This window comes from Chitinophaga pinensis (genome assembly GCF_007896845.1).
GTDB classification, from domain to species: Bacteria; Bacteroidota; Bacteroidia; order Chitinophagales; family Chitinophagaceae; genus Chitinophaga; species Chitinophaga pinensis_C.
In genome coordinates this window covers 1-115,343 of sequence record NZ_VOHS01000002.1, presented here as the reverse complement: position 1 = coordinate 115,343, position 115,343 = coordinate 1, and the positions used below count along the sequence as shown (strand labels likewise).

Below are 115,343 nucleotides of genomic sequence, written 5' to 3'. Positions count from 1 at the left end.
AAGTTACGACAATGCAGGATTGCTGTTTGGCAGTGCCGATTGGGAACTGACAGGCGTATTACTGACGCTGGATGCTACGGAAGCCGTTATAGACGAAGCCATCGAAAAGAAGTGTAACCTAGTGGTGGCACACCATCCGATTGTATTCGGCGGATTGAAAAAGATCAATGGAAGCAATTATGTAGAGCGGGTGGCTATCAAGGCCATCAAGCACGATATTGCCATTTATGCAGCCCATACCAACCTGGATAATGTACGGAACGGTGTTTGCAATATGATGGCAGAACGATTGGAATTACAGCAGCGCAGTGTGCTGTCTCCTAAGCGGGAACTGTTGCGTAAGCTGTATACTTTTGTGCCTCAGGCAGATGCGGAAAAGGTGAGAGCTGCCCTTTTTGCTGCCGGCGCCGGACATATTGGCGCTTATAGTGAGTGCAGTTATAATGTGGAAGGGACAGGCACCTTTAAGGCAGGAGCGGGAACTAACCCTCATGTAGGCGGGCAGGGACTCCGTCATCTGGAGCCGGAAACAAAGGTAGAGGTGATTTTTCCCGTATATTTGGAGAATGCGGTGGTGAAAGCCCTGCTGGGAAGCCATCCATATGAAGAGGTGGCTTATGATATTGTGAAGCTGGAGAATGCGTATGCAGAAGTAGGTTCGGGACTGATCGGAGAACTGAAAGCGCCAATGGAGGAAGAAGCATTCCTTCGCTGGGTAAAGCAGCAGTTCAACACCGGTTGTGTGAGATATACGCCTCTTAGAGGTCGTCCGGTAAAGAAAGTGGCATTGTGCGGAGGAGCGGGCAGTTTCCTGTTAAAGCGGGCAATTGCAGCAGGGGCGGATGCCTATATTTCAGCCGATTTCAAATATCATGAGTTTTTTGATGCTGAAAATCAAATTGTTATAGCGGATGTAGGACATTTCGAGAGTGAGCAGTTTACGGTTGAATTATTTTATCATATATTGACTGAAAAATTCCCTAATTTTGCGCCTCTTAAATCTACAATTCGTACAAATCCGGTAAATTACTTATAAAAACATACATGGCTACTGTAAAAGAATACTCCGTAGAAGAAAAATTGGCGTCTGTGCTTAGGCTACAGAAGATGGACTCCAGACTGGATGAAATCCAGGTGTTGAAGGGAGAGTTGCCGATGGAAGTAAAGGATCTTGAAGATGAGATAGAGGGTCTGAACACCCGTCTGGCTCACGTAGAGGATGAAATCCGTGGTATCCAGGACTTTATTGCCAATAAGAAAACGGCAATCAAGGACTCAGAGGCCCTGATGAAGAAATACGAGAAGCAGCAGGATAACGTTAAGAATAACCGTGAGTTCGAAGCCATCACTAAGGAGATTGAAATGCAGTCTCTGGAGATCAAACTGGCTGAGAAACATATTAAAGACGCGAACGAAGAGGTAAAGGATAAGAGCCGTGTTCTGGAAGGTGCAAAGAAACAGATTGCTGACAAAGAATCTAACCTGAAGCACAAGAAAGGCGAACTGGAAAAGATCATCGGTGAAACTGAGAAAGAAGAGAAAGCTTTCCGTAAGCAGAGCGATGAAGCGCGTACTAAAGTAGAAGCACGTCTGCTGGCAGCTTATGAGAAGATCCGTACCAACTACCGTAACGGTCTGGCTGTAGTAACGATCTCCCGTGATTCCTGTGGTGGTTGCTTCAACGCGATCCCTCCTCAACGTCAGGCGGAAATCCGTCAGCGTAAAAAGATCATCGTGTGTGAACATTGCGGTCGTATCCTGGTTGATAATGATCTGGATGCTACAGTGACTATCTGATAGCGCTTTGTAACTAACTTATTTTAATAGTGCAAAAGTCCCGGCTCCTATGCCGGGACTTTTACATTCCGGCAGGCAGAAATTGAAAATTTGGTTTGGAATTTGGTAGATAGGCCCGGAGTTATTAATCAGATATATTTTTGTCCATGCGCATATTTTTCCTGCTGGGGTTATTGTTGAATATTACTATTTCTGTATCAGGGCGTCAGAAAGTCTATGACTTTAACACCCGTTGTCAGCAGGCTTATGATGCGATCATGCAATTGCGTCTCGATGCCGGAGCCGCCCTCCTGGCAGAAGAAAAGAAAGCCCATCCGGATAACCTCATTCCTTATTTCCTCGAAAATTATGCGGATTTTTTCACCCTCTTCTTTAATGAAGATCCGACAGAGTATGCGCAGAAGAAATCTCTGAAAGCTGAACGTGTGGCATGGATGGAAGAGGGACCGGCCAATTCACCTTATTATCTGTATACGCAGGCAGCGATCCGTTTCCAATGGGGAATGGTGAGACTAAAATTCAACGAACGCTGGGATGCGGTATGGGAAATCAGGAAAGCCTATCAGCTGTTAAAAGAGAACCAGAAGAAGTTTCCGCAATTTTTGCCTAATAATATGTTGCTGGGATCTATGCAGACCGTATTCGGTACCATTCCCGAAGGGTATCGCTGGCTTTCTAATACCCTTGGTATGAAAGGCACGATCAAAGAAGGGATGCAGATGGTACAGCAGGTGATTGACAGTAATACAGAAGTGGCCCGCCTGTTTAAGGAAGAGGCCTGCTATTATTACTGTTATCTGAAGCTTTTTGTGGAAAACAAGCCGGAAGATGTATGGGCATTTCTCCAGAAACATCAGCTGGATACAAAAAATAACTACCTTTTCGCCCTGATGGTGGCTAATATTGCCATGAACAATCAGAAAGCCTCGCTGGGAATTAAGGTGCTGACAGAACGGAATGATAATGCGCAGTATGAAGAGATCCCATATGTTTATTATGTATTAGGGCAACTGAAACTGTGCCGGCAGGATGAAGATGCGAATGTTTATCTGCAAAAATTCATTGACCGGTTCAAAGGGAAGTTCTACCTTAAGGAAGGATTACAGCGTCTGAGCTGGTATTATTACTTAAGGGGGAATATGGATGCAGCTAATAAATACCGCAGCCAGATCCTGACGAGAGGGAATACGGAGACAGATGCTGATAAACAGGCGCTGAAAGACGCAAAGAGTGGGAGATGGCCTAATCAGCTTTTATTGAAGGCCCGTTTGCTGAGCGATGGCGGTTTCTTCCCGGAGGCACTGAAATTGTTGCAGACGAAGAAACCGGCTGATTTTCCGATAATGGAAGAAAAACTGGAATATGCATACCGTCTTGGCCGTATCTACGATGAAATGGGGCAGGATGATAATGCGATTACCATGTATGAAGCTACAGTGAAAGCGGGTGCCAACAGAACCGAACATTTTGCCGCAAGAGCTTCCCTGCAAATGGGATATATTTATGAAAAGCGCAATGACAAAACCAGAGCGCGGCAATGTTATCAGGCCTGTCTGGACATGAAAGGGCACGACTATAAAAACTCACTCGATCAAAGAGCCAAGGCCGGAATACAACGATTGAACGGCGCTTGAGGCCGTCACTACGCAGATACACTTCGTAGTACAAGTATTAATTTGCGGAATAATCCAATGTGATATATTCGTATTTCCAATACTCCTTATGCTACAGAAATTAACTATCAAGAACTACGCGATCATTGATCACCTGGAAGTGGATTTCTCCGGCAACCTGAATGTTATTACAGGGGAAACAGGCGCCGGTAAATCTATTGTACTGGGGGCATTGTCATTAATACTGGGAGAGAGGGCTGATCCGGGAATGCTACTGGATAAGGGATCTAAGTGTGTGATTGAGGGGATTTTCAAAGTCAGGAAATCTCAGGTGGCTGCCTTTTTTCAGGAACACGAGCTTGATATGGAAGACCAGCTGATCATCCGCAGGGAGATCAGCGCCGCCGGCAAGTCCCGTGCTTTTGTCAATGATACGCCTGTCAATCTGGGCCAACTGACCGAATTAAGCCAGTATCTGGTGGACCTGCATCAGCAGTTCGACACCCTCGAACTGGAAAAGTCTGATTTTCAGCGGGAAGTCCTTGATGCTCTGGTCAATCAGCCGGCAGTTATGCAGCAATATCAGCAGCAGTATCAGCGCTACTCACAGATACAGCGCCAGCTGAAACAGTTGCAGGACCAGCGCGACAATGCCAACAAAGAACTCGATTACAACAAATTCCTGCTGGATGAACTGAGCGACGCTTCATTTGCACCTAATGAGATCGAAGATCTGGATGCAGAACTGAAGGTGCTGAGCCATGCAGAGGAGATCCGTAATACACTCAGCCGTGTTTATTTCCAGCTGAACGAAGACGAACAACCTATCTTACAACAGCTGAAGCAGATCCAGTCTTCCGTACAGGGCCTTGCGTCTTATCACAAAGATGCGCCTGCGGTAGCACAGCGATTACAGTCTGTATATGTAGACCTGCAGGATATCTCCTCAGAGATCGGTCATATGAATGATCAGGTACAGTTTGATGGCGCCCGTATAGAACAGGTGAATGAACGTGTGTCTTTAGGGTATAAGCTGTTGAAAAAACACGGTGTGCAAAACACAGCGGAATTGCTGGTCATTCAGGAAAAGCTCACCCAAAGTGTCGAGGGAGTGCTAAACCTCGATGAAAAACTGGCCGGACTGGAAGCGGAAATTGCGACCCTTCAGGCAGCCCTGCAAAAACTGGCGGAAACCATTACGGCTGCACGTGTCAAAGCGGCTGAACCGTTTGAGAAAAAGGTGAATGCACTGCTGGCACAGGTAGGTATGCCAAATGCCCGTCTGAAAGCTGCAATCACACCGGGAGCACTGAATCCTTATGGCCAGGACACGATCGAATTCCTGTTTGACGCCAATAAAAGCGGACAGTTCGCTCCTATCAGAAAGGTGGCTTCAGGTGGTGAGCTGAGTAGGCTGATGCTGTGTATCAAATCTCTGGTAGCCCGCTCTGTGGCATTACCAACGCTGATATTTGATGAAATCGATACAGGTATCTCCGGAGAGGCTGCCAGACAGGTCAGCTTTATTATGGAAGATATGGCCCGTGGTCACCAGATCATCTGTATTACACATCAACCGCAGATCGCAGGTAAAGCAGATGCACACTATTTCGTATTTAAAGATGCACGTGACGGTAAGATCACCACGAACGTACGCCTGCTCACAAGAGAAGAACGTATTAATAAGATCGCACAGATGCTGAGCGGTGAAAAACCGACAGCCGCGGCACTTGAGAATGCAAGAGAGTTGGTAAAATAGCTAAACCGCTGACTGCTTTTCAATTAATCTTTTTTTTTCAACTATAACAGCTATTTTTGCCGAAATTAATTATTGAACCCAATGGCTCATAACTTATTAAAAGGAAAGAAAGGTATCATATTTGGTGCATTGGACGAGAAGTCTATGGCCTGGAGCACAGCATTACGTTGTGTGGAAGAAGGCGCCGAAGTAGTGCTTACCAATGCTCCTATAGCGTTACGCATGGGAGAGATCAACAAACTGGCTGAACAGTGTAATGCTCCTGTTATACCCGCTGATGTTACCAATATGGATGATCTGAAAAACCTTTTCACTAAATCCATGGAGCATTTTGGCGGCAAAATTGATTTCGTACTGCACTCTGTGGGTATGAGTATCAACATGCGTAAGGGCAGATCTTACACCGACCTGGATTATGACTTCTCTCATAAAACATTCGATATCTCCGCTATGTCCCTGCATCGTGTGCTGCAGACTGCATATCAGCTGGATGCATTGAATGACTGGGCTTCCGTAGTAGCGCTGAGCTACATCGCTGCACAGAGAGTATTCCCTGATTACAGCGAAATGGCAGATGCTAAATCTATGCTGGAATCAGTAGCGCGTAGCTTCGGTTACCACTATGGTATCAAGAAGAAAGTACGTGTAAACACCATTTCACAGTCTCCAACCAAAACTACTGCAGGTGGTGGCGTGAAAGGTTTTGATGGTTTCATGGAATATGCTGAGAAAATCAGCCCGCTGGGTAATGCTACCGCACAACAGTGCGCTGATTACTGTGTGGTAATGTTCTCTGATATGACCAGAATGGTAACTATGCAGAATCTGTTCCATGATGGCGGTTTCTCATTTACCGGTGTTTCTGCTGCGATCATTGAGCAGATGGAAAAATAATCGTCGTATTAACATATTGAACGCCGTAAAAAAGGATGAAATAAACCTTTTTTGCGGCGTTTTTTTATTGTCCGGATGTGTCTGTACCTCATCGGGAACATCAACTGACAGGTAAGGTCATTGTTAGCCGCAACATGGATTCCGGATGGAAAATATGGTCGCTGATGTATGGCTTGAATATAGTTATACTATACTCATCTTACGCTAATGCTACGTTTTTTACGTAGCATTAGCGTAAGATGAGTATAGATAAGACAATACGTAAACAATACCGGAACTTATCCGGTAACAGGGAATGCATTATAAATGTGATAGAAACAGACAGGGACAAAGCATCCCCTTATCAGACCAGGCTATTCTTTTTAAGTATAGGCATCTGAAATTACGCCGGTTTACCCGGCTCAGTATCCGCCGGTCAGGGTTGGTTTGCTGACCGGGGTACAAAAAAGCCGCTCCCCTTGACTAGAAGGAACGGCTAAGTTTTTTAAGCATAGGCGAATTGCTGAGGCAACAATAATGGAAAATATTCCGTCTAATACTCATCTTCGTTGAAGAAAAAGTCGTCTTGCGACGGATAATCAGACCATATATCCTCTATGCCTTCATAAATTTCCCCTTCGTCTTCCAGTTCCTGCAAGTTCTCAATCACTTCAATCGGTGCACCGGAGCGGATGGCGTAATCTATCAATTCGTCTTTCGTAGCTGGCCATGGAGCATCCTCCAGGTATGAAGCTAATTCTAAGGTCCAGTACATGTTATCGAAATTTTTACTTTCTGAATTTTCGCAAAAGTATTATTTAATTTGAAATAAACAACTATTACTATTTTAAAGGTTATTTTACTTTTCTTTGAGTATGCTAACCGCACGCAATCTTACCAAAAATTATTCCAACTTACACGTGCTGAAAGGTGTAAGTGTTTCCGTATCGAAAGGAGAGATCGTTACTATCGTAGGCTCTTCAGGCGCCGGGAAAAGTACCCTGTTACACATACTCGGTACACTGGATACACCCACTTCAGGAGAAGTATGGTTGAATGATACCAATCTTGGCCTTTTAAAGGGGAATGCACTGGCTGATTTCAGGAATAGGCACATGGGCTTCATTTTCCAGTTTCATCACCTTTTACCGGAGTTTACTGCCCTGGAAAACGTATGTATACCCGCTTATATTGCAGGTACCCGTAAAGCAGCTGTGAAGGAAAGAGCCGTATACCTGCTGGAGACACTGGGATTATCTGGCAGACTGGAGCATAAACCCAATCAATTATCAGGAGGGGAACAGCAGCGTGTGGCCGTAGCCCGTGCACTGATCAATCAGCCGGACATAGTCATGGCAGACGAACCGACTGGTAATCTGGACTCTAAAAATGCAAGAGAACTGCACCAGCTATTTATAGAATTGAGAGATAAATTCCAGCAGACCTTTATTATTGTGACACATAACGAAGAACTGGCGCCAATGAGCGACAGACAGCTGGTCATGAAAGACGGAGGAATCGTAGGGGAGATCCTTGCGTCTACGATACAGAAATAAATACAAGGCTCAGATCCGGGGTTTCCAGGGTATTTCTGCCACTTGGAAGGTATGACCAACCCAACGGGCCAATACAAAGAGATAGTCGCTCAGGCGGTTTATATATTGCAGCACCAGCGGTTCTATGAACTGCTGCTGTTCCTGCAATCCCACACAGAGGCGTTCTGCCCTTCTGCACACGCAACGGGCCACATGGCAGGTAGATACCGCTACGTGGCCACCGGGAATAATGAATGACTTCATTTCCGGTAATACCTCGTTCATTTTGTCAATGCTGTGTTCCAACAAAGTGATATCTCCGGCATGGAGATCAGGAATCCGCATTTTTGTATCCTTTTCAGGATCGCAGGCAAGGGAGGATCCGATCGTAAACAGACGGTCCTGTATTTCCCTTAACAGGCTGATTGTATCAGGATAAGCTGTCAGATAGTCACTGACCAGCCCGATATAGGAATTAAGCTCGTCTACGGTGCCGTAGGCGTCAATACGAAGATCGCTTTTAGGTACTTTGGTGCCGCCGATCAGAGCTGTTTTGCCCTTGTCACCTGTTTTGGTGTAGATCTTGAAAGACATGAGGAAGAATTAATAATCAGGAATAACAATTACGAATCAGGAATTGGTCAGCCATCAGCAGACATTAAAACACAATGCCTGTAATCAGCCCATGAAGTTCCTGAATTTCAATTCCTGATTCCTGATTTTTTTATTATTTCACCGCTTCCGCGAGGATTTCCGCATTCAGTCTGTCAGATTCTATCAATCCGTCACGCAGACGTACTACTCGGCGGGCATGGGCGGCAATATCTTCTTCGTGGGTGACCAGCACAACCGTATTACCGGAGGCATGGATACTACCGAAGATATCCATGATTTCGATGGAAGTTTTGGTATCGAGGTTACCCGTAGGTTCATCGGCGAGTATGAGGGAAGGATCATTCACGAGGGCGCGGGCAATGGCCACACGCTGACACTGACCACCGGATAACTCATTTGGTCTATGCTTGTAACGTTGTCCGAGACCTACTTTTTCCAACATAAAACGGGCTTTGTCTTCCCGGTCTTTCTTGTTGATACCGGCGTAGATCAATGGTACGGCTACATTTTCCAGTGCACTGAGACGTGGCATCAGGTTAAACTGCTGAAATACAAAGCCTATTTCTTTATTACGCACCCTTGCCAATGCATCGTCCTCCATCTGGCTCACATCGTGACCGCTTAATACGTATTTACCACTTGTCGGACTGTCAAGACAGCCGAGCATATTCATCAGCGTGGATTTGCCGGAACCGGAAGGCCCCATCAGCGCTACGTACTCATTTTTTAAAATGTCCAGATTGATTCCTTTCAGTACAGGCAGTTCATTTTTTCCAATGAAATAGCTCTTACGGATGTTTTCTAAATGGATGACGGAACTTGGGTGCATAGATTTATAGCGTTGAAAGTTGATTCTACTTCTTGATAACTTTCGGTACTTTGAAGTACTGATCGTTAGCAGCAGGCGCATTCTGTAAGCCTTCTTCCCGGGTTATGGAAGGAACTACCACGTCATCTCTCAGCACGTTCCTGTCTGCAGTCATGTGTAATAATGGTTTTACGTTAGTGGTATCCAGCTCGTTCAGTTTTTCTACAAAGGTGATCATGCGTTGCAGATCTCCTTTAATTTCAGTCTTTTCCTGTTCGCTGAACTCAAGCCTTGCAAGGTCTGCCAGTTGCTGTACCAGCATCTCATTCACTTCCATAAATCAAATTAAATGAAAAAATAATAATTATCGGACAGGGTCCGCGTTAAAGTTACCTTAAATAGTCGATAGTCCATAATTGGCAAATTCCTTATTTTGCACCCCATTATGGCTACATCAAAAGAAATAGTGGTAAGCGGAATCCGCTCTACCGGTTATTTACATCTAGGCAATTATTTCGGAGCTATCCGTAACTACATCAGGATGCAGGAAACTTTTAACTGTTATTTTTTTGTAGCTGACTGGCATTCTCTCACTACGCATCCTGATCCTAAAGACCTGCGCTCCAACGTATTCCGGGTGCTGGCAGAAAATATCGCTTCTGGTCTTGATCCTGAAAAAGTGGCCCTGTACGTACAGAGTGACGTACCGGAGATTGCTGAATTGTACCTGTTGCTGAATATGATGGCATACAAGGGCGAACTGGAAAAAGTACCCACTTTTAAAGATAAAGTACGTCTGCAACCTGAGAACGTAAACGCGGGACTGCTGACTTATCCTGTGCTGATGAGTGCAGATATTCTGATCCATCGCGCGGTAAAAGTACCGGTAGGTAAAGATCAGGAACAGCATCTGGAAATGGCGCGTAACTATGCACAGCGTTTCAATAAACGTTACGGTGATTTGTTCCCTGAGCCGGTAGCATTCAATTTCGGAGATAATCTGGTAAAAGTGCCAAGCCTTGACGGTGCGGGTAAAATGAGTAAAAGTGAAAATCAGATGGCTACTTTGTATTTGTCTGACAGTGATGAACTGATCCGTAAAAAACTCAACAAAGCAAAGACTGACAGCGGACCTGCTGAATCAGGCGCACCTATGCCGGATAGCATTGCAAATCTGTTCCTGCTGATGGAGCAGGTATCTACTCCTGAAGTGATCAAACACTTTAAGGATTTGTATGATAACCAGTCTATCCGTTATGGTGATATGAAAAAACAGCTGGGTGATGATATGGTCAGTTTCATTGCACCTATCAGGGAAAAAGCACTCGCATTGCAGAATGACCAGACTTACCTGAACCGGATTATGAAAGAAGGTGCAGAAAAAGCAAGGGAAAGTGCGGCACAGACTTTGCAACAAGCGAGAAAACTCATAGGTATTCACTACTATTAATAATTCTTTGTTTCCTTTAGCGGCAGCAAGTTTTTTCAATTGATAATCAAATAATTTGTAAATTTTAGATCGTCAACTGATCGCTTGTTGCCACTAACAGGCTGCAAACGAAATGATTAGTGACCCCTGATTCATCATGACAAAACAAAACAAGATCAAACATATAGCTATCGCCGGTAATATTGGCGCAGGAAAAACCACACTTACTGAACTGCTCGCACGACACTATAAATGGGCTCCCCAGTTCGAAGATGTTGAACACAATCCATATCTGAACGACTTTTACGAGGATATGCCCCGCTGGTCATTCAATCTGCAGATTTACTTCCTGCATGGCCGTCTGAGGCAATTGCTGGAAATAGAAAAAGGCAATCAGATCGTGATTCAGGACCGTACCATATACGAAGATGCGCATATTTTTGCGCCGAATCTGTATGAAATGGGCCTGATGACAAAACGGGATTTTGACAACTACTTCAGTTTCTTCGAAACAGTAAAGTCAATGGTGAAACCTCCGGACCTGCTGATCTACCTGCGTGCATCTGTACCAACACTGGTAGCGCAGATACAGAAAAGAGGAAGGGAGTATGAAGAAAATATTCGTCTCGATTATCTGAAAAGACTGAATGAATTTTACAATAACTGGATTGAAAAATACGCTGAAGGTCCTTTGCTGATCATCGATATCGACAAGAATAAATTCCCTGAAAGCGAAGAAGATCTTGGTGAGATCATTTCTAAAATAGATTCTCAGTTGCATGGATTGTTCTGATCAATCTGATCTCATTTTTTTAGTAAAGATTTATTTTCCTAATATTGTCTCCTCACGCAAGTGAGGAGATTTTTGTTTGTTAACATGTTGACCTGAATTACCACGACTTTTTTTGAAAAACCAACTAATCCACTACCATTAAATGCAAATGAAAAAGATCATTGCTACCATTGTTTGCACATTGTGCTCTGCTGTCATCTGTGCACAATTAATCTGGCTGTCTGTCGATAAACAGCCTTTTGCCGGCACTTACAGCCGTAATTATCACCAGCTTTTAACAGCATTGCAGAATCAGGCTGCATTGGCGTATATACCAGCTGTAACAGCAGGTGTACACACAGAAAGACGCTTTATGTTGTCAGCTATTCAGCAGCATCATGTCATGTTCGCATTGCCAGTTAATCAGGGCGGATTCGGATTACATCTTGCACAAAGCGGGTTCTCCGGTTTCCGGCAGCAATCAATCGGATTTGCCTATGGCAGACAGTTGGGAGAACGCTGTAGCATAGGTATGCAGATGGATTATCTGTCGAAAACAATACCCGGTTATTTCAGTGTGCATACAATTGTGGGAGAACTGGGATGTCTGATCCATCTTACTCCCGGATTGCATGTGGGGATGCATGTATTTAATCCGACAGGTAATACACTCCGGCGGCTGGATAATGAAACGATACCTGCGATATATAGTGCAGGTATGGGATATGAAATTTCAGCAGCATTTTTATTAAGTGTGGCAGTCGTGAAGGAAACAGCAGCAGCCCTGCTGACTAAAGTCATGTGTGAATATCGTATGTTAAAAGTCCTGTCGCTGCAATTAGGTATATGTACGGATCCGCAGTTGAATACAGCCGCTATCGGATTTACCTTACAGCAGTTATTTGTATTGCTCTCTGCAAATTATCATCCGCAATTGGGGATAACACCTTCAGCGGCGCTGGTGTGGGAGCTGAAGAAGCATTAAGGAGTGTTTTGTTTTGTTGATAAGTTGATCATTTAATTTGTTGCAGGCAAGGGCTTGTGTTTGTGTAAATCTTTTTTGGAGAATTGCAGTTTTCTTGAAGAGACTGTTGATATAGCTGTGTCATGTTTTATTAGTCAATGTGATGCTGGCAATGTGTAAGCGTTGTTGGTATCATGTTGACTGGTAAAAGGAATTTGGTGTCTGCGTTAATCACCATTGTTAAATATACCGTGATATGATGTTGAAGGCTGTAATACCTATATTGGTATTATTAAAGTACATCTTGTACTTATTCACACCATTGTTAAACACACTGCCATGTGAATATTGAAGGCTATAATACCTATGTCGGTATTATTAAAATACATCTATACTTATTCACACCATTGTTAAATACACTGCCATGTGATAATGAAGGCTACCATTGTTAAATATATCGTGATATGATGTTGAAGGCTGTAATACCTATGTCGGTATTATTAAAATACATCTATACTTATTCACACCGTTGTTAAATACACCGCCATGCGATATTGAAGGCTATAATACCTATGTCGGTATTATTAAAATGCATCTATACTTATTCCAGCATTGTTAAATATATCGTGATATGATGTTGAACGCTGTAATACTTATGTCGATATTATTAAAATACATCTATACTTATTCACACAGTTGTTAAATACACCACCATATGATATTGAAAACCGTAACATTCATGGCAGCGCTGTTAATACATATTTATACTTATGCACAGACAATACCTGAATTAACAGCTGCTGAAGAAAGTCAGTTAGAGGATTATACGTCACATACTGATCAGGTGCCTGAAGATGATATGCATTGGCAGCAATTACAGGCTTATACAAGGCATAAAATCAATTTGAACACAAATAGTGTGTCTGTGTTGAAATCGTTGCATATACTGTCTCCAATACAAATACAGCAATTGTTGCGATACCGGCAGCAATTGGGAGATTTTATCAGCATCTATGAATTGCAGGCAGTGCCCGGTTTTGATGCACAATTGATCAATAGATTATTGCCTTATGTGCAGGTGGGAAAAGATCTGGAAGCACATTATGACTGGAAAGATTATGTGAAAAAAGGAGAACATACACTGTTGTACAGGTATGGCCGGCAACTCGAAAAAAGCAAGGGTTATATAAGTACAGATACAACAACCGCTCATTATCTGGGTAGTCCGGATAAATTACTGTTGCGATACCGGTATAACCTTACGCATTACATCAGCTGGGGAGCGGTCATGGAAAAGGATGCAGGCGAAGCGTTTTTTAAAGGTGCGCAGCAGCAGGGTTTTGATTTTTATAGTCTGCATTTATTTGTGAGACAATATAAGTGGATAAAATCTCTGGCATTGGGAGATTTTACAGTGAATATGGGGCAGGGATTACTGAACTGGCAATCACTGGCATTTGGTAAAGGAGCCACTGTTATGCAGGTGAAAAGAGAAGGGGAATTGCTGAAGCCGTACGCTTCTGCAGGAGAATATAACTTTTTCAGAGGAGCAGGTATAACCATAGCACAGGGGAAATGGGCGACAACAACATTTATATCCTATCGTTTAATGGATGGTAATGTTACTGCAAATAGTGGTTACCATCGTACATTGACGGAAGTGGCCGGAAGAAACTCGCTGGCGCAATTAAGTGTAGGAGGTAATGTGACAATAGAAGGGAGTAACCGCAAGCTGGGATTTAATTTTATACAGCATCATTTATCTGCACCGGTACAAAAAGGAAAGGCACCCTATCAGTTATTTGGATTTGAGGGTAAGCGCCTTACAGGCTTTAGCACAGATTATGAAGTGACCTGGAAGAATATGCATTTTTTCGGCGAAGCCGCGATGAGTAATAACGGTAAAACTGCCCTCATCAACGGACTGTTACTAACAGCTACTAATGATGTTGATCTCGTATTGATGTATCGCAATTATGACAAGGCATATCATGCTTTTTATGCAGATGCATGGGGTGAGTTTTATAAGCCTGTTAATGAAAAAGGATTATATACAGGCATTAGCATGAAGGTAAGTTCGCATGTGAAACTGAACGCTTATGCAGATCATTTTATTTTTCCGTGGTTACAATACAGGGCAGCAGCACCCGGCAGGGGCAGGGATTTGCTGATTGCCCTGACATATGCACCGGATAAACAAACGGAACTGTTTGTGCGATATAGTTGTCTGATCAAACAGGAAAACGGAGAAGGAACAGATCGCTTTTTACCACCGCTGGTAAGTGTGAAAAAGAATGTCTGGCGTATACAATCACGTGTACAGTCAACAACACATCTTACAATGAAGACGAGAGTGGAGTTAAGTCAATATGTAAAAGAAGAAAATACCCAACAGGGGTTTCTGTTGTTTCATGAAATGTTGTATCAGCTGAAGCAACGGCCCTTACAGTTATATATACGTTATACGCGCTTTATAGCAGATGGAAGTAATACAAGTTTATACACGATTACATCAGGTATGTTATATGAATATGCGTTGTCACGCTTAACAGGAGAGGGGCATCAATTGCAGACGCGTATCAGGTGGAAATCGGCTTCCGGACTTACTTTCTGGCTCAGATATGAATTAACTATATATGGAAAAGTAAGTAGTACCGGAAGTGGGTGGGATGAAGTAAAAGGGAACAGTGAAAGCGTGTTACAATGCCAATTTCAACACTTATTCTAGCGATAAAATAGACAAATATCAATGTTAAATTTTCCTTCATATGTCGCTGAAAAATATCTGTGTATATATGTGAATTTTCCTCTCTCTTAAAAAAAGGTTAAATTTTTCTTGGTGCGGAGAGAAAAAAACTCTAAATTGTGGTCCTCAACCAAAATCTAAATCGTAATATGAAAGAGGCCGGAATCTCTTTATCCTGTGCTGCTATAGCTAGTAATGCAATTATGTCAACCTGTTCCCGACGGTATAGTAATATTTCCGTTAACGGCATGGGTAGGATGAATTCCGCTTCACGCAAACAAACAACCATCCAGGGTCTTGCCGCCTTCATCCCGGATGGTTCTTTAAGATTCAACAACACTTTAAATTTCAACAACAAACTTATTGGTAAACAAACTGTGGTTTAAATCCTAATAAAAGGTTTTTGCAACATTGCCGTGCCTGATACCGGCAAACAAAGGGAACCCGTTAAAATTTTTATTGTCAACTAAATCTAAATCGTATATGAAGAAAAGAGCGTTACTCTTTTTCACCATGCTCATGGTGAGTGTAACCCTGACGTATGCACAACAGCGTCAGATTACGGGTAAGGTCACCGGTGCAGACGGGTCGCCTATACCTTTTGCAACCGTACAAATTAAAGGGACAACAAGCGGAACCACATCAGATCAACAAGGAAATTTCAAATTAGCTGTTACAGGAGCAAACCCTGTGCTGGTGATCAGAAGTGTTGGTTATGCAACAACTGATTATACAGTAGGTGCATCTTCTGCATTTACAGTACAATTGAAAGAGGAGGATAAAAACCTACAGGAGGTTGTAGTTACAGCCCTTGGTATTACCAGAAAAAAGAATGAGCTGGCTTACTCCGCTCAGACTGTTCAGGCAGAAGAACTGAACAGAACACGTGATCCGAACGTTGTAAACTCTCTGTCCGGTAAAGTATCCGGTCTGGAAGTAAGAAGGAACAGCACCATGGGTGGTTCTACCAACATCGTATTGCGTGGTAACAAATCATTCCAGAATTCTAATCAGGCTTTATTCGTAATAGATGGAGTACCTGTTGATAACTCTGTAGCCAATACGCCTGACCAGACTACTGGTCGTGGTGGTTTCGACTACGGTAACGCTGCTTCCGATATTAACGCTGATGACGTAGCTTCTGTAAGTGTGCTGAAGGGCGCTGCTGCTGCTGCGTTATACGGTTCACGTGCTGCTAACGGTGTGATCATGATCACCACCAAAAAAGGCAGATCAGGTATGAACGTAACTGTAAATACTGGTCTGACTGTAGGTACAATGGATAAGAGCACGTTCCCTAAATATCAGAAACAATACGGTGCTGGTTATTATGATGTTGAGGATAATACTTACCAGTCTCCTGATGGCCATTTCTGGTATGCAGATATCGATGGCGATGGTACACGTGACCTCACAGTACCAATGAAAGAAGATGCTTCTTTCGGTGCTAAATTTGATCCGAACCTGATGGTGTTTAACTATCAGTCACTCGATCCAAGATCTCCTTATTACAAAAAAGCAAGACCTTGGGTAGCTGGTGAGCACGATCCATCTTACTTCTACAAAAACACACTGACTACCAACAATAGCGTAGCTGTTGACGGTGGTAACGATAAAGGAAATTTCAAACTGGGATACACCAAAACAGTTGAAAACGGTATGATCCCGAACGCGCGTCTTGTAAAAGACATGTTGAACTTCGGAGCATCCTATAAACTCACAGACAGATTAACTGCGAGTGCAAATGTGAATATGTCTAAAATTGATGGTAAAGGCCGTTATGGTACTGGTTATGACGAATATAACGTGAACCAGGCTTTCCGTCAGTGGTGGCAGATGAACATAGACATGAAGGATCAGAAGGATGACTACTTCAGAGATAAACTGAACAAGTCATGGAACCTGACAAGCCCTACCAATCCGATTCCGACCTACACTGATAACTTCTACTTCATGAGATACGAGAACTTCGAACAGGATGGTCGTATCCGCTACTTTGGTAACGTTACATTGAATTATCAGATCAACAGCTGGCTGTCTGTTTTAGGCAGAACAAGCATGGATACTTACAATCAGTGGCAGGAAGAGCGTAATGCTGTGGGTAGTAAAAATCCTTCTTCTTATTCAAGATATGATGGTTCTTTCATAGAGAACAACTATGATCTGATGCTGAACATTGACAAACAGTTGAGCACAGATTTCAAATTAACCGGTTTAGTAGGTGGCAACATCAGACGTACACATGCTAAGTACCTCCGCGCTTCCACTAATGGTGGTCTGGTTGTACCTCACCTGTACTCTCTGTCAAACTCTGTAAACCCGATGCTTGCTCCTGAAGAAGCAGATAGTCTGATGCAGGTGAACGGTTTGTTTGCAAGTGCAACGATCGGTTATAAAAACATGTTATTCCTGGATCTGGCAGGTCGTCGCGATGAATCATCCACACTGCCGGCCAACAACAATTCCTACTACTATCCGGCTGCTTCATTAGGCTTTACCTTCTCTGAAGTAGTAAAAGCTAAATGGCTGAACTATGGTAAAGCTCGTATCAACTACGCTGAGGTAGGTAATAGTGCTCCTGCACAGGCGTTGTATGACCCATATGATAAACCAAGTGGTTTTGGTAGCACACCTATTTTCTCTGTACCTGCTATAAAGAGAAACCCGGACCTGAAACCAGAGCGTACGAAATCATTCGAAACAGGTGTTGAACTCGCATTATTCGACAACATCCTGACCTTGGATCTGACTTACTATGCTTCTAAATCTGTTGACCAGATCCTGAGATTGCCTATTTCAAGAGCTACTGGTTACGATCAGATGTTTATCAATGCTGGTACTATCCGTAACAGAGGTGTGGAAGTAAGTCTGGGTGTAACACCGGTTAGAATCAAAAACTTCTCATGGACTGTAAACGCAAACTGGTCTATGAACAGAAGTAAAGTACTGGATCTGCCGGAAGGACTTGACTTTATCCAGTTAGGTGCCCTGCAGAGCAATGTGACGATCGGTCACGCTGCTGGTCAGGCATATGGTGTGATCCGTGGTAAAGACTTTATCTACGACAAAGCTACTGGTCAACGTGTAGTTGAAGACCAGGAAGGCCAGGCTGTTTTGCCAGGTTACTATAAAACGACAACAACAGCGAATGAAGTGATCGGTAACTATACACCAAAATGGATTGGTGGTGTTACCAACACCGTTCGTTATAAAGGTGTGGCACTCTCCTTCCTGATCGATATCAAGAAAGGCGGTGACACTTACTCCCTTGATCAGGCTTACGGACAGTCAACCGGTATCTACGAAGAAAGCGTAAGACTGAACGATCAGGGTAAAAATATCAGAGACGATGTTGCACAGGGTGGCGGTATCATCTTCGAAGGTGTAACCAGTGATGGTAAACCTAATACGCAGCGTGTGCGCGTGAGCGGTACCCGCGGTCTGGGTGTGAATGGTTATCCAAACAAAGAGTTCATCTATGATGCAGGTTATGTGAAACTGCGTGAGGTGAATCTGACCTATTCCCTGCCAGGAAGCCTCGTGAATAACCTGAAAGTATTTAAGGGTATCGATCTGAGCTTACTGGGACGTAACCTGTGGATCATCCACAAAAATGTTCCTTATGCTGATCCTGAAGAAAACCTGGCAGCAGGTAACATTCAGGGTTACCAGAGTGGTGTTTATCCTACTTATCGCAACTTTGGTTTTAACGTGAGATTCCGCTTCTAAAAAAAACGAAAAAAGCAACATGAAAAAGATATTTGTATATATGTCAGCGCTGTTAATGGCTTCGTCCTGTGCTAAACTGGACAGCCTTAATAGCGACCCGAAGAAGGCGCTGGATGTGCCTGGTGAGATGGTATTTACTTCCGCAGAGAAAAACCTGTTTGATCTGATGACATCAAACAACGTAAACCTGAACGTATTCAGATTATTGGCGCAGCAGCAGTCTCAGGTAACTTATCTGGATGAAAGCCGCTACGATCTGGCTGCACGTAACGTTCCGCAGTTTTTCTGGCATTCTATGTACCGCGATGTACTGAAAGATCTGGAGCAGGCAAAGATCCTGATTGAAGGTGTGGCTCCTTTGTCCGACGATCAGGCAGTTGTTAAGCAAAATAAACTGTTGATCATTGATATTGCGCAGGTATACTCTTACTCCGTGCTGGTAACAGCTTTTGGTGATATACCATATACAAGCGCATTAACTACAGAAAATCTGTCTCCTTCCTATGATTTGCAGAAAACTGTATATGCAGATCTGCTGGCCCGCCTGAAAAAAGATGTTGATGGTCTGAAAACGACACATGGCAGCTTTGGCAGTCAGGATCTGGTATATGCAGGTAGTGTTGCACAATGGATAAAATTTGCAAACTCCCTGCGTCTTAAATTGGGTCTGGTTGCGCTGGACGATGCAACAACTGCTGCTGCTGCAACTACGGCTATTAACGAAGCTGCTGGTAACGTAATTGCTTCCAATGAAGATAACTTCCGTCTGAAATATCTGCCTGCTCAACCAAACACTAACCCGATCTGGGTGGATCTGGTACAGAGCAATCGTGCTGACTATGTACCTGCGAATACATTAGTAAACCTGATGAATTCAGTGAGTGACCCAAGACGTCCGTTCTATTTCACGGCTGTTGGCGGTCAGTATGTAGGTGGTACCTATGGTTCCGGTGCAGACTATGAAACAACATCTCACATCAGCGCAAAAGTTACAGCTGCTGATTTCGAGGCGTTGCTGATTGATTATTCAGAAGTAGAATTTGCACTGGCCGAGGCTGCTGCGCGTGGCGGTCTGACAGTAACAGGTACTGCGGCAGATCACTACAATAAAGGTGTAACAGCTTCCATCGTTTATTGGGGTGGTACTACCGAACAGGCAAATACCTATCTGGCACAGGCATCAGTAGCTTATGCAACTGCTACCGGTACATGGCAGCAGAAAATAGGTACACAGAAATATATCGCGCTCTATAACAGAGGATATGATGCATGGACAGAATGGAGAAGACTGGATTTCCCGGTTTTCAATGTTCCGACAGGTATGACCTATGCCAACATTCCGGTAAGACTGACTTACCCTGCCAGTGAGCAGAACCTGAACAAGATCAATTATGAGGCTGCCGCTAAGTCAATCGGCGCCGACACTTACGCTAACAAATTGTTCTGGGATAAGAAATAACCCGTTTAGACTGCTCTGTACAAGATTTAGAATTGATAATGGCGCCTTCCTCAATCCTTAGGGGAGGGCGCTTTTTTTGTTAATACCCGAACCCTAATCAATTATGTTTGTTATAGCAGTAGAACCCGTTGTAAATCAATCAACAGAATATCGATTGGATTTGCTTATAGGCATTAGTCGTAAGAGCTCATAATGGATCTCCTTCTTCGCTTGTGATTCATTAACCGCACCGCCCCGGTGTACAAATAAATCAGAACCGTTATGCAAAAACATTTACTGTGTTTGTATTTTCTCCTTTGTATTATGACAGGGCTTTATGCGCAACAGCGTGAAGTCTCAGGCCGCGTAACAGGAAGCGACGGCGTACCCATTCCATATGCTACAGTGCAGATAAAAGGTACCAGCAAAGGTACCACCGCTGACCAGAATGGGAATTTTAAGCTGCTGGTAGATGGTAATAATACCATTCTGCAGATAAGAAGTGTAGGATTTACACTGAAAGAAATAGCCGTCGGCTCAGGCTCAACACTGGACGTTGCTCTTGCACAGGACAACAGAAACCTGCAGGAAGTAGTCGTAACAGGTCTGGGTATTAAACGTGAGAAAAAAGCGCTCGGATACGCAGTCCAGGATGTAAAAGGTGATGACCTCATAAAAGCCAGTCAGGGTGACGCGCTGAGAGCTATGTCAGGTAAAGTAGCCGGTATGCAGGTAATTGGCTCCGGTGGTACTCCGGGAGCCGCCACTTTTGTAAAACTAAGAGGTACCAACTCACTGACTGGTAATAACCAGCCATTGTTTGTTATTGACGGTATTCCTGTGGATAATTCACAGAACTATTCCGGCGACCCCGCCGATGCGGCTAACAACCTGCTGCAGGGTGCTACCAACACCAACCGTGGAGCAGATATCAACCCGGATGATATAGAAAGTATCTCCGTCCTGAAAGGCCCTGCTGCTGCAGCTATCTATGGTATAGATGCGGCAAATGGTGCTATTATTATTACTACTAAAAGGGGAAAAGCTGGTAAAATATCAGTCGATTTCAGTACCGGTATCTCCTTCGATAAGGTAAACAGATTACCAAAGATCCAGAAACAGTTTGTTAAAGGTTCCGGTGGTGTACTTGCGCCTTTCAGTTCTACTAACAGATATTCCTGGGGTTCTAATGTAGACACTTTGTTCTGGACCGGCGTCCCTAATGAATACGACATTCACGGGGATGTGGTAGGCGCTTCCAATCCGAATGCCAAGGTGAAATTTGTGCCTTATGATAATACAGGTGACTTCTGGCGTACAGCAGCGACCTATAATAATACCTTGTCATTTACCGGAGGTACAGACGTCGCTACTTACCGTATGTCCGTATCTCATAACTATCAGAACTCCATAGTACCCCTGCAATACAACCAACGTACAGCAGTAGCGCTGGCAGGTAATCTGAAGGTTTCTGAAAAGATCCGGACATCTGCCAATATCAATTTTAATGTCTCTAATGGTAGCATGCCGCAGAACGGTAGTAACCTCTCAGGTATTATGCTGGGCCTCACCAGAACGCCTATTTCATTTGATAACTCCAATGGCGGACTGGATGCAGATGATCCGCGTACTTATTTGTTCTCTAACGGTCTGCAGCGTTCTTATCGTAATGGGATATATGATAACCCATTCTGGACTATCAACAAAAACCCCTATACGACAGCTGTAAACCGTCTGATAGGTAGTTTGCAGTTTGACTGGGACTTTATCAAAGACTTCACACTAACTTACCGTATAGGTACGGACGTGTATAGTGATAACCGCCACCAGTACTATGAAATACAGTCAGGTGCTTATAATGGTGGTCGTTTATTTGATGACAGATACACCTATAAGAGTGTTAACTCAGATGCGATCATTACCTGGGCCAGACAGATATCCAAAGATTTCAGAATGGATGTAAAGGTGGGTAATAACCTTTATTCCCGGAGAATGGACGAACTGTATGTACAAGGCGATGGTCTGACCTCTCCCGGTTATGACAACATCAGTAATGCCACCGTACAGAAATCCTATAATTATGTTACTCCCTACAGAAGGATTTCCGGTTACTTCGATATCAACCTTGATCTGAAATCCATGTTATTTCTGGAAATCACCGGACGTAATGACTGGACTTCTACCTTACCACCTAAAAGCAACAGTTTCTTCTATCCATCTGCCAGCCTTGGCTTTGTCTTTACTGAACTGGAAGGTCTGAAGGATGGAAAAGTGCTGAGTTTTGGTAAGATCAGGTTGTCAGCCGCACAAGTGGGTAAAGACCCCGGTGCTTTCCTGACAAAATCCTTCTCCGTACCAACTACCTATCCTGACGGATATACTACCGGTGTATCCTTCCCATATGATGGAAAAGGTAGTTTCTCGCTGAATAATGTGCTGGGTAATCCTAATCTGAAACCAGAGAAGACTGTTTCTTATGAAGTGGGCTTACAATTACAGTTCCTTGATAACAGGATCGGATTGGATGCGACAGCCTACCATTCAAAAGGTACTGATCTGCTGGTAAGATCTCCGATGGCCGGTTCTGCCGGTTACCAGTATGTGAACCTGAACGCAGCGTCTATCCGGAATAATGGTCTGGAATTGACCCTGAGTGCAAAACCATTGGCCGGACATGCCTTTACATGGGACATGTTTGTGAACTACAGTATGAACCGTAGTAAAGTACTGGCTTTGGCTCCCGGTATCAATCAGATTACAGTGAATGGATTTACGGGTACGGTAATCGCACATCTGCCAGGTCAGCCGGCAGGTATTATTTACGCTTATGGATGGCAGCGTGATGCGCAGGGCCGGATCGTGATCAGCGACAACAGCGGCGACTTCGGTTATCCGGTGGTATCCAATGTACAGACGAGGGTAGGTAATCCTAACCCGGTATTCCTGATGGGTATTGGTAACACATTCGCTTACAAAGGTTTCTCCCTGTATTTTCTGGTTGACTGGAAACATAAAGGAGACCTTTGGAATGGTACCCGTGGATCCCTGCAGGCAATCGGTACATCTGCCTATACACTGGACAGAGGAAAAATGCAGGTATTTCCGGGCGTGATGGGACACCTGAACGAGTCAGGAGAAGTGGTGCATAATGAAGGTGGTGCAGAGAAACCCGGTGGAGGTGCGGTGAATTCGACTTCTGTACCACTGGATGAAGCATGGTATCTGGGTAATGGTGGTGGGTTTGGTGCGCAGACCGAGACTTTCATCGACGATGGTTCCTTTGTAAAACTGCGTGAGATCACCCTGTCTTATGACATTCCGGGCGGTATATTCAAAGATTCCAGATTTGTCAAAGGAATTAATGTGAACGCATTTGCACGTAACATCATCATATGGACTCCATACAAAGGGATAGATCCTGAAACCAGTCTGACAGGAGCTACCAACGCTCAGGGTATTGACTATTTCAATATGCCGGGCACCGCCAGCTTCGGTCTGAACTTCAAGTTTAAATTCTAACCCTTAAAAACGAATCACCATGTTACGGATAACCAAATATATACTGCCTTTATTGTTCCTGCTGGTCCTCTCGCAGAGCTGCCGGAAGGACTATTTCTATAATGGAATTAACGATGACCCGTCACAGCTGAAGAATCCGACCGCATCTTCCCTGTTGCCGGGTGTTATTTTGCAGAGCGCTTATACATGGGGTGGGGATGCCTCCCGTTTCCCGTCTATTTTTATGCAACAGGTGACGGGCGCTGCTAACCAGTCAGCCAGCGCGAATATCTACAATATCACTCCTGATGATGTGGATAACATGTGGTATGCAGGCTTTTACGGGTCTATTATGACGAATATTGACACCCTGATCGCGGTTGCTACGGCAGCTGGTCAACTACACTATGCAGCGGTAGGTAAGATCCTGATGGCGAATGATCTGGGTCAGGTGACTGACTTCTGGGGCGATGTACCTTATACAGAAGCTTTTCAGGGTCTGAACAATACCCAGCCGAAATATGACAATCAGGCGGCTATTTATAGCCGTCTGCATACATTGCTGGACGAGGCGATCACAGATCTGGGCAAGGATGATGGCAGCGAGTTTCAACCGGGATCTAACGACGATATCCTGTTTGAAGGCGATCTGGATATGTGGATTAAGTTTGCCCATGCCCTGAAAGCCAAGTTCTACCTGCACACTGTTAAAGTGGACGCTACGGCACAGGCAAAAGCTTTGGCGCAGCTGGCGAATGGATTTGAAGCAGGAGAAGCTGCGTTTGTAAAATTTGTCGGTAGTAGCGCAACCACTACACAGGCGCCATGGTATCAGTTTAATACCCAGCGTGCGGATATCATTTTCACCGGCTATCTGAATACCCTGATGAAGACCGCCAAAGACCCGAGGTATGCGGTGTATTATGATCCTTCTGATGAAACTGCTTTAGGGGCATTGTATGGTTCTGCCAATTCTCCTGTATACTTTCTGTCATACGATGAACAGAAGTTTATGGAAGCGGAATTACAGTTCCGTGCAAGCAATCCTACAGCTGCTGCAGCTGCCTATAATGAAGCGGTGCGGGCCAATCTGCAAAGAACGATCAATAATACGGCCTATCTGGCTACAGTATCCAAAACGGCGGCCACGATCACATTGAAGGATATCATCACCCAGAAATATATCGCACTGTTCCTGAGTCCTGAGACATGGACAGACTGGCGCAGAACAGGGTTCCCTCAGTTGACAGCCCCTGACGGTAACGTATTGGGGGGTGCATTGCCCCGCTCATTGTATTATCCAAGCAGTGAGATACGCTATAATACCAATACACCGGCCAATACAAGACTAACCCGCCGCATATGGTGGGATGCACAGTAACAGCTATATAGAACGCTTCAGTGAACGATGTTTTAAAAAGAGACCTTGATTTTAAGGTCTCTTTTTTACATTTGTACCGCAAAAGCGAAAAAAATATGGAAAATCAGCAGGAAGAACAGGCGCAGCTCAATATTGAGTTGAGCGAGGAAATAGCAGAAGGTATTTATGCCAACCTGGCCATTATCACCCATTCCAACGCAGAGTTTGTGGTGGATTTTGTGAATGTAATGCCCGGTCTGCCTAAAGCCAAAGTAAAGTCCCGTATTATACTGACTCCTCAGCATGCCAAACGTTTCATGAGAGCGATGGTTGATAATATCAAGAAGTATGAGGCAGCACATGGTACCATTCAGGACCAGGAGCCTGTTTCTATGCCACTGAATTTCGGCGGACCTACAGCGCAGGCGTAATCCACATTATTGAACAGGCTGTACGGTAAGCATACAGGAAACAGGATAATCGAATCATGAGCCAGATAGTCTCTTATCCCCATTTACGGGAATTTACCAGAGCGGTTTTTATAAAAATGGGCTGTTCTCCACAGGACGCCGACACGGCCAGCGAGGTATTGTTATCCGCTGACCTGAGAGGTATTGATTCTCACGGAGTAGCCCGCCTGAGCGGATATGTACGTTTGTGGGAAGCCGGCAGGATCAACGCAACGCCCAACATACGGGTAGTACACGAAACGCCCAGCACAGCAGTAGTTGACGGCGATGCTGGTCTCGGACTGGTGGTAGCGCCTTTCGCTATGAAAGTCGCCATTGAAAAGGCGGCTGCAGTAGGTAGTGGCTGGGTAAGTGTGAAGAACTCCAATCACTTCGGTATTGCAGGTCAGCACGCAATGATGGCTTTGGAAAAGGATATGATCGGAATGGCGATGACGAATGCCAGTCCGCTGGTAGCACCGACATTCTCCACCGAGCGTATGCTGGGTACCAATCCGATAGCGGTAGCAATCCCGGCGAAAGAGCAACCGGCATTTGTGGCCGATTTTGCTACGACGACCGCTGCCAATGGTAAACTGGAGATACTCCAGCGTAAAAGTCAGGAAGCACCTACCGGGTGGATTCAGGACAAAGAGGGGCATTCCAGTACCAATCCACATGAACTTAAATCAGGTGGTGCATTGTTGCCATTGGGTGGCGATCGTGATCATGGTAGCCACAAAGGCTACTGTCTGGGAGCGATCGTAGATATTTTCTCGGCGGTATTGTCCGGCGCCAATTATGGCCCCTGGGCGCCTCCGTTTGTAAGCTTCCTGCCACTGGCACCAGATCCGGTAGGAGAAGGGCTGGGACATTTTCTGGGAGCAATGAGAGTAGACGCTTTCCGTCCGGCAGATGAATTTAAGGAGCACATGGACAAATGGATCACCCGCTTCCGTCAGGCCACGCCTGTAGCCGGTGAGCAGGTGCTGATACCGGGAGATCCGGAGCGGGAAATGGAGAAGGAGAGGAGAGTGTCCGGCATTCCGTTACTGGATCCGGTGGTGAAAGATCTGCAGGAAGTAGCGGGGAAATTTAAATTGGATTTTTAAAGTCGATATAAAGGCACGAACTTGCGGCTTTTTACGCTCAATCTTGTACCAGTCAAACATATAACAATTCAACAGTAATGAAGATCTTAAAATTTGGTGGCACTTCCGTAGGTAAACCGGAACGTATGCATGCCGTGGCCAGTCTGGTAACTGCCGATACCGCGCCCAAGATCGTGGTATTATCCGCGTTATCCGGTACTACCAACGCTTTGGTAGAAATCGGACAATCCCTTTCTGAGGGTAAGAAGGAACAGGCAAAGGGCCAGATAGATAAGCTGGAAGCACATTACAGGACTTTTTGCGAAGCCCTGGTCAAGCAGGACGCTCCTCGTGCAAAGGCGACCGCTGTTGTTGACGAGCATTTCGAATTCCTGAACATCATTCTTAAGATATCTTTCAACGAAGCGCTGAATAAGGATATACTGGCGCAAGGTGAATTACTGTCAACCCGCTTGTTCAGCGTATACCTCGAAGAAGCTGGTGTGCAATCCGTACTGTTGTCAGCACTGGATTTCATGAGCATCGATGAATATGAGGAGCCTGAAATTCCGAAAATCAAGATCAAGCTGGGTAACCTGCTGGACAAACATAAAGGTGAGACCGTTTTCATTACGCAGGGTTATATCTGCCGCAACTCAAGAGGCGAGATCGACAACCTGAAACGTGGTGGTAGCGACTATTCAGCATCCCTGATCGGCGCAGCTATTCAGGCAAGTGAAGTACAGATCTGGACAGATATCGATGGTATGCACAATAACGATCCAAGAGTGGTGAAAAAGACCTTCCCGATCGAGCAACTGTCTTTTGATGAAGCTGCAGAACTGGCTTACTTCGGCGCCAAGATCCTGCATCCTGCTTCTATATGGCCTGCACAGCACTTCAACATTCCGGTGAAATTGCTGAACACTATGCAGCCGGAAGCAAAAGGTACCATCATTACCGAATTGCCAAGCGGCGACGGTGTGAAGGCTATCGCTGCCAAAGACGGTATCATCGCTATCAAGATCAAATCCAGCCGTATGTTGCTGGCTTACGGTTTCCTCCGTAAGATCTTCGAAGTGTTCGAAAAATATCGTGTACCTATTGACATGATCACTACTTCTGAAGTAGCTGTTTCCCTGACAATAGAAAACACACCTCAGCTGGATCAGCTGCTGAAAGAACTGCAGCCATTCGGTTCTGTTGAACTGGATCACCACCAGACCATTGTATCTATCGTAGGTAATGAAGTAGCGGCTACTCCTTCTATCCTGAAGAAGATCTTCGATTCACTGAACGAAGTTCCTTTACGGATGATCTCTTATGGTGGCAGCCGTCACAACATCTCCATCCTGATCGGTGGACAACACAAAGAGAAAACATTGCAGCTGCTGAACAAAGGTTTGTTCAACCTGGGTTAAGTAAGCCTTGCTACGTTTATAATAAGAAATGCCGTCTCAGATTACTGAGACGGCATTTCTTATTATAGTCTGTCTGATTAAAACGACCAGCAAAAACTAATGCCGCCGTTATTGAATTTATATTTTTCGTTTGTGGTTGAATACAAATAATAGTGCTCAGCTGGTGCTTTCTCGTCTATAATGGCTGAAGCACCATCATCTTCTCCTGTAATGCTGTTCAGGTTGTATTGAACGCCTATTCCGATCCTTGTACGGGGAATGCGGAAAGTAGTGCCAAAGGTAAATTTCGTGAGCAGGTATGGATAAGTTGGTGTTTCATCAACATGATAGCCTGCAGTTAATATCTTCTGACCGGTGGTCATCATACATTCGAAACCATACATACCATATATAACGACATTCCGGATAGGGATATTTAATCCGAGAGAAAGTCCGAGGGCTGCACTATTCTGCTGTATGCGTACGGTATTTGCCGCAGGTCGTTTCTCCACGTCTATGACATTATACTCATACACCGGAGAAACTACATACCCCAGTCTGGCTTCAAAGCTGAAAAACGTACGATGACCGGTTACTCCTAAAAAAACACCCTTAGCGGCATGGTCATTTGGATTTGCAATCTTACTATAGGAAGACAGCAGCCCTGTATAATTAACAAAGAAATAGGCATGCCGGGTTTTTTTATGAGGATCGAGTTTTTCGACGCCTTCGTCAACCTGTTTCATCCCATTATTCAAAGCCTTGGCAAAATTAGCGAGCGCATTGATGTTATCAATTTTGGCCTGTACTCTGGCCGAAGGAAAAGCTCGTTGCGCAGCATTGTATTGTTCGAGTGCCTGCATGTAAAACAAGGTGCCCATATTGTATAGGGTGTCTCCTTTTGCTTCTAACATGGCGGCTTCCCACATTCTTGCATCGGCTTCCCTTTTCCATTTGTCAGGGTCTGTTGAAGATGAGCTGCCAGAAGAAGTACTCTTGCTGGACTTAGAGGTGTTTTGCTGCGACTTACCGGTACTTTCAATTACCAATACGCCCGGACTACTGCTAACACTACCACCAATGCGCGCAAGCTGCTCTTTGATATCGCCTTTTTTGAATGGAGGTATCCAAAGGGGGGATAATGGTTCCAGGTTGTCGAATTCAGTTTTCCGGTAGGTACCTGCTTTTTCATCATAGATGCTATAGCTTGTTTGATTAGCGCCATTTGTTTGCGGACTAAAATTGACCTGATACACACGGTACCCATGTTTCTGATAATCGTTTATAAGAGCAACACGTATTTTTTCCAGCGCGCTGAGAGAGTTGTCATGCTGTGTTACTTCATCATGGTACTGGTGCGTCGCGTTCCACTGCTGATAATTACCATATAAGTCGTTTACCTTGACAGCGCTGAATGTGATATTGTCATAATCCGCAGGAAAGAGCTTCTCATCCCTTTCTATCTGGAGTATGGTGCTGCTGAAATCCAGCGACATGCCAATACTGATCTTGTCGGATGGAAAGGAGAAGTTTTTAGCGCGGTAAATATAGGTGCTTATCAGAAGTACCTTCAGCTTTTTATCAGTGCGCTCGCCGGCGGTATAGATAAAATAAGCGGGACGTTCAGAAACGGGACCTGACTGTTGTGCAGACAGACGGAGACTCAGTAACAGTAGTACAGTTACGGTAAAAATTTTGTGCATAGGTTGATAGGTCGTTTGCTCATGCTGCGGTATAGGGAATAAATACTCTTATGCAGCATGATAAGAATATTAAACTAAGGGCCTGCCTTTTGAACTAAAAATTGTCCTCTTCGTGAATACTGATCTGAGGAATAAAAATAGTAAAAAAACAATTATCAGTATATTGTATTAAATATAATAATTACTATAGTAAGTTGATTACCCTTTATTTGTCTTCGAAATAGCCGATCTTCCGCATATAACTGATCTCTATCGAGAATACGCCATATTCTTCCGTGACCTTTCCCTGTAGCATGTAAAAACCGCCTTTCTGGAAAGGATATTTACGCAGGATATCCGGGAAGTGTACAGTGTCAATAAAGTCTCCGTTTGCGTCCATAAACGTCCCAAAACTCATCGGAATGCCTTTGCTGGTATGGATACCTTTGGTACAGACCATATAACCGAGGGCAGTGATGGTTTGTCCCGTGTAATGTCTGAAATTATTCGCAGTAATATACCTGCTCTGGTCGTGCTGCAGAATGGTAAAGGGAGAACATAAAGGAAAGCCCAGCAAAGCGATTTCTTCAAATGCATTTTCATGTGCTGTATAAGCCAGCATGGGCAACTGACAGTCTGGTAATTCCTCCCGGAACAAGGGTTGTATATGATCTGCATATGGCGCTTTTGCTTTTAACAGCAGACTGCTTTTCCACAGGAGTTCTTTCTTCGTATAAGTATCGAAGTTAAAAGCGCCAATTCTGATGAGGATATCCAGTTGTTCCGGTGGTGGTCCTATGCGGGTAGTGAAATCTTCCAGACTGGCATAAGGACCATATTGTTGCCGTTCTTCCAGTACCTGTTCCATCCATTTTACTTCCAGCCCTTCTACATGAATAAAACCTGTGTATACAACGTCATTGTTGATACGCGTGTAATAATCACTGTTATTGATACAGGGTGGTTTAATCGTAACGCCGGTTTTTTGTAGTTCGCGGAAATACAGTTCCCTGTTATAAAAGCCACCGAAGTTGTTAATAACTGCGACCATAAACTCGGCCGGATAGTACGTCTTCAGATACAAACTCTGATAACTTTCTACCGCAAAACTTGCAGAGTGTGCTTTTGAAAAAGAGAACCCGGAGAAACTGGCGATCTGTCGCCAAAGCTCAGCAGTCACTGCATCTGGCCGGCCAAGTTTTTTACAGTTGTGAAAGAACTGTTGTTCTATCTTTTGAAAATCTCCCTGACCACGGTATTTACCCGCCATTGCTCTGCGCAGGATGTCTGCATCTGCGAGATCCATATTGGCGTATTTGCTGACGATCCTGATCACATCTTCCTGATAGACCATGATGCCGAAGGTTTCGCTCAGTACTTCTTTGACGATCTCGTGGAGATAAACCACCTGTTCCTGATGACGATAGTTATGCACATATTGCCGCATCATACCTGATTGTGCTACACCGGGGCGTATCACGGAGCTGGCAGCTACCAGTGTCAGGTAATCGTGGCATTCGAGTTTCAGCAGTAGCTGCCGCATGGCGGGAGATTCAATGTAGAAGCAACCGATGGTATTGACCGTTTGCAAAGCCTGTTTTACACGTTCATCACGCATGAATGCTTTTACATTGTGGATATCTATATCATCGCCTTTGTTTTCTTTGATGATGCTGATTGCATCACGTATATGTCCAAGACCCCGCTGACTGAGAATATCGAATTTAAACAGTCCGATGGCTTCTGCCTGATGCATATCCAGTTGTGCGGTACTGAATCCTTTAGGAGGAAGATAGGTACTGCAATGTTGATGAATAGGCGCTTCACTGATCAGTATGCCCCCGGCATGAATGCTGAGGTGATTAGGGAATGCTTTGTTATCATTGGACATCAGCTGACTATAACGCAGGATTTTCTGCTGTACACTATCACCGGAAAGATCAGGATTAAATGGCGTATCAAGGATCTTATCGATTTCATGTTTTGGCAAACCATATACCTTACCCAGTTCACGTATGGTGGCGTTTTGCTGAAAGGTTGTAACTGTGCCTAAGAGAGCGGTATGTGTAGTGCCATATTTTTTAAATACATACGCAATGATTTCATCTCTGTCTTTCCACGAGAAGTCAATATCGAAATCAGGCGGTGAACTGCGATAGGGATTGAGGAATCTTTCAAAATAGAGATTCAGTTCTATAGGATCGACGTCCGTTATTTTCAGGCAATACGCGATAATGGAATTGGCGCCGCTACCCCGGCCTACATAGAAAAATCCACGGTCCTGTGCATAGCGGATGATATCCCATGTGATAAGGAAATAACCATTGAAATGCTGACCTTGTACTACGTCCAGTTCTTTTTCAATACGCTCTTTTGCTTCTGCGTTATCCGGTCCGTAACGTTCGAGCATGCCCTCATACGCGAGTTTACGCAGGAGTGCATGATCTGCTGCTTCACTGGTGGTAAAATACTTTTTATTACGGGGGGATTTGAAGTCGAAGCTGATCTGACAGGCGTCCATAATACGCACGGTATTGCTGATGATATGCGGATATTGTTCAAAGCTGTCAAACAGCGATGCCGGAGATACAAACATTTCATCCGCGTGTGCGGCGGTATGGTCCTGCAACTGACTGATCAGGATATTCTGATCGACAGCACGCAATATGCGATGGAGCTGGTAGTGATCTGCATCCTGAAAAGTGACAGGATGGAGGATGACGAGTTTATCCTGAAAGGAGAGCGTATCTATCCGGAATAGTTTGTTGATATCCCGCTTGCGGATACCGACAAGTTCATGTTCATAAAGGTCTTGTAATGGAACAGTATTCCACGTATAAATAGCAAACACACCGGGAAAAGCGGGTGCGCGATCAGGAAAAGGGAGATTTTTATGCAGATGATCAGACAGAAATCTGCTGATATAAAACCATCCTTCCATATTGCGGGCCAACAGGATGTATTTAAGGTCATGATCATTCCTGCATTCCAGTCCGATAATAGGTTTTATTCCATTCTCCTGACATTCTTTTACGAAGTTCCAGGTATCTGAAGTGATATTGATATTAGTGAGTGCCAGCGAGGTGATTCCCATCTGCCGGGCTGTTTTCACCAGATCTTTTGTATCGATGGTGCCATAGCGGAGGCTGAAGAAAGTTTTGCAGTTCAGATACATAAGCGTTGGTTTATCTCACTTTTGGATAAGGCATGATATCCCGCTGTTTTACGTCTGCTTTTTTCGATGGGGGAACTGCATTGGTGCCCCGCATCAGGTATTGCCATCCGAAGCGGTTTTTGATATTGTCTATGGCCTGATACAGGGAGATCATTTCCTGTGTATCATCGAACAGACTGATCTGGTGGTTGCCATGTACGAGGTGACTGAAACGTACCCCTATCAGACGGATCAGCAATCTTCTGTCATATAGTTTGGTAAACAGTTCCTTTACCTTTTCCAATAGCACATGATCGCTGCTGGAATAGGGGATGGTCATCTGTTTGGTAACGGTCTCGAAATCGGAGTAACGGATCTTGACGGTCACGCAACCGGTGAGTTTGTCCTGTTGCCTGAGTTCGAAGGCTATTTTCTCCGTCATACGTACAAGTTCTGCATGTATGAACTGCATATCGATGGTGTCGGTATGGAAGGTATTTTCGGTAGAAATAGATTTTTGTTCGTGGTAGGGGACAACGGGAGATTCATCGATACCATTGGCTTTGTTCCATAGGGAGATACCATTCTTCCCCAGCCATGCTTCCAGCAGGGAGAGCGGTATTTCACTCAGGGTTTTTACGGTTTCTACTCCGCGGCGGCGCAGCTGGCTGGCTGTTTCCTTACCCACCATGGGGAGTTTTTCCACCGGCATCGGTGCGAGGAAAGACTTTTCATTTCCAAAGAGGATTTCCAGCTGACCATTTGGTTTAGCCTCATTGGTAGCCACTTTGGAGATCATTTTATTGGATGCGAGTCCGAAGGAAACGGGCAGTTGGGTTTCCCGCATAATATGCTGGCGTAGCTCGGCGGTCCATTTCATGGAACCGAAGAATTTGTCCATACCGGTAAGGTCGAGATAGAACTCGTCTATGGATGATTTCTCATACAGGGGCGCTTTATCAGCTATGAGTCCGGTTACTTCCCGGGAGATCTGGCTGTATTTTTCCACGTCGCCTCTTCTGACAATGGCGTGCGGACATAATTTAAGTGCAACCTTCATCGGCATGGCAGAGTGAATACCATAGCGGCGGGCTTCGTAGCTGCAGGCAGCCACTACGCCCCGATCACTCATACCTCCGACCAGCAGTGGTTTTCCTTTCAGGCTGTTATCGTCCCTGCACTCCACTGATACGAAGAAGCTGTCCATGTCAAAATGAGCGATGGACCTGTGTTGCAAAGAAATCATACAAGTTAATAATGGTCATGAATGATGATCCCTGTGAACCCTCATATGTGACAAATTTACTAATAATTTTAGTCGATACTAATTTTATTAGCAGGATTAACAATTAATAACAAATTGGCGGAGGTAATGGTTATTTATAAGGGTACAATATGCGGGTACGCTATTTGACCACATACTTTCAAACAAAACACTTTCTCATGAAAAAGCCTGATATTGGCCAGGAGCTGCTGTTATTGTTATTATTGGTGTTGCCGATGGTTTATCTGGGAATCATCTGGCCTTCCCTACCGGGTGTTATGCCGACTAACTTCAGTGTAAATGGAGTGGCAGACCGCGTTGGCAGCAAGGGGGACTTTCTTTTACTGATGACCTTTTTATTCCTTACTAATCTATTGTTATACTTTTTGTTCAGGTACATTCCGCATGTGGAAGACGAGACCGATCTCCATCATCAGGAGATGACGTTATTCCAGCGGAAATACTATCAGATCCGGTTTATGATCCACATTTATCTGGCAATCTTTACGGCTGCGATCATTTTTATGGCCAGTCAGGGACATCCGTTTGTAATAGAGCGCTGGGTATTTACGGGTACGGGGCTGCTAATCGGTGTAATTGGCCTTTTCCTGCGTAAGGTAGAGCCTAACTATTTTGTTGGGGTAAGGACACCCTGGACATTAAAAAGCGAGGAAATCTGGCGGGAAACACATGCATTTGCGGGTACACTATGGGTATGTACCGGTGCTGCGACCATTGTTGCCGGATTCTTCCTGCCGGTGGTAACAGGTACCTTCCTGTTGATTTTCATAGGGGGGATACTGGCAGCGTTGCCATACATTTACTCTTATCGTCTTTTCTATACAGATAAGGGATAGCAGCAAAAAGTGGTCTACAAATAAAAAGCAGAAGCCGCCCCAATTGTCCGGAGGCGGCTTCTGCTTTTATGTTTTGTTATGTGCTCAGATTAGAACCATCCTCTGCCGGCACCCATTGCTGTCCATGGCCATGGAACGCGTGCAGCCAGAATAACCAGCGCAAGCAGGAAGAATATCAGGGACAGTTTGTGTCTCTGTGCATCAGAAGTTGCTTTCTTTACTTTAGAACGGCCGATGTGTACAAGAGCGATAGCTATGATAGCTGCAAAAGCGTGTTCTACGGCGAAGTAACGGTATGGCGCCTGGCGCATTACTTCTCCACCCATTGATTGAAATGCTTTCATCGCCATTGGGCTGATGAAATACAGTACGAGCCCTACCAATAACTGAATATCGAGAGAGATCATAAAGAAAAGGCCTGCTTTTTTATCAGCGCCGGTGTAAGCTGAATTGCCACTAACGCCTTTTATTGCGCGGATGATTGCCCATATACCGGTCAACACAATTGCCCATCTTAACAGCGAGTGAATAGTTACCAAGGTGTCCATAATAAATATTGAGTTGGATTTTACGATTTTACGGGGCAAAAATAAGTTAAGCTTACCGGAATATATTTGGTAATTATAAAATTATATGCTAATTTTGTTAGTAATGTACTAAATTATTTAGATTATGTCCATAGTATGCCGCAATCTGAAGTTCCTGCGCAAGCAGAAAGGCTGGACGCAGCAGGAGTTTGCCGATAAATTAGGTATCAAACGCTCTCTGCTCGGTGCTTACGAAGAAGAACGCGCAGAACCCCGCACAGAAGTACTGGAACTGGTCAGTGACATGTTCCGTATATCCATTGATGATTTGTTACGTCGCGATGTAGGCTCTCAGAAGGAAAGCTTCCTTGAAAAACGCAGGCAGCAGAAAATGGGCAGCGACCGTCAGGTGATTGAGTTCGTACCCGTAAAAGCAGCAGCTGGTTATCTCGCCGGCTATAACGATGATGAATTTATCGAAGAGCTGAATACTTTCACTTTACCTATGATGGGCGCCGGTAATTACAGGGCTTTTGAAATAGCAGGAGATTCCATGCTGCCAACGCCTTCCGGTTCTGTGATCGTATGTCACAAAGTAGATGGCTGGGAAGAGATCCGTAATAATGAAGCTTATATCGTTGTGACGAATCGCGAAGGTATTGTGTACAAGCGCGTGCTGAAAACCAACCGTAGTAAAAATAAGCTGACACTTGTGTCTGATAACCCGCAGTATGAACCTTATGCTGTTGGTATGGAAGATGTACTGGAACTCTGGCAATCAGATGCTGTTATCAGTAAAAGTGGTCAGCAGAGCCGTCTTAGTGTAAATCATCTGGCTGATATGGTGAGCCATCTGCAGGATCAGGTGAGTATGCTGAAAAAGCGTATTAAAGACTGATGATGGACTGAGTTTTCAACAGCAATGTTCGTAGTAACCCCACAGCTTGTGAAATGATTCGTTGAAAATATTAACGGCGAATGGTTATCTGATTGCAGATAGTCATTCGCCGTTTTGTTTGCGTGTGATGTGGATTGGCAGTAATGATTTGATTTTGTGGATAGAAAGAGTGATGTGGCAGGTGTATTTGTTGGCAGGCTGGAATTAGTATGTATGATAATGTACACCGGAAGTAATGATTTGATGTTGCGGATAGAAAAGATGGATGCGTTAGATGGTCTGTGTTAATGCAGATGCACTTATCGAAAGGGAGAACTGGTTTATAACAAACAATAGACCGATGACAATTGCGCTGTCAGCAACAGTACATGACTGTACAATTAATATCTAAACAGGTATTTGATACCAATGTACCGCTGCATAATAACTAAACAATCACCAGATTTCAGCCGCAGCTCTGAACGTATTACAATGTGCATTCACAATATCCCTGATCTCTGTGGAATATCCTCCTCCCATAGCTACCGCACAAGGAATACCGTGCTGCTTTAACAGCTGAAACACCATTTCATCCCGTCTGCGGCAACCTTCATGCGTTACCTGCAATTTTCCATACCGGTCTGTTTGCAGGATATCCACTCCCGACAGATAAAAAACAATATCAGGTTTTACTTTATTGATCAGTACAGGAAGACACTCACCTAATGTACGCAGATAATCGGCATCATTCATACCATCCGGTAAGGGGACATCCCAATCGGATACTTCTTTATGAAAAGGATAATTATGCGCACCATGCATACTGAAGGTATATACTTCTGGTCTGCCTTCAAATAATGCCGCAGTACCATTTCCCTGATGTACATCCAGATCAATGATCAGTACCTTCTTTACGAGTTGCTGATGCAGCAGATAGTTTGAAGCGATAGCAAAATCATTCAGCAGGCAAAACCCTTCTCCACGGTCTGCAAAGGCATGATGTGTACCGCCAGCCACATTCAAAGCAACACCGTGTTCCATGGCATGTAATGCACAATCGATCGTACCCTGACTGATGACGATCTCCCGTAAGGTTAATGCGGGGGATTGCGGCAGACCAATACGTCTTTGTTCCTTATCAGATAATGTCTGATATTGCAGCTGGTGCCAGTAATGGGCAGTATGTGTCAGCAGGATAGTGGCTTCTTCAGCCGGAGCGGGTATATGTAGCTGCTGTTCACTGATAATACCCTCCCGTAGCAACTGTGCAGGAATCAGTTCATATTTGACCATTGGAAAGCGATGACCTTCAGGAAGCGGATGTGCAAATATGGGATCGTAGGCAACCAGCATTAATTGACTTTTAAGACGCTGTTTTCAGCAATAACAAATACTGCCTCATCAAGTGCAGGTTCTAAGGTAGCGAGGCCCGTAAAACGGCCGAAAGCAGGTAATATGCTGCAATGTTTCCCGAAGTAGAAGCAGGGTAGCCGCAAACGTTGTCTGCCGGCGCCGGCTACCACCACACCGGGGTGCAGGTGACCGGAAAAAGTATAGCCGGGTGTATCGCCTTCTTCGCAAGGCTCATGCACAAAATGTATATCACGGATACACAGCGTATCAAACACCTCGAGATTCAATGTAGCATATACAGCATCGGGCAATATATCGTGATTGCCTTTTACCAGTTTGAAAGAGATATTGCCAAACTGCTGCCGCCAAAGCCTGAAATAGGCGACGTCATTATTTTCGCGACTATGAAACATATCGCCTACAATGATAATCTGTGACGGGTTGTAAGCAGTAATCAGCAGCTGCAGCCGGTACAGGTCATTCTGCCCGATATTGGCAGGAACGGCGATCCCTGCTTTCCTGAAATGTGTGCCTTTCCCCAGATGCAGATCTGATACTATCAACGCCTGTTCTTCCTGCCAGAAAATAGCCCTGTGTGGCGATAAATGCCAGGTCTGGTCCTGGTATCTGTAAATCACATCCTCCATATCTTCGGTAAAACTACATTATCCCTGCAAAACTAAAACTGCGGACGCATTTTTTTGATCCTGTCCTCCAGTTTTTCGCTGGTCAGGTTTTCTCTTAAACTATCGACTTTTATCGGGAAGCAGAAAGGGGTCAGACTTTCCGGTTCTGTAATGATGATATTGCTGTTGTAAATACGGTCCAGACTTTCCCGTAAACGGGCTTCTTCCATCTGATAGAAAAAGGCCTCATTGAATGCCTGTCGTAACAGCAGGTTCTGCGGATCATAATCCTTGAACACATTGAATAATAAAGACGCCGATGATTGCAGATGCCGGCTGGCTTTATGTTTACCGGGATATCCCTGAAAGATCAGTCCCGCAATGACTGCAATGTCCCTGAACTTCCTGCGCGCCATTTCTGTTGAGTTCACACTGGCCTGCAGGTCAAGGGTCAGATTCTCCAATGAGAAAAGATCATGCACATCGCCTTCACTTACAGGAATAGGCTGATCTGACAACAGTTCAAAACCATAATCATTCATGGCCATGGAAAAGGTGATGGGTTGTCGCTTACTGATACGATAGGCCAGCAGTGCCGCCATTACTTCATGTACCAGTCGTCCTTCAAAGGGATAGACGAACATGTGATACCCATCACGGGTGGTGATCATTTCGATCAGCAGTTCATTGTCTTTGGGTATGTGAGACAATTGTTCCTGCAGATCAAACAGCGGCTGTAATATTTTGATCTCCGGCATGTCGGATCTGCCGGATAATGCTTCGTTATAAGTGCGGCGCAACATTTTACCCAGATTGGCTGAAAGGGGTAAACGTCCTCCCATCCAGCTGGGTACAATCGCCCGTTTGGCATTGGATTTACGTACCAGTACTGTCATGTCTTTGATCATGACAAATTCCAGTGTACGTCCGCCGAGACTGAATGCATCTCCGGGTTGCAGACGGGCAACAAACCATTCTTCTATCATGCCAATGAAACCGCCACTCATGAATTTCACTTTCAACATGGCATCACTCACAATCGTACCGATATGCAGCCGGTGGCGCATCGCCAGCATACGGCTCCGGCAGATGAAAAAGTCACCTTCCCTCTCCAGCTTTTTGAACTCATCATAGCTGTAAAGTGCGTCTCCGCCAGTGCTTAGAAATGCCAGCATCCATGCCCATTCGTCTTCTGTAACATCACGGAAACAGAAGGTATTGGTAATTTCCTCCCATATTTCAGTCGCATGAAACCCATCAGAAATGCCCAATGTCATCAGGTATTGCAGCAAGACGTCGTAAGCTAATACGATCGGTATGCGGCTTTCTACCAGCTGTTCTTCCATAGCTGCTTTCAACGCGGCCGCTTCTACCAGTTCCAGACTGTGGGTAGGCAGGAACCATATTTTACTGGTGGCTCCCGGCTGGTGACCGCTTCGGCCTGCACGTTGCAGAAAACGGGCGACTCCCTTCGGACTACCCACCTGAATAACAGTATCTACCGGCCGGAAGTCTACGCCAAGGTCGAGACTGGATGTACAAACTACCGCTTTCAATACACCGGTATGTAATGCCTCTTCCACCCACACGCGTAATTCCATATCAATGGAACCATGGTGGATGGCAATAGCGCCTGCCAGTTCAGGGCATTGTCTTAATATTTCCTGATACCAGATCTCCGTCTGGGAACGTACATTCGTGAATATGAGTGTCGTCTTGCTGTTCATAATCACCGGCAGCGCCTTATACAGCAATTTGGTGCCTAAATGACCAGCCCACGGAAACTTTTCAATTTCATCTGGTAAGATGCTTTGCAATTCGATCTTCTTATCCAGTTTCGCGCGTACAATGACCGCCTCCTGATCCGGCTGACCGAGCAGTACATCCAGTGCTTCATCAAGATTGCCGATCGTCGCGGATATACCCCATACCTTTAGTGGCGGACGACCTGCCTTTTTAGCCAATCCACGGAGCCTGCTAAGCCCCAGTTCCACCATAACGCCGCGTTTGCTGCCCAGCAACTCATGCCATTCATCTGCAACAACAGTCGTCAGGTGTGTAAAGACTTTGGGATATTCTTTTTGGCCCATCAGCAGGTGCAGACTTTCTGGTGTGATGAGCAGGATCTCCGGCATCATCTTCTTTTGCTGCTGACGCGTAGCAATAGGCGTATCCCCACTACGGATGCCTACCTGCCATGGCATATTGAGTTCCTGCAATACCTCCTCCATCGCACGGGCAATGTCTTTTGCCAGTGCACGTAGCGGAGTGATCCACAGCATCTGCAGACCATTCTTTGTTTTTTGCTGATAATCCTCCGGATGTTTATTGATCCAGTCGATTACCACACCCAGAAAAAGTGAGAAGGTTTTACCGTAACCGGTAGGGGCGTTGACAAGGCCTGATTTGCCCTGCATGTAATATTTCCAGGCTTCTTCCTGGAAAGTAAAGGGCTTTCTGTCTCTTGCAGCCAGCCATTCTGTAATCACCTGCCATCCACGCGCTTTGTTTTTCATCAGTTGATGAAATTAGTGAAAAACGGAGAAATGGGCAAAGCTGCTTTTGGATATTGGCGGTTATGCCGGAAATGGGGTCTGCGTAATAACAACCCAGTATTTATCCTCTGAGTTCATCCAGCCGTACTTCATCTTTACTTATCTGCAGCTGATGCATAATACCACACTTCAACGCATAGTTATCTTTCTGATGTCCTACCGGAAATCCAAAGCACACCGGATAGGTAGTATCCTTTACTTTCTCCATCACGATATCATAGACGGTGCGTCCGAATTCTTCTCCCGGATCGTCTGGTTTGATACGGTTGAAACCTCCGATGATCAGTCCTGCGAGATGGTCGAGTTTCTGCGCACGCTGCAGACTGTTAAACATGCGGTCAAGGCTGTACAGGTATTCACCCACCTCTTCGAGGAACAGTATTTTGCCGATGGTATCCACTTCTGAATGAGTGGCCAGTACACTCTGGATCATAGACAGATTACCACCTATGAGTACACCTTTGGCAATGCCTGTTCTGTTGCGGGAGTCAGAGAAGGTGGTGTAATGCAGTTGTTGCCCGATCAATGCATCTCTGATGGAAGAGATGGTTTGTTGTACGATTGGTTCTGCTTTGTTATAGTCATCAGGGAAACTGTTACACATTTTAGAATGCAGTGTCGCAATGCCATACAGGCGATTGATATGACAATGTAATACGGTGATATCACTGAAACCGATCACCCATTTAGGCTGTTGTATAAAGTGAGAAAAGTCAAGCTGGTCTACAATACGCGCGCTGCCATAACCACCCCGTGCACACATGATGGCTTTTATGGATGGATCGTCGAGCATTGCCTGCAGATCCTGTTGGCGCTCTTTATCCGTACCGCCAAAGCTGAAATCTGCTTTATTAACGGTAGTACCTATACGTATTTTAAAGCCCCAGCTCTCCATAATGCGGATAGCCGGTTTAATTTCTTCCAGTGTAATATGTCCGGCAGGGCAGGTAATGCCGATCAGGTCACCCGGTTTAAGGTAGGGAGGGATCAGCAGTCTTTCTTCATGTAGGGGTAATGCTGCAGCGGCCTGTTGTAAACGTGTCAGTGCGGGGAAAGTGGTAAGCCCCGCGGTGGTGGCCAGAGCTGACAGGAAATGTTTGCGATTCATAACAGGAAAGTAAGCATTATTTGAATAAGGAAGTGGCCTGTTTTTTGTCTTTCTTTGTGTAAAAGAATTACTATGAAACACCTTTACTTTCTTGCGGCGGCATGTATGATCATGACGGTGCCGGCCTTTGCACAGAACGCGTGGAAGATCCAGCCTGGTGAATATATCGGGAATACAAAACTGGGGGAAAAAGTAGAAGAGATGTCCAAAGAGCTTGGCAATGCAGATGGTGGAGACGCCGCTATGGGAAAAGCATGGAGCTTTTGGTACAGTCGCAAAAAAGATGATAGTATTGACTCCTCCAGATTCCTCGCTGTCTACTCCGTGAGAGAAGAAGCAGATGGTAAAGAAGCGATGGTCGTAAAACAGGTACGTGTAAATACCGCTTCCTTTAAAACGTCAAGGGGATTAAAAGTCGGTAGCGCTTACATCGAGATCAAAAAACTGTTCCCTGCTATAAAAGTGGTCGCACAGTATGAAGACAGGGTAAGGGGAAAGAAGATCACCGTATACGACGTGCGTAACTCCGGTATCGCTTTTGAAATGACAGCCGAGAAAGGCAGAAAAGAAATCTGTTCTGCCATTACGGTACACCCCAAAGGAGAAAATGTGAATGCTTATATCCTCTTCCCCGGATATGAAGGCCTCAGACAATTACAAAATTAATATACCACTCTGTGTGTCGCCTTGATGACTGACATCACAAACACACTCTCCATGTGACGGATATTATCCAGCTCGCCTAGCTTGTTGACATTAAACTCATGGTAGGCGAGCATGTCTTTTACCTGCACTTTGAGCATGAAATCAAACTGACCGGAGATATTCAGACATTCCATGACTTCCGGGAATGAGGTAATTTCTTTGATAAATTTGGAACCTGCCTTTTTACCATGTTCTTTAAGGGAGATATAACATAATACAGTCAGGGCTTTGTCGATCTTGCTGGGGTCAACGATTGCTGCATACTGCCTGATAACGCCAGCCTGCTCCATTTTACGGATACGTTCATAGACAGGGGTCGCACTCAGGTTCAGCTTTGCTGCCAGGTCACGGATAGTCATCTTTGCATCTTCTTCCAGCAATTGCAGAATTGCTATATCCTTTTCATCCAGCGCAATGTTGTCGGTGGTACTGTCTTTTTTGTTATTGCCCAGGTTGTTCATATCAGTATAGAATAATGTTCCAATTAGAATGCAATATTAAGTACAATATACTAATTTGATTCAATAATCCCTGCCTTTTTCTTATTGTTTGTGCATTTGCAGTAGTTGCTGTAAATCAGTGAGTGTGTTGATCTCAGCTACCGGTTTATCCTTCCGCCAACGTAATATCCGGGGAAAACGCAAGGCCACACCGGATTTATGCCTGTTGGAGGCCGCAATCCCTTCAAAACCGATCTCAAAAACCAGCTCCGGTTTCACTGTTCTCACCGGACCAAACTTCTCAAGGGAATTCCGCTTTACCCAGTTATCCACTTCATTGATCTCTTTGTCTGTCAGACCGGAATAAGCTTTTGTAAATGACACCAGTTGATCCCCATCGCGAACAGCAAAAGTGTAGTCTGTGTATAAGTTGGATCGTCGGCCATGTCCTTTCTGCGCATATATCATGACCGCATCTATCGTCAGCGGATCTATTTTCCACTTCCACCAGTCTCCTCTTTTACGCCCCACCTGATAGGCGGAGTCCAGCTTTTTCAGCATCAGTCCCTCGCTGCCTTTTTCTCTTGCCTGCAGGCGAAACGCCGCCAGTTCGCCCCAGTCATGAAAAGTAATGGCAGGAGAGAGGCGAAGGGCAGGATGATTGATCTTTTCCACCAGTTGTTCCAATAACTCGCGGCGTTCCTGCAGGGCAGTCGTCCGGATATCCTGTCCTTCCCATTCCAGCAGGTCATAACTCAGAAAGGCAACGGGTGCTTCCTGTAATTGTTTACGGGTAACATTCTTTCGGCCGATGCGCGTCTGCAGGGTTTGAAAAGGTAGTGGAAAGCCATTGGCGTAGGTCAGGATTTCTCCGTCCAGTACCGTGCCTTCCGGCAGCAATTCCAGTAAGGGTTGATATTCCGGAAACTTTTCCGTGATCAGCTCTTCCCCACGGGACCACACAAATAACTGTCCGTTGCGTTTGATGATCTGTCCGCGGATACCATCCCATTTCCATTCGGCCTGCCATTGTTCAGGCGTTCCCAGTTCAGCAGGGCCTGTTTCAAGGGCATAAGCGAGATAAAACGGAAAAGGTTTGGAAGCGTCCGCTTCTGTGATATTTTCGTTTAATAATGCCTCCATGGTGGTTTTCTGGGGATCCCAGTTACCGCTGATCATATGCGAAATAGTAGCCGCCGGTATATCATAGGTATCTGCCAGCGCATTCACCATCATCTTCTGTGATACCCCGATACGGAAGCCGCCAGTGATCAGTTTATTAAATACAAAGCGTTCGCTGGTATCCAGTTCTTCCCATGCTTTGAGGATAAAGGTCTGTTTAGTGGTTTCTTCCGCTTTTTCCAGTTGTATCAGCTGGTCAATCCAGTAATGCAGGGGATGCACCGAAATGCTTTTTCCGGGAGGCAATAGTAATGCAATGGTTTCTGCCAGATCTCCCACAGTATGATAACACTCTTCATATAGCCAGGCAGGTAAACCGGTCATCTGCAGGCACCAGTTACTGAGTTGTGTTGCATTGACGGTACGTTTGGGCCGGCGCCCGGTAAAGAGTGCCAGTACCCACAACCTGTCGGCTGCATCGGCGGTGGCCATGTATTTGCTGAGCGCATCCAGTTTCTCGTTGGTTTTGGTACTGTTGCTCAATATTCTGATGAGTGTGGCAAATTCTTTCATAACCTGACTTTATTGCTCATTGGAAGTCGTTTCCGGTATATTCAGTTCTTCGTCGGTATCACCGTATTCAGTCTTTACTTCCTGCGCAGGAATACCATTTTCAGTCAGATAACGGGCAAAAGCGCTGCTGAAACCATGTGTGGTATAGACTTTTTCCGCACCTGTTGCTCTGACTGCCTGTAAGAGCCCTGTCCAGTCGGCATGATCAGAAAGGGCAAATCCTGCATCTGCATTACGCCGTCGCATATGTCCGCGTACCTGCATCCATCCGCTGCATACACCGAGTGCATAAGGATTGAACCGCCGCATCCATGAGGTATCGGCAGCAGATGGTGGTCCGATAATGAGATTGTTTTTATAGGCTGATGCCGGCGTTTCTGGTGTAATACGATGTATTTCCGGCAGGTCCCAGCCTTTCTCACGCAACAGCTGATGGGGAATATAGATCGCACCATGTGCCCAGATCTGGTCGGTCACATCGCGTAAATGGTAGAGCAGGCGCTGGGCTTTCCCAAGGCTGTATCCAAGGATCACACTGTTTTTACCTGCTGCCTGATTGTCATGTACCCACTGCCGGATATTACTGAAAATAACCGCTTGCGGTTGCCAGTTGTATATCGGCAGACCAAACGTGCATTCTGTAATGAATGTATTACAGGGTACCGGTTCAAATTGTCCTGAAATGCCATCATTTTCTACTTTATAGTCCCCGCTGAACACCCACACTTCATTGCCCTGTTGCACCCTGACCTGTGCGGAGCCGATAATATGACCGGCAGGATGCAGGGAAATACTGACCCCATTATAGCGTATCACTTCACCAAAGGCCGCCCCCTGTACGCTGATATCCTGTCCGAGCCGGAGCTGCAATAAATAAACGCTGTCGTGATGACAGAGATAATGCTTGCTGCCATAACGGGCGTGATCGGAATGTGCGTGGGTGATAACAGCCCTTTCCACGGGCTGCCAGGGGTCTATGTAGAAGTCGCCCGCCGGACAATAAATACCTTTGTCAGTGAATTGGAGTACCTGCATATAGAAGATGATACAATTTTCATGCAAATGACAGGGAAATTAGTCATTCAGTGGCAGTTATAGCAAGCGTGCTAACTATTACCACATAAAAAAAGAGTGTGCCGGGAAGACACACTCTTTTCATGTAAATGATATATAGAACAATGCTTACTGGAAATTCATCCTCACGTCTGCACTGTCATTCTTCTGAATAATATTGATGTTCTTGTTCTCAAAGTAATCAGGTATGGTGGAACCTTCTTTCAGGTATACCGGCTGATAGTTTAAGTTATTAAACACTTTTTTAGAAGGATCGTTGACACCACTGTTGAAGTAAACACCTTTATCAGTCAGCTGTTTCACGAAGTACCAGGTGAGTTCAAATCCTTTGAAAGCCATATCAGAAGGACGGGATTTGTACACACGTTTGAAGTAATCAGTGATATAGCGGCTGTAAGCATCCGTTTTATCATTGAAATACGGAGAGGTGTAGTAGATCTGCATATCCTTCAGTTCAGGTTCTTTGAACTTCATCACATCCCAGGTAGGCATACCATACACCTGAATAGGATAAGTAGCTGTCTGTACACTCAGTTTACGCAGGATGGCTTTTGCATTGGTTTCATCCAGTGCCGCTACTACGCAAAGGTTTGGGCGATCGGCGAGCAGGAACTGTGACAGTTCGCTATCAGTCATTGCATCACTCCATACCACTTCACGGATACGTGATTTTTTACCACTTTGCATTTTATCATAGTCCGCTTTGAAATCAGCTGCAAGGCGTTTTTCGAAAGGACTATTCTTATGGAACAGCAGGATATTCTTGTTGGAGAATGCCTCCTGCAGATAACGGTGCAGGGCTTCTCCGTGTGTTCTCAGCATGCTGTTGGTGATCAGCAGGAACGGATTTTCGGAGATACCGCCGTCATTCGGATAGGTGGCAGATACCAGATTGATTTGTTTGTCTTTCGCGATATTACTGAGTTCCTGAATTTCAGGTGCGCTTACTGCTGCAATGATCAGGTCAGTATTATCAAAAGCTTTATTTTTCTTCAGATCACCGATATCATGTGTTCTGGATTTACTGTCATAAACGAATACATTGAGTTTCACCCCCTGCTGTTGCAGGCTATCCAGCGCAAGCTGTGCACCTTCATAAAAATCAAGGCCTGACAGCACATAGCGTGGCAGTGTACGACCGGGGATTTCGGTACCATTGGTGAATACAGAATCAAGATAGAGGGGAGCGAAGAGTGCAACATTATACACATCTTTTTTTACTTCCCGGGCAAAGGCAGGTACATTAAATGGTGCTGCTTTTTCTTCCTTCTTTTTCTCTTCCTTTTTCTTCTCTTCCTCTTTAGGCTTTGTGACAGTTGTTGGCGGGGCAGTAGGGCTGCTGGTGCTGCTCTTGAACAGCGAACAGGCAGACAGCAGGACGGTCAGTGCACAGGCAGTGACTGTCAGACTGCATATTTTGGATTTACTCATAGCGATCATTAATTACAAAAATCGTTCCTGTATACAGCATAAGAAACGCTTAATGCCGCGGCTCAAATGTATAAGTGCCTCAGCATTAAGCGTTTCTAAATACGGTGTAAAGGCTTTATTCCCATTCGATGGTAGCCGGCGGTTTTGAACTGATATCGTACACCACACGGTTAATCCCTTTCACTTTATTGATAATATCATTAGACATTTTTGCGAGGAACTCATATGGCAGATGTGCCCAGTCGGCAGTCATACCATCTACAGAAGTCACGGCACGGAGTGCAACAGTGAATTCGTACGTTCTCTCATCTCCCATCACACCTACGCTCTGTACCGGCAACAGGATCGTACCTGCCTGCCATACTTTATCATAGAGTTCTGCTTCACGCAGTCCGTCGATATATACCGCGTCTGCTTCCTGCAGCATCGCTACCTTCTCCGGCGTGATTTCACCGAGGATACGGATAGCCAGACCGGGACCCGGGAAAGGATGACGGCCGAGGAATATTTCACTGATACCGATCTCGCGACCTACACGTCTTACTTCATCTTTGAAGAGGAAACGCAGAGGCTCAACCAGTCCCATGTTCATTTTCTCTGGTAAACCACCTACGTTGTGGTGAGATTTGATTGTAACGGAAGGACCATTTACAGAAACAGACTCGATCACATCAGGATAGATAGTACCCTGACCAAGGAAGGAGATGTCTTTCAGGAGGTTGGCTTCCTGCTGGAATACCTCGATGAACAGACGGCCAATGATCTTACGCTTCTTCTCAGGATCGCTCACGCCATTCAGTTCTCCGTAGAAGAGATCTTTTGCGTTTACGCCCTTTACGTTCAGACCCATATGTTTATAGGAATCCAGTACGTTTTCAAATTCGTTTTTACGGAGCAGGCCGTTATCCACGAATATGCAATACAGGTTGCTACCGATGGCTTTATGGATCAGTTCTGCCGCTACAGTGGAGTCAACACCACCGCTCAGCGCCATTACTACTTTCTTATTGCCTACCTGTGCTTTGATCTTGTCGATCGTTTCCTGTACAAAAGCTGCTGGTGTCCAGTCCTGTGTACATCCACAGATGTGTACCAGAAAGTTGCGCAGCAACTGTTTACCTTCCAGTGAATGCGTTACTTCCGGGTGGAACTGCAGACCCAGGATCGGGTGTTTGGCAACTGTTTCAGATTTGAAAGCAGCTACCGGGATGTTGTCGGTATGTGCGATGATCTCAAAACCTTCAGGCATCCTGACGATGGTATCTGAGTGGCTCATCCATACCTGGCTACGGGAAGAGATATCATACAGGAGCTTTTCTTCCTTGTTTCCGTGGTCCATAAAGGCACGACCGTATTCACGGATGGAGCTTTTAGCCACTTCGCCGCCAAATACTTTGGCTGTCAGCTGAGCGCCGTAGCACACACCCAGTACCGGTACTTTTGCCGCCATGGCAGCAATGTCAACGGTTGGAGCACCGGCATCGTTTACGGAAAACGGACTACCGGAAAGAATAATGCCTTTCACCGTGTCATCCCACTGAATAGGTGCGAGACAAGGCTTGATCTCACAATAAATGTTCAACTCCCTGATACTGCGTGCAATCAGCTGCGTGTACTGGGAACCAAAGTCGAGTATAAGTATCTTTTCTGTCATGGTGGTGCAAAGATAACGGCCAAATACGAAATCCCAAGTTTGAAAATGCGAATAGTCTGTAAGGGTTTGTTCTTATATTCGTGTAACACATGTTTTTTAATCGCCATTTTAAAACTCAACTAAATATCAACCAGCATGAAAAAAGTCCTTTATGTTTCAGGATTTGCCCTTCTATTGTTTGTCCTGCAGAGCTGCGGCGGCCCTCGCCTCAAAGGCAGCGGTAACGTCTCTACGGAAACCCGTTCAGTTACAGGCTCGTATAGCAAAGTAGCCCTGAAAGGGTCTATGGATGTGGAATTTACGCAGGGACCTGCTCAGGCAGCCATTATTGAGGCGGATGACAACATCCTGCCATATATAGAACTGAACGTACATGATGACGAGCTGGTAGTAGATCTGAAAGACGATGTTTCTATTAAGTCTCATCATGGCATCAAGATAAAAATAACAGCCCCCGATGTGTATCAGCTGTCTCTGTCGGGCAGTGGCAATATCGTGGTGACCAATACTCTGGAAAATTCCGAGCCGGTACGCTTTAAGCTGACTGGCGCGGGTAATGTGGTGGCAGCAGTGAACAGCCCACGGGTGATCGCTTCTTCTGCCGGTTCCGGCGACATCAAACTGACAGGCGAAACAAAAGATCTCGAGGTTAGTATGGCTGGAAGCGGTAATTTTGAAGGCGCAGAGCTGCATACAGAAAACACGAAAGTGACGATCGCCGGTAGTGGTAATGCAGATGTGCACGCCAGCCTGAAACTGAATGCAAAGATTGTAGGATCAGGAGACGTGAGCTATAAAGGAAGTCCGGAGGTCACCTCCAGTATTGCCGGCTCAGGGTCAGTACACAAAGATTAACAGCGACAAATTTTAATAAGGAAGCCAGACAGGGTAGCGTACAACGTGATAGCCTGTCTGGCTTTTGCTTTTTAAGCGAAAAGGGACAGGAATGTTAATAACTCATTATTCATTAATAGCGATACAATGGAAAAACCAGCAATGAATGCAGCAGATGTAGCACGTCAGCTGCGCGAGCCGGCAGGTGAAGACGGCATTAAGGTAGGATTGGCTATGAATAAGTCCAATGCCGCATTATATAATATGGTACTCGATTTTCTGGGACTCAAACCGCAGGACAGGGTACTGGAAATTGGTTTTGGGAATGGTTATTTCATTCCCGCATTATTTGAAAAAGAAGCAGCTATCCGCTATACGGGACTGGATATGTCAGATCTGATGGTAGAAGAGGCTACCCGTGCAAATGATGCACGTATCGTAAATGGTACTGTGGAACTGCACCTCGGGAAAGCGGAAGCCATGCCTTTTGCAGATGCTTCCTTCACAAAGGTATTCGCTGCGAATGTGTTGTACTTCTGGGACGATCCTGCTGTGGCACTCAGGGCCATATACCGGGTACTGGAAACAGGCGGAGAACTGATACTGGCTATCCGCTCAGCGGAGTCTATGATGCAGTTGCCATTCAGTGCGCACGGATTTACTTTATATAATGTAGAAGAAGCAGAAGCCCTCTTACAGAAAAATGGGTTTAAAGTAGCTGAAGTAATAACAGCAACGGAAGAAGCTAAAACACCGCAGGGTGGCGGAGCTACTGTTCAACTGGAGAATATTTGTTTACGGGGAATTAAAATTTAAGTACTCTTTAACATTTATAATACGGTTCAGATAGCATCTTTCAGCATCTTTGTGACTGTTATACAACTTATTAAGTCCTTTGGCCACGGTACTGCTGTAAACGAATGCAGAGGATATGGCAGTACCTGGCTAGGGCACAAGACACAGCGAAAAGCTGATGATCCGATAGCAGATAATTAATTACTTCTTTATAATTTACGGCCCGCCGGAAAGTGTCAACACCTTCCGGCGGGCATTTTTATTAAGGACGACAGCGATTCATATAACAAAAAAATATCTTTTACCTACAGTTGTTTTTCGTAAGTTTACGGCTTCAATTGTTGAACCTCCTATTCCTTTTATGATTGAACGACCTAAGATCCTGGTTGTATATTACACGCAAACAGGTCAATTAAAGCGAATCGTGGATACGGTATTAGGCCCTTTACAGGATAAAGCAACCATCGTATACGAAGAATTAAAACCAGTGAAACCATTTGAGTTCCCATGGAAAAAGCAGGTTTTCTACGATACGATGCCAGAAACGGTATTAGGAAAACCGGGTGCCATTGCTCCTCTGAAAGTGAACCCGGATGAGCACTTTGATCTTGTTATCCTGGCTTATCAACCCTGGTTCCTGTCTCCATCACAGCCTACGGCAGCATTTTTGCAGAGTGAATCAGCAGCACGTTTGCTGAAAGGTAAACCTGTGATCACTCTGATGGGATGTCGTAATATGTGGCTGAACGCGCAGGAAAGAGTAAAGGAATATCTGCATAAGGCAGGTGCACATCTGGTAGGCAACATTGTACTTGTGGATAAATCGCCTAACCTTGTCGCCCTGATCACGGTATTGAGATGGCAGTTCAAAGGAAAGAAAGAAGCAACCGCCCTGCTACCACCTGCAGGTGTACAGGAAGCTGATATTGTTGAATCCGTACGTTTTGCAGAACCGATCGCTAAAGTATTGGAAGACCGTCAGTGGGACGCATTACAACCCCGCTTGCTGGAACTGGGCGCTGTAGACCTGCTACCAAACCTGATCCTGCTGGAAGACAGAGGCATCAGGGCATTCCGCTACTGGTCAAAATTCATCAGTGCGAAAGGTGGTCCGGGCGCCAAAGAACGTCAGGGCAGAGTATCGATGTACAGAGGATTACTGCTGATCGGCATATTCGTATTATCTCCTATGGCCAAGATAACATCCATATTCAAACTCGCGTTAAATAAGGGTAAGCTCCAGGAAGATGTAAAATACTATAAAGGAATACATCTGCGCTAAGTCTTCGGGATTGGTCATGTGATCATAATTATGCACAATTATTGAAAGGGGACAACATGTAAACGACTGTTTTACGGTAATTTCCGTAGAGTATTCTATATTTACGGGCGTTTGTGTGTGAAAAAGTCGTAAAAAGGGGCAAACCGGACATTTGAGTAATTGACATAACCGAGATGGAATGACCTATCAGCTGAAAGACCGTGGAGCCTGCAATGGAAATATAAAAGGTTAATAATCAACAGCCAGTCTTTAAATGGAGGATGGGCATCTACTTATAATAAAACAGGAATCTATTTCAAATGAAGGAAGTTTATATTACAAGGCTAGCTAAGTTTTTGCCAAATGAGCCTGTAGGGAATGATGAAATGGAAAGCATTTTGGGCCTGGTGGACGGAAAGCCTTCCCGTGCCCGTTTGAGAATTCTGGGAAATAATAAAATCAAAACCCGTTATTATTCACTGGATAAAGAAGGTAAATCTACTCACTCAAATGCTGAAATGACAGCCACGGCTGTAAACAGTCTGTTTGACGATAAATTCCCCCTGAGCCAATTGCAACTACTGGCTTGCGGAACTACTTCTCCTGATCAGCTGCTGCCAAACCACGCCGCTATGGTGCATGGTTTGCTGAAATGCCAGCCGGTTGAACTGATCGCTGCTACAGGTGCATGTGCCGCTGGTATGCAGGCATTTAAATATGCCTGGATGTCCATCAAATGTGGTAACACCAACAATGCCGTTAGCTCCGGTTCTGAAAAATTCTCCAGCTGGATGCTGGCAGAAAAATTCGAACCCGAAGCTGAAAACCTGAAGCAACTGGAAAGTAATCCCATCATTGCTTTCGAAAAAGATTTTCTTCGCTGGATGCTGTCCGATGGCGCCAGTGCAGCCCTGTTCCAGGATAAACCAAACGAAGAGGGCCTGTCCCTGCGTGTAGACTGGGTAGAAATTGCCTCCTATGCACACGAACTGGAAACCTGTATGTATGCAGGTTCCATCAAAAATGAAGATGGCAGCACTACAGGCTGGATCGATATGACGCCAGACGAATGGGCACAGCACAGCGTGTTCTCCTTTAAACAGGATACCCGCCTGCTGGGCGCTAACATCGTTCCTTCAGGTGCTAAAATGTGGAAAGAACTGGTAGAACGTTACAATATCGACCTCGACAAACTGGACTACTTCCTGCCGCACCTGTCATCAGAATTCTTCCGCTTTAAAATTGATGAAGAGATCACCCGCCTCGGCGTACCTATCCCACAGGAAAAATGGTTTACCAACCTGACAAAAGTAGGTAACGTAGGTACCGCTTCTCCTTATCTGATGCTGGAAGAACTGCTGAACAATGATATGCTGAAGAAAGGCCAGACAATTGTGATGATGGTGCCGGAAAGCGCAAGATTCTCGTATGCATATGCACACATTACAGTAGTATAATCAGACTATTTATAATCAGGAATCAGGAATCAGGGATTGGCGGTAGTTTTAATCTGTTACCTTCACTTCATTGACTATTAAAATGGCAAGACCATTTATACTAAGTGATGCAATTGCTGAATTAATTGCTGATTCATCATTCCTGATTCCTCATTGAAAAGGAGCGCTAGCTCCTTTTCTCATAAAGTGCAGACACATGAAAAAAGAAGATGTTCCCCAGGATGGTAACAACATGCATGAAGGCAGTTTCAAGCAGTTGTTCTACGCGACTGACAATGCAGGCCAGTACGTACCGGTAACCAGCGTAGGCTGGGAACCTGAAAACGTCGCTATGCAACAGGCGTGGGAAGAAATCAATGAACGTGTGCAACAGGCCCGTGCCCGTGTGCTGGCCGGCGAAATCAGTCCGGTGGCATACTACATGGAAAAAACCATCATGGACTTACCCTTACTGGCCAGCTACGTAGGTAAGTTTCAATGGCAGGTAAAACGGCATATGAAACCGGCCGTATTTAACAAACTCGGTGATAGTATGCTGCGGAAATATGCAGCAGCATTTAAGATCACAGTGCAGGAATTGCAAAACATTAAATAAGCAGCGCCGGCCCCGCCGGCCCAATCAATATAAATTATTACCCAAAATGGATGAGGTTCTGGAAGTTATGAGTGATACGCAGTTTCATCACGCGCAGACAGCTCACTGTGAGAGTGGGGTCATTTCCAATATATTCCGTCACTACGGATTAGAGATCAGTGAGCCGATGGCATTCGGTATCGGTGCTGGTATCTTCTTTGGTCACCTGCCCTTCGTAAAAGTGAACGGTGTGCCGGGTACAACTTACCGTGTGGTACCGGGGGCGATCTTCAAAAGAGTCAGCAAACGCCTCGGTGTGAAGATAGCCTCACAGAGCTTCTCCAGTCCTCAGAAAGGAATGGAAGCACTGGACCGCGTACTGGAACAGGGCAGACCTGTAGGGCTGTTATCCAGCGTATACTACCTTCCATATTTCCCGCCGGCTTATCGTTTCCATTTCAACGCCCATAATCTGGTCGCTTATGGAAAGGAAGGCGGTAACTATCTCATCAGCGATCCTATTATGGAGCATGTAACAGAGATCGATCCAAAAAGCCTTGCGGAAGCCCGCTTTGCAAAAGGATTTCCCGCTCCTAAAGGAAAGATGTATTATCCGGTTGATGTACCAAAAGAAGTATCTTTTGCACAACCGATCCGTGATGGGATCAAACAGGCATGCAGTGATATGCTGAATATCCCTCTGCCGATGTTTGGTGTAAAAGGTATGCGCTTCCTCGCCAAAAGACTGAAGTATTATCCGGAGAAAGTCGGAGACAGAAAAGCCGTTTTATACCTCGGGAATATTATCCGTATGCAGGAAGAAATAGGCACCGGTGGCGCAGGCTTCCGTTTCATGTACGCCGCCTTCTTACAGGAAGCAGCCGGTATTCTCAGAAGAGATGAATTATCTGAACTGTCAGCGGAGCTGACCCGTATCGGTGATACCTGGCGCACTTTCGCATTCAATGCAGGCCGCGTATGTAAGAGCAGAAGCGCGAATAATGTATCATATGGCGAACTGAGTGAAATGCTGATGCAATGCGCAGCAGAGGAAGAAGTATTATTCCGGAAATTGTCGAAAGTGAAATTATAATGACCAGCATGCTGGTGCAGGATCTGCACAAAACATATAAAGGAGCGCTGGAACCATCTCTGAAAGGCCTTTCATTCAGCTTCCCCGAAGGAAGTATTGTTGGGTTACTTGGACCTAACGGAGCGGGGAAGACGACTACAATATCCATCTTATGCGGATTGGTAAAAGCAGATGCTGGTCAGGTACAGATATTTGATCAGGCGCAGAATACCGCCAACCGTGAAGCGATCAAAAAGCTGATAGGTGTAGTACCACAGCAGATCGCCTTGTTTCCACACCTTACAGCAATTGAAAACCTCGAGTATTTCGGTAACCTGTACGGACTGAAAGGTAAGCCTCTGCGTAGTCTTATCGATCAGTACCTGCAAGCGTTCGGACTGGAAAAAGCAGGCCATAAACAGGTGCATCATTATTCCGGTGGTATGAAACGCCGTACCAATATCATCGCAGCCATCTTACACCAGCCCCGTTTACTGATACTGGACGAACCGACTGCTGGTGTGGATGTACAATCGCGCACCATGATCCTGCAATTCCTGCGTGAATATAATCAGCAGGGTGTAAGTATTGTTTATACTTCGCATCTGCTGGATGAAGCACAAACCATCTGTAGCGAAGTGGTGATCATCGATGAAGGAAAGGCAGTGGTACAAGGCGGCACAGCAGAACTGATTGCAAGGCATGACGATTGCCGTAATCTGGAAGACGTGTTCCTGCATTACACAGGACATGCATTAAGAGACTAATAAAAACCGGATGTTACGATTACTGGCTACTATACGGAAAGAATGGTTGTTACTGTTACGCGACAGAACAGGGTTGACCCTGCTCTTTGCAATGCCGGTTGTATTGATCACCGTAATGGCATTGATAGAAGATGCGCCTTTCCGTGATTATCAGGAGCTGAAGTTTGATATCCTTACAGTGGATAATGATGGAGGACGTCTTGGAAAATATATTAAAGAAGGACTGGGACAAACAAGCCAGTTCAGAGTAATAGATTCAGTACATGGTGCGCCGGTAACGGAGCAACAGGCCAGAGCACTTGTGAATGAAGGAAACTATCAGATCTGTATTATCATTCCGAAAGGCGCTACCGGCGCGATTGTCAGCAATGCCAACAGGATCGTGAATGATATTTCCCGCAGAATGGGTATGCCCGATGTATTGCCTGTTGGTAACAGGAAAGATTCTTTGCATGTAACCGTGTATTTTGATCCTGCTTCCAAAAAAGCGTTTAAAAGTGCTATCCATCAGGCGCTGGATAATTTCCTGACGCAGGTGGAAACAGATATGTTACTGGAAAGAATTAAGAAACAACTGAAGAGAAAAGATGTAGCAGAAGAGAATGATTCCATGAACATACAACTGAAGGCTGTCGGATTAAAAGAACAACTGACAGGACCCTCAGAAGAACTCGATGTGATCTCCAATTCTGTACAGCATAACGTACCTGCATGGAGCATCTTTGCGATGTTCTTCATCGTGATTCCGATCGCAGGTAATATGATCAGGGAAAGAGAAGATGGCAGTATGCTGCGGATGAAACTGATTCCCGGTTCTTATCTCGCCATTCTGGCAGGAAAGATGCTGTTCTTTGTAGGCGTCTGTGTGGTACAGTTCTATCTGATGATGCAGGTAGGTATTTATCTGTTGCCATTACTGGGATTGCCACAGCTGACACTCGGACAAAGTTTTCTGGCCGCATTTGTTGTAGCTGTAGGTATCGGACTGGCAGCTACCTCTTATGGTATACTGGTAGGTACAGTGTTTAAAACGCCTAATCAGGCGTTGAACTTCGGTGCTATTTCTATCGTGATCCTTTCCGCCATCGGTGGTATCTGGATTCCGCTGGAGATCATGCCACCACATATGCAACTGATAGGACATTTATCTCCCCTGAGCTGGGGACTGGATGCGATCAATGATATTTATCTGAGAAATGTGGGGGTGAGTCACATATGGGGCGATGTGGGTAAGCTGGTTGTGTTTGCAACAGTACTCTTATGTATAGCAGCAACCATTGAGAAAAGAAGACTCAGCTGATGAAATAGTGTGTGAAGAAGCCACACATTGACTATTGACGGTAAAACTGTATTTTTACGGCTACCCTGGCAAAAAAATTGCTCATGGAGGCCCGGGCTTCCTGAAAATAAGATGGAAGTATAAACCTGCAACAAACTATGGAAGAGTTAAAACAAAAATTGAAAGTTCAGATTATTGAAGCGTTGAATCTGCAGGATACCCGTCCTGAAGACATTGATGATAATGCGCCATTGTTTGGCGATGGTCTTGGACTTGACAGTATTGATTCCCTGGAACTGATGGTATTACTGGAAAGATATTATCAGATTAAAGTTGAAGATCCACGCGAAGGAAGAAAGATTTTGCAATCTGTACAATCCATGGCAGAATTCATTCAATCCAAACAACCTGCGTAAGCAGTACCCGGCATGGCGGAACGTGTGTTTATAACAGGAGTAGGGATGATCACCGCCGTAGGTGATGATGTTGCCGGCAATCTCCAAAGTCTGCGTGCGCAACAGAGCGGTCTGGATTACACCAGACAGCTGACCACTATTTATAAAGATGTATTACCCGTAGCGGAGGTAAAGCATACTACGCCGGAACTCAGTGAAATAGCAGGTGTAGCCGGAAAAGAAGGCTATACCCGCACTGCTTTGCTGGGACTGATTGCGATGCAGGAAGCTTTACGTCATGCAGGTATTACCAATGTACAGGATGAACTGACCGGTTTTATCAATGCTTCTACCGTAGGTGGAATGTGTGATACCGAGAATGTTTATTTTGATATTGCCGATCCTGCCAAAACAGGAGATTTCATCAGATTTATTGATACCCTTGATTGTGCCGATTGTACCCAGCGCATCGCTGATACTGTTGGCATAGAAGGGCATATTGCCACCATCAGTACGGCCTGTTCTTCTTCTGCGAATGCGTTGATGTATGGCGCCAGACTGATCAAAGCTGGTTTAGCACGCCGCGTAATATGCGGTGGTACCGAAGCGCTGACCCGTTTTACCATCAATGGTTTCAATTCACTCAAGAATATTGATAAACGCCCCTGTATGCCTTTTGATCAGGACCGTAACGGACTGAATCTGGGTGAAGGAGCAGCTTATCTCGTGCTGGAAAGCGAATCTCTGGTAAAAGAGCGCAATGCAACAATTCTGGCTGCATTAGATGGTTATGCCAACACCAATGAAGCCTTTCATCCTACAGCTCCTTCTCCCGAAGGGGATGGCGCCTATGCCGCTATGAAAAGCGCGATGGAAATGGGCGGATGTGTACCTGCGGATATCCAGTATGTAAATGTACACGGCACTGCTACGCTCAGCAATGATGTGGCAGAAGGCATGGCTTTACAGCGTTTATTCGGAGAGCAGACGCCTAAGTTCAGCAGTACGAAACCTTTTACCGGTCATACACTGGCCGCAGCCGGCGGTATAGAAGCCATCTATTCCGTATTGGCGATCCAACATCAGTTAATATTTCCTAATCTCCATTTTAAAGACAAAATGGAGGAATTATACATCACACCGGAAACCAGTCTGCTGGAAAATTATCCGGTGCGTCATGTGTTATCCAACTCATTCGGCTTTGGGGGCAACAATGCCTCTTTGCTGATCAGCAAATATGAAGGGTAAGTGTTACATACAAGGAATGGCTGCAATATCTCCCCAGCATACGTTTGATGGAGATCTGCTGTCGCAGCCAATGGCCGTGACCCAGGGAAATATGCTTTCCTGTGTGGAACCGGATTACCGTGCATTTATTGCGCCCAACAGCCTGCGTCGTATGACACGCGTGCTGAAAATGGGATTGGCCGCTTCCCTGAAATGTTTGCAGGACGCTGCTGTGGCTGTTCCCGGCGCTATCGTAACCGGTACCGGCAAAGGGAGTCTGCAGGATACAGAACGTTTCATCAAGGAAATACGCGACTTCGAAGAACGTGCGCTTAATCCCACACCTTTTATTCAATCTACTTACAACGCCGTCAACGGATTGATCGCATTACAACAGAAATGTACACAGTACAACAATACATTTGTACATCGTGGCTTCTCTTTTGAACATGCGTTGCTGGACAGTATGTTGTTGTTATCAGAAGGTAAGCCGGATGTATTGGCAGGCGCATTCGATGAAATCACTACCGAGCATTTTTTCATTAAAGGCAGAATAGGACATTGGAAGAAGGAAACGATTTCCAGTGATACATTGTATGAGCATGTTTCTCCCGGTACAATTTCTGGCGAAGGAGCTGCATTCTTCTTACTGACGCAGGAAGCTACCGCACAGAGTTATGCACAATTAAGCGGACTGCAGATGTTATACAAACCATCTCCCGAAAAATTACAGCACGCATTAGGTCAATTCCTGACCCAACATGGCGTACAACCGGAAGATATTGATCTGGTGCTGAGCGGTGCAAATGCGGATAGCAATCACCAGCATTACTACGATGTATTGAACAGTTATGCTTTGGGTACACAATTGCCTTTCAAACATCTTTGCGGAGATTATGAAACAGCAGCTGCTTTTGCATTATGGTTGGGCGCATCTTTCTTAAAACAGCAACAGGTGCCCCTGCAATGGTTTCCGATGCTGAAAGAACAGCCGCGAAGTCTGAGAAATATTTTGATCTATAATCATTTCTTTGGAGAGCAACATAGCTTTATGCTGTTGCAGAAAGTTGATCAGACAGTCAGCATTAAAGGTTAAAAAAGATTTTAAAAGTCGTTATAAAGGAAAAGCGGCGTCCACATTGATGGACGCCGCTTTTCCTTTATAACGACAGGCAGTTCTTTTCACCACATCACTATGTTTAATGCTTTACTATCCTGAACACCGGATATCTCATATATCCCGGCTCCGCATAGGGCGAATGTTCATACACATATCTCAACTGTGCTTCTCCACTTTTTGCAAAGCTGCTGTCTGCGGCTCTCTTCTGTTTCATTTCTTCCTGTAGTGCAGGATTGGATTGCAGGTATGCTGCTGCGATATCTTCAAATACATAAGGCGAATAACCTTCTTTACGCGCCAGAATAGGATCGAAGAAGTTCCATGCAAAGAAAGAATCTCCACCGGTTGGTTCCAGAGTTTCCATCAGATAACGGTTGGCTACCTGATTCATGGGAATGTAATAGTCGCCTTTGCGGAAATGGATACTGTCTTTGGTAACAGTCAGTTTTACACCACTATGCAGGTAATGACCTTCATAAGGACGTTGTGCTGTTTTGTAGTCAGCTATATGATAAGTTTCAACCAGCAGGGTTGTATCCTGCGGGAGGCGTCGCATTTGTACCGCGTTATTTTTCAGGAGATCAAGTACATTCCACCAGCCTTGCGGAATGATGTATGCTTCCGGTTTCTGGATGAAATTGCCAGCCACTACATTGTCGTAAAACTTTACCTGTTTTTCAAAAGGTTTACTACGATCGTAGAACAGACGCGGTTCTCCGGAGATGTCGCTTGGTTTGTGTATCGCTGCATATCCTTTGAAGTTGATCATGCTGTAGTGGGTGGTATCCACATTCCATTCCAGAGGAAAGCGCTCCTGCGTTTTTTCCAGTTCTTTTGTCTGCGCACGCAGGGTTTTGATCTCTTCGCTGTGCTGACTTACGAAACTGATAAATGATTCCATCAGTGCGTAGGTTGCCTGTACCCTTTGTGGATAAGGCTTCAGCATATGTGTTTCGGGTACGAAACCGAAAGTGTGGAAAAGGGTGGTATAACCGCTGGAATAACGTGGCCCGTCAGCATAGGTGATCCAACCGTTTTCCGGTGTTTCGCCAAAGTGATTGACGTAGGGTACAAGGTCATATCCCTTTTCTTTCATCAGCCGGTAGATGCCGGGTTCAAATTCCTTATGCAGAAAATTGCCCATAACGCCGCCCATTTTGTTGTGCTCTGTGGATAACAGCGTCATGATATGTTGATAGTCGGCTCCGTTGCTGACATGGTTGTCGATGAATACATCCGGATCAGTCAGCTGATAGATCTGCTGAAAGGAGCGGGCGTTGCGGGAGTCGGCTTTAATAAAGTCACGGTTCAGGTCATAGTTGCGGGCATTGCCTCGGGAACCAAAAGCAGCCGGACCGTTTTGATCAACGCGGTAATCAGTGCTGCGGTTCAGTGCGCCACCAATGTTATAGACCGGAATGACAGCCAGTACGATATTATCCGGGAGTTTCTTTTTACCCAGAGCAAGATCACGCAATAATAGCATGGATGCGTCGATACCGTCTGGTTCTCCGGAGTGGATACCGTTGTTAACCAGTATGATACGTTTATTTTTCTGACGAAGGCTGGTAAAATTGAAGTCTCCGGAAGGAGAGTAGATCACCAGATGTAAGGGCAGTCCGGCATCGGTATTCCCCATTTCCTTCATCTGTATTTGTGGAAAACGTTTGTCAAGCTGTTGATAGTAGGAGATGCATTCAGCATAGGTTGCCGTTTCCTGCCCCTGTGTTTTTTCAAAACGGGTGGTCAGGTTTTGTGCTTCTACGGAATAGCAGCACAAGAGCATTACGGCGATATGGAAGAGTTTTTTCATCTAAATAATACACGTATTGTGATTTTGTTTAATTAATAATATTCAGAGAATGATCTGCTGAATTTTTACCAGACAGTAAAGTTATTTCATACTTCTGAAGAAAGAAAGAGTATAAAAACGGATTTTTAGGGTCATAAAGTGCCGGTTGGATATTGGTCTTTCTTTTATTATCCTACGTTAATCCTACGTTTATGAACGTAGGATTAACGTAGGATAATAGATATTAAGCAGGGAATAAACTGAAGATGAAATAAGGGGAGGGGAGGTGATTTCGATGCAAATTAGGGGAAGATGATGTAGATGGATGACAGTATTGTTAGCATGGATATATCTGAGGAATATTATCAGGCATACATCTTTTCTTGTTGTGGAACCTTTGTGGAACAAACGTGGAACCCTCGTGAAACTATTGTTGTGCTTGTGTGGAACATGTGTGGAACGCTTGTGAAACATGCTGCAAAGCAACTGTGGAACCTTCGTGGAACAAGGAATAATGTTTTGCCTGTAAGAAATGCATCTATTTGGTGGTCAGTTGATTGTGCAGAAATGGCGGCAGACGGTGGTATCTGAGAAATGAGAGCAGGGAGGCTGCGGGGCTACTGAGGAGAAGCTGATATTTGGTGATAAAGGGATTATGTGAGAATTGCGGGATGGTGGTATCTGAGGAATGAAAGCAGGGAGGCTGCGGGGCTGCTGAGGCGAAGCTGATATTTGGTAGTCAGTGGATTGTGCAGAAATGGCGGTAGATGGTGGTATCTGAGGAGTAAGAGCACGAAGGCTGCGGGGCTGTTGAGGGGAAGCTGATGTGTAAGTAGGGTGGAGGTGAGGTGGACTTGATACAGATAACCTGTTGAAGACCATTGAACTGGATAAGTACTAAATACGGATCTGTCAGCCGTGACTATCCGTGGGCAATTAAGCTGATCTTCAGCATTTTTGAAGGAGCAAGTAATTGCCAGATCTGACAGGCTCATCTCTTATCATTACTATTTCCTGAATATTGGATACGTAAGAGGTTACGTCCGGGCTACCTGTGAAATAGTCTGTAAAAGCAGTACTCTTTCGGGAGCACATAAATCCGGACAATCCAAGGCAGTTCTCAGATCGCACTTATACAGACAACAAAAAGCCCTTCCTGTTTGCAGGAAGAGCCTGTTGTATCAATTATTTTCAGACTAAAGCGCTTACGCGATAGCGTTTACTTTCTTAGAAAGTTTGCTCTTCAGGTTGGCTGCTTTATTTTTATGAATAACATTACGTTTAGCCAACTTGTCGATCATAGAGATCACATCAGACAACTTCTCGTCAGCAGCCGCTTTTTCAGTCAATTTCTTCAGATCACGGATAGCATTACGGGTAGTTTTACCGTAGTAACGGTTACGCTCATTCCGTTTTCTGCTCTGACGTACGTCTTTTTTCGTTGCTTTATGGTTTGCCATTGTTTAAATTTCAAGTTTCGGACGGCAAAGGTAGGAATTACTTCCATAGAAAACAAATAAAAAGGAAATTACCCTGAATATTTGATCACATCCCTTGCTGAGTGCCTGTAAAATTAGTGAAAAGTCGTTAAAATCAGGTAAAAACCAGTTAATATAAGAATTGTAGCTTAAGTGTTTCGGATTAAGCTTTAAACCTTCACTATTTTTCCGTTTTTCTTTCACAAAAAAGCAACGATATTTGCAATCCCATATATTATATAAGGGGCATTCAACAGAATAGCAATTTGAATCGAAGCTTTAGCAAAACTCGTTGTAAATGAAGGACTTCTCATTTGTTACCAACTCACATCCTGCCTACATTGAATCTTTATACCAGGATTACCGTAAAGACCCTGGCGCAGTAGACCCGGAATGGAGCAAGTTTTTTGAAGGATTTGACTTTGCGGTAAATAACGTTAATGGAAAAGCAGGAGCGCCGGGAGCGGCGGGCGCCGGTTTACCGGTGAGCAGTGATCAGTTAACAAAGGAACTCAATGTTTACAGACTGATACAGGCCTACCGTAAAAAGGGGCATCTGATCTCTAAGACGAATCCTATCCGTGAAAGGAAGGATAGGCAAGCCAACCTGGATATTTCTTTTTATGGCCTTGGTGAGGCAGATCTGAAAACTGAATTCTATGCCGGTCAGGTCCTGGGATTGGGTAAGACCTCCCTGGAAAATATCGTGAACCGCCTGAAGCAGGTATATGCTGCGGCAGTCGGATTAGAATTCACATATATCAACGACGCTAAAAAGGTCGAGTGGTTACAGAAAGAAATGGAAACCACTTTCCAGCAGCCCACTACACTGGACAGCAAAAAACGCATCCTGCTCAAACTGAATCAGGGTGTAATGTTTGAAAAATTCCTTCACACAAAATACATCGGTCAGAAACGTTTCGGTCTGGAAGGTGGTGAAAACACCATCCCTGCGCTGGACACCATTATCAACACTGCTGCTGACGCAGGCGTACAGGAAGCAGTGATCGGTATGGCGCACCGCGGCCGTCTGAACGTATTGGCTAATATTCTCGGTAAAACGTATGAGCAGATCTTCAATGAGTTTGAAGGTCATGCAGTACCTGACCTGACGATGGGTAGTGGTGACGTGAAATACCATCTGGGTTTCCGTTCCATTGTTACAACGCCGTCTGGTAAAAACGTAAACCTGCAGCTGCTGCCTAACCCTTCCCATCTGGAAGTGGTGGACCCGCTGGTGACAGGTTTTGCCCGCAGTAAAGCGGACGTTATCTATGGTAGCGACTACGATAAAATACTGCCTATCCTGATTCACGGTGATGCCGCTGTAGCAGGACAAGGTGTAATATATGAGCTCCTTCAGATGAGCAACCTGAAAGGTTACTACACCGGTGGTACAATGCACCTGGTGATCAATAACCAGATCGGTTTCACTACCGACTTTGACGATGCACGTTCTTCTGACTATTGTACCAGTATCGCTTCAACCGTACAGGCGCCTGTATTCCATGTGAATGGCGACGATGCGGAAGCAGTGGTAAAAGTAGCTGAAATCGCTGCCCGTTACAGACAAGAATTCAACTCCGATATCTTCATCGACTTACTGTGCTACCGTAAACATGGCCATAACGAAGGTGACGAACCTAAGTTCACCCAACCAAGCCTGTATGCACTGATTGATAAACATCCTAACCCTCGCGAGGTGTACACCCAGAAACTGCTGCAGGCAGGTGAAGTGGAAGTACAGGAACTGGCGAAGGAAATGGAGAAGAGCTTCTGGGCTAATCTGCAGGAACGTCTGGATGAAGTAAGACAGAATCCGCTGCCTTACCACTACCAGAAACCTGAAGAATGGTGGGCTGCATTGCGCAAGTCCCAGCCGGAAGATTTTGAGCAGTCTCCGGTAACTGCCATCAAAGAAGAAGAAGTAAGACGCCTGTTCGGTAAACTGATGGAATGGCCAAAAGAATTTGTGCCATTGCGTAAAGTGGAAAAACTGTTACAGGATAAAATAAAACTGTTCGAAACAGAAGGTAAGCTGGACTGGGCAACCGGTGAGCTGATGGCATATGCAAGTCTGCTGGCTGAAGGCAAAGACGTGCGTATGAGTGGTGAAGACGTAAAGAGAGGTACTTTCTCTCACCGTCACGCTATCCTGTTTGATGAGAACACCAACGCTACTTATAGCAGACTGGGTTCATTGCAGGACAAACAAGGTCAGTTCCGTATCTACAACTCCCTGCTGAGTGAATTTGCGGTACTTGGTTTTGAATATGGTTATGCAATGGCTAATCCGAACACACTGGTACTGTGGGAAGCACAATATGGTGACTTTGCCAACGGCGCCCAGACAGTGATCGACCAGTATGTAAGCAGTGCAGAACAGAAATGGACAACACAGAATGGTCTGGTAATGTTACTGCCACACGGTTACGAAGGTGGTGGACCTGACCACTCCAATGCCCGTCCGGAAAGATTCCTGCAGGCATGTGCTGAATACAATATGATCGTTACGAATATTACCACATCGGCTAACTTCTTCCATGCACTGCGTCGTCAGCTGACATGGCCGTTCCGTAAGCCACTGGTTAACTTCGCACCGAAAGCCAACTTAAGGCACGTAGGTTCTTATTCACCAATTTCAGCATTCACTGAAGGTGGATTTAAAGAAGTACTGGATGATGAATTCGTAGATGATCCGTCTAAAGTGAAAAAAGTATTGCTGTGTACTGGTAAGATGTATTTTGATCTGAGTGAAAAACAGCAGAAAGAAAACAGAAAAGATGTTGCCATCGTAAGACTGGAGCAACTGTATCCGCTGCCGGTTACACAACTGGAAGCACTGAACCAGAAGTACAAAGCTGCTACATGGTTCTGGGTACAGGAAGAGCCGCTGAACATGGGTGCTGCATCTTATCTGCAGATGAACCTGAAACAGATCAACTACGGTGTGATCAGCCGCAACCCAAGTGCAGCTACTGCAACAGGTTTTGCGAAAGTTCACGCAAGAGAGCAGCTGGAGATCATCGAAACTGCATTTAACATTTAGACGAATTGAGAATCAAGTGAAGCGCGTTTTCACTTTTAAACATTGATTGCACACAGAAATTAGAAATATGGCTATCGAAATCAAAGTTCCTACGGTAGGAGAATCTATTAGCGAGGTAACAATTGCAAAGTGGTTGAAGAAAGACGGAGATTATGTACAGCAGGATGAGGTGATCTGTGAAATGGAATCTGAAAAAGCCACCTTTGAACTGAATGCAGAAAAAGCAGGGGTCCTGAAAATACTGGCTCCGGAAGGCGCTACTTTAAAAGTAGGCGATATCGCTTGTTCAATTGATACAGATGCTGCTGCTCCGGCAGGAGGATCTGCACCAGCACCGGCTGCTGCACCCGCAGCTCCAGTGGCAGAAACACCGGCACCAGCGGCAGAAGCTCCTGCAGCGCCAGCGGTGAACAAAGGAACGATTGAGATGAAAGTGCCTACTGTGGGCGAATCCATCAGCGAAGTGACATTGATCAAGTGGCTGAAGAAAGATGGTGAGTTTGTAGAACGTGATGAAGTGATCTGCGAACTGGAATCTGAAAAAGCTACTTTCGAACTGAACGCAGAAGAAGCTGGTGCATTACAGACTTTAGGTAAAGAAGGAGATGTATTAAAGGTAGGTGATCCTATCGCAAAAATAGATACCAGTGTAGGACGTCCTGCGGGTAAAGCACAACCGGCAGCAGCAGCTGCTCCGGCTGCGACTCCACAGGCCGCTGCTCCACAGGCACAACAGGCACCTGTAACCGCTATCCCGAACGATGTGAAAGCTAGTCCGGTAGCTGCTGCAGTTATTGCTGACAAACACGTAGATCCGTCCTCTATCAAGGGTACAGGCGCTCATGGCAAAATCATGAAAGATGATGTTTTTGCTGCGCTGCAGAACCCGGGTGTGGCTATCGGTCAGGAAATGTTCACCCGCGGAGAACGCCGTGAGAAAATGAGCAACCTGCGTAAGACCGTTTCCCGCCGTCTGGTAGAAGCGAAAAACACCACCGCGATGCTGACTACCTTCAACGAGGTAGATATGACAGCGATCATGGAACTGCGTGCTAAATACAAAGAGATCTTTAAGAAACAACACGAGGTGAATCTGGGCTTCATGAGCTTCTTCACCAAAGCGGTTTGTTTCGCACTGAAGGAATTCCCTTCCGTGAATGCATATATCGATGGCGAAGAACTGGTATTCCACGACTACTGTGATGTATCTATCGCAGTATCTGCACCGAAAGGTCTGGTTGTACCGGTGATCCGCAACGCTGAAAGCCTTGATATGGCGCAGATCGAGAAGAAAGTGGTTGAACTGGCTACTAAAGCCCGTGACAATAAACTCACGATGGATGAAATGACCGGTGGTACCTTCACCATCACCAACGGTGGTGTATTCGGTTCCCTGATGAGTACTCCGATCATCAACATCCCGCAGTCTGCTATTCTGGGTATGCACAAAATTCAGGAACGCCCGATGGCTGTTAACGGACAGGTAGTGATCCGTCCGATGATGTATCTGGCACTCAGCTATGACCACCGTATCATTGATGGTCGTGAGTCTGTAAGCTTCCTGGTACGTGTGAAAGAAATGCTGGAAAGCCCTGAGCAGTTACTGTTCGGTAAAGATCCACTGAAAGCATTACTGAAACTCTAATTAACGCTAAACGCGGAACGCATAATGCGAAACGCTTAACGCCTGATTGCCTTATTGCCAATCGCGTTAAGCGTTTCGCTTTTTGATACTTTCGCATCCTCCAAATATGACCCGCTGGGAAAATTATATCGCCTCCGCAGAAAAGATCATCGTGAGCTATGATGGGAGTCTGCCTTTACATCATTTCCTGAAAGGATTCTTTAAACAGCATCCTTACATGGGTAGTCGTGATCGCCGTCAGATATCTCAACTGGTGTACCAGTACTACCGTCTCGGCCATCTGTGGCAGCAGGAAAAAAGTATGGCAGAAAGGATCCTGCTGGGCACATTCCTCTGCGAAACAACAGGTAGTGATCTGTTACAGTTTTTCCGTCCGGAGCTGAATGAAAAGGTAAGTCTGCCGATAACAGATAAACTGGACTTTCTCGGTATCACAGCTGCCACCACTGTATTTCCATTCACGGCTGCATTATCCGCAGATATTGACAGCGCTGCTTTCAACCGTTCCTTTTTTATACAGCCGGATCTGTTCATCAGAACACGACATAACCGGCAGTCCGCCATTCTACGTCAGCTGGAAAAAGCCGGCATTGCTCACACCGCTATTGGCGAGGATACGATCGCATTGCCTAACAGTACCAAAATAGATACAGTTATTACTGATAAAAGCTGGTATGAAATACAGGATGCCTCTTCGCAGAAAGTAGGCGCTTTGTTCCATCCAAAAGCAGGAGAACTCTGGTGGGATAGTTGTGCTGCCAGCGGTGGAAAATCTATCCTCTTACTGGATCAGCAACCCGGTGTGAAACTACTGGTCAGTGATGTAAGAGCCAGTATTATCCAGAACCTGCATCAACGTTTTAAAGAAGCAGGTATCCGGCAGTATGAAAGTATTGTAATGGATCTGACGGCACCGGTGACTACATCCGCTATCAAAGACCGTCGTTTTGATCATATTATACTGGATGCACCCTGCTCTGGTTCCGGTACCTGGGGACGTACGCCGGAAAACATGTCATTCTTTACCGAAAAGCAGATTACAACCTATCAGCAGCTGCAACAGAAGATTGCGTCGAATATTGTACACTTACTGAAGCCGGGCGGTACACTGGTGTATATCACCTGTTCCGTATTCCATCAGGAGAATGAAGACGTAGTGACATTCCTCGAAAAAGAAAGCGGCCTGAAAAGGCAGGAAGGAGGCGTAATAGCCGGTTATGAACATCGGGCGGACTCTATGTTTGCCGTGAAACTGATAAAGCAATAAAACGCTTAAATTGCCCTATGAGAAGATTGTTATGGTTGTTGCCGGTATTGGCAGCATGTAAATCAACCACCACATCTAAAGTAACAGTAGAGAAAAAAGACAGGATCGCAGTGATTACTGCGCAACTCCTTGATGAAGATATTACCACTGTTTTTCGTCCGGAGCAACTGGAGGGAACTGTTTCGCATATCTCAGAGAAGACTTATACCGAAACCAAAGCCAGCGATTATACCTACAAGGATACGATCTCCCGTGAATACCTTTTCCGTGATGGCCGCTTACACCAGATAGCGGTTGCCACACGCAGAATGCAGCATGACACGCTAACGATCCGCTATGATAGCGCCGGCAGGATACAGGCACTGATCTACTCTGATCATCACAGTACCTACAACACGGATAAGTTCATGTACGATGCCAATGGCAGACGTATTGAAAAAGTAAATCGTTTCTATAGTATCGAAAGCAGCAGTAAATATAAGTACAGTCCTAAAGGAGATTCCATCTGGATCACGCGTCAGCCGGGAGACAGAAAGGAATTCATCACTATCACCGAAAAGGGTGGTCCGCTGGAAGTATCCAGACATATCATGCCTGTGGAGATGCCGTGGAAAACCATCATAGAACAATACAATCCCGCCTGTCAACTGACACAAAGAGTAGAGCAGGAAGCTGATACGGTGAACTATAAGTTGTCGCTGCAGTATAATGAAAAAGGCAACAACATTGTATGGAAGCAATATCATAGAAACGACAATACAGCAGCAAAGGCAGACAGCGTGAATCTGAAAGCCAGTTTTAATACCGCCTATATCTACGACAATAAAGGTAACTGGACGAGTAAGACAGAAGAGCAATTGGGCAAGGGCTGGAAGTCGGTAACAACGAGGAAGATTGTGTATAATTAGGCCTGCCGCTTAATATAGCGTAATTGCTTTCTGAATAATCTTTTCTATTGTTTGTAAAGGAAGATCTTCATCAGGATTCAGTAACATAATTTTCATACGTGCACGGGCTTCCTGTATAAGAAAAGGTTCATCGAAATCCTTCCCTTTTACAATACCCAGATAAGGCACTTTATGCTTTTTATGTATCCACAGATAGCATAGCATTTTGCCTTTGTAACAAAAGACAGGCATGCCATATTTCCATGTCGCAGTAATGTCTTTATGCTGATCGAGAATGATACTCCGTAAAGCAAGCAGACAGCTTTTAATGGGTTCCTGCTGTTGTTCATAAAAGTTCTCTAATGCGTTCATGGGGTGCTAATTGAGGTATAATAGAGGTAATAATAGAGGTAATAACTTCGTAAATTTAGAAATAATAAAGTTGAAAGTATGATACCTATATTAAGATATGGTCCAATGGATGAATTAATCACCAAAGAGATGGAAGCCGTTTTTGAAGCAGCCCGCATGGGATCACCATTCGATATCGATATCGTGCTATCAAAAATGAGGGAAGCAGGATTCTCTCAGATGGAAGCTACCGCATTGCTGGTAAGAAAATTGAAATTATCAATATCCGCCGCAGACGAACTGGTTGTTAATTCTAAAACATGGAAAGACAGGAGAGAGAGTGTAATGCAGTTCCGGGAGGCATTTGGAGATGCCGTAGAAAGCGCTAAAGGCGATGAACCTAATCTGAAATAAAGCATGAAGCCGTAATCAGCAATTGCAAACAGATTCCGAATATACCGTACGCATATCCCTATTTCAACTACCATCATTATTTCAGGCTTCCGACTGTAAGAAAGGCAATGGCAGATGGAGCTTCAAAGAACTACAGCCATCCAGCCCATACTGCCATTGCCGGAAGCAGCCCAACTTAATTGAAGCAGCAGTTATACACAATTAGAATTACTGTATTCGCAATTCAATCAACTACAACTAAATGAAAAAAGCCTGTCCACCACTCAGCGGACAGGCTTTTAAAATTATAGTTAACGCATTAAAGCGTTACAGCTCTCTGGATAATACCACCTGCGATCACATCATCACCTTCATAGAAAACAGCTGACTGACCGGGAGCAATTCCCTTCACATGTTCATAGAAGTTCACCTTCACTTTGCCATCAACGTTATACAGGTTACTCAACGCACCTTTATCCTTATAACGGATTTTAGTGATGGCTTCCATCCCCTCAGGAATATGATCGTATTTGATCATGTTCAGACCAGCAACAGTCATTTCATTTCTGTTAAGCTCATCTTCATTCCCCAATACAACGGTGTTAGTTTCCGGAATGATTTCCGTCACAAATACCGGCCGGCCCAACGCGATGTCCAGACCTTTACGCTGACCGATAGTATAGAAAGGATAACCTTTATGATGACCAACGATAGTCCCGTCTCTGAGTACGAAGTTACCACCGTTCACCTGTTCTTCAAGGCCATCTACTTTACGTTTCAGGAACCCGCGGTAGTCATTGTCCGGCACAAAACAGATCTCATAGCTCTCTGCTTTTTTCGCCAGTTCCGGATAACCGAAGTCAAACGCCATCTGGCGGATTTCAGTTTTACGATATTGTCCTAAAGGAAGTATTGTACGGGCCAGCACGTCCTGCTGTAAACCCCATAATACGTAGCTCTGATCTTTCAGGTCATCAATACCTTTGCTGAGTATATGGCGGCCATCCTGCTCTCTTATCTGCGCGTAGTGTCCTGTTGCAATAAAGGCACAGTCCATGGCGTCGGCACGCTTCATCAGCGCACGCCATTTAATATGGGTATTGCACAGAACGCAAGGATTGGGCGTGCGGCCTGCTATGTATTCGTCAACAAAGTTATTAATAACAAAATCCCCGAACTCGTCTCTGATATCGAGCACGAAGTGCGGAAAACCGTGGTGTACGGCGGCTGCACGGGCATCATTAAAGGAATCCAGGTTACAGCACCCGGTTTCTTTCTTGCTGGAGCCGGCAGATGCGTAGTCCCAGGTTTTCATGGTGATACCCACCACTTCATACCCTTGTTCATGCAGCATCAGGGCGGTAACGGTACTATCTATACCGCCGCTCATTGCTACCAGAACTTTACCATGTCTGCTCATTGTTAATAATATTAAGTGCGCAAAATTACAGAAATTAGTCGAGACACCTCCCTGAAGGGGATATTATGACACGAATCGGAAAGAGGAAATCTTTCAGGAGTATTGAGTAATGGTTATGGACTATCAGGGATTCGTTTTATATTTAGTGATCAGAGTTCTGCGTTTATTAAAAAACCTAATATGTTACCTATTTTAAATAAGGCTCATGTATTGAAGCATCCGGACTTGGGGGTGTCAGAGCGCTATTTCGAGTTTCCAGAAAGAATTTTACAGTTCGGAACAGGTGTTTTGCTGAGAGGCCTGGTGGATTATCTGGTAGATAAGGCCAATAAACAGGGTGTTTATCAGGGTAGGATCGTGGTGGTAAAGTCCACCGGAGGGGATACGACGGAGTTCAGCAAACAGGATAACCTGTTCACGACCAATATAAAAGGTGTTTCTCAGGGAGAACTGGTGAATCAGGTACTGATCAATGCTTCTATTAGCCGGGTTCTGCAATCGAATGCAGACTGGGAACAGATATTACTGGCTGTCCGGCAGCCGGCATTACAGACCATCATCTCGAATACTACAGAAGTAGGGATACAATATGTAGCCGAGAAAATAGACGGCGTACCGTCCTCATTCCCCGGAAAACTGCTGGCAGTGCTCTGGGAGCGTTTCCAGTACTTTAAAGGGGCCTCTCATACCGGGTTTGTCATCGTACCGACAGAACTGGTGGTGAATAACGGCCAGCTGCTGAAGGAAATAGTGCTGAAACTGGCGGCTTATAACCGTCTGCCGGCTACTTTTCTGCAATGGATAGCGGAAGATAATCATTTCTGTAGTTCTCTGGTAGACAGGATTGTGCCGGGGAAACCGAAGGAACTGGCGGCACTGGAAGAAAAAGCAGGTTATACAGACGGACTGTGGATAGATACCGAGCCTTACCTCTTATGGGCAATAGAAGGGGATGAAAGGGTGAAGGAGGTACTGGGCTTCCATCAGACAGACAACAGGATGCTGATAGCCAAAGATATTACACCGTTCAGGGAGCAGAAGCTGCGTATCCTCAATGGGAGTCATACGATATCCGTACCGCTGGGCTATCTGAGCGGATTGAACATCGTACTGGAATGTATGGAAGATGCGAATATGCGCTCCTTTTTCCGTACCGTTATACTCGAAGAGATCTTACCGACGATAAAGGATATTTGTCCGCAGGCGCCTGCATTCGCAGAAGATGTACTCGATCGTTTTGCCAATCCGAATATTGCGCATAAACTGCTGAGTATTACCTTTCAGGAAAGCATGAAAATGAATGCAAGGAATGTGAAAACGATCGTGCGTTACTATGAGAAATTTCAGTCATTGCCGGCCAGTATGTGTCTGGGATTTGCGGCGATGCTGCTGTTCCTGCGGCCGGAGAAACTGGATAAGGGACAATACTCCGGACAACGGGGAGATGAATACTATACCATTACGGATGATAATATCGCCATCTTTGCGGAGTACTGGTCACAGGTAACCGGCAGAGGGGGAGACGCTATCGCGGAGATGGTACAGGCCATCAGTGCAGATCAGCGTTTATGGGAAGCCGACCTTTCGCAGATAACAGGTTTTACAGATGCCGTATCCGCGCATCTGCAGGGTATGTTACAGGAAGGAGTGAAGTCGTATGCAGATAGCTACAGTAAAGTATTATAAGGAACCAGAACGTTTATGAAACAATTCTTAGATGCTGACTTTCTGTTGCAGACAGAAACAGCCAGACAGTTATTCCACGATTATGCCAAAGAGATGCCTGTCATCGACTATCATAATCATCTGCCTCCTGATGAAATAGCCAGTAACCGTCAGTTTGAAAATCTGACTGCCATGTGGCTGAAAGGCGACCATTATAAGTGGCGTGCTATGCGTGCAAACGGAGTTGCAGAAGAAGATATTACCGGTCCGGCGGATGATTATACAAAGTTCAGACGATGGGCAGAAACGGTGCCTTATACGATGCGTAATCCACTGTATCACTGGACGCATATGGAACTGCTGAATCCATTTGGTGTAAAACAGCTGCTCAACGGTGATAGTGCCGGAGAGATATATCAGCATTGTCAGGAACAGTTACCAAAATGGACTACTCAGGCACTGTTGCAGCATTTTAAGGTTGACACATTGTGTACCACAGATGATCCCTGTGATACACTGGAATATCATAAAGCGATCAGTCAGTCTGGTTTCAAAGTACGCGTATTGCCTACTTTCAGACCGGATAAGGCGATCGGCGTAGAAGATGTAGCTGGTTTTAATGCTTATGCAGATAAACTGGGTACGGCTGCCGGAATGAACACAGATACTTATGCACAGTTTATTGCTGCGCTGCGTAACCGGCATGATTACTTTCATGCAAATGGCGGCCGTCTGGCAGATCATGGACTGAGTACTTTTTATGCAGGAAATTTTACAGCAGAAAGCCTGAATGTCGCTTATGCAAAATTGCGTAAAGGACAGACACTCACACCGGAAGAAGCAGACGCATTCAAAGCAGGAACATTACATTTTATCTGCGAATGGCATCACGAGCGTGGTTGGGTACAACAGTTCCATATAGGTGCTATCAGGAATAATAACAGCCGTTTGCTGAGCCGGATAGGAGCAGATGCGGGTGTGGATTCAATCGGTGACTGGCAGGTCGCACAGGCGATGTCTGTATTTTTTGACAGACTGGATAAAGTGGATAAACTGGCAAAGACAGTGGTATACAATCTGAATCCTGCATACAATGAAGTATTCGCAACGATGATTGGTAATTTTCAGGATGGCACTGTACCCGGTAAGATGCAGTTTGGCTCCGGCTGGTGGTTCCTCGACCAGAAAGATGGCATGGAAAAGCAGATAAATACCCTGAGCAATATGGGCTTACTCAGCAGATTCGTAGGGATGCTGACTGATTCGAGAAGTTTTCTTTCTTATTCCCGTCATGAATATTTTCGCCGTATTTTGTGTAACCTCATCGGTAATGATGTCGAGAACGGAGAACTGCCGGCAGATATTAAATGGCTGGGCAAAATGGTGCAGGACATCAGTTACAATAATGCCAGATCGTATTTCGGATTTTAGACCCTACAAAGCATGAAGCCAGTTAAAGTTATTTCGTTTGGAGAAATATTATTGCGCTTGTCACCGGAGTGGAACAATCACAGCGCAGCCCTGTATGTAGGTGGTGCAGAAGCCAATGTGGCCGCAGCACTCGCACGTTGGGGCACACCGGTAGCTTATATCAGTAAAGCGCCTGACAATGGTATTGCCACACAGGTGCTTGAACAGCTGGAATCGCTGGGTGTAGCGACAGACCGTATGTTGAAAGGCGGTGACCGCATTGGCATTTATTATCTGGAACAAGGCACTGACCTGAAGAATGCAGGTGTGGTGTATGACAGAAAATATTCTTCTTTCAGTCAGCTGGAACCGGGTACCGTGGATTGGGGTAGTCTGCTGGGTGACGCTGAATGGTTTCATTGGAGCGCATTGACACCCGCATTGAATGAAAATACGGCCGTGATCTGTAAAGAAATACTGGAAGCAGCATCCCGAAAAGGGCTGAAGATATCCACAGATCTGAACTATCGTAGTAAGCTGTGGCAGTACGGTAAACAGCCATTTGCTGTAATGCCGGAACTGGTACAATATTGTGACGTGGTGATGGGCAATATCTGGGCCTCACATCAGATGCTGGATACCGCATTAAATACGGTGGCACTGGAAACGGCGACGAAGGAGACTTATCTGGCAGAAGCTGCATCTGTAGCCAAAGAAATTACAGAGAAGTTCCCACGTTGTAAACAGGTGGCCTTTACGTTCCGTTTTTCCAATGCATTTACACATAATCTGTATTATGCCACCTGGTATGAGGGCGGCGAACTGAAAGTATCAAAGCAATATGAAACCAATGAGGTAGTAGATCGTGTGGGAAGTGGAGATAGTTTTATGGCAGGACTGATACATGGACAGGTAAGCGGAATGGATGCGCAGCAGACGATTTCATTTGCGGCAGCAGCAGCATGGTCCAAATTATTCCTGAAAGGAGATTTTAATTTAACTGATAAAGCAGACATCTTAAAACTGATATAGACATGGCAGTACCAGCAGCAGAGATCATTGCAGCATTTGAGCGTAGTAAAGCAATTCCGGTATTTTATCATGATGATGCCGCCGTATGTATACAGGTGTTACAAGCCTGTTATGATGCAGGTATCCGTGTATTTGAATTTACTAACCGTGGTGAAAATGCAAAACGCAATTTTACCGCTATGCGCGAACATAAAATACTGACCATGCCTGATATGTATCTGGGAATAGGTACAATTAAGGTAGCGGAAGATGTAAAGGCGTTTGCACGACAGGGAGCGGATTTTATTGTAAGTCCGATCATCGATGCAGGCGTGGCGGAAAGTTGCCGCGAAGAGAATATCGTGTGGATACCCGGTTGTATGACACCTTCAGAAATTGCTATTGCAGAGAAATATGAAGCACCTTTAACAAAACTGTTTCCCGGAAATGTATTAGGACCCGGTTTTGTAAAAGCGATCAAGCCTTTATTTCCAAAGATGAAGTTTATGCCGACCGGAGGAGTAGAGCCTACTAAAGAGAGTATAAAATCATGGCTGGATGCGGGCGTAGTATGTGTGGGAATGGGCTCCAATCTGCTGAATAAGGAGCTGATAGATAAGAAGGATTGGGCAGCGCTGAAAGTACAGTTAACCGGACTGGTGAAACTGATTCAGGAAGTTGCCTGATGAGCCCATTTGCAGCAGGCATTTTAACTAATTTATTTCCTGTGGGCGCTGGTTTGGGCGGATGCAGGAAATAAGGTCTCAACTTTTAATTAGTAATCATTTATCAACGTTTGTAATAAAGTCTACATATGCAAAATGCATAGCAGGCAATATTATATGCAAACGTTTGCATTATTCGACAGAGTGTTGTAAATTGATAACACTTTATAAATTCCAAAATGAAAGGCATGGATTCCACTAAAATTGGCAGATATCGCTGGAGCATTTGTGCATTGCTCTTTTTTGCTACCACTATCAACTATATAGACCGGCAGGTGATTGGTTTGTTAAAGCCTATATTATCAGACCAGTTTGAATGGTCCGAGAAGGATTTCGGAGGTATGATGTCCGCATTTTCGGCTGCATATGCAGTTGGTTTGCTGGTATTTGGCCGTCTGGTAGATAAGATCGGTACCAAAATGGGATACATTTTATCTATTGTGGTATGGAGTTTTGCTGCGATGGGACATGCGCTGGCGAAGACGACCATGGGTTTTGGTATTGCACGTGTATTACTGGGACTGGGTGAATCCGGCAACTTTCCTGTAGCGATCAAAACAGTAGCAGAATGGTTCCCTAAAAAGGAACGTGCACTGGCTACCGGTATATTCAATTCCGGCGCTAATATAGGGGCCGTAGTGGCGCCGATAGTAGTTCCATGGCTGGCTGGTACCTATGGCTGGCAACATGCCTTTATATGGACCGGTATTATAGGTTTTGTGTGGCTGGTCTTCTGGATCTTCATGTATGAGATTCCGGCACGTCACAAGAAACTGACACAGGCAGAGTTTGATCATATTCATAGCGATGATGCTGTACATACAGTGGCAGACGGAGAAATTCCTGATGGCGTAAAACCAGTTACACCTGCTGCTGTAGCTGCTGCCAGCACTCCACCTGAAAAGAAGAGTGTCAGCTGGTCTAAGCTGCTGGGTGTGCGACAGACATGGGCATTTGTATTCGGTAAACTGCTGACTGACCCTATCTGGTGGTTCTTCCTGTTCTGGTTGCCTTCTTATTTTGCCACTACTTTCAACCTCGATTTCAAGAAACCTAACTTACAGTTATTTGTGATCTATACCGCTACAACCGTCGGTAGTATTGGTGGCGGATATCTCTCTTCGTGGCTGATCAACAAAGGCTGGCCGGTGTTCAGGGCGCGTAAAACGTCGATGCTGTTATTTGCGATCTGCGTGGTACCGATCATGTTTGCAAAGAGTACAAATAATATATGGGTAGTGGTAGGACTGATCAGTTTAGCAGCTGCCGCACATCAGGCATGGTCTGCCAATATCTTCACCACCGCTTCTGATATGTTCCCTAAACATGCGGTAAGTTCTGTAGTAGGTATTGGTGGGATGGCTGGTTCCATTGGTGGTAGCCTGTTTCCGATATTTGCGGGTTTTCTGCTGGACCATTATAAAGAGCAGGGAAACATTGGTACAGGGTATAATATCCTGTTTTTAATAAGCGGATCGATGTATCTGCTGGCGTGGCTGATAATGCATTTATTTGCGCCGAAAATGGAGCAGGTAAAGCTTTAACATAAATAAATAAAAAGGGCTCCTTGTCAATTGACAAGGAGCCCTTTTTATTTATTTATGAGAATGTCTGTTAGTATTTAATGCTTAATTACGCTTAACCTTAGCTTAAAGACTAACACCCCGTTTCCACGGAATAAAGTCATCCTGATTCAACAGTTCTGCTTTGGTTTTTACCTCACCACTGGCAGTCTGGATAACGTATTCAAGGATCTCTTCACCCATTTCTTCAATTGACTTTTCGCCACTGATGATAGTACCGGTGTTGATATCGATGATATCGGGCATGCGTTTCGCCAGTTTGGTATTGGTAGCCAGTTTCAGTACAGGAGCGATAGGGTTGCCGGTAGGCGTACCCAGACCTGTGGTGAAGAGAACTATGTTTGCACCGGAGCCTACTTCTGCTGAGGTGGATTCTACATCATTACCGGGTGTGCAAAGGAGGTTCAGACCCGGTTTGGTAACGTATTCTGTATAATCGAGTACATCTACTACAGGAGAGATACCACCTTTTTTGGCAGCGCCGGCGGACTTGATAGCATCCGTAATGAGACCATCTTTGATATTGCCCGGAGAAGGATTCATGTAGAAACCGGAGCCTACAGATTCCGCCTGACTTTCATACGCCCGCATGATACGGATGAATTTATCAGAAGTATCTTTTTCTACGCAACGGTTGATCAGCTCCTGTTCCACACCGCAAAGCTCAGGGAACTCGGAGAGGATAGAAGCACCACCTAATGCAACGATCAGGTCGGAAGTATGACCTACGGCAGGGTTGGCGGAGATACCGGAGAAGCCGTCAGAACCACCACATTCCAGACCGATTACCAGTTTTGACAGCGGACTTGGCTGACGAGGCTGTTTATCAGCTTCGATCAGGGCCATGAAGGTATCTCTGATAGCGTCGGACAACATATCAAATTCTGAAGCACTTTTCTGTTGTTCGAATACCAATACAGGTTTGTCAAAGTCTGGATTCAGTTTCTGCAACGCATTTTTCAGGATAGATACCTGTGCATGCTGACAACCGAGACTTAATACGGTTGCACCAGCTACGTTTGGATGGTGAATATAACCGGCCAGCAGCGCGCATAGTGCGTCTGAATCCTGACGTGTACCACCACAGCCGCCTTCGTGCATGAGGAATTTAACCCCATCGATATTGGAGAAAACAGTGTTACGTTTGGCACTGTCCGTTACAGGCGTTGCTTTATATGTTTTGATGGCATTCAGGTCACCGCTTTTGTACAGTGATACGAGGTCTTGTACCTGATCATTGTACACTTCGGTAGGAGCGAAGCCCAATCCTTTTTCAAAGGCGGTTTTGATAACGCTGACATTGCGGTTTTCGCAGAATACCATAGGGATTACCAGCCAGTAGTTGCGTGTACCTACCTGTCCGTCTTTACGCGGATAGCCCATAAAGGTGCGGTCTTTCCATTTGCTGACATCAGGTTTTTGCCATTCTATACTACCTTCTTTTTCGTGAAAAGCGTTTGCATCATGCTGGATATTGACAGTGGTGATGAGCTCACCTTTGAGGATAGGCGCATTCGCTTTACCAACGAGTACACCGTACATAGTAATAGGATCGCCGGTTTGTATGTCGGAGATCATGAATTTATGCTTAGCGGGAACTTCCTTGAGTAAAGTAATTGTGGAACCATTAAAACCGACTTCTGTACCCTGTGGGAGGTCCTGCAGGGCGACGAGTACATTATCGTCGGGATGTATTTGTAGAAAAGTGTTCATAATAAGCTAAAGTATGAAATAACACTACCTCCTGTTAATACTAAAATCTTAATCCTTGATAAGATTTTGCCTTTGAAACGGTCAGGATAGTATCATTGAATGCTAAAACATTTTAGCGGCAGAAGTTTAGCAGTTCCGGGTTTGCCGCTATTTTATGCAAACGTTTGCAATTTTCCTCATTAAGCGCTATCTTTCATCCAGGTTATGAAAAAGGTGCACTGATACAAGCATCCCCATAATTTATTATCATTTCCAAACCTAATATGTCGTAATATGACTGCAGAAACCAGGTACGCCTCCAGTCCGGCGGAGGTACTGAGCTGGAATACAGCCCAGACCAGAAAGGAACTATTGATTGAACAGCTGTTCGTACAGGATGAGATTAAACTGGTATATAGTCACTATGACCGCTTTGTCACAGGTGGTATTTTCCCGGTAACCAAAGCATTACAACTCACAGCTCCTGACCAGTTTAAGGCGGCTTATTTTCTGGAAAGGAGAGAATTGGGCATCATCAATGTGGGTGGCGCAGGCGTGGTAACTGTAGATGGTGAAACCTTTGAGATCGGTTTTAAAGAAGCGCTGTATGTAGGTAAAGGAAAGAAGGAAGTCTCTTTCAGCAGTAAAGACAGTGTGGCTCCCGCAAAGTTCTACCTGAATTCAACTCCTGCACATCATGAATACCCAAGCCGCCATGTTACCCGTAAAGATGCGGAAGTAGTAACACTGGGAGCAATGGAAACCTCTAATCATCGTACTATCAATAAACTGCTTGTCAGTACTGTATTACCTACCTGCCAGTTACAGATGGGTATGACAGAACTCAAGCCCGGTAGTGTATGGAATACCATGCCTGCACATACGCATGACAGACGTATGGAAGTCTATTTTTATTTCGAAGTGCCACAGGGGCAATCTGTCTGCCATTTCTGGGGCCAGCCACAGGAAACCCGGCATGTCTGGATGCAGAACGAGCAGGCAATTATCTCTCCGCCATGGTCTATTCACTCCGGCGCCGGTACCAGCAACTATACTTTCATCTGGGGTATGGCGGGCGAGAATCTGGATTATGGAGATATGGACGTATGCGCAATACCTGATCTCAAATAATCATTATGAAGCGGATATTATTACTGTTAATGGCAGCAGGAATGTGGCATTCCGCTCTGCTGGCCAGTTCCACGGATAATGGAAAAGCTGCTCCGGTAAGCATTACCATTAAAAATACTTCTGCAATCGCACGTACAGCGGAAATCGTTGAGATTCCCTATACAAAGCTGCAGGGACTGACAGGCGCCTTTAAACTGATCAATAAAAAGACAGGAAAAGAAGTGCCTTATCAGATAGCCTATGAAGGCTCGCCTCAACCACAATTACTACTGGTACAGATAAGCGTACCCGCCAATAACAGTGTTATACTTACGGCGGTCGCTGGTCAGCCGGCTGTTGTAAAGCCCCGTACTTACGCACGTTATGTTCCGGAACGTAAAGATGATTTTGCGTGGGAAAATGACCGGATCGCTTTTCGTATGTATGGTGCGGCGCTGGAAAAATTCCCGGCAGAAAACGCATCTGGTATAGATGTCTGGACGAAACGTACGCCTGAGCTGGTATTGAACAGGTGGTACAAGACGAACGACTATCATCATGACAACGGACAAGGACTGGATTATTACCATGTAGGCATGACACTGGGTGGTGGGGATATCGCACCTTATCTGCATGACTCCCTCTATTTTCCAAAGAACTACAGGACCTGGAAAGTGCTGGATAGTGGTCCCTTACGCTGTACTTTCCAGCTGGGATACGAACCATGGCAGGTAGATGGAAAGACAGTGGCTGTGGTCAAAACGATCTCCCTCGATGCGGGCTCACAGTTAAACAAAATGAGCGTATCGTATACGTTGCAACAGGCGGATAGTCTGCCGGTAGCAGCAGGTATTGTAAAACGCGCAGATCCCGGCACCTTGCTGCTGGACGAAAAGACAGGCGTAATAGGATATTGGGAACCTGAGCATGGTGCGGATGGTATTACTGGTCTTGGGCTGGTTGTACCTGTGAAGAGAGGACATATGAAAGTTACCGGTCAGCATTTGCTGGCTATAGAGAAGGTCGGTGGACAACAGCCGTTTGTATATTACTTCGGTGCTGCATGGAATAAGGCAGGCCAGTATACCAGCGCGGCAGCATGGTTTGCGTATCTGCAGACGTTCGCTGCTAAACAGGCTGCTCCATTGGAAATTAATATCAATTAGTAAAACCGTATTGCTATTTATGATCTTACAATCTTTTGATCTGACAGGTAAGACCGCTCTGGTAACAGGGTGCAAAAGAGGTATTGGAATGGGCATGGCAGTGGCGCTGGCGGAAGCAGGTGCTGATGTCATCGGGGTATCCGCATCACTGGAAAAGGAAGGCAGCGAAGTAGAGAAAGCAGTGAAGGCGACAGGCAGGCAATTCTACGGTTACCAGTGTGATCTGGGTAACCGGGAAGCGCTCTACTCCTTTGTGAAAGAGATACATGCAAACCATCCGGTAGTAGATATATTGGTAAATAATGCCGGTACTATTCTCAGAAAACCGGCAGCAGAACATCCTGACGAATACTGGGATGAAGTGATCAATATTAATCTGAATGCGCAGTTTATTCTTACCCGTGAAATCGGCAAAGGAATGATCGCACGAGGCAGCGGAAAGATTATCTTTACAGCATCGCTACTCACCTTCCAGGGAGGTATCAATGTGCCCGGATATGCGGCCAGCAAAGGAGCCGTAGGTTCATTGGTGAAGGCTTTCGCCAATGAATGGGCAGGTAAGGGGATCAATGTGAATGCAATTGCACCGGGATATATCGCTACTGATAATACAGCTGCATTACGTGCAGACGAAAAACGCAGTGCTTCCATATTGGAACGTATACCTGCCGGCAGATGGGGAGAACCGGCTGATTTCAAAGGACCGGTTGTATTCCTCGCATCTGCAGCAGCTGACTATATCCATGGCACGATACTGACTGTTGACGGAGGATGGATGGGGCGTTAAAACAGCACCTTTATACTGATCTATGAGCAAAAGAACTGAAAAGACAATCGTTGACATTGCGGAAGAGCTGAAACTCTCCATATCTACCGTTTCCCGTGCGCTGAACAATCATCCGAATATCAGCGTCAAGACAAAGGAAAAGGTAAAGAAGATGGCGAACAAGCTGGGGTATCGCCCCAATGCAATGGCGGCAGGTTTGCGTAACAGCAGGAGCCGGACCATAGGACTGGTTGTGCCCCGTATTTCTATGTTCTTTCCCGCTACTATCAGTACCGTTATCCAGAACAAGCTGTATGAACACGGCTATCATGTGCTGATCTGTCAATCTAATGATTCCCTTGAACAGGAGATCGCGCTGGCAGAGACACTATATTCTACCAGAATTGATGCACTGGCTGTTTCCAGTACATTATATACAACTGATTTCTCTCACTTTGATATCTTCAAGGATAATAATATTCCATTGGTGTTCTTTGACCGCGTACCAAAAGATTATCAGGCAAAAGTGGTGAGAGGAGATGACTATCTCGGAGGATATACAGTAACAGAACACCTGATAGAAAAAGGATGTAAAGATATTGTACATATCTCCGGACCACTGACCTGTAGCCTTTATGTAGACCGCGTAGCAGGATATAAAAACGCCTTGCGTAAACATAAAATACCGTTCAAAAAATCGCGTGTGTTCTATCAGGAGCTCACGAAAGAAAATGCACAACAGGCATGTGAAAAGATCTTTGCCAGACAACCCTGGCCGGATGGTGTATTTGCTGCGAATGATACAACTGCGATCGCTATTCTGGAGCATTGCCGCAAGCTGAATCTGCGTGTACCGGAGGATATTAAGATCGTAGGTTATTCCAATGACCCGCGCGCGGAAATCAGTACACCTACCATCACATCAATAGATCAGTTCCCGGCATTGATGGGAGAACGTGTAGCAGCCGCATTACTTGATCTGATGCAGCAACCGGCATCCGCACCACAGCGCTATTCAGAAGAGATCGTACCTATCGAACTGATAGAACGTGCATCTTCGGCAACTGTTGCGGCTACCAAAACACGCGGTAAAAAGAAAGTAAAATAAAGCAGGGTTGCTGTTGATAAACAGCCCTGCTTTTCTTTTATACATAAGTGCAAACGATTGCGTAAAAATAATTGCTCAATAACCGTACAATTTGTAGTGCGGGTAATAAAATTACACGAGATGAAAAAACTATCACTCCTATTCTGTGCATGCCTGCTAACAGGCGCCATTACAACAGGGTATGCCCAGCAGGGCAGCCGTAAAAAAGAACTCATTGCTACAGCTGATAAAACGCTGGATCTGGCGGTACGTCAGTATAAACTGATGATGCAGCATGTACCTGATGACGTATTGCCACGTACAACCAATAATGAAGATGGCAGTTTTGTTACCGCAAAGACTAATTGGTGGACAGCCGGTTTTTATCCCGGTACACTCTGGTATCTGTATGAATATTCTAAAGATAATACCCTGAAACAGGAAGCACTGAAACGTACGGCACAGGTAGAGGTGGAGAAGAATAATAAGGGTACCCATGACCTTGGGTTTATGTTGTATTGCAGCGCGGGTAATGCATATCGTATCACTAAAGATCCGAAGTATAAGGAAGTACTGCTGACAAGCGCACGTTCATTGTCTACAAGGTTCAATCCGAAAGTAGGTTGTATCAAATCATGGGATCATGGAAAATGGGAGTTCCCGGTGATCATTGATAATATGATGAACCTCGAACTGCTGAACTGGGCGACCCGCGTCAGCAAAGATCCTTCTTTTGACCGCATTGCACGTACACATGCGAATACAACCATAAAGCATCACTACAGGAGAGATTACAGTTCTTACCACGTGATTGGTTATGATAGTACTACCGGTGCTGTGCTGGCAAGAAACACCGCACAGGGTGCAAATGATACTTCCGCCTGGTCACGTGGACAGGCATGGGGTCTTTATGGTTACACGATGATGTACCGTGACACCAAAGACAAAGCTTATCTGGCACAGGCACAACATATTGCTGATTATATCCTGAATCATCCGCGTATGCCGGAAGATCTGATTCCTTACTGGGATTATGATGCACCTGGCATTCCAAATGCACCAAGAGATGCTTCGGCTGGTGCAGTAGCTGCATCTGCTTTATTGGAATTGAGTCGTTATACAAAAGGAGCAACTGCTGCACGTTACTGGAATGCTGCCGAGAAAATGCTGGAAAGTCTGGCTAGTCCGGCGTATCTGGCAAAGGAAGGAGAGAATAATAATTTCATCCTGATGCATAGTGTTGGTTCTATTCCGCATAAATCAGAAGTGGATGTACCACTGACCTATGCTGACTATTACTTTGTAGAAGCTTTATTACGGTACAAGCAATGGGCTAAATAATGCACAGACGTCATTTTATAAAAGCTGTTCCTCTCGCCGGTATGGCAGGGGCAGTAAAAACAGGGCACTTCCTGCAGGCTGAACAGATGCCTGCAGGAAGTCCTGCTATACAGGCAGACCGCGAATATTGGGTACAGTTGCTGACCCGTATTGCTGAACCGGTCCTGCAATCACTGAGTGCAGGCCGGCTACGTCAGCAGATGCCATTGGAAGTAGCACCGGGCTATAACAAGCCGGTGGAAAAGGTGACTTATCTGGAGGCTTTTGGGCGTACTATGGCAGGTATTGCACCCTGGCTGGAACTTGGTGCAGATGGAACGGCTGAAGGCAAAATAAGGGCTCGTTTTATCGAATATGCACTGAAGGGAACCGCACAGGCAGTAAAACCCGGAGGACCAGATCAGATGAACTTTACAGGACAGTTTGATGGTCAGCCACTGGTAGATGGCGCTTTTCTGGCGCATGCTTTTATACGTGCCCCCGGACAACTATGGAAGCCCTTGCCAGATACGGTGAAACAACAGGTGGTCGCAGGCTTTAAAAGTCTGCGCAGTATCAGACCGGGATATAACAACTGGTTGTTGTTTGCTGCCATCATAGAGGCCGCATTATTGTTGTTTGGAGAGGAATGGGATGGTATGCGAGTGGATTACGCAGTTAAGAAACATCAGGAGTGGTATAAAGGAGATGGTATGTATGGTGACGGGGCAGAATTCCATTTTGACTATTACAATGGTTTTGTGATTCAGCCGATGCTGACAGATATACTGAAGGTCTTGTCAGATACCCGTAAAGTACCCCTAAAAGACTATGAACAGGCTATTACGAGAATGCAGCGTTATGGGGAGATACAGGAACGACAGATTTCGCCGGAAGGCACATTCCCCGTGGTAGGACGTTCTATGACCTACCGTAATGCGGTGTTCCAGCCACTGGTACAGTTGGCATTACATGAGCAATTGCCTTCTTCGCTTACAGCTGGTCAGGTAAGAGCCGCACTCACAGCTGTGATGAAACGGATATATGAAACCGCGGGTACTTTTGATAAGAAAGGCTGGTTACAGCTGGGTTTTTGTGGACATCAGCCGGAGATGGCAGATGTGTATACTTCTACAGGTAGTTTATACCTGTGTACAACAGGGTTTCTGGCATTAGGGCTGCCAGAGCATCATGCTTTCTGGACAGCAGCCCCGGAGGAGTGGACCGCCCAAAAAGCATGGTCGGGCAAGGCAGTAAAGAAAGATCACGCGCTTTAGTCGGTGTTGATATCTATCAGACCATATCTGATACCAAAGATCACGAGCCCTACACGGGTTTTCACCTTCAGTTTGTCACACAGACTGCTTTTATAATCGTCGATAGTACGCGGACTGACAAACATTTTCTGGGCAATTTCTTTGTAGGAAAGTTCTGTACAAAGGAATTGCAGGAATGTCTTTTCTTTTGGCGTCAGTTCGATCTTCTCACTGAGTGATAACACATCTTTCTGCAGACCGGAAATGACTTTTCCGGAGATATAATCAGGCAGATAAAAGTCTTTCTTTATAATAGAATCAAATGCTTCTTTAAGATCATCCGGTTCCACATTCTTCATGATATAACCTTTTGCACCAGATTTCAGCATTTTGATGATAACTGACTCATCATTGAGCATAGAGAGCGCGAGTACTTTGATCTGAGGGAAATGGTTATTGATCCATGCAGCGGTTTCGTAACCGTTCATGCCTGGCATGTTCACGTCGAGTATGAGTATATCCGGTAATTGTAACTCACGGTTATTAATGATCTTGATTACTTCTTCGCCATTGCTGGCTTCAAACAGGATGAAGTAGTCAGTAAAAGTATTAATCAGCCTGCCAAGCGCTTTTCTTACCAGCACATGGTCGTCGGCAATTGCAACACTATATTTCGCTTTCCTGGTTATGCTCATGTAATGACTCTTTGTTTATGGGTATAGTGATACGAATGGCTGTTCCGCTATTTTTCGCACTATTGATATGGAATGTGCCTCCGATCAGGGAGGCCCGTTTTTTTATGTTCATTAACCCAAGGCCTTTCATTCTTTCCTGTCTTGCAAACAGTGCTTCGGGATCGAAGCCTACACCATTATCCTTGATTTCCAGAATGATGATATCTGTTTTATGGGAAAGCCGGACTTCTACCTTACTGGCTTTTGCATGTTTAACAATGTTGTTGAGCATTTCCTGTACAATGCGGAAAAGTATAATCTCGGTCTGATGGTCCAGCAGGTTCCTTACGTCGGCAAAATTAAAAGAAGTTTCGTACAAATTGGTCCTTTTCAGTCTCTCCAGTTCGAAGTCAATCGAGTTGGCAAGGCCGATTTCTGTGACACGGTCAGTATGTAAACTGCGGGAAAGGTCTCTTAATTCTGTGATGGCTTTCTGTAAAGCCTTTCTGCTTTCTTCTATATATTCATGTGCCTCACTGTTATTTTCAACTGGTACGGTTAACAGGGAAAGTGCTACGAAAGTAAGCGACTGTCCGATATTATCGTGTATTTCCTGGGAAAGGTGCCCGAATACGTTTTCCTGGATTTCCAGCTGTGATCTCAATAGTTCCTGTTCATACCTTTCTTTCATTAATCTAAGCTCCTGTACCTGTGACTGCCTGCTCTTCTGATTAAGTATCAACATAATAACGATGAAACCCACCAGTAACACAAGCAGGAAGAGGGACGTAAATATGACTAGGAATACCTCCTGAAAATCAGACTGCATATGAAGGAAATACTGAACAATAAATATAGGATAATATTTACCATAAGGTTGATCGTATAAAGTGTTTTATAGTTATAAAATGGCATTAGTGATATGGCATTCAATACACCTGTCAGCGGTGGACTGCAGGTATAAAAAAGAGGAGACCGGTAGATACCCAGAAAGCAGGCTCTTGCAGAAGGCTGTGCGCTCCCGGAAATTTAATACGTTCATAAAAGTAACAGATACTGGCCGTTACAACGATAATACAACCTAACAAAAATGTATAGGTGTTAAAAACAGTATTAGCGCCCTGAATAAGAAACATATTCACCAAGGCGAATACCGGAAACACAACCATCAATACACCCATCACGTTAACCAGTTTCCCATTGGTCATAAATGAACGAAGCAGAAATATCAGGTAAGTGAAGTTAACGGTCGTGTAAAAGTTATAGATGATCAGGTTACGTTTATTATGAATACTAAACCACCATGCTACCATTTCTACAACGATAGTCACCAGGATATATATAATAAATGTATTCAGGTACCGTGGAGGGTTTTTCTGAAGCTTCGCGAGCAACGCTATGATGAAACAGATAATGATAACAAAAACATGCATAGGTAGTCGGTGTAAAAACGCTTTAGAAATCAGCAGCATATATGTATGTACACAGGACATGGATGTTGGTGGCAGATATTTTTAGATGATTATTAATGGCTTTGATGCGACCGGTAAATTAATAAAAGTGGGGATAAAATATTTACGGGTCCTAAAAAAAGCTGCCGGATGGTATATCCGGCAGCTTTCAGATTGATTTATATGAAGGGGGTAAACTTTATTTTGCGGCAAGTTGCAGCTCATCAATTTTATAAACTTTGTGTCTGTCCGGGCCTACACAACCGGGAGGGCAGGGCAATCCATAGTTAAATGCTATGATTTCCGGACCCTTTGGTGTGGATATATACAGATCTTTGTTTTCGGTTTTACCGGTCTCACTTTGTTTTTGCTGAGTGCCAACAAAAACGATCGTCTGTCTGTCCTGCAGCAGGATATTATCCGGAAACACAGACGGATATACCCCAAAATAAACCCTGATCCCGTCCGCGCCGGCTGCTTCTGCTGTCTGGATATATTGTTTCAGCTCGTCCAGGCTGTACCATACACTCAATGAATCTGCTTTGCCAAGACGCTCAGAATTAGCTCTCCAACGGTTTTCCCTATAGTTTTCGCGCAGCATTGAAACGTGTTTATTATCTACGAACTGACCTGCTTTCATGATTTTTGCGGCTGACATAAGATATGTATTTTAGGTTTATTGAATCTCGTTAACAACCTAAAACTAGGTTTAAAAGCATAGGGGTTTCACTGTAAGTTTATGATTATCATAACATTACAAACATGAGAAATTTATAATTACTATATGATCAGATCATATATGATTTTATGTAATATAAAATCCGTGTATTTATGCTGGTTTTTCGTGCATATATGAAATGAAAACTGCGTGAATATCGGTATATTTTTACCGCATATTATCGGTGGTGAAAAAAAATTACATATAACTTCTACTTTTTCTGAATGCTTTTGTACCCAATTTGCCCTTTATTATATAAGAACTGAAATTTGGTTGATTTCTCACCGGGAAACATCGGTTATATAAATACCGTGATTTACGCAATTTGTACTTGCGCAAACCTACATTTCCTCTTGATTCATTGCCGGTTTTTTATCCCCACTTACCTCTAATGGAAAGACTGTTTATCAGTTATTTATCGCGTTAAAATGCGCTATTGGTATGAGTCACAGGCGTTTTGCTATACCGTGGTTTTTTTGTGTGTTATAACAGGTAACTTAAGGACGTGTCCTGCATTCTCCGTTTACGTTCTCCATGACCTTCAGATCAACTTTATTTTCTCTAATATTGAGAAGGCAATTAAGCCTGAATGCTGATTTAAAATATTGTACCCTTTGAAAACCCTAATTGTATTGTCCCCCCCAAAGTACCATAACTGGCCTGCTTTTTAGCAGGCCTTTTCTTTTGTATTACTTCAACTTCGTGCTGCCTTCAATGATATATTCCTTCAATGCAGAAAGATCATAAAAAAAGCGAAAAGCAATGACGGTATCTGCTGTTTTATCATCTGCTGGACTAAACAATGTTATCTCTGTTTCGCTCTCTGTAATCCAGGCATTTTTAATTCCTGCCGGCGCTTTGCCGGTGGACGGCTCTCCGTATAACTGACTCAATCGCCATGCCAGTTGTTCGTTGGCTTCCTGCGGATATAAAAAAATGCGGTTGATGAAACCGTCCTCGTTGATACCGGTGAGCAGGTACTGTAAGTCAATACCCGTGTCATCCCGCTCAATAGTGCCTTTCGCAACGCCGGAAAATGCGTGATAATGAGCAGGATCCGGAAAGACGCGAAAACGGTTTTTGCAGTTATAAGAAGGAAAAGGTAACATGCCCGGAATATGTTCCGGCTTTTTTCCAAGCTGTATTTCACCTATGCCCAGGTTGTGGAACCTGAAGCTATGGGAGGGTGGCATCGCTTTCATATGTATGGGTTAGTACTTATAAATTTACACAAAAAAGTAAAAGGGACGGACAAGAGGCGTTCCTCTCATCCGTCCCTTACTTTATGTGGGGAACGACTACTTCTTCGGTTTGGCGCCCATCTGGAATACCAGACGGCCTCCATTCATGATATCAGCATGGCTGATAGCATTTTTTGTTACAGGTTGACCATTCAGGGTCACTTTCTGCACATATACATTTTTGTCGCTCTGGTTGATCGCTTCTACTGTAAACGTCTTACCGTTTTCCAGCTGGATACTCGCTTCTTTTACCGCAGGGCTACCCAGAATATATTCATCCGATCCCGGACATACAGGATAGAAACCCAGTGAAGTGAAGATATACCACGCACTCATCTGTCCGCAGTCATCATTTCCACCCAGACCATCAGCACCCGGATGATACATTTTCTTCAGGATCATACGCACTCTTTCCTGTGTCTTCCATGCTTCACCGGTCCAGTTGTACAGATAAGCTACGTGATGGGAAGGCTCGTTACCATGTACATAGTTACCAATGATACCATCACGGGTGATGTCTTCTGTTTCTGCAAAGAATTCATCGGGCAGGTGCATGGTGAACAGCGAGTCCAGATGTCTGGAGAAACGTTTTTTACCACCGTTCAGTTCAATCAGCTGGGCAGGATATTGTGGTACATACAGGCTGTAGTTCCACGCGTTTCCTTCAATGAAGCCCTGATTGTCTGTCTTCAGCGGATCGAATGCGACACGGAATGTACCGTCATTCAGACGTGGACGCATGTAACCGATGCTGGCATCATATACATTGCTGTAGTTCAGGGAACGTTTGATAAACTCATCATAGATATCCTGTTTGCCCAGCTTCTTTGCGATCTGCGCGATACACCAGTCATCATATGCATATTCCAATGTCTTGGATACAGAAGCACCACTCTTGTCTTCAGGCACATAACCTTTGTCAATGTAATAGCCGATACCATCGTAGCTACGGTGTCTTGCTGTTGTTACACAGGCTTCCAGTGCTTTCTCCTGATCAAACGGCGCATTGCCTTTGATGATAGCATCTGCTATAAGGGATACACTGTGATAACCGATCATACACCAGTTTTCATTAGCATAATGTGACCATACCGGCAGCATATGCTGTACACTCTGGTCATAATGCGCCAATAATGACTGTACCATGTCAGCATTGCGCTTAGGCTGGATAACATTGAACAATGGATGCAATGCTCTGTAGGTATCCCAAAGAGAGAAAGTAGTATAGTTGGTAAAGCCTTCTGCTTTGTGATTGTTCTGATCCAGACCACGATAACTGCCATCAATGTCCATGTAAGTAGTAGGACTGAGGAAGGCGTGGTACATCGCTGTATAGAAGTTGATCATCTCATCATTGCTGTTCAGCTGAGCGGTCACTTTATGCAGTTCTTTGTTCCATTGTGCCTGTCCTTCCTGCTTTACCTTATCGAAATCCCATCCCGGTATTTCTGCACGCAGGTTAGCCAGTGCACCTTCTGTGCTTACCGGAGACAGTGCAAATTTGATCTTGATCTTTTCACCTGCCTGTACCTTGAAATCAAACCATGCTCTGATCTGACGTCCCGCCATTTCGGGGAAGTTATGTGCTACATCAAACTTGCGCCAGAAGCCTTTATATACATCATTGGCGTAGTTCTGATGACCATACTGGGAAATAGGTTTGGAGAAGGACATCGCGAAATATTCTGTCCGCGTACGCGCCCATCCGTTAGTCTGACGATAACCGGTAATCAGTGTATCATTTTCAACTCTTACGAATGTCCATACATTCTTGTTACCGTAGTTATAAATACCTGCCATCAGGTCCAGAATGATATGGGCCTGATCTGTCGCTTCAGCAAAGGTATACTGGTGAAAGCCCACTCGGTTGGTCGTGGTCATTTCAGCAGTGATATTATATTTATCAAGTTTTACTTTATAGTAGTCAGCTTCTGCTACTTCGTTATCGTGAGAGAACGGGGAGCGGTAACCCGTTTCCGGATTAGTTGCCGTACCCGGGTTCAGCAGCAGTTTACCGGTAGTCGGCATGATCAGGAAGTCACCCAGATCAGAGTGTCCTGTACCGCTGAAGTGCGTATGACTGAAGCCGGTAATGGTTTTATCTACATACTGATAGCCCGCGCAGTATTTATAAACGTCCGGGTTGTAACGGCCGTTCATCTCATACGGGAGGGTATCTGTTTCCGGGCTCAGTTGCACCATTCCGAATGGTACGGTTGCTCCGGGATAGGTATGTCCCATTTTCTCCGTACCGATAATAGGTTTAACGTACTGCACCAGGTTCTTCTCCTGGGCCTGCAGCGAAAGCTGCGTGCATAATGATAATGCAGTGATTAGTGAAAGACGAGTAGCCAAACGTGCGCCCATTGTCAATGTGTATTTTAGCGATTAGATAACCCCGCAAAATAAAAGTTCCGGGGTAAACGACTTGTCACAGTCGGGTAAAACAGTTTAAATGAAATGTAAATAATGAAAAAATGAGGCAATTTCAATATTTTGTCGGCAAATTCAGCGAGCAGTGACAAAACCGATATTAGTAATAAAATTTGGGACAGCTTCCATCACACATGAAAACGGGGAGCTGGATGAAACAATAGTGGCTTCCATAGCCAGGCAGGTAGCCGATCTTAAGGATGAATACAATATCGTATTAGTGTCATCAGGGGCCGTGGCTGCGGGTAAAAAATACCTGAAGAACTATGGTGGTACAATGAGTGAACGTAAGGCAGCAGCGGCAATAGGCAACCCCTTGCTGCTAAGCAAGTACGCCCGTTATTTCTCGCCATATGACATCGCCATCGCCCAAAGCCTTTGCGAACGCAGGCATTTTAGCAACAGAGCACAGTTCCTGCAGCTAAAGAAGACATATGAAGAATTATGGGCCAGTGGCGTAATACCCGTGGCTAATGAGAATGACGTGGTAAGTGATCTGGAACTGAAATTCTCAGACAACGACGAACTGGCCACCCTGATAGCCGTAGGCTTCGGCGCCTCGATGCTGTTGTTCAGCACTTCCGTAGGGGGTGTACTGGACAGGGAAGGAAAGGTCGTTCCTAAAATAGACGCAATTGATGAATCCATCCTGTCCCTGGCAGATACCAAAAAGTCTAATCTTGGACTGGGCGGAATGGTCTCTAAACTGACTTTCGCCCGACTCGCCACCCGGATGGGTATAAAAGTGGTTATATTCGGTATACATACTACCGATGGTATCCTGAACGCTATCGCAGGTAACACCGGTACCTTATGTCTGCCACAGGAATGTAGCATGCCTGCCCGCAAAAAATGGCTGGCCAGTGGTAGTCTGGTAACCGGCCGTGTACTGGTAGACGAGGGTGCGCTCGCAGCTCTGCAGAAAAGACGTAGCTTGCTGGCCGTAGGCGTTCTGACCGTACTGGAAAGATTTGAAGGCGGAGAAGTCTTCGAGATCGTCGATGAAGAACATAATGTTATCGCAGTGGCACGTGCGAAAGTCTCTTCTGACCTGTTGTCTGACGAAGGCAAGGTACAGAACCTCGAAATTGCACATGCAGATGACATCGTGTTGTTATAACCAATAGTGATAAAAAACCGGAAGATGGAATCTATACAACCTTTACTGGAGAAGGCACAGGCAGCCACCCGTTCCCTGAAGACACTGCCCGATGCACAAAAGCAGGAATTGCTGCGGAAGCTGGCCACAGTAGTGGAAGCGCAGACCAATGCAATCGTTGCGGAGAATAAAAAGGACCTGGATAAGATGTCTGATCAGGACCCCAAAAAAGACCGTTTATTATTAAATGCCGCCCGCATTAAACAACTGGCGGACAGTCTGAACGATATCGCCGGTCTGCAGGACCCGGCCAACCAGTTACTGGTAGAAAGAACACTGGACAATGGATTAGAGGTGCAGAAGCGTACCGTACCCCTGGGTGTTGTAGGTGTTATATATGAATCAAGACCAAATGTCACATTGGATGTTGCGGCACTCTGTATCAGATCAGGGAATGTAGCCGTACTGCGTGGCGGAACTGACGCATTCCATACCAATATTATACTGGTAGACCTGATACAACAGGTGCTGAAAGAGTTTAAAGCAGATCCCAATGCGGTGCAGTTATTACCGGTAGACAGAGCCTTGATCGGTGAAATGCTGACCGCCGTTAAATATATCGATATCATCATCCCGCGGGGTTCGCAGCAGCTGATCGACTATGTACGCGCAAACTCCAAAGTACCTGTCATCGAAACAGGTGCAGGTGTTTGTCACACATATGTGGAAAAGACCGCAGACCTGAAGAAGGCCAGCGCTATTATCACCAATGCAAAAGTATCCCGCCCTTCCGTATGTAATGCGTTGGATACCGTGTTGGTAGATAAAGCCGTGGCGCCGGATTTACTGCGTTTACTGGCTAATTCTTTACAGGATTATGATGTGGAGATCTTTGCAGATGAACTGTCTTTTAACCTGTTGCAGGCACTGGAATATCCTTACCTGATCAAGGCCACACCCGCTGATTTCGGACGCGAATTCCTTGATTACAAATGTTCGGTGAAAGTAGTAGATGGTGTAGATGAAGCCCTGCAACACATACAGGAATATTCATCCAGACATTCTGAGGCCATCGTATCACAGGATACAGCTATCAGCGAACGTTTTCTGAACGAGGTAGATGCAGCAGCCGTATACGTAAATGCTTCTACCAGATTTACAGATGGTGGTGTGTTCGGATTAGGCGCTGAAATCGGTATCTCTACGCAGAAACTGCATGCACGCGGACCTTTTGCTCTGGAGAAACTGGTGACAGAAAAATGGTTTGTCAGAGGTGACGGGCAGGTCAGATAGCATAATCATCGACCCTTTTAAAGCGATAACCTTGTTGTTTAAGATACTTAATCAGCTGTTGTAAATGCAGGTACAGTTTATCCCTTCTCCGGGGATCTGTACCTGCATGGATCAGCAGTATCACTCCATTCAGTTTCCCTTCTCTTTTCTGCTCAAAAGCCTTCACTGACTGAATGATCGTTTCACTGCTTTTGTAGGTTTTTCCCATTTCAGGATATGTATAATCTGCATTACTACCGGTACCCGGTGTGAAGCAGACGATCTGTAGACCCATGTTTGCCGACCATCTGGCAATACTGTCATTCCACCATTCATAAGGAGGAATAAAGCAGGTTACTTTACTGGTATCAATACCCAGTTGCTGCATGACTGCAAGGTTATTGTGGATATCTGTGGTGAATTGTTGTTGTGTGATCAGCAGACTATCCCTTTTCTTCCAATCGCAGTACAAAAGGTGTTTGTCGGAATGCGGACCGAGATAATGCCCTTCTTTATATAATTGTTGAATACCTGTTTTGAATGATGGATGGCGATAAAAATTACCTGTGAAGAAGAAAGATCCTTTGACCTTTTCCTGTCGTAAGGTTTGTGTAATAGCAGATAGCCCTTCTCCGAATTCATCTGCCGTAAAAACCAGCGCAATTTCCTTTCGTGTGCTATCCATCCTCGTGATGCCACCTTGTGTGACTGTATAGCCTTTTTCTTTGGCAGCGTGCTCCTGTGCCGCCAGCAGGTAGATCAACACAGCAGTACCATCCATTGTCGGTTCATTGGTGCTGTAGTCGCCATAGTCATCATGATAGACGGCCAGATCACTTTGGAACGCCGCATATTCGTCTGCTTCCTGTAACTGAATGCCAATCAGGTTTTTGAAGATATTGGTATATACCGGACCATCTACAAGTCCGCCATCAATAGGATATTGTTTCAGGTGCGTAAAAGAAGAATGTGGATCCGTTGGGGTATCGCCTTGTGCAGGTAGTCCATATACCATAGATGTACCCCATGGATTACATCCGAAGATCCAGTCGAAGCTGGCCTGTTCTAATTGAAGATAGGTATTGTCGCCGCTCAGTTCCCGGTACCAGTAACACTGTATGGCAAAGGCCACCGTGAGATTATTACTGCACCAGATGAATGGAATGCCCCGGTAGAATGCATTCTTTGCGGCCTTCTGCCATACCCGTTCTATACCCTCCCTGTAATAACGGATCAGTGTATCTCTTTGCAGACCTTTCACTTGTCTGGCCAGTGTTGCATGGGCCAGATTAATAAAGGGATACCACTGATAATGACGGGCAGTATCTTTACCCAACCATGGAGTGACCGGTTCCTTTCGGGCGAAGTCCAATGCGTCAGACAGGTATTCTTTTCCAAGGGAAGCGGCTGCCAGTTCCATATCATCTGTCCAGTTATCTTCTTCATAAAAATAAGGCGAGCGTCCGGGCGCTGTCTGACAAACACCCGGTTTGGCCAGACCGAAAGCATAGGCAGCTTTGGCCTTATGTCCAAGGGTATCAGCATAGCCGGCATAGCTATTTGCAAATAACTGTTGCCCGAGCGCAAAACAGCTGCTGAATTTCCCCGCCGTAGAAGCTGTGCCGGTAGTCCGGTTTTTATATTTCAACAACCCTTGTGGCTCGCCGGTACAGAAATATACCGGACGTTCCAGTCCGCGGCCATAAAAGTTAGTATCCTGCTTCGGAATACGCATTCCCTGATGATCCCTGTCGTCACCTATCTGATTGTACATCCTGTCATCCCGGGGATTCATTTTAATGAGCCAATCCAGCCCCCATTTTGCCTCATCTAATACGTCGGCGATACCATTACTGCCTGAGCGCCCGTTTGCCTGTAATGAGTCGGAAAAGACGTCCGGAAAATCACGCCATGCAGCCAGCAGATGCCAGGTAGCGTTGGCTGAAGTAGTGACATACTGCAGATAGTCAGATGCATCATGCCAGCCACCGGAGACAGGTACAAAGCTGGTATCCGGACCGTATACAGGAAAGCCGTCATGTGTGTGGCAGGAATCTTTCAGAAATGGATTAAATCCGCTACGTTGCTGGCGCATATAACGCAGGCAAAAGTCCGCAGCACCTTTATAAGCAGTATCACTGATGAGAAAAGCCGGTGATTTTGCCTTGGCTGTTTGCAGATAGTATCTGCCGGACGAAGTGAATGCCGAAAAATCCAGCCGGGCCGTCTGACTAAATGGCCCATAGGCACCCGCGGCCCTGCCTGCCCGCCCTTTATACACCACCTTGCCGGTAGCAGCATTGACCAGTTCAAAATATTTTAATGTATCTTGTTCTTTACTGCACCAGACCGCAACTTTGCTGCCCCGCGGGGCATATCCGAGCTGATTGATACGTATCAGGTCCGCAAGAAGGGGAAGGCTGATAAATGCGGACAATACCAGCAGGAGCAGCTTTTTCATATACACGCGGTTTTGGTTGAAGTACTGTGAAAATATAAATTAATTCGTTTTTCTGCATACAAATACTAGATATTTTGCGTTTTTGTGTTTATATTTAAATGTGAATGTGCGTTTTTATGCAGGTTTTTATCAACTGAAATAATAATTCCCGGGTATGACAGCAGGCCTCTTGTTCTCAATCGTCATTGCGTATTTCTTTATATTATTGGTAGTAGCCTGGTATACCGGCAGAAATTCCAACAACGAATCCTTCTTTATAGGCAACCGTAACAGCAACTGGATGCTGGTGGCCTTTGGTATGATCGGTACCTCTCTTAGTGGAGTGACCTTCGTGAGCGTGCCCGGAGATGTAGGGAAAACAGCATTCTCTTATTTACAGGTGGCTTTTGGTAATATGCTCGGATATGTGGTGATCGCATTTGTATTACTCCCCCTCTATTACCGGCTCCAGCTGACATCTATCTATAATTACTTCAATACCCGTTTCGGTGTCAAGGCGTATAAAACCGGTGCTTCCTTCTTTATATTATCAAGAACACTGGGTGCAACTGCCCGTTTATACCTCGTTGTAAATATTCTGCAGAACCTCCTGCAGGAGACGTTCGGTAATCAGTTCACCGTCCCTTTCTGGCTCACCACACTGATCATTCTGATGATGATCCTGCTGTATACTTTTGAAGGAGGGGTGAAGACGATCGTATATACCGATACCTTACAAACAACCTGTATGTTATCGGGTCTGGTGATCTGTATCATCTATATTCTGAATCATCTGAACCTGAATGTAGGAAATAGTCTGCAGGCCATGAGTGACCGCGGCATGTCCCAGATCTTCTTCTGGGATCCGAATAGTCCGCACTTCTTTCTGAAACAGATATTGGGTGGTGCATTTATTACAATTACCATGACCGGTATGGATCAGGAAATGATGCAGAAGAACATATCCGTGAAGCGTCTGGTGGATGCACAGAAAAATGTCATGACCCTGAGCGTGATCTTCGTGATTGTAATTATCCTCTTCCTGTTCCTCGGTGGACTGTTATACCTGTTTGCAGAACAGATCAATGTAACAGCATCAGCAGATAAATTATTCCCGACATTGGCACTGGACGCACGGTACATGCCACCAGCCATTTCCATCATCTTTATCATTGCACTGATCTCTGCACTGTTTCCGAGTGCGGATGGTGCGATTACCGCATTAACATCTTCCTTCTGTATTGACATATTAAACCTGCAGACAGGCAGACCCAGATCCGAGCAGGAGAAAAAGAATATCAGAAGAATGGTACATCTTGGCTTCACGGCTATATTCATGGTAGTCGTGTTGATATTTAAGCAGATTGACAGCTCCAGTATGATCTCCGTCATCCTGAAAGTAGCTTCTTATACATACGGACCCTTACTTGGTTTATTCGCATTTGGCATTCTCACAAAACGCACGGTAAATGACGATATGGTACCACAGATAGCGATCGCTGCACCAATACTCTGTTTTGGGATGGAGTACTTCCAGCAGTACATCTTCGGTGGTTATAAAATAGGTCTGGAATTATTGATCATCAACGGTCTGCTCATGTTCATCGGTTTGTGGCTGTGCTCAAAAGATTTTCAGAAAAGAGGTCTGGTATCCTGATCCATAAATTTTAAAGTTAACGCTATGCTTACTACAGAAATGTCTTCCCATTTTAATAATCTGGAGAAGATGAGTGTTCGCGCCCTGTTGGAAGGGATCAATAGTGAAGATATCACGGTTCCGCAGGCAGTGACAAAGGCAATTCCACAGATAGAATTACTCGTTACAGCAACAGTAGAAAAGATGAAACAGGGAGGCCGCCTGTTTTATATAGGAGCGGGTACCAGTGGACGATTGGGAATACTGGATGCTTCTGAATGTCCACCCACATTTGGTGTGCCGCATGAAATGGTGATAGGTATTATTGCTGGCGGCGATACCGCTATCCGTAAGGCTGTAGAGTTTGCAGAAGATGATACACAGCAGGCTGCAAAAGATCTCGACAACTATCATATCAATGAGAAAGATGTAGTGATCGGTATCGCAGCATCCGGAACGACGCCTTATGTGATCGGTGGTGTAAAGGCGATGCGGGAAAGAGGTATTGTTACCGGTTGTGTCACCTGCAATGTGGGTAGTCCTCTGGCAGCTGCTGTCGAATACCCTGTAGAAGCTGAGGTAGGAGCGGAGTTCCTGACAGGCAGTACGCGTATGAAATCAGGTACTGCGCAGAAGCTGATACTGAATATGATCTCCACATCTGTAATGATACAATTAGGAAGAGTAAAGGGCAATAAGATGGTTGATATGCAACTGAGCAATCATAAACTGGTGGATCGCGCTACGCGGATGGTGATGAGTGAATTGAATGTGGATGAAGCAACCGCCCGGCAGCTGATAGCAGAAAAAGGTAGTGTACGGGCAGCCATTGAAAGCAGAAAATAGACAGTATGAACAGCAATCTCCGGCAACTATTTACAATCGCAGAAAAGCCAGTAAGACGTATCATCGGACTGATGTCAGGTACCTCGCTGGACGGACTGGACGTGGCATTGTGTGCTATCAGCGGCAGCGGAATGGATACGAAGGTCACTCTTGAGCAGTTTGACACGGTGCCTTATCCGGTAGCAGTAAAAGACGAGATCAGGAAGGTGTTTGCAAAAGACACGATTCCCTTTCAGCAGCTTTGTCTGCTGCATCCCTGGCTGGCCGATCTGCATGCAAAATGGATATTGGAATGCCTATCACAATGGGGCATCTCTCCGGCTGACGTAGACCTGATTGCATCACACGGACAGACGGTATATCATAGTCCGAAAACATTGCATCAGCTACCGGACTTTCCGAATGCTACCTTACAGATCGTAGATGGTGATCATATTGCTGTAAAGACAGGCATCATCACTTTAAGCGATTTCAGGCAGAAACATATTGCCGCAGGCGGCGAAGGCGCTCCTTTGGCATTGTACGGTGACTATTGTCTCTTTTCAAAAAAGGGAGAAGATAGAGTGATGCTGAATATGGGAGGGATTGCCAATTTTACTTTTTTACCCGGAGACCTGCTGGCAGCAGGTGTGTTTGTCACAGATACAGGACCGGGTAATACTTTATTGGATGCTTTTGCAAGAACGCATTTTCAGGTAGAGTATGACAAAGACGCATTGTTTGCAAAGCAAGGCACTGTGCATGAAATTTTATTATCAGCGCTGAAGGATCATCCATTTTTTAAAGAACCTTTTCCCCGTACAACAGGCCCCGAGTTATTCAGCAAGGCTTACGTAAGTAAAGCACAACAGCAAAGTGGCACCAACGATATATCACCTTATGATATGCTGGCTACACTGACCCGCTTTAGTGCAGATACAATTACAGACGCACTGAAAAGTGATTACGCGGTATATGCCAGTGGTGGTGGCGCCCATAACCCATTACTCATGGGATGGATAAAAGAGCGTTTGCCACGGTTACAGTTGCGTACCACCGGTGAGTTGGGTATCGCCGGAGATGCAAAAGAGGCCGTATTGTTTGCAATACTGGCCAATGAAGCAATTGCAGGAGAAGGGATCAGCTTTGGCAAGCCCGGTATGCCTGCAGTTACAATGGGTAAGATCTCATTTCCTGCATAAACCTGCATTGTTTTATCCAATCCCGTAGTAAAGAAGCAAAAAAATGCGGGTTTATATTTTGTTTTCTGCGTTTTTTTGCAGAAATTCAATCTTGTATTCAACCAAATTGATCGCCTGATGTTAAAGGAAGAACGCCTCGCTTATATACTTCACCAGGTAAACCTGCATAATAAGGTGTTGTCTTCCCATCTGAGCGAACAGATACAGGTATCAGAAGATACCATCCGTCGTGATCTTGCAGAGTTGGCACAGGAAGGAAAGATCATCAAAGTACACGGCGGCGCGTTATCGAATTCATTTCATCAGGGCATTGCATCACAGGATGTATATGCCGTAGAAGATAAAAAGACCATTGCATTAAAAGCCGTCCAGCTGATACACGACGGCATGTTTGTATTAACTACAGGTGGTACTACGATTGCGGAACTGGCGCGTGTACTGCCGAGAGATCTGCAGGCTACTTTTATTACCGTTAGCCTGCCTGCTGCTTTTGAATATGCGAACCATCCGAACATTGAGGTAATTGTGATAGGGGATAAATTATCCAAAGGATCTAAGATAACCGTAGGGGGTGAAGCCATTTCAAAGATAAAAATGATCAAAGCGGATCTGTGCTTTCTGGGGAATAATGCCATAGATGCAGAAGACGGACTGACAGACAATGACTGGGACGTCGTACAGGTCAAACGCGCTATGATCAGCACTGCTAAAAAGGTAGTGGTATTATCTATTTCAGAAAAGATCGACACGTCAGAACAACTAAAGATCTGTGATGCAGAAGAGATCGATGTATTAATTACGGAGCTGCCACCCGATTCAAAGAAATTGCAGCCATACAAGAAAAAGGGTATTCAGATTTTATAATAAAACAGCCATAGAATTTACGCTGGTACAATCACCGGCACTATTTGTAATAACGTAAATGCGCTTATCAGCCAACCTGTAATCAATCAGTTATTCAAGGCAATATTCCTCTGAAGAACAAGGGATGACCATGCCTTTATTTATCGCTTTACTATTAAAAATTAGTTATGAGAATGTATCAATTATTCCGGCTTGCCAGGTGCAGGTATCTGCTGCTTTTGCTGGTCCTGCAGTGCTTTACCGCCGTTGCTGCTTTCGCACAGGTAAAGCTGTCCGGTAAGGTAACAGATGAAACGGGAGCATCGCTGCCCGGCATCACCGTAGCCATCAGGGGGACAAAACTGGGTGCAACCACATCGGTGGATGGAAACTATACCATCAACGCCGACCTCAAACCCGGTAGTTACACACTCGTATTTACAGGTATCGGATTTGCACAGAAAGAAGGTAATGTGGAGATAGGCAGCGCCAGCTCCTATACACTGAATCAACAGCTTGCTACATCTGTCTCCAAACTAGATGAAGTAGTGATCACCGGTGCCTCTATCGGTACCACCCGCAAACAGTTAGGTAGTTATGTCAGCAGTGTGAAAGCCGACGAACTGAGTAAAGGCGCTACTGCCAATGTACTCACCGCATTACAGGGTAAAACAGCCGGTGCGCAGATCACACAAAACTCCGGTGATCCCGCTGGTGGTATGTCTGTAAAACTGCGTGGTATCAGTACAATCAGTGGTTCTACTGAGCCGCTTTACATCATAGATGGTGTGATAATCGATAACTCTACTACACGTGTAACCAACGCGGATGCATCTTATGCGGGTGGCAGTTTTGCTGGTAACGTCGGTCAGAACCGTATGGTAGATATCAACCCGGCTGACATTGAACGTATCGAAGTACTGAACGGTGCAGCTGCAGCCGCCATCTATGGTTCAAGAGCAAATGCAGGGGTTGTACAGATCTTTACAAAGAAAGGTAGCGGTGGTGCGCCCGTAGTGAATTTCTCTACCAGCTTCAACGTAAACGAACTGCGGAAGAAACTGGACGTGAATCAGGCGCCGGTGAAGTTTGGCGGTACACCGGATGTGTCTACTCAAACTATTCTTACTCCAACTATTACCAATACAACAGCGGTACAGCGTTACGACTATCAGGATTATATTTTCCGCACAGGTGTTGGTACAGACAATAACGTATCTGTTGCCGGCGGACAAAATAAAACGAGATACTACGCTTCTGCCGGTTATCTCTACAATCAGGGTATTGTAAGAAATACAGACTTTAACCGTTACAGCTTCCGTCTGAATCTGGATCAGGAACTGAACAAATGGCTCAGCTTTAATGCATCTGTAAACTATGTCTACAGCAAGACAAATGAGAAACCTGATGGTAACTCATTCTTCTCTCCGACAAATGCAGTCACTATCATAGGTAACTATTACGACCTGCAGCAACGAAATGCATTGGGTAATCTGGTGGCAATCGGAGAACGTGGACGTGTAAACCCGGTTTCCATCATTGAAGATTTTAAACAACAACAACAAACCAGCAGAATTATCACTGGGGCAGGTTTAAAACTGACGCCGTTCAAAAACCTGACAATAGATTATCACATGGGTATTGATAACTATAGCCAGGACGGTACCACCTTCATCCCTCCTTTCGCCTATAATGTAAGCCTTGCATTCTTCGGAGGTGGTGCCACACTGGATCCTACGCAGAATGGTTATGCGAGCACCGGTGTGAATAACTCTTTCCTGATCAATCACGATATCAATGCTACTTATAATGCACAGATAACACCTGATCTGGCATCTGTAACGCAGGTGGGCTATTCCCTGCAATATCAGAATGTACATTACTCTCTGCAGCAGGGTAGAGGTTTGCCGCCATTTGTACAGACAGTAAGTGGCGCAGCTACCCTGATACCGGGTACAGATGAACGGACCAAACTATCTATCTCCGGTCAGTTCATTCAGCAAAACTTCAAATACCGTGATCAGTTGTTTGTAACGGGTGCATTAAGACGGGATGGTTCTTCTGTATTTGGTCAGGATGAGCGTAATCAGATTTATACTAAACTCAGTGGTAGCTATGTATTGTCTGGTACAGATTACTGGAAAGATCTGGGCGTGTCCAACTGGTGGAATCTGTTCAAATTGAGGGCTGCTTATGGTCAGTCAGGTAACCTGACAGGTATTCCAGCCTATGGCCGTTTTAACACCTATAAAGCCATGGCGTTTGTAGGAGCGGCTTCATTTACTTCTCCGACCACTTACACCAATCCGGATATCAAACCTGAAAGACAGGAAGAGTTAGAGTTCGGTACAGACATGGCTTTTGCAAATAACCGCATCAACCTTTCTGTGAACTACTATACCAAAAAAGTAAAAGACCTGCTCATTGCACGTGCGATCGCTCCTACACAAGGTTACAGCACCCGTCTGGATAATATAGGGTCTCTTTCCAATAAAGGTGTTGAAGTGGTGTTAAATGTAGTACCGGTAAAAACAAAGAGTTTCAACTGGGATATGACCGCCATCTTCAATCGTAACAGAAACAAAGCGATTGACATCGGACAGTCTATCATCCTTTACTCTACAGTGAGCGGTGCGCCGGTAGCGATAGCTAATGGTGAACCAATAGGCTTCTTCTATGGTACCTTCTTTGCACGTGACGCCAGTGGCAATCAGCTGAAAACACCGGCTGGCATCCCTGTGACAGAAGCAGGTGTGCAGAATACACCATTCTCCTATACACCGGCAAGAGATCCTAATACAGGTCTGCCACCTACTACCGGTGTAACGGCTTTACAAAGAAAAATAGGGGATCCTAACCCTGACTGGACCGGTACACTGACCAACGACTTCACCTATAAGAAATTCAGTCTGCATACACAGGTTGACTTTGTACAGGGTGTAGATGTGTTCAATGCTGACTTCAGAACAAGACAAGGTGTGGATAACGGTAAAATAGCCGAGCAGGAAGACCTGGGATTGTTACCACGTGGATTTATTGCCGGAAACTACAACATCCAGGAATGGAGAGTTGATGATGGTTCTTTTGTAAAACTGAGAGAAGTATCACTCAGTTATAATATTGGTAAAATTAAAGGTCTGAGCGATCTGACAGTAAGTGTGGGTGGACGTAACCTGCATTCATGGGACAACTACAAAGGATATGATCCGGAGGTGAATGCAGCAGGTCAGAGCACTGTATTGCGCGGTATTGATTTTGGTAGCGTACCTGCACCAAGAACATATAATGTTGCACTGCGTGCCAGATTCTAAACCATCAAAACGAAGAATTATGAAAATGTATTTCAATAAATATAGCCGTTCTTTTCTGGCAGGAGTGCTACTGTTAACTGCCGCCTCCTGTAAAAAGGAATATGCGGATCCTTCCGGTCCTTCTTACGATCAGGCTATCAGTTCGCCGAATGCTCTGGCTGATCTGACGGTAGGTTTACAGAACTGGTACACGGCCAACAGAACCAGTATTGTATATACCTCTATTACCATCGGTAGCCTGCTTACCGGAGAAACTTATGTAGTAAACGCCGGTAATGCAGACGAGGGACAATTATATGCAGGCGGTGCAAGTCTGCAGAATACCAATGCGGTTGTGACAGGCATGTGGTCTGTATCCAATAAGATCATTTTTGATGCAGACAGGGTATTGAACAATGCTAGTGCAATCATTCCGGATGCGAACTACAGAAGTGGTGTGATTGTCTACGCCTCGCTGTTTAAAGCATTGGCAATCGGTAATATGTCCATGTTCTGGACAAATGTGCCGGATACAACAGGTTCCAATGTACCTTTTATTACCAGTCAGGAAGGCTACAGAAAAGCAGTACGTGTGATCAATGGTGCATTGAATGTGCTGGCACAGGATACCATCAGTGCTGCATTCAGGGGAAATATCCCCGGCGGTGTTAATATCCTCAATACACTGTACGCATTAAAAGCCCGTTATGCACTTTTTGCCGGTGATTATGATACCGCACTCACCACTGCCAACAAAGTAAGTGGTACTTCTACATTTAACTATAACACGGTGATCACCAACCCGATCTTCACATTGGTGACCACTACAAACAATATCTATCAGGTGGTTGATTCCGCGATGGGGCTTCCCGTAGGTTTACAGCCAGATTTAACGGATAAACGTGTACCGTTCTATGTCGGTATAGGAACGAACCCAAAATTCCGTGTAAAAGGCTTTTATACCGCTTTAACACAAAGTATTCCGGTATACCTGCCGGGAGAGATCACTCTGATCAAGGCCGAGTGTTACGCCCGTAAAGATCAGCTGGGGGATGGCCTCACAGAGCTGAATAAGGTCGTAACCAAACAGCCGGGTGCAGATGCATTTGGCGTAGGAGCAGATCTGCCGCAGGTTAATGCAGCGAATAAAGATGAACTGCTGACCTTAATCTACAAACACCGCCACATTGAATTGTTCATGAGCGGTATGGAACTGGAAGACCAGCGCAGGTTCAACAGACCAGTGACTGAACGCAAACGTTCATGGCTGCCGTTCCCGTTTGTGGAAAGAAATGATAACACTAATATTCCTCCTGACCCTGCGTTTTAAGGTCAGATAAACTAATTCTTAATTCGTCATTCTCACAAGAGGCTGACCGGAATCTATTCTGGTCAGCCTCTTGTGTTTTCGCTAAGAGTTTACTATTTTAGGAACCCGGGTACGCAACCCCGTATCCATTACAGGTGAAAGATTACTTTCCTTAAAAACCGTTAATTCCGCTATGAGAAAACACTATTTATTGCTGCTGGCAGCTTTGTTATGTTATTGCCCGTTAACCTTTTCACAGAAAAAGATTGGCTTTGAAAAACCCGGAGACCAACAGAAAAGAATGGCCTGGTGGACCAACGACCGCTTTGGTATGTTCATTCACTGGGGACTGTACGCCCTGCCCGCCCGGCATGAGTGGGTCAAGAAACGGGAGCAGCTGACCAACGAAGATTATCAACAGTATTTCGATCAGTTCAACCCCGATTTGTATAATCCGAAGGAATGGGCCAGAATGGCAAAAGCTGCAGGGATGAAGTACGCTGTGATCACCAGTAAACACCATGAAGGATTCTGCCTCTTTGATTCAAAGTACACTGATTATAAGGCTACCAATACGCAGGCAAAGCGTGACCTGATAAAGGAATGGGTAGAGGCATTCAGGGCAGAAGGACTGAAGGTCGGCTTTTATTACTCCCTGCTGGACTGGCACCATCCTGATTTTACGATAGACAGACACCATCCGCAACAACCGGCGGGTGACAGCGATACCGCTTATGCAAGACTGAATCAGGGAAAAGACATGAGCAAATACCGTGAATACATGTACAATCAGATCAAGGAATTACTGACGAAATACGGTAAGATCGATATCATGTGGCTGGACTTTTCCTATCCCGGTAAAAATGGCAAGGGCCGGGACGATTGGGGCTCTCTGGACCTGATGAAAATGATGCATAAACTGCAACCCGGGATCATTGTGGATAACCGCCTTGATCTGAATGACTATGAAGACGGCTTTGACTTTGTTACGCCTGAACAGACACAGGTAGCCGAATGGCCGACCGTAAACGGTAAAAAGGTAGCATGGGAAACCTGTCAGACCTTCTCCGGCTCGTGGGGATATTATCGCGATGAAGACAGCTGGAAGAGCCCGTCTCAACTGTTGCAGCTGCTGATCGGCTCCGTCAGTAAAGGAGGAAACCTGTTACTGAATGTGGGTCCTACCGCCCGCGGACTGTTTGACTACCGTGCAAAAGATGCATTGGGTGCCATCGGAGACTGGATGGCTGTCAATAGTCCGGCTATTTATGGCTGTACACAGGCACCGGAAGAGTTTCAGGCGCCTAATGGAACCATGCTGACCTACAACCCGACCACCCGTAAATTATATGTACATTTATTATCATGGCCACTCAATAAACTGGTGCTGCAAGGATTTAACCAAAAAGTTAAATATGTGCAATTCCTGCATGATAATTCAGAAATAAAGTATCTTGGAAAGGAAAATCAGGGCAGCAATGATCTAGTACTCACGATGCCTTTGAAAAAGCCTCCGGTGGAGATACCAGTGATTGAGCTGACTTTGAGATGAAATGAAACGCTTTTTATTAAACCTACAACTGAACATCAGCCTGTTCCTGCTTTTACAGATTATAGGAGCAGGCTGTTTGTACGCCCAGAACACGCGGGATACCGCATGGGTGAAACCTTTTGAAAAGGATAATAATATACAGCTGTATGGTGGTTACTCCGGCAGCAGTTTTATTTTCCAGACAAAAAAAACGCCACGGGAATACTTTCGCCTGTTAGCGAATAACGCCGGTTATACCGGATTCAATCTTAACTACAAATACCTTTCTCTTTTTTACGACTTTACCTTACCTTATACCAGTCTGGCTGACAGGACAACCGGTTTGCGCAACCGTAATCTTCAGGTGTCACAGTTTGGCTATCGTTTTGGTGTAGAGGCAGGGTTCCAGCGGGTAGACGGGATGCTTTTTGAGGTACGTGGCCGCAGGAGGGATCCGCCGGTGACATTTGAAAATATCCGCTACCGTAGATATGACGCCAATTTTTACCTTTTTACAAATCCAAAGCACTTCTCCTATAGTGCAGCCAATTTCTACAGCAGCCTGCAGCGACAGACTGCCGGCAGCTGGCTGTTTATGATTAGTCCGGAGTACCAGCAATTCAGCTTTGCAAAAGCGAATCTCATTGGTGATGAAGCAAAGGATTCCATGGTCTACGAACTGGTAAAACCACAACCCGCATGGGTATCGGCCATCGGTTATGTAGGCTATTCCTGCAATATTGTAATGGAAGGAGGATGGTCCATCAGTCCGACATTACTGGTAGGCGCCGGAGGCCAGTACCCGCTATATGACAACCGTTTTAACCCCAAGGAGATCAGCCTTGTATATAGCGCAATCGGTAAAATCAACTGTGGATATAACGGAGATCATTTCTTCAGCTACCTCAGTGCCAGCCACGACTATGCCCGGGACCACCTGCCCGCCGCACACCTGCATCTGCAAAACAGTGATTTTTCTCTTACCGTTGGATACCGTTTTCCCAGCCTTAAACATAAAATATTGGGGCTCTTGTAATAATTTGTATAAGTATGGGGAAATTTTGTAAGTTCCTTGCCTGATTTAGGAAGCTTAACTATAACACTTATGCAATTCAAACGGACCTACCTGGTACCGCTGGCCCTATTGCTGGCAGCGACATTATGCTCTTTATCCACACCTCCGGAGGAAAAGGCGAAAAATCTGAAAGTATTACCCAAAAACATCAGCCATGACGATCTGATGAAAGAGATGCGCAGCTACAACAAGGCTCTGGGCGTTAAATGTGACTACTGTCATGCCAAACTGCCGGATAATCCACAGAAAATGGACTTCGCCAGCGATGCAAAAGAAGAAAAGGAGACTGCCCGCGAAATGCTGAAAATGACCTTCCGTATTAATAAAAAATACTTTAAATCCGGTAAGGATGAGAAAGGTATGCAGGTAATGACAGTGACCTGTTATACCTGCCACAACGGACAAAAAGAACCGGCATCGAAGCCTGCAGGGGGAGAAGAAGCGCCTCATCAGCACTAGAAGGGTTTGGGCCGAATAGCTAAAAGCAATATCTTTAGGTAGAAACATCTACCTATTGTTGAATTAACTATTATAGACTACACAACTTTAAATGTAAGACCATGATTGCTTTTAACTCCCTTGCTATTCTGGCGCTGCTTTTCTTTCTTGCCCACGTTGTATTACTGTTTACATCATTTGGAAAAAAAGGTTATCAGAAGAAACGGTATTTCTATTCACACCTGACCCTCTGGATCTGCGGTGGATTGGTTTTCCTGCTGGCAATGTTATACGCAGGTACTAACACCTCCTCTATACTGGATGTATTCGATACGCCCGGTAAACAGTTACTGATCCTCGGAATGGTTGTTGTTTTGTCACTTTCAGCACATACTATCGTAAGACTGCTGGTGATGCCGAAGTATCAGTTTGGCAACAAATAACCTGAAAAGATTTTTATAAAATGGGCCTGTGATAGCATATCACAGGCCCATTTTATTTACCATGAATAATATACACTGGTGAAATAGCAGGTTTTTTATATATAAAGTGGATAACTCTGTCACAGCTGTTGGGAACTCTTCTCTATCGCCTAAGTACCCTTTTTCAGGCTTTTCGTATTTTCAGTATTCACCAGTATTATTTTTGATGGCCAGACAAGATTCTATCATTTTATTTACCGGTAAACTCGGTAATATGATCGGTTACTACCGCAAAGGTCAATACCTGTTGCGCAGTACTCCTGTAAGTGTAAAACAAACTGATGCGACCCGGCGGGCCGCAAAACGTTTCGGGATAGCCAGCAGAAAAGGCGCTCTTATCCGTAGTATATTTGATGATGAACTGGATATCCACAATGACGGTACGCAGGTCAACCGCCTGAACAGCGCTTTGATCCGGGCAACAGACAAGGATATCAGTGCTATAAAAGGCTTCCGCTTTAACCAGCATACAGGTATAGACAGATTTTTTACAATCGCACCCACACTAACAGAGGAAGGCATGCTGCATATTCCTGCACAATGCTTGTTGGCGGGCAAAGGGATCACCGCATTGGAAGTAAAGATCATCGCGGCACGTATCAGCTTTGGCACCCAACGCGTAATTGGCACGAAGACCTCCACCATACAAATTGACCCCAGCCAGCCATTTACAGCAACCGCCATGTCTGTCGATGTGCCGGGAACCGGAACGCTCGTAGTGGTTTTGCAAATAAGAGCTTTCCGTAAAGATGGACCAGCTTGCAGCAGGAAAGATTACGCGGCTGATATCGTAGGTATATCAGCACCACAGCCGGTATATGTCAGACACATTACGACAGAACAGGTATATGATGAGACAGATAAACAATCTGAAATAAACCCTTATTCTGCCCCATCAGCTACTCCCTATGTTATTCAGCGGGAATGAAACATTGCCTGATAACTGTATACTGGTGAGTAACTATGCCTATTGAACTTTACATATTCCCGATAAATATTTGATACCTTTCTGTAGCATCTGCTGCAGGTTGACCCTCTATTGATATAACTCCTGCTTTTTATCTCCGGGCAAAAATATCACCGTTAATACACCAACAGAGACGATCTTCGCATCAAGTCCACGTATTGGTCGTATCCTGTTCCTGTCTTGTATATATAACCATTAGGTACACTCCCTGTTAATACCGGAGGGCTATTATTAGAAAGAATTAATTTCTCCGTTATATTTGTCTGCAAATTTAAATATCCCATAGGCACCCGATATAAGTGTCTTTTTATTTTACCTATGTTCTCAGTTCAAAAATGTTCGATACAATCAGATGATCTTATTGTCAGCGTAAAAACAGTTTCCGCAGCCTGCACCCATTTCACCGGAAAGGGTAGAATCCTGATGGTATTAGCTACCACGACATTGATCAGATAAAAGTTTTAAAATCAGCCTATACATATGACTATCAAATTTTTCTCATTAACATTTTTCATCGCTTTTATTTCAACAATTGTCTTTGCACAGGTGCCTTCGGATACAAATAAAATTGACAATAATGGAAAGAAGACAGGATTATGGATTACCCGATGGAGGGACACCAGTAACATTTCACATATGGAATATTACATTGACGGAAAAAAGAATGGTCTTTGTAAATACTATAATCCCGATGGAGATCTGGTACGTGAAATAGAATATGTGAATGATACACTGCACGGTCTTTATAGGAAGCAAACTCCTTTTGGGACAGACGTATCAACTTTCATACACGGAAAGATAGAGGGGCTCAGAATCATTTATGACTATAGAAAAAGCGTAATGGCTGACCATATGTATAAAAATGGTCTTGCAAATGGTCTTTCTCATTTTTATTATAGCAATGGACGTCAGATGACAGAATCAACCTACATTAATGGAAAAGAGAATGGTACAAGGTTTGGCTATGCTGACAGTAATAAGCGGGAACTCAGGTTCGCAACCGACTTTGTAGATGACATACGTGTTGAGCGCAGGATTTATAAAAAAGGGAAACTTGTAAAAACTGAAAAATATGATGAAACGGGTGAAACGGTAACCGAGCTAATCATAGAGAAAAAGAGAAAGCATAAATAATGATCATATAGCTACGTAGCAAATTAAAAATCAATATATCCCCGATATAAGGGAGCCGGCTCACCGGAATAGGGGATTGGCCTGTCCCCGATAATGGATGATTTTTGTATCAGTCTTAACTGATTTCAATATGACACCAAAGGAAAGGGAAGAAGCACTGGCCCGACTGGCAGCAGTCGATGTAGCTTCTATGACGGGCAAGCATATCGCATCAACCGCAAAGCTGGACAATCTGCAGGGACTTATGCGTGTAATGACAGTACTGAAAGTACCTCCTACACAGGCTGAAAATGTGTACGGGCAGATGGTAAACAGACTCAAAGATGCAGAACTGACAGTGAACTTTTCTGTGGATAAGTTTTATAATAATACCAGTCAGGCAACCAGATTATTAAATGCATTTGAAACACCTCAACGTCCGGGATATATGACCGAAAGGAAGCTGGCGGAGGAAAGACTATTTGACTATTCAAATGCAAAAGGAAAGCTGGGGATGAAAGACAATGAGAAAAGTGTGATAGACCGGATTAAAAAGTTTGGTAGTCAGCTGACAGGTAATAATCCCTCTTTCGCTTCTGGTATGCGTCCGCGTTACGCTGCAGTTAACTTCAAGAATAGCAGACATGGCGCTGCGGGTGACTATGGTGCTTCATTCATGGTGCTGAAAGATCATGTTAAACTGAATTGTACCTTGCTCGACAGAGATTCATTTAACTACAGACAGGATGCACAGGCAGCAGATAAACTGGCGAATTACGCGCATCCGGATCGCATTATTTTGAATATGAGAGATAATACCCTGAAGGCACTTTATAAAGCTGCTACAGGTAATCACATTGCCGGTGCTGATGTTGTCGGCCTGCTGGACTATGTAGAAGCACAGATACATTCTCCGATCCTGTTTAACAGAGATGTGAAACGTATGTATGTATCCAATGTGTCAATGTCAGATGGTGGTAAGCGCGATGCCCGTCCTTACAGAGAGTATTTACGAAATTCGGGCGGCAGTTTGGTATACCGGTGCAGTTTATTTAATGTCTGGTGCCTTTTTGGGCAGCACATCGGTAGCGCTCAATATATCCGGTAGATGTGCCGTAGGAAGAGTTGACTATAAGCTGCATCTTCCTATATCTCATAATACATGTATAAAGGAGAAGCCTTATCTTTAGGAAATTGACAGATAAAATATGTTTTGGGAAGAAAAGATTGAATATTTAAAAAAGGAATTTACGCAGGTTGAGTTTTCTTTTCCATTTCATGATTGGATTAACATCATGAAAAAGATAGAAAATATCTTTCTTACCAAAGAGCATCCGGAATACCATTTTTGCAATTGGAGTAATCAGATAAAGCATAAAACGCTGATAACATCCACTGATATGGGCCATCTTCAAACAACGCTTGCACAATTATATGATGACTCTAATATTGGGTAGTGGTCATACCAGGCCTCGACCCTTTAGGAAAGCATTATTTATATAACTGTAGCGTAAAGAGTGTGTGCAGATTGGTGACTTTACAGAAGAATCCTTTTTTATTATTGATAAGAAATATAATGGTTTGTGTATTTCGATTTAATGAAAGTACACACTTCAATATTTTTAAAAGTGGTCATGTTGTAACGCCTTTTGATCATCTTGTAGCATAGTACGATATAGCTGCCGCCGTCTGCATCGATGCCCTGTATCCCAGCTCCGCACCACCACTCACATTCATCACATGTCCGGTAATAAACCGCGCTTTATCCGACGCCAGAAATACACAGGCATCGGCTATAACATCTCCCTCCGGACAATACCCCAGCACATGTATATCATTCATATATGCTCAAATCCCTGTGCATTGGGCTGATTTCCCCATTCGCGCAACATAGGTGTCCTACACCGGCAGGAGCTACGGCATTGACACGGATCTGAAAAGGAGCATAGTCAAGCGCCATTGATTTCGTGAGGGTATTGATCGCGCCTTTACTGGCGGTGTACGCAGCATGATTTTCCTGCCCGATTTCGGCAACCAGACTACTGGTGTTGATGATGCATCCTTTGCTTTCTTTCAGGGCCGGAATGCCATACCGGGTGGTCAGGTAGATACTTTCAGATTGGTGTCATGACCAGATCCCATTCTGATTCGCTGGTTTCGTGTAGGGGGTAGAAGGGTGGGCAATGCCCGCATTATTGTGGATAACGTCTATTTTGCCATACTTCGCCAGTGTTTCATGGATAGCCGCTTCCACATCAGCGGATTGGGATATGTCTGCAAAGATCGTATGGTGCTGATTGCCTAATAGATGGATGGCCGATGCGAGGGCAGGCGCATCGTGGATATGATCACAACGATGGCGCCTGCTTCCGCATATTTCAGGGCACATGCTAATAGATACCGGATGAGCCGCCCCGTCAGTAAGATTATTTTACCGGTCAGGAGTTGCATAAATGAATGAGGGTATAGGATATGATCAGCCCTTGCTGGCCGTGATTTCTTTATGTCACCATTGATTTACCTTCACTTTGCGTGCAGTAGGTGAACTGATACGGTAAGAAGTAACCTTACC

General features: G+C 45.1%; 92 protein-coding genes and 1 pseudogene (1 of these 93 running past the window's edge). 62 read left to right on the top strand and 31 right to left on the bottom strand.

Going from position 1 to position 115,343, the window contains the following annotated elements; all coding sequences use genetic code 11:
- From FEF09_RS02425 to FEF09_RS02405, 5 genes are all read left to right on the top strand, one after another.
- Positions 1 to 1,036 carry the 3' portion of a Nif3-like dinuclear metal center hexameric protein gene (locus tag FEF09_RS02425; RefSeq protein WP_146303510.1) on the top strand. Its footprint begins 59 nt before the window's first position, so 1,036 of the gene's 1,095 nt are visible here — the last part of the coding sequence; the start codon falls outside the window, past its left edge; it ends in the stop codon at positions 1,034 to 1,036.
- An 8-nt stretch (positions 1,037 to 1,044) separates the two neighbouring features.
- Positions 1,045 to 1,797 carry a zinc ribbon domain-containing protein gene (locus tag FEF09_RS02420; RefSeq protein ID WP_146303509.1) on the top strand — a complete coding sequence of 251 codons (753 nt, stop codon included), beginning with the start codon at positions 1,045 to 1,047 and terminating at the stop codon, positions 1,795 to 1,797.
- A 146-nt stretch (positions 1,798 to 1,943) separates the two neighbouring features.
- Positions 1,944 to 3,431: a tetratricopeptide repeat protein gene (locus tag FEF09_RS02415; protein WP_146303508.1), complete on the top strand. Its 1,488-nt coding sequence runs from the start codon at positions 1,944 to 1,946 to the stop codon at positions 3,429 to 3,431.
- Positions 3,432 to 3,519: 88 nt separating this feature from the next.
- On the top strand, positions 3,520 to 5,169 hold the full coding sequence (gene recN / locus FEF09_RS02410; protein ID WP_146303507.1) for a DNA repair protein RecN: 1,650 nt from the start codon (positions 3,520 to 3,522) through the stop codon (positions 5,167 to 5,169).
- Positions 5,170 to 5,250: 81 nt separating this feature from the next.
- Positions 5,251 to 6,063, top strand: a complete 813-nt coding sequence (locus FEF09_RS02405; protein WP_089811657.1) for an enoyl-ACP reductase — start codon at positions 5,251 to 5,253, stop codon at positions 6,061 to 6,063.
- A 532-nt stretch (positions 6,064 to 6,595) separates the two neighbouring features.
- Here the strand turns inward: FEF09_RS02405 and FEF09_RS02400 are convergent.
- The gene (locus FEF09_RS02400; protein ID WP_012794455.1) at positions 6,596 to 6,817 is read right to left on the bottom strand and encodes a DUF2795 domain-containing protein; all 222 of its coding nucleotides are present in this window, start codon (positions 6,815 to 6,817) and stop codon (positions 6,596 to 6,598) included.
- Between the two features lie 100 nt (positions 6,818 to 6,917).
- On the opposite strand from FEF09_RS02400, the gene FEF09_RS02395 reads away from it, so the two are divergent.
- Positions 6,918 to 7,598, top strand: a complete 681-nt coding sequence (locus tag FEF09_RS02395; RefSeq protein ID WP_146303506.1) for an ABC transporter ATP-binding protein — start codon at positions 6,918 to 6,920, stop codon at positions 7,596 to 7,598.
- A 9-nt stretch (positions 7,599 to 7,607) separates the two neighbouring features.
- Here the strand turns inward: FEF09_RS02395 and FEF09_RS02390 are convergent, their stop codons facing one another.
- From FEF09_RS02390 to gatC, 3 genes are all read right to left on the bottom strand, one after another.
- Positions 7,608 to 8,171, bottom strand: a complete 564-nt coding sequence (locus FEF09_RS02390) for a cob(I)yrinic acid a,c-diamide adenosyltransferase (RefSeq protein WP_146303505.1) — start codon at positions 8,169 to 8,171, stop codon at positions 7,608 to 7,610.
- Between the two features lie 133 nt (positions 8,172 to 8,304).
- Positions 8,305 to 9,021 carry an ABC transporter ATP-binding protein gene (locus FEF09_RS02385; protein WP_146303504.1) on the bottom strand — a complete coding sequence of 239 codons (717 nt, stop codon included), beginning with the start codon at positions 9,019 to 9,021 and terminating at the stop codon, positions 8,305 to 8,307.
- 25 nt (positions 9,022 to 9,046) lie between these two features.
- Positions 9,047 to 9,337 carry an Asp-tRNA(Asn)/Glu-tRNA(Gln) amidotransferase subunit GatC gene (gene gatC / locus FEF09_RS02380; RefSeq protein ID WP_146303503.1) on the bottom strand — a complete coding sequence of 97 codons (291 nt, stop codon included), beginning with the start codon at positions 9,335 to 9,337 and terminating at the stop codon, positions 9,047 to 9,049.
- A 108-nt stretch (positions 9,338 to 9,445) separates the two neighbouring features.
- Between gatC and trpS the strand changes: the two genes are divergently transcribed.
- From trpS to FEF09_RS02325, 11 genes are all read left to right on the top strand, one after another.
- Entirely contained in the window at positions 9,446 to 10,450 is a 1,005-nt protein-coding gene (gene trpS / locus FEF09_RS02375; RefSeq protein WP_146303502.1) for a tryptophan--tRNA ligase, read from the top strand.
- Positions 10,451 to 10,586: 136 nt separating this feature from the next.
- Positions 10,587 to 11,222, top strand: a complete 636-nt coding sequence (locus FEF09_RS02370; protein ID WP_177222868.1) for a deoxynucleoside kinase — start codon at positions 10,587 to 10,589, stop codon at positions 11,220 to 11,222.
- A 148-nt stretch (positions 11,223 to 11,370) separates the two neighbouring features.
- Positions 11,371 to 12,186 carry a hypothetical protein gene (locus FEF09_RS02365; RefSeq protein WP_146303501.1) on the top strand — a complete coding sequence of 272 codons (816 nt, stop codon included), beginning with the start codon at positions 11,371 to 11,373 and terminating at the stop codon, positions 12,184 to 12,186.
- A 718-nt stretch (positions 12,187 to 12,904) separates the two neighbouring features.
- Positions 12,905 to 14,893, top strand: a complete 1,989-nt coding sequence (locus tag FEF09_RS02360) for a helix-hairpin-helix domain-containing protein (protein WP_186774165.1) — start codon at positions 12,905 to 12,907, stop codon at positions 14,891 to 14,893.
- Between the two features lie 501 nt (positions 14,894 to 15,394).
- The gene (locus tag FEF09_RS02355) at positions 15,395 to 18,640 is read left to right on the top strand and encodes a SusC/RagA family TonB-linked outer membrane protein (protein ID WP_146303499.1); all 3,246 of its coding nucleotides are present in this window, start codon (positions 15,395 to 15,397) and stop codon (positions 18,638 to 18,640) included.
- Positions 18,641 to 18,659: 19 nt separating this feature from the next.
- Positions 18,660 to 20,099 carry a SusD/RagB family nutrient-binding outer membrane lipoprotein gene (locus tag FEF09_RS02350; RefSeq protein WP_146303498.1) on the top strand — a complete coding sequence of 480 codons (1,440 nt, stop codon included), beginning with the start codon at positions 18,660 to 18,662 and terminating at the stop codon, positions 20,097 to 20,099.
- 261 nt (positions 20,100 to 20,360) lie between these two features.
- Positions 20,361 to 23,597, top strand: coding sequence for a SusC/RagA family TonB-linked outer membrane protein (locus tag FEF09_RS02345; protein WP_146303497.1), 3,237 nt, complete (start codon positions 20,361 to 20,363; stop codon positions 23,595 to 23,597).
- A 19-nt stretch (positions 23,598 to 23,616) separates the two neighbouring features.
- Complete coding sequence (locus FEF09_RS02340) at positions 23,617 to 24,957, top strand: SusD/RagB family nutrient-binding outer membrane lipoprotein (protein ID WP_146303496.1); 1,341 nt, start codon at positions 23,617 to 23,619, stop codon at positions 24,955 to 24,957.
- Between the two features lie 95 nt (positions 24,958 to 25,052).
- A complete protein-coding gene (locus tag FEF09_RS02335; protein ID WP_146303495.1) occupies positions 25,053 to 25,367 on the top strand; it encodes a DUF3467 domain-containing protein in 315 nt (104 codons plus the stop codon).
- 56 nt (positions 25,368 to 25,423) lie between these two features.
- Positions 25,424 to 26,497 carry an Ldh family oxidoreductase gene (locus tag FEF09_RS02330; protein ID WP_146303494.1) on the top strand — a complete coding sequence of 358 codons (1,074 nt, stop codon included), beginning with the start codon at positions 25,424 to 25,426 and terminating at the stop codon, positions 26,495 to 26,497.
- Between the two features lie 77 nt (positions 26,498 to 26,574).
- Positions 26,575 to 27,897, top strand: coding sequence for an aspartate kinase (locus FEF09_RS02325; RefSeq protein WP_146303493.1), 1,323 nt, complete (start codon positions 26,575 to 26,577; stop codon positions 27,895 to 27,897).
- A gap of 77 nt (positions 27,898 to 27,974) precedes the next feature.
- On the opposite strand, the gene FEF09_RS02320 is transcribed toward FEF09_RS02325, so the two are convergent.
- From FEF09_RS02320 to dinB, 3 genes are all read right to left on the bottom strand, one after another.
- A complete protein-coding gene (locus FEF09_RS02320) occupies positions 27,975 to 29,579 on the bottom strand; it encodes a hypothetical protein (RefSeq protein WP_146303492.1) in 1,605 nt (534 codons plus the stop codon).
- A 205-nt stretch (positions 29,580 to 29,784) separates the two neighbouring features.
- Positions 29,785 to 32,733, bottom strand: a complete 2,949-nt coding sequence (locus tag FEF09_RS02315; RefSeq protein WP_146303491.1) for a DNA polymerase III subunit alpha — start codon at positions 32,731 to 32,733, stop codon at positions 29,785 to 29,787.
- A gap of 10 nt (positions 32,734 to 32,743) precedes the next feature.
- Positions 32,744 to 33,958: a DNA polymerase IV gene (gene dinB / locus FEF09_RS02310; RefSeq protein ID WP_146303490.1), complete on the bottom strand. Its 1,215-nt coding sequence runs from the start codon at positions 33,956 to 33,958 to the stop codon at positions 32,744 to 32,746.
- A 197-nt stretch (positions 33,959 to 34,155) separates the two neighbouring features.
- Here dinB and FEF09_RS02305 point away from each other — a divergent pair, with 197 nt between their 5' ends.
- Complete coding sequence (locus tag FEF09_RS02305) at positions 34,156 to 34,833, top strand: SdpI family protein (RefSeq protein ID WP_186774164.1); 678 nt, start codon at positions 34,156 to 34,158, stop codon at positions 34,831 to 34,833.
- Positions 34,834 to 34,922: 89 nt separating this feature from the next.
- Here FEF09_RS02305 and FEF09_RS02300 read toward each other — a convergent pair whose 3' ends face one another.
- Positions 34,923 to 35,381: a hypothetical protein gene (locus FEF09_RS02300; protein ID WP_146303488.1), complete on the bottom strand. Its 459-nt coding sequence runs from the start codon at positions 35,379 to 35,381 to the stop codon at positions 34,923 to 34,925.
- A 124-nt stretch (positions 35,382 to 35,505) separates the two neighbouring features.
- Between FEF09_RS02300 and FEF09_RS02295 the strand changes: the two genes are divergently transcribed.
- Positions 35,506 to 36,258 (top strand): XRE family transcriptional regulator, encoded by a 753-nt coding sequence (locus tag FEF09_RS02295; protein WP_146303487.1) that lies wholly within the window; start codon positions 35,506 to 35,508, stop codon positions 36,256 to 36,258.
- A gap of 435 nt (positions 36,259 to 36,693) precedes the next feature.
- Here the strand turns inward: FEF09_RS02295 and FEF09_RS02290 are convergent, their stop codons facing one another.
- The 4 genes from FEF09_RS02290 to FEF09_RS02275 all read right to left on the bottom strand — a co-directional run bounded on the left by FEF09_RS02290 (position 36,694) and on the right by FEF09_RS02275 (position 41,879).
- Complete coding sequence (locus FEF09_RS02290) at positions 36,694 to 37,590, bottom strand: histone deacetylase (RefSeq protein WP_146303486.1); 897 nt, start codon at positions 37,588 to 37,590, stop codon at positions 36,694 to 36,696.
- Positions 37,590 to 38,237 carry a ligase-associated DNA damage response endonuclease PdeM gene (gene pdeM, locus FEF09_RS02285; RefSeq protein ID WP_146303485.1) on the bottom strand — a complete coding sequence of 216 codons (648 nt, stop codon included), beginning with the start codon at positions 38,235 to 38,237 and terminating at the stop codon, positions 37,590 to 37,592. Before pdeM ends, FEF09_RS02290 begins: the two co-directional genes overlap by 1 nt.
- A gap of 32 nt (positions 38,238 to 38,269) precedes the next feature.
- Positions 38,270 to 40,732: a ligase-associated DNA damage response DEXH box helicase gene (locus FEF09_RS02280; RefSeq protein WP_146303484.1), complete on the bottom strand. Its 2,463-nt coding sequence runs from the start codon at positions 40,730 to 40,732 to the stop codon at positions 38,270 to 38,272.
- A 100-nt stretch (positions 40,733 to 40,832) separates the two neighbouring features.
- Positions 40,833 to 41,879: an LD-carboxypeptidase gene (locus FEF09_RS02275; protein ID WP_146303483.1), complete on the bottom strand. Its 1,047-nt coding sequence runs from the start codon at positions 41,877 to 41,879 to the stop codon at positions 40,833 to 40,835.
- Positions 41,880 to 41,951: 72 nt separating this feature from the next.
- On the opposite strand from FEF09_RS02275, the gene FEF09_RS02270 reads away from it, so the two are divergent.
- Complete coding sequence (locus FEF09_RS02270) at positions 41,952 to 42,545, top strand: hypothetical protein (protein WP_146303482.1); 594 nt, start codon at positions 41,952 to 41,954, stop codon at positions 42,543 to 42,545.
- Here FEF09_RS02270 and FEF09_RS02265 read toward each other — a convergent pair.
- The 5 genes from FEF09_RS02265 to guaA form a co-directional block, all read right to left on the bottom strand.
- Positions 42,542 to 43,045, bottom strand: coding sequence for an Lrp/AsnC family transcriptional regulator (locus FEF09_RS02265; protein WP_146303481.1), 504 nt, complete (start codon positions 43,043 to 43,045; stop codon positions 42,542 to 42,544). The genes FEF09_RS02270 and FEF09_RS02265 overlap by 4 nt on opposite strands.
- An 81-nt stretch (positions 43,046 to 43,126) precedes the next feature.
- Positions 43,127 to 44,719 carry an ATP-dependent DNA ligase gene (locus FEF09_RS02260; protein WP_146303480.1) on the bottom strand — a complete coding sequence of 531 codons (1,593 nt, stop codon included), beginning with the start codon at positions 44,717 to 44,719 and terminating at the stop codon, positions 43,127 to 43,129.
- A 9-nt stretch (positions 44,720 to 44,728) separates the two neighbouring features.
- Entirely contained in the window at positions 44,729 to 45,754 is a 1,026-nt protein-coding gene (locus FEF09_RS02255) for a ligase-associated DNA damage response exonuclease (protein WP_146303479.1), read from the bottom strand.
- A gap of 147 nt (positions 45,755 to 45,901) precedes the next feature.
- Positions 45,902 to 47,224, bottom strand: coding sequence for an ABC transporter substrate-binding protein (locus FEF09_RS02250; RefSeq protein WP_186774163.1), 1,323 nt, complete (start codon positions 47,222 to 47,224; stop codon positions 45,902 to 45,904).
- Between the two features lie 115 nt (positions 47,225 to 47,339).
- The gene (gene guaA / locus FEF09_RS02245) at positions 47,340 to 48,878 is read right to left on the bottom strand and encodes a glutamine-hydrolyzing GMP synthase (protein ID WP_146303477.1); all 1,539 of its coding nucleotides are present in this window, start codon (positions 48,876 to 48,878) and stop codon (positions 47,340 to 47,342) included.
- Positions 48,879 to 49,013: 135 nt separating this feature from the next.
- On the opposite strand from guaA, the gene FEF09_RS02240 reads away from it, so the two are divergent.
- The 11 genes from FEF09_RS02240 (at position 49,014) to FEF09_RS02190 (ending at position 59,635) form a co-directional block, all read left to right on the top strand.
- Positions 49,014 to 49,733 carry a head GIN domain-containing protein gene (locus FEF09_RS02240; protein WP_146303476.1) on the top strand — a complete coding sequence of 240 codons (720 nt, stop codon included), beginning with the start codon at positions 49,014 to 49,016 and terminating at the stop codon, positions 49,731 to 49,733.
- A gap of 126 nt (positions 49,734 to 49,859) precedes the next feature.
- A complete protein-coding gene (locus FEF09_RS02235; RefSeq protein ID WP_146303475.1) occupies positions 49,860 to 50,528 on the top strand; it encodes a class I SAM-dependent methyltransferase in 669 nt (222 codons plus the stop codon).
- A 403-nt stretch (positions 50,529 to 50,931) separates the two neighbouring features.
- Positions 50,932 to 51,789 carry a dialkylrecorsinol condensing enzyme gene (locus FEF09_RS02230; RefSeq protein ID WP_146303474.1) on the top strand — a complete coding sequence of 286 codons (858 nt, stop codon included), beginning with the start codon at positions 50,932 to 50,934 and terminating at the stop codon, positions 51,787 to 51,789.
- 299 nt (positions 51,790 to 52,088) lie between these two features.
- The gene (locus tag FEF09_RS02225; protein WP_012794414.1) at positions 52,089 to 53,225 is read left to right on the top strand and encodes a beta-ketoacyl-ACP synthase III; all 1,137 of its coding nucleotides are present in this window, start codon (positions 52,089 to 52,091) and stop codon (positions 53,223 to 53,225) included.
- A 196-nt stretch (positions 53,226 to 53,421) separates the two neighbouring features.
- Positions 53,422 to 53,820, top strand: coding sequence for a hypothetical protein (locus tag FEF09_RS02220; protein WP_146303473.1), 399 nt, complete (start codon positions 53,422 to 53,424; stop codon positions 53,818 to 53,820).
- A 46-nt stretch (positions 53,821 to 53,866) separates the two neighbouring features.
- Positions 53,867 to 54,892: a BtrH N-terminal domain-containing protein gene (locus FEF09_RS02215; protein WP_146303472.1), complete on the top strand. Its 1,026-nt coding sequence runs from the start codon at positions 53,867 to 53,869 to the stop codon at positions 54,890 to 54,892.
- Positions 54,838 to 55,638: an ABC transporter ATP-binding protein gene (locus FEF09_RS02210; protein WP_261387295.1), complete on the top strand. Its 801-nt coding sequence runs from the start codon at positions 54,838 to 54,840 to the stop codon at positions 55,636 to 55,638. The genes FEF09_RS02215 and FEF09_RS02210 overlap by 55 nt, the downstream gene beginning before the upstream one ends.
- A gap of 10 nt (positions 55,639 to 55,648) precedes the next feature.
- Positions 55,649 to 56,938 (top strand): ABC transporter permease, encoded by a 1,290-nt coding sequence (locus tag FEF09_RS02205; protein WP_146303471.1) that lies wholly within the window; start codon positions 55,649 to 55,651, stop codon positions 56,936 to 56,938.
- A 137-nt stretch (positions 56,939 to 57,075) separates the two neighbouring features.
- Positions 57,076 to 57,333 carry a phosphopantetheine-binding protein gene (locus FEF09_RS02200; protein ID WP_012794409.1) on the top strand — a complete coding sequence of 86 codons (258 nt, stop codon included), beginning with the start codon at positions 57,076 to 57,078 and terminating at the stop codon, positions 57,331 to 57,333.
- Positions 57,334 to 57,345: 12 nt separating this feature from the next.
- Positions 57,346 to 58,560 carry a beta-ketoacyl-[acyl-carrier-protein] synthase family protein gene (locus FEF09_RS02195; protein ID WP_146303470.1) on the top strand — a complete coding sequence of 405 codons (1,215 nt, stop codon included), beginning with the start codon at positions 57,346 to 57,348 and terminating at the stop codon, positions 58,558 to 58,560.
- Positions 58,561 to 58,576: 16 nt separating this feature from the next.
- A complete protein-coding gene (locus tag FEF09_RS02190) occupies positions 58,577 to 59,635 on the top strand; it encodes a beta-ketoacyl synthase chain length factor (protein WP_186774162.1) in 1,059 nt (352 codons plus the stop codon).
- Between the two features lie 103 nt (positions 59,636 to 59,738).
- On the opposite strand, the gene FEF09_RS02185 is transcribed toward FEF09_RS02190, so the two are convergent.
- Together FEF09_RS02185 and rpsT are read right to left on the bottom strand one after the other, a co-directional pair.
- Positions 59,739 to 61,472 carry a M14 family metallopeptidase gene (locus FEF09_RS02185; RefSeq protein ID WP_146303468.1) on the bottom strand — a complete coding sequence of 578 codons (1,734 nt, stop codon included), beginning with the start codon at positions 61,470 to 61,472 and terminating at the stop codon, positions 59,739 to 59,741.
- A 1,184-nt stretch (positions 61,473 to 62,656) separates the two neighbouring features.
- Positions 62,657 to 62,911, bottom strand: coding sequence for a 30S ribosomal protein S20 (gene rpsT, locus FEF09_RS02180; protein ID WP_089815682.1), 255 nt, complete (start codon positions 62,909 to 62,911; stop codon positions 62,657 to 62,659).
- Between the two features lie 316 nt (positions 62,912 to 63,227).
- On the opposite strand from rpsT, the gene FEF09_RS02175 reads away from it, so the two are divergent.
- From FEF09_RS02175 to FEF09_RS02160, 4 genes are all read left to right on the top strand, one after another.
- Complete coding sequence (locus FEF09_RS02175) at positions 63,228 to 65,978, top strand: 2-oxoglutarate dehydrogenase E1 component (RefSeq protein WP_146303467.1); 2,751 nt, start codon at positions 63,228 to 63,230, stop codon at positions 65,976 to 65,978.
- A 67-nt stretch (positions 65,979 to 66,045) separates the two neighbouring features.
- A complete protein-coding gene (gene odhB, locus FEF09_RS02170) occupies positions 66,046 to 67,623 on the top strand; it encodes a 2-oxoglutarate dehydrogenase complex dihydrolipoyllysine-residue succinyltransferase (protein WP_146303465.1) in 1,578 nt (525 codons plus the stop codon).
- A 106-nt stretch (positions 67,624 to 67,729) separates the two neighbouring features.
- On the top strand, positions 67,730 to 68,890 hold the full coding sequence (locus tag FEF09_RS02165) for an RsmB/NOP family class I SAM-dependent RNA methyltransferase (RefSeq protein ID WP_146303463.1): 1,161 nt from the start codon (positions 67,730 to 67,732) through the stop codon (positions 68,888 to 68,890).
- Between the two features lie 17 nt (positions 68,891 to 68,907).
- Positions 68,908 to 69,798: a hypothetical protein gene (locus FEF09_RS02160; protein WP_146303461.1), complete on the top strand. Its 891-nt coding sequence runs from the start codon at positions 68,908 to 68,910 to the stop codon at positions 69,796 to 69,798.
- A 9-nt stretch (positions 69,799 to 69,807) separates the two neighbouring features.
- On the opposite strand, the gene FEF09_RS02155 is transcribed toward FEF09_RS02160, so the two are convergent.
- On the bottom strand, positions 69,808 to 70,149 hold the full coding sequence (locus FEF09_RS02155) for a DUF1801 domain-containing protein (RefSeq protein ID WP_146303459.1): 342 nt from the start codon (positions 70,147 to 70,149) through the stop codon (positions 69,808 to 69,810).
- A gap of 78 nt (positions 70,150 to 70,227) precedes the next feature.
- Here FEF09_RS02155 and FEF09_RS02150 point away from each other — a divergent pair, with 78 nt between their 5' ends.
- A complete protein-coding gene (locus FEF09_RS02150) occupies positions 70,228 to 70,542 on the top strand; it encodes a hypothetical protein (protein WP_146303457.1) in 315 nt (104 codons plus the stop codon).
- 298 nt (positions 70,543 to 70,840) lie between these two features.
- On the opposite strand, the gene mnmA is transcribed toward FEF09_RS02150, so the two are convergent.
- Complete coding sequence (gene mnmA, locus FEF09_RS02145; protein ID WP_012794398.1) at positions 70,841 to 71,941, bottom strand: tRNA 2-thiouridine(34) synthase MnmA; 1,101 nt, start codon at positions 71,939 to 71,941, stop codon at positions 70,841 to 70,843.
- 180 nt (positions 71,942 to 72,121) lie between these two features.
- Between mnmA and FEF09_RS02140 the strand changes: the two genes are divergently transcribed.
- The 5 genes from FEF09_RS02140 to FEF09_RS02120 all read left to right on the top strand — a co-directional run bounded on the left by FEF09_RS02140 (position 72,122) and on the right by FEF09_RS02120 (position 78,296).
- Positions 72,122 to 73,627, top strand: a complete 1,506-nt coding sequence (locus FEF09_RS02140; RefSeq protein WP_146303455.1) for a tagaturonate reductase — start codon at positions 72,122 to 72,124, stop codon at positions 73,625 to 73,627.
- A gap of 15 nt (positions 73,628 to 73,642) precedes the next feature.
- A complete protein-coding gene (uxaC, locus tag FEF09_RS02135; RefSeq protein ID WP_146303453.1) occupies positions 73,643 to 75,037 on the top strand; it encodes a glucuronate isomerase in 1,395 nt (464 codons plus the stop codon).
- Between the two features lie 12 nt (positions 75,038 to 75,049).
- A complete protein-coding gene (locus tag FEF09_RS02130; protein ID WP_146303451.1) occupies positions 75,050 to 76,048 on the top strand; it encodes a sugar kinase in 999 nt (332 codons plus the stop codon).
- A 2-nt stretch (positions 76,049 to 76,050) separates the two neighbouring features.
- Positions 76,051 to 76,713 (top strand): bifunctional 4-hydroxy-2-oxoglutarate aldolase/2-dehydro-3-deoxy-phosphogluconate aldolase, encoded by a 663-nt coding sequence (locus FEF09_RS02125; RefSeq protein ID WP_146303449.1) that lies wholly within the window; start codon positions 76,051 to 76,053, stop codon positions 76,711 to 76,713.
- A 227-nt stretch (positions 76,714 to 76,940) separates the two neighbouring features.
- Positions 76,941 to 78,296, top strand: a complete 1,356-nt coding sequence (locus tag FEF09_RS02120; RefSeq protein WP_186774161.1) for an MFS transporter — start codon at positions 76,941 to 76,943, stop codon at positions 78,294 to 78,296.
- Positions 78,297 to 78,401: 105 nt separating this feature from the next.
- Here the strand turns inward: FEF09_RS02120 and FEF09_RS02115 are convergent, their stop codons facing one another.
- On the bottom strand, positions 78,402 to 80,048 hold the full coding sequence (locus tag FEF09_RS02115; RefSeq protein WP_146303445.1) for a UxaA family hydrolase: 1,647 nt from the start codon (positions 80,046 to 80,048) through the stop codon (positions 78,402 to 78,404).
- Positions 80,049 to 80,321: 273 nt separating this feature from the next.
- Between FEF09_RS02115 and kduI the strand changes: the two genes are divergently transcribed.
- From kduI to FEF09_RS02085, 6 genes are all read left to right on the top strand, one after another.
- Positions 80,322 to 81,158 (top strand): 5-dehydro-4-deoxy-D-glucuronate isomerase, encoded by an 837-nt coding sequence (gene kduI, locus FEF09_RS02110; RefSeq protein WP_146303443.1) that lies wholly within the window; start codon positions 80,322 to 80,324, stop codon positions 81,156 to 81,158.
- A gap of 5 nt (positions 81,159 to 81,163) precedes the next feature.
- Entirely contained in the window at positions 81,164 to 82,303 is a 1,140-nt protein-coding gene (locus FEF09_RS02105; RefSeq protein WP_146303441.1) for a DUF4861 family protein, read from the top strand.
- Positions 82,304 to 82,325: 22 nt separating this feature from the next.
- The gene (locus FEF09_RS02100) at positions 82,326 to 83,090 is read left to right on the top strand and encodes an SDR family oxidoreductase (RefSeq protein ID WP_186774178.1); all 765 of its coding nucleotides are present in this window, start codon (positions 82,326 to 82,328) and stop codon (positions 83,088 to 83,090) included.
- A 22-nt stretch (positions 83,091 to 83,112) separates the two neighbouring features.
- A complete protein-coding gene (locus FEF09_RS02095; RefSeq protein WP_146303437.1) occupies positions 83,113 to 84,177 on the top strand; it encodes a LacI family DNA-binding transcriptional regulator in 1,065 nt (354 codons plus the stop codon).
- Between the two features lie 120 nt (positions 84,178 to 84,297).
- On the top strand, positions 84,298 to 85,497 hold the full coding sequence (locus FEF09_RS02090; protein WP_146303435.1) for a glycoside hydrolase family 88 protein: 1,200 nt from the start codon (positions 84,298 to 84,300) through the stop codon (positions 85,495 to 85,497).
- Entirely contained in the window at positions 85,497 to 86,753 is a 1,257-nt protein-coding gene (locus tag FEF09_RS02085; RefSeq protein ID WP_146303433.1) for a DUF2264 domain-containing protein, read from the top strand. The genes FEF09_RS02090 and FEF09_RS02085 overlap by 1 nt, the downstream gene beginning before the upstream one ends.
- On the opposite strand, the gene FEF09_RS02080 is transcribed toward FEF09_RS02085, so the two are convergent.
- From FEF09_RS02080 to FEF09_RS02055, 6 genes are all read right to left on the bottom strand, one after another.
- Complete coding sequence (locus tag FEF09_RS02080; protein WP_012794385.1) at positions 86,750 to 87,427, bottom strand: response regulator transcription factor; 678 nt, start codon at positions 87,425 to 87,427, stop codon at positions 86,750 to 86,752. The genes FEF09_RS02085 and FEF09_RS02080 overlap by 4 nt on opposite strands.
- The gene (locus FEF09_RS02075) at positions 87,399 to 88,235 is read right to left on the bottom strand and encodes a sensor histidine kinase (protein ID WP_146303431.1); all 837 of its coding nucleotides are present in this window, start codon (positions 88,233 to 88,235) and stop codon (positions 87,399 to 87,401) included. The genes FEF09_RS02080 and FEF09_RS02075 overlap by 29 nt, the downstream gene beginning before the upstream one ends.
- Before the next feature lie 112 nt (positions 88,236 to 88,347).
- The gene (locus FEF09_RS02070; RefSeq protein WP_146303429.1) at positions 88,348 to 88,839 is read right to left on the bottom strand and encodes a hypothetical protein; all 492 of its coding nucleotides are present in this window, start codon (positions 88,837 to 88,839) and stop codon (positions 88,348 to 88,350) included.
- Between the two features lie 217 nt (positions 88,840 to 89,056).
- Positions 89,057 to 89,515, bottom strand: a complete 459-nt coding sequence (locus tag FEF09_RS02065; protein ID WP_146303427.1) for a hypothetical protein — start codon at positions 89,513 to 89,515, stop codon at positions 89,057 to 89,059.
- A 749-nt stretch (positions 89,516 to 90,264) separates the two neighbouring features.
- Entirely contained in the window at positions 90,265 to 90,777 is a 513-nt protein-coding gene (locus FEF09_RS02060; RefSeq protein ID WP_146303425.1) for a hypothetical protein, read from the bottom strand.
- 96 nt (positions 90,778 to 90,873) lie between these two features.
- A complete protein-coding gene (locus FEF09_RS02055; RefSeq protein ID WP_146303423.1) occupies positions 90,874 to 93,183 on the bottom strand; it encodes a GH92 family glycosyl hydrolase in 2,310 nt (769 codons plus the stop codon).
- A 151-nt stretch (positions 93,184 to 93,334) separates the two neighbouring features.
- Between FEF09_RS02055 and proB the strand changes: the two genes are divergently transcribed.
- Together proB and FEF09_RS02045 are read left to right on the top strand one after the other, a co-directional pair.
- Complete coding sequence (proB, locus tag FEF09_RS02050) at positions 93,335 to 94,369, top strand: glutamate 5-kinase (protein WP_089815728.1); 1,035 nt, start codon at positions 93,335 to 93,337, stop codon at positions 94,367 to 94,369.
- Between the two features lie 24 nt (positions 94,370 to 94,393).
- Positions 94,394 to 95,641: a glutamate-5-semialdehyde dehydrogenase gene (locus FEF09_RS02045; RefSeq protein WP_146303421.1), complete on the top strand. Its 1,248-nt coding sequence runs from the start codon at positions 94,394 to 94,396 to the stop codon at positions 95,639 to 95,641.
- Here the strand turns inward: FEF09_RS02045 and FEF09_RS02040 are convergent.
- Positions 95,634 to 98,081 (bottom strand): glycoside hydrolase family 9 protein, encoded by a 2,448-nt coding sequence (locus FEF09_RS02040; RefSeq protein ID WP_146303419.1) that lies wholly within the window; start codon positions 98,079 to 98,081, stop codon positions 95,634 to 95,636. The genes FEF09_RS02045 and FEF09_RS02040 overlap by 8 nt on opposite strands.
- A 154-nt stretch (positions 98,082 to 98,235) precedes the next feature.
- Here FEF09_RS02040 and FEF09_RS02035 point away from each other — a divergent pair, with 154 nt between their 5' ends.
- The 13 genes from FEF09_RS02035 (at position 98,236) to FEF09_RS01975 (ending at position 113,879) form a co-directional block, all read left to right on the top strand.
- Positions 98,236 to 99,717 (top strand): sodium:solute symporter, encoded by a 1,482-nt coding sequence (locus FEF09_RS02035; RefSeq protein ID WP_146303417.1) that lies wholly within the window; start codon positions 98,236 to 98,238, stop codon positions 99,715 to 99,717.
- A 24-nt stretch (positions 99,718 to 99,741) separates the two neighbouring features.
- Complete coding sequence (murQ, locus tag FEF09_RS02030; RefSeq protein WP_146303415.1) at positions 99,742 to 100,542, top strand: N-acetylmuramic acid 6-phosphate etherase; 801 nt, start codon at positions 99,742 to 99,744, stop codon at positions 100,540 to 100,542.
- Between the two features lie 5 nt (positions 100,543 to 100,547).
- The gene (locus FEF09_RS02025; protein WP_146303413.1) at positions 100,548 to 101,723 is read left to right on the top strand and encodes an anhydro-N-acetylmuramic acid kinase; all 1,176 of its coding nucleotides are present in this window, start codon (positions 100,548 to 100,550) and stop codon (positions 101,721 to 101,723) included.
- 117 nt (positions 101,724 to 101,840) lie between these two features.
- Positions 101,841 to 102,587, top strand: a complete 747-nt coding sequence (locus FEF09_RS02020; protein WP_146303411.1) for a DeoR/GlpR family DNA-binding transcription regulator — start codon at positions 101,841 to 101,843, stop codon at positions 102,585 to 102,587.
- Between the two features lie 173 nt (positions 102,588 to 102,760).
- Entirely contained in the window at positions 102,761 to 105,877 is a 3,117-nt protein-coding gene (locus FEF09_RS02015) for a SusC/RagA family TonB-linked outer membrane protein (RefSeq protein ID WP_261387294.1), read from the top strand.
- A 19-nt stretch (positions 105,878 to 105,896) separates the two neighbouring features.
- Complete coding sequence (locus tag FEF09_RS02010) at positions 105,897 to 107,186, top strand: RagB/SusD family nutrient uptake outer membrane protein (RefSeq protein ID WP_146303407.1); 1,290 nt, start codon at positions 105,897 to 105,899, stop codon at positions 107,184 to 107,186.
- A gap of 172 nt (positions 107,187 to 107,358) precedes the next feature.
- Entirely contained in the window at positions 107,359 to 108,717 is a 1,359-nt protein-coding gene (locus FEF09_RS02005; protein WP_146303405.1) for an alpha-L-fucosidase, read from the top strand.
- A 1-nt stretch (position 108,718) separates the two neighbouring features.
- Complete coding sequence (locus FEF09_RS02000; protein WP_146303403.1) at positions 108,719 to 109,732, top strand: DUF4421 domain-containing protein; 1,014 nt, start codon at positions 108,719 to 108,721, stop codon at positions 109,730 to 109,732.
- 69 nt (positions 109,733 to 109,801) lie between these two features.
- Positions 109,802 to 110,230 carry a c-type cytochrome gene (locus FEF09_RS01995; protein ID WP_146303401.1) on the top strand — a complete coding sequence of 143 codons (429 nt, stop codon included), beginning with the start codon at positions 109,802 to 109,804 and terminating at the stop codon, positions 110,228 to 110,230.
- Positions 110,231 to 110,331: 101 nt separating this feature from the next.
- Complete coding sequence (locus FEF09_RS01990; protein ID WP_146303399.1) at positions 110,332 to 110,652, top strand: hypothetical protein; 321 nt, start codon at positions 110,332 to 110,334, stop codon at positions 110,650 to 110,652.
- 205 nt (positions 110,653 to 110,857) lie between these two features.
- Positions 110,858 to 111,619 carry a hypothetical protein gene (locus FEF09_RS01985; RefSeq protein WP_146303397.1) on the top strand — a complete coding sequence of 254 codons (762 nt, stop codon included), beginning with the start codon at positions 110,858 to 110,860 and terminating at the stop codon, positions 111,617 to 111,619.
- A 519-nt stretch (positions 111,620 to 112,138) separates the two neighbouring features.
- The gene (locus tag FEF09_RS01980; protein WP_146303395.1) at positions 112,139 to 112,792 is read left to right on the top strand and encodes a toxin-antitoxin system YwqK family antitoxin; all 654 of its coding nucleotides are present in this window, start codon (positions 112,139 to 112,141) and stop codon (positions 112,790 to 112,792) included.
- A 130-nt stretch (positions 112,793 to 112,922) separates the two neighbouring features.
- Positions 112,923 to 113,879: a DUF3626 domain-containing protein gene (locus FEF09_RS01975; protein WP_186774160.1), complete on the top strand. Its 957-nt coding sequence runs from the start codon at positions 112,923 to 112,925 to the stop codon at positions 113,877 to 113,879.
- A gap of 545 nt (positions 113,880 to 114,424) precedes the next feature.
- On the opposite strand, the gene FEF09_RS32665 is transcribed toward FEF09_RS01975, so the two are convergent.
- The gene (locus FEF09_RS32665) at positions 114,425 to 114,613 is read right to left on the bottom strand and encodes an SDR family oxidoreductase (protein ID WP_261387293.1); all 189 of its coding nucleotides are present in this window, start codon (positions 114,611 to 114,613) and stop codon (positions 114,425 to 114,427) included.
- Positions 114,606 to 115,160, bottom strand: a pseudogene (locus FEF09_RS01970) (SDR family NAD(P)-dependent oxidoreductase). The gene FEF09_RS32665 and the pseudogene FEF09_RS01970 overlap by 8 nt, the downstream one beginning before the upstream one ends.
- Positions 115,161 to 115,343 lie beyond the last annotated feature (183 nt).

Bases quoted from the DNA above. Each gene is read 5' to 3' on its own strand.
- FEF09_RS02155 (WP_146303459.1), bottom strand. From the start codon at position 70,149: ATGAACGCATTAGAGAACTTTTATGAACAACAGCAGGAACCCATTAAA.
- FEF09_RS02200 (WP_012794409.1), top strand. From the start codon at position 57,076: ATGGAAGAGTTAAAACAAAAATTGAAAGTTCAGATTATTGAAGCGTTG.
- FEF09_RS02350 (WP_146303498.1), top strand. From the start codon at position 18,660: ATGAAAAAGATATTTGTATATATGTCAGCGCTGTTAATGGCTTCGTCC.
- FEF09_RS02300 (WP_146303488.1), bottom strand. From the start codon at position 35,381: ATGGACACCTTGGTAACTATTCACTCGCTGTTAAGATGGGCAATTGTG.
- FEF09_RS02215 (WP_146303472.1), top strand. From the start codon at position 53,867: ATGGATGAGGTTCTGGAAGTTATGAGTGATACGCAGTTTCATCACGCG.
- FEF09_RS02205 (WP_146303471.1), top strand. From the start codon at position 55,649: ATGTTACGATTACTGGCTACTATACGGAAAGAATGGTTGTTACTGTTA.
- trpS (WP_146303502.1), top strand. From the start codon at position 9,446: ATGGCTACATCAAAAGAAATAGTGGTAAGCGGAATCCGCTCTACCGGT.
- FEF09_RS02025 (WP_146303413.1), top strand. From the start codon at position 100,548: ATGAACAGCAATCTCCGGCAACTATTTACAATCGCAGAAAAGCCAGTA.
- FEF09_RS02270 (WP_146303482.1), top strand. From the start codon at position 41,952: ATGAAACACCTTTACTTTCTTGCGGCGGCATGTATGATCATGACGGTG.
- FEF09_RS01975 (WP_186774160.1), top strand. From the start codon at position 112,923: ATGACACCAAAGGAAAGGGAAGAAGCACTGGCCCGACTGGCAGCAGTC.
- FEF09_RS02365 (WP_146303501.1), top strand. From the start codon at position 11,371: ATGAAAAAGATCATTGCTACCATTGTTTGCACATTGTGCTCTGCTGTC.
- rpsT (WP_089815682.1), bottom strand. From the start codon at position 62,911: ATGGCAAACCATAAAGCAACGAAAAAAGACGTACGTCAGAGCAGAAAA.
- pdeM (WP_146303485.1), bottom strand. From the start codon at position 38,237: ATGGAGGATGTGATTTACAGATACCAGGACCAGACCTGGCATTTATCG.
- FEF09_RS02010 (WP_146303407.1), top strand. From the start codon at position 105,897: ATGAAAATGTATTTCAATAAATATAGCCGTTCTTTTCTGGCAGGAGTG.
- FEF09_RS02005 (WP_146303405.1), top strand. From the start codon at position 107,359: ATGAGAAAACACTATTTATTGCTGCTGGCAGCTTTGTTATGTTATTGC.
- uxaC (WP_146303453.1), top strand. From the start codon at position 73,643: ATGAAACAATTCTTAGATGCTGACTTTCTGTTGCAGACAGAAACAGCC.
- FEF09_RS02420 (WP_146303509.1), top strand. From the start codon at position 1,045: ATGGCTACTGTAAAAGAATACTCCGTAGAAGAAAAATTGGCGTCTGTG.
- FEF09_RS02040 (WP_146303419.1), bottom strand. From the start codon at position 98,081: ATGAAAAAGCTGCTCCTGCTGGTATTGTCCGCATTTATCAGCCTTCCC.
- FEF09_RS02020 (WP_146303411.1), top strand. From the start codon at position 101,841: ATGTTAAAGGAAGAACGCCTCGCTTATATACTTCACCAGGTAAACCTG.
- kduI (WP_146303443.1), top strand. From the start codon at position 80,322: ATGACTGCAGAAACCAGGTACGCCTCCAGTCCGGCGGAGGTACTGAGC.
- gatC (WP_146303503.1), bottom strand. From the start codon at position 9,337: ATGGAAGTGAATGAGATGCTGGTACAGCAACTGGCAGACCTTGCAAGG.
- FEF09_RS02045 (WP_146303421.1), top strand. From the start codon at position 94,394: ATGGAATCTATACAACCTTTACTGGAGAAGGCACAGGCAGCCACCCGT.
- FEF09_RS02275 (WP_146303483.1), bottom strand. From the start codon at position 41,879: ATGAATCGCAAACATTTCCTGTCAGCTCTGGCCACCACCGCGGGGCTT.
- FEF09_RS02185 (WP_146303468.1), bottom strand. From the start codon at position 61,472: ATGAAAAAACTCTTCCATATCGCCGTAATGCTCTTGTGCTGCTATTCC.
- FEF09_RS02395 (WP_146303506.1), top strand. From the start codon at position 6,918: ATGCTAACCGCACGCAATCTTACCAAAAATTATTCCAACTTACACGTG.
- FEF09_RS02220 (WP_146303473.1), top strand. From the start codon at position 53,422: ATGAAAAAAGAAGATGTTCCCCAGGATGGTAACAACATGCATGAAGGC.
- FEF09_RS02190 (WP_186774162.1), top strand. From the start codon at position 58,577: ATGGCTGCAATATCTCCCCAGCATACGTTTGATGGAGATCTGCTGTCG.
- FEF09_RS02095 (WP_146303437.1), top strand. From the start codon at position 83,113: ATGAGCAAAAGAACTGAAAAGACAATCGTTGACATTGCGGAAGAGCTG.
- FEF09_RS02125 (WP_146303449.1), top strand. From the start codon at position 76,051: ATGGCAGTACCAGCAGCAGAGATCATTGCAGCATTTGAGCGTAGTAAA.
- FEF09_RS02195 (WP_146303470.1), top strand. From the start codon at position 57,346: ATGGCGGAACGTGTGTTTATAACAGGAGTAGGGATGATCACCGCCGTA.
- FEF09_RS02295 (WP_146303487.1), top strand. From the start codon at position 35,506: ATGTCCATAGTATGCCGCAATCTGAAGTTCCTGCGCAAGCAGAAAGGC.
- FEF09_RS02250 (WP_186774163.1), bottom strand. From the start codon at position 47,224: ATGAGTAAATCCAAAATATGCAGTCTGACAGTCACTGCCTGTGCACTG.
- FEF09_RS02370 (WP_177222868.1), top strand. From the start codon at position 10,587: ATGACAAAACAAAACAAGATCAAACATATAGCTATCGCCGGTAATATT.
- FEF09_RS02130 (WP_146303451.1), top strand. From the start codon at position 75,050: ATGAAGCCAGTTAAAGTTATTTCGTTTGGAGAAATATTATTGCGCTTG.
- FEF09_RS02415 (WP_146303508.1), top strand. From the start codon at position 1,944: ATGCGCATATTTTTCCTGCTGGGGTTATTGTTGAATATTACTATTTCT.
- FEF09_RS02290 (WP_146303486.1), bottom strand. From the start codon at position 37,590: ATGCTGGTTGCCTACGATCCCATATTTGCACATCCGCTTCCTGAAGGT.
- FEF09_RS02240 (WP_146303476.1), top strand. From the start codon at position 49,014: ATGAAAAAAGTCCTTTATGTTTCAGGATTTGCCCTTCTATTGTTTGTC.
- FEF09_RS01985 (WP_146303397.1), top strand. From the start codon at position 110,858: ATGGCCAGACAAGATTCTATCATTTTATTTACCGGTAAACTCGGTAAT.
- dinB (WP_146303490.1), bottom strand. From the start codon at position 33,958: ATGATTTCTTTGCAACACAGGTCCATCGCTCATTTTGACATGGACAGC.
- FEF09_RS02175 (WP_146303467.1), top strand. From the start codon at position 63,228: ATGAAGGACTTCTCATTTGTTACCAACTCACATCCTGCCTACATTGAA.
- FEF09_RS02105 (WP_146303441.1), top strand. From the start codon at position 81,164: ATGAAGCGGATATTATTACTGTTAATGGCAGCAGGAATGTGGCATTCC.
- murQ (WP_146303415.1), top strand. From the start codon at position 99,742: ATGCTTACTACAGAAATGTCTTCCCATTTTAATAATCTGGAGAAGATG.
- FEF09_RS02065 (WP_146303427.1), bottom strand. From the start codon at position 89,515: ATGTCAGCCGCAAAAATCATGAAAGCAGGTCAGTTCGTAGATAATAAA.
- FEF09_RS02345 (WP_146303497.1), top strand. From the start codon at position 20,361: ATGCAAAAACATTTACTGTGTTTGTATTTTCTCCTTTGTATTATGACA.
- FEF09_RS01995 (WP_146303401.1), top strand. From the start codon at position 109,802: ATGCAATTCAAACGGACCTACCTGGTACCGCTGGCCCTATTGCTGGCA.
- FEF09_RS01980 (WP_146303395.1), top strand. From the start codon at position 112,139: ATGACTATCAAATTTTTCTCATTAACATTTTTCATCGCTTTTATTTCA.
- FEF09_RS02160 (WP_146303461.1), top strand. From the start codon at position 68,908: ATGAGAAGATTGTTATGGTTGTTGCCGGTATTGGCAGCATGTAAATCA.
- FEF09_RS02080 (WP_012794385.1), bottom strand. From the start codon at position 87,427: ATGAGCATAACCAGGAAAGCGAAATATAGTGTTGCAATTGCCGACGAC.
- FEF09_RS02265 (WP_146303481.1), bottom strand. From the start codon at position 43,045: ATGAACAACCTGGGCAATAACAAAAAAGACAGTACCACCGACAACATT.
- FEF09_RS02340 (WP_146303496.1), top strand. From the start codon at position 23,617: ATGTTACGGATAACCAAATATATACTGCCTTTATTGTTCCTGCTGGTC.
- FEF09_RS02360 (WP_186774165.1), top strand. From the start codon at position 12,905: ATGGCAGCGCTGTTAATACATATTTATACTTATGCACAGACAATACCT.
- FEF09_RS02115 (WP_146303445.1), bottom strand. From the start codon at position 80,048: ATGAACACTTTTCTACAAATACATCCCGACGATAATGTACTCGTCGCC.
- FEF09_RS02305 (WP_186774164.1), top strand. From the start codon at position 34,156: ATGAAAAAGCCTGATATTGGCCAGGAGCTGCTGTTATTGTTATTATTG.
- FEF09_RS02255 (WP_146303479.1), bottom strand. From the start codon at position 45,754: ATGCAGGTACTCCAATTCACTGACAAAGGTATTTATTGTCCGGCGGGC.
- FEF09_RS02085 (WP_146303433.1), top strand. From the start codon at position 85,497: ATGCACAGACGTCATTTTATAAAAGCTGTTCCTCTCGCCGGTATGGCA.
- FEF09_RS02120 (WP_186774161.1), top strand. From the start codon at position 76,941: ATGGATTCCACTAAAATTGGCAGATATCGCTGGAGCATTTGTGCATTG.
- FEF09_RS02060 (WP_146303425.1), bottom strand. From the start codon at position 90,777: ATGAAAGCGATGCCACCCTCCCATAGCTTCAGGTTCCACAACCTGGGC.
- FEF09_RS02325 (WP_146303493.1), top strand. From the start codon at position 26,575: ATGAAGATCTTAAAATTTGGTGGCACTTCCGTAGGTAAACCGGAACGT.
- FEF09_RS02235 (WP_146303475.1), top strand. From the start codon at position 49,860: ATGGAAAAACCAGCAATGAATGCAGCAGATGTAGCACGTCAGCTGCGC.
- mnmA (WP_012794398.1), bottom strand. From the start codon at position 71,941: ATGAGCAGACATGGTAAAGTTCTGGTAGCAATGAGCGGCGGTATAGAT.
- FEF09_RS02330 (WP_146303494.1), top strand. From the start codon at position 25,424: ATGAGCCAGATAGTCTCTTATCCCCATTTACGGGAATTTACCAGAGCG.
- FEF09_RS01990 (WP_146303399.1), top strand. From the start codon at position 110,332: ATGATTGCTTTTAACTCCCTTGCTATTCTGGCGCTGCTTTTCTTTCTT.
- FEF09_RS02075 (WP_146303431.1), bottom strand. From the start codon at position 88,235: ATGCAGTCTGATTTTCAGGAGGTATTCCTAGTCATATTTACGTCCCTC.
- FEF09_RS02055 (WP_146303423.1), bottom strand. From the start codon at position 93,183: ATGGGCGCACGTTTGGCTACTCGTCTTTCACTAATCACTGCATTATCA.
- odhB (WP_146303465.1), top strand. From the start codon at position 66,046: ATGGCTATCGAAATCAAAGTTCCTACGGTAGGAGAATCTATTAGCGAG.
- FEF09_RS02260 (WP_146303480.1), bottom strand. From the start codon at position 44,719: ATGAAAGAATTTGCCACACTCATCAGAATATTGAGCAACAGTACCAAA.
- FEF09_RS02150 (WP_146303457.1), top strand. From the start codon at position 70,228: ATGATACCTATATTAAGATATGGTCCAATGGATGAATTAATCACCAAA.
- FEF09_RS02140 (WP_146303455.1), top strand. From the start codon at position 72,122: ATGTTACCTATTTTAAATAAGGCTCATGTATTGAAGCATCCGGACTTG.
- FEF09_RS02320 (WP_146303492.1), bottom strand. From the start codon at position 29,579: ATGCACAAAATTTTTACCGTAACTGTACTACTGTTACTGAGTCTCCGT.
- FEF09_RS02165 (WP_146303463.1), top strand. From the start codon at position 67,730: ATGACCCGCTGGGAAAATTATATCGCCTCCGCAGAAAAGATCATCGTG.
- FEF09_RS02400 (WP_012794455.1), bottom strand. From the start codon at position 6,817: ATGTACTGGACCTTAGAATTAGCTTCATACCTGGAGGATGCTCCATGG.
- FEF09_RS32665 (WP_261387293.1), bottom strand. From the start codon at position 114,613: ATGAATGATATACATGTGCTGGGGTATTGTCCGGAGGGAGATGTTATA.
- recN (WP_146303507.1), top strand. From the start codon at position 3,520: ATGCTACAGAAATTAACTATCAAGAACTACGCGATCATTGATCACCTG.
- FEF09_RS02385 (WP_146303504.1), bottom strand. From the start codon at position 9,021: ATGCACCCAAGTTCCGTCATCCATTTAGAAAACATCCGTAAGAGCTAT.
- FEF09_RS02335 (WP_146303495.1), top strand. From the start codon at position 25,053: ATGGAAAATCAGCAGGAAGAACAGGCGCAGCTCAATATTGAGTTGAGC.
- FEF09_RS02070 (WP_146303429.1), bottom strand. From the start codon at position 88,839: ATGCATGTTTTTGTTATCATTATCTGTTTCATCATAGCGTTGCTCGCG.
- FEF09_RS02280 (WP_146303484.1), bottom strand. From the start codon at position 40,732: ATGAAAAACAAAGCGCGTGGATGGCAGGTGATTACAGAATGGCTGGCT.
- guaA (WP_146303477.1), bottom strand. From the start codon at position 48,878: ATGACAGAAAAGATACTTATACTCGACTTTGGTTCCCAGTACACGCAG.
- FEF09_RS02035 (WP_146303417.1), top strand. From the start codon at position 98,236: ATGACAGCAGGCCTCTTGTTCTCAATCGTCATTGCGTATTTCTTTATA.
- FEF09_RS02015 (WP_261387294.1), top strand. From the start codon at position 102,761: ATGTATCAATTATTCCGGCTTGCCAGGTGCAGGTATCTGCTGCTTTTG.
- FEF09_RS02315 (WP_146303491.1), bottom strand. From the start codon at position 32,733: ATGTATCTGAACTGCAAAACTTTCTTCAGCCTCCGCTATGGCACCATC.
- FEF09_RS02000 (WP_146303403.1), top strand. From the start codon at position 108,719: ATGAAACGCTTTTTATTAAACCTACAACTGAACATCAGCCTGTTCCTG.
- FEF09_RS02355 (WP_146303499.1), top strand. From the start codon at position 15,395: ATGAAGAAAAGAGCGTTACTCTTTTTCACCATGCTCATGGTGAGTGTA.
- FEF09_RS02210 (WP_261387295.1), top strand. From the start codon at position 54,838: ATGCGCAGCAGAGGAAGAAGTATTATTCCGGAAATTGTCGAAAGTGAA.
- FEF09_RS02390 (WP_146303505.1), bottom strand. From the start codon at position 8,171: ATGTCTTTCAAGATCTACACCAAAACAGGTGACAAGGGCAAAACAGCT.
- FEF09_RS02405 (WP_089811657.1), top strand. From the start codon at position 5,251: ATGGCTCATAACTTATTAAAAGGAAAGAAAGGTATCATATTTGGTGCA.
- FEF09_RS02225 (WP_012794414.1), top strand. From the start codon at position 52,089: ATGAAGGAAGTTTATATTACAAGGCTAGCTAAGTTTTTGCCAAATGAG.
- FEF09_RS02090 (WP_146303435.1), top strand. From the start codon at position 84,298: ATGAAAAAACTATCACTCCTATTCTGTGCATGCCTGCTAACAGGCGCC.